The 115,343-nt window shown below is 44.9% G+C and carries 116 protein-coding genes, 1 pseudogene and 1 other annotated feature (1 of these 118 running past the window's edge); of the genes and pseudogenes, 74 read left to right on the plus strand and 43 right to left on the minus strand.

Annotated elements, in window-relative coordinates:
- The 6 genes and pseudogenes from BMX79_RS07910 to ltrA all read left to right on the plus strand — a co-directional run.
- Positions 1-223 (plus strand): annotated as a pseudogene (locus tag BMX79_RS07910) (transposase); the annotation flags it as partial.
- 275 nt (positions 224-498) lie between these two features.
- Positions 499-1,857: an alanine/glycine:cation symporter family protein gene (locus BMX79_RS07915; protein ID WP_371862089.1), complete on the plus strand. Its 1,359-nt coding sequence runs from the start codon at positions 499-501 to the stop codon at positions 1,855-1,857.
- Between the two features lie 318 nt (positions 1,858-2,175).
- On the plus strand, positions 2,176-2,823 hold the full coding sequence (locus BMX79_RS07920; RefSeq protein WP_246117712.1) for an acetate uptake transporter: 648 nt from the start codon (positions 2,176-2,178) through the stop codon (positions 2,821-2,823).
- A 257-nt stretch (positions 2,824-3,080) separates the two neighbouring features.
- The gene (locus BMX79_RS07925) at positions 3,081-3,626 is read left to right on the plus strand and encodes an RDD family protein (RefSeq protein ID WP_170231061.1); all 546 of its coding nucleotides are present in this window, start codon (positions 3,081-3,083) and stop codon (positions 3,624-3,626) included.
- A 29-nt stretch (positions 3,627-3,655) separates the two neighbouring features.
- Positions 3,656-4,177 carry an NUDIX hydrolase gene (locus tag BMX79_RS07930; protein WP_091481245.1) on the plus strand — a complete coding sequence of 174 codons (522 nt, stop codon included), beginning with the start codon at positions 3,656-3,658 and terminating at the stop codon, positions 4,175-4,177.
- Between the two features lie 436 nt (positions 4,178-4,613).
- On the plus strand, positions 4,614-6,002 hold the full coding sequence (ltrA, locus tag BMX79_RS07935; RefSeq protein WP_091481248.1) for a group II intron reverse transcriptase/maturase: 1,389 nt from the start codon (positions 4,614-4,616) through the stop codon (positions 6,000-6,002).
- Between the two features lie 75 nt (positions 6,003-6,077).
- Here the strand turns inward: ltrA and BMX79_RS07940 are convergent, their stop codons facing one another.
- Positions 6,078-7,562: a phospholipase D family protein gene (locus BMX79_RS07940; protein ID WP_091481251.1), complete on the minus strand. Its 1,485-nt coding sequence runs from the start codon at positions 7,560-7,562 to the stop codon at positions 6,078-6,080.
- A 285-nt stretch (positions 7,563-7,847) separates the two neighbouring features.
- Between BMX79_RS07940 and BMX79_RS07945 the strand changes: the two genes are divergently transcribed.
- Complete coding sequence (locus BMX79_RS07945) at positions 7,848-8,483, plus strand: hypothetical protein (RefSeq protein ID WP_091481253.1); 636 nt, start codon at positions 7,848-7,850, stop codon at positions 8,481-8,483.
- Between the two features lie 59 nt (positions 8,484-8,542).
- On the plus strand, positions 8,543-9,955 hold the full coding sequence (locus BMX79_RS07950; RefSeq protein WP_091481256.1) for a DUF5050 domain-containing protein: 1,413 nt from the start codon (positions 8,543-8,545) through the stop codon (positions 9,953-9,955).
- A 111-nt stretch (positions 9,956-10,066) separates the two neighbouring features.
- On the opposite strand, the gene BMX79_RS07955 is transcribed toward BMX79_RS07950, so the two are convergent.
- Genes BMX79_RS07955 through BMX79_RS07965 form a run of 3 tightly spaced genes read right to left on the minus strand, consistent with a single transcriptional unit; the run spans position 10,067 to position 12,335 of the window.
- The gene (locus tag BMX79_RS07955; RefSeq protein ID WP_091481259.1) at positions 10,067-11,176 is read right to left on the minus strand and encodes an alpha-hydroxy-acid oxidizing protein; all 1,110 of its coding nucleotides are present in this window, start codon (positions 11,174-11,176) and stop codon (positions 10,067-10,069) included.
- 48 nt (positions 11,177-11,224) lie between these two features.
- Positions 11,225-11,932 carry an LrgB family protein gene (locus BMX79_RS07960; RefSeq protein WP_091481261.1) on the minus strand — a complete coding sequence of 236 codons (708 nt, stop codon included), beginning with the start codon at positions 11,930-11,932 and terminating at the stop codon, positions 11,225-11,227.
- Positions 11,910-12,335 (minus strand): CidA/LrgA family protein, encoded by a 426-nt coding sequence (locus BMX79_RS07965; protein ID WP_091481264.1) that lies wholly within the window; start codon positions 12,333-12,335, stop codon positions 11,910-11,912. The genes BMX79_RS07960 and BMX79_RS07965 overlap by 23 nt, the downstream gene beginning before the upstream one ends.
- A 244-nt stretch (positions 12,336-12,579) precedes the next feature.
- Between BMX79_RS07965 and BMX79_RS07970 the strand changes: the two genes are divergently transcribed.
- The 8 genes from BMX79_RS07970 (at position 12,580) to trpA (ending at position 20,540) form a co-directional block, all read left to right on the plus strand.
- On the plus strand, positions 12,580-13,485 hold the full coding sequence (locus tag BMX79_RS07970; protein WP_170231004.1) for a LysR family transcriptional regulator: 906 nt from the start codon (positions 12,580-12,582) through the stop codon (positions 13,483-13,485).
- 396 nt (positions 13,486-13,881) lie between these two features.
- Positions 13,882-14,093 (plus strand) — a binding site (T-box leader).
- Between the two features lie 107 nt (positions 14,094-14,200).
- Positions 14,201-15,568, plus strand: a complete 1,368-nt coding sequence (trpE, locus tag BMX79_RS07975; RefSeq protein WP_091481268.1) for an anthranilate synthase component I — start codon at positions 14,201-14,203, stop codon at positions 15,566-15,568.
- Positions 15,565-16,155 (plus strand): anthranilate synthase component II, encoded by a 591-nt coding sequence (locus tag BMX79_RS07980; protein ID WP_091481271.1) that lies wholly within the window; start codon positions 15,565-15,567, stop codon positions 16,153-16,155. Before trpE ends, BMX79_RS07980 begins: the two co-directional genes overlap by 4 nt.
- A complete protein-coding gene (gene trpD / locus BMX79_RS07985; RefSeq protein WP_091481273.1) occupies positions 16,152-17,165 on the plus strand; it encodes an anthranilate phosphoribosyltransferase in 1,014 nt (337 codons plus the stop codon). The genes BMX79_RS07980 and trpD overlap by 4 nt, the downstream gene beginning before the upstream one ends.
- Positions 17,165-17,956 (plus strand): indole-3-glycerol phosphate synthase TrpC, encoded by a 792-nt coding sequence (trpC, locus tag BMX79_RS07990; protein WP_091481275.1) that lies wholly within the window; start codon positions 17,165-17,167, stop codon positions 17,954-17,956. The genes trpD and trpC overlap by 1 nt, the downstream gene beginning before the upstream one ends.
- Positions 17,946-18,557, plus strand: coding sequence for a phosphoribosylanthranilate isomerase (locus tag BMX79_RS07995; protein ID WP_091481276.1), 612 nt, complete (start codon positions 17,946-17,948; stop codon positions 18,555-18,557). The genes trpC and BMX79_RS07995 overlap by 11 nt, the downstream gene beginning before the upstream one ends.
- A 2-nt stretch (positions 18,558-18,559) precedes the next feature.
- The gene (gene trpB, locus BMX79_RS08000; RefSeq protein WP_091481278.1) at positions 18,560-19,771 is read left to right on the plus strand and encodes a tryptophan synthase subunit beta; all 1,212 of its coding nucleotides are present in this window, start codon (positions 18,560-18,562) and stop codon (positions 19,769-19,771) included.
- Positions 19,764-20,540, plus strand: coding sequence for a tryptophan synthase subunit alpha (gene trpA / locus BMX79_RS08005; protein ID WP_091481280.1), 777 nt, complete (start codon positions 19,764-19,766; stop codon positions 20,538-20,540). Before trpB ends, trpA begins: the two co-directional genes overlap by 8 nt.
- A 302-nt stretch (positions 20,541-20,842) precedes the next feature.
- Here the strand turns inward: trpA and BMX79_RS08010 are convergent, their stop codons facing one another.
- From BMX79_RS08010 to BMX79_RS08035, 6 genes are all read right to left on the minus strand, one after another.
- Positions 20,843-22,246 (minus strand): aldehyde dehydrogenase family protein, encoded by a 1,404-nt coding sequence (locus BMX79_RS08010; RefSeq protein ID WP_091481283.1) that lies wholly within the window; start codon positions 22,244-22,246, stop codon positions 20,843-20,845.
- Between the two features lie 222 nt (positions 22,247-22,468).
- Positions 22,469-23,227, minus strand: coding sequence for a GDSL-type esterase/lipase family protein (locus BMX79_RS08015; protein ID WP_170231003.1), 759 nt, complete (start codon positions 23,225-23,227; stop codon positions 22,469-22,471).
- 62 nt (positions 23,228-23,289) lie between these two features.
- The gene (locus BMX79_RS08020) at positions 23,290-24,123 is read right to left on the minus strand and encodes a GDSL-type esterase/lipase family protein (protein WP_091481289.1); all 834 of its coding nucleotides are present in this window, start codon (positions 24,121-24,123) and stop codon (positions 23,290-23,292) included.
- A 21-nt stretch (positions 24,124-24,144) separates the two neighbouring features.
- Positions 24,145-25,146, minus strand: coding sequence for an ABC transporter permease (locus tag BMX79_RS08025; RefSeq protein WP_091481292.1), 1,002 nt, complete (start codon positions 25,144-25,146; stop codon positions 24,145-24,147).
- Positions 25,147-25,158: 12 nt separating this feature from the next.
- On the minus strand, positions 25,159-26,070 hold the full coding sequence (locus BMX79_RS08030) for an ABC transporter ATP-binding protein (protein WP_091481294.1): 912 nt from the start codon (positions 26,068-26,070) through the stop codon (positions 25,159-25,161).
- A gap of 226 nt (positions 26,071-26,296) precedes the next feature.
- Positions 26,297-27,103 carry a MerR family transcriptional regulator gene (locus BMX79_RS08035; protein WP_091481298.1) on the minus strand — a complete coding sequence of 269 codons (807 nt, stop codon included), beginning with the start codon at positions 27,101-27,103 and terminating at the stop codon, positions 26,297-26,299.
- Between the two features lie 102 nt (positions 27,104-27,205).
- Here BMX79_RS08035 and BMX79_RS08040 point away from each other — a divergent pair, with 102 nt between their 5' ends.
- Positions 27,206-27,757: an NAD(P)H-dependent oxidoreductase gene (locus tag BMX79_RS08040; protein WP_091481301.1), complete on the plus strand. Its 552-nt coding sequence runs from the start codon at positions 27,206-27,208 to the stop codon at positions 27,755-27,757.
- Between the two features lie 173 nt (positions 27,758-27,930).
- Here the strand turns inward: BMX79_RS08040 and BMX79_RS08045 are convergent, their stop codons facing one another.
- Positions 27,931-28,311, minus strand: a complete 381-nt coding sequence (locus BMX79_RS08045; protein WP_091481303.1) for a VOC family protein — start codon at positions 28,309-28,311, stop codon at positions 27,931-27,933.
- 380 nt (positions 28,312-28,691) lie between these two features.
- On the opposite strand from BMX79_RS08045, the gene BMX79_RS08050 reads away from it, so the two are divergent.
- The 11 genes from BMX79_RS08050 (at position 28,692) to BMX79_RS08100 (ending at position 38,526) form a co-directional block, all read left to right on the plus strand.
- Positions 28,692-30,374, plus strand: a complete 1,683-nt coding sequence (locus tag BMX79_RS08050; RefSeq protein WP_091481306.1) for a methyl-accepting chemotaxis protein — start codon at positions 28,692-28,694, stop codon at positions 30,372-30,374.
- Positions 30,375-31,089: 715 nt separating this feature from the next.
- Positions 31,090-32,388 carry a flavin monoamine oxidase family protein gene (locus BMX79_RS08055; protein WP_091481309.1) on the plus strand — a complete coding sequence of 433 codons (1,299 nt, stop codon included), beginning with the start codon at positions 31,090-31,092 and terminating at the stop codon, positions 32,386-32,388.
- A 135-nt stretch (positions 32,389-32,523) separates the two neighbouring features.
- Positions 32,524-33,429 (plus strand): DUF4349 domain-containing protein, encoded by a 906-nt coding sequence (locus BMX79_RS08060; RefSeq protein ID WP_091481311.1) that lies wholly within the window; start codon positions 32,524-32,526, stop codon positions 33,427-33,429.
- 127 nt (positions 33,430-33,556) lie between these two features.
- Positions 33,557-33,937 carry a VOC family protein gene (locus tag BMX79_RS08065; RefSeq protein WP_091481313.1) on the plus strand — a complete coding sequence of 127 codons (381 nt, stop codon included), beginning with the start codon at positions 33,557-33,559 and terminating at the stop codon, positions 33,935-33,937.
- A gap of 29 nt (positions 33,938-33,966) precedes the next feature.
- Positions 33,967-34,923: a glutathione S-transferase family protein gene (locus BMX79_RS08070; RefSeq protein ID WP_091481316.1), complete on the plus strand. Its 957-nt coding sequence runs from the start codon at positions 33,967-33,969 to the stop codon at positions 34,921-34,923.
- 427 nt (positions 34,924-35,350) lie between these two features.
- Positions 35,351-35,611: a hypothetical protein gene (locus BMX79_RS08075; protein ID WP_091481318.1), complete on the plus strand. Its 261-nt coding sequence runs from the start codon at positions 35,351-35,353 to the stop codon at positions 35,609-35,611.
- Between the two features lie 62 nt (positions 35,612-35,673).
- Complete coding sequence (locus BMX79_RS08080) at positions 35,674-36,120, plus strand: hypothetical protein (RefSeq protein ID WP_091481321.1); 447 nt, start codon at positions 35,674-35,676, stop codon at positions 36,118-36,120.
- 42 nt (positions 36,121-36,162) lie between these two features.
- Complete coding sequence (locus BMX79_RS08085; RefSeq protein ID WP_091481323.1) at positions 36,163-36,576, plus strand: hypothetical protein; 414 nt, start codon at positions 36,163-36,165, stop codon at positions 36,574-36,576.
- 57 nt (positions 36,577-36,633) lie between these two features.
- Entirely contained in the window at positions 36,634-37,047 is a 414-nt protein-coding gene (locus BMX79_RS08090; RefSeq protein ID WP_091481326.1) for a hypothetical protein, read from the plus strand.
- Positions 37,048-37,142: 95 nt separating this feature from the next.
- Entirely contained in the window at positions 37,143-37,643 is a 501-nt protein-coding gene (locus BMX79_RS08095) for a flavodoxin domain-containing protein (protein ID WP_091481329.1), read from the plus strand.
- Positions 37,644-37,671: 28 nt separating this feature from the next.
- Positions 37,672-38,526, plus strand: a complete 855-nt coding sequence (locus BMX79_RS08100; RefSeq protein ID WP_091481331.1) for an AAA family ATPase — start codon at positions 37,672-37,674, stop codon at positions 38,524-38,526.
- A 101-nt stretch (positions 38,527-38,627) separates the two neighbouring features.
- On the opposite strand, the gene BMX79_RS08105 is transcribed toward BMX79_RS08100, so the two are convergent.
- From BMX79_RS08105 to BMX79_RS08115, 3 genes are read right to left on the minus strand one after another with little or no spacing between them, the layout of a single operon-like run.
- Positions 38,628-39,134, minus strand: coding sequence for a hypothetical protein (locus BMX79_RS08105; protein ID WP_091481334.1), 507 nt, complete (start codon positions 39,132-39,134; stop codon positions 38,628-38,630).
- A gap of 21 nt (positions 39,135-39,155) precedes the next feature.
- Positions 39,156-40,361: an NAD(P)/FAD-dependent oxidoreductase gene (locus BMX79_RS08110; RefSeq protein WP_091481337.1), complete on the minus strand. Its 1,206-nt coding sequence runs from the start codon at positions 40,359-40,361 to the stop codon at positions 39,156-39,158.
- A 27-nt stretch (positions 40,362-40,388) separates the two neighbouring features.
- Complete coding sequence (locus tag BMX79_RS08115) at positions 40,389-41,186, minus strand: SDR family NAD(P)-dependent oxidoreductase (protein ID WP_091481339.1); 798 nt, start codon at positions 41,184-41,186, stop codon at positions 40,389-40,391.
- A 347-nt stretch (positions 41,187-41,533) separates the two neighbouring features.
- Here BMX79_RS08115 and BMX79_RS08120 point away from each other — a divergent pair, with 347 nt between their 5' ends.
- Both BMX79_RS08120 and BMX79_RS08125 read left to right on the plus strand, forming a co-directional pair.
- Positions 41,534-44,191 (plus strand): cation-transporting P-type ATPase, encoded by a 2,658-nt coding sequence (locus BMX79_RS08120; protein ID WP_091481342.1) that lies wholly within the window; start codon positions 41,534-41,536, stop codon positions 44,189-44,191.
- A 33-nt stretch (positions 44,192-44,224) separates the two neighbouring features.
- Entirely contained in the window at positions 44,225-45,514 is a 1,290-nt protein-coding gene (locus tag BMX79_RS08125; RefSeq protein WP_091481345.1) for a flavin monoamine oxidase family protein, read from the plus strand.
- A 363-nt stretch (positions 45,515-45,877) separates the two neighbouring features.
- On the opposite strand, the gene BMX79_RS08130 is transcribed toward BMX79_RS08125, so the two are convergent.
- Positions 45,878-47,125, minus strand: a complete 1,248-nt coding sequence (locus tag BMX79_RS08130; protein ID WP_218025372.1) for a dicarboxylate/amino acid:cation symporter — start codon at positions 47,123-47,125, stop codon at positions 45,878-45,880.
- A 337-nt stretch (positions 47,126-47,462) separates the two neighbouring features.
- On the minus strand, positions 47,463-48,704 hold the full coding sequence (locus BMX79_RS08135; RefSeq protein ID WP_091481564.1) for a dicarboxylate/amino acid:cation symporter: 1,242 nt from the start codon (positions 48,702-48,704) through the stop codon (positions 47,463-47,465).
- 211 nt (positions 48,705-48,915) lie between these two features.
- Between BMX79_RS08135 and BMX79_RS08140 the strand changes: the two genes are divergently transcribed.
- On the plus strand, positions 48,916-49,869 hold the full coding sequence (locus BMX79_RS08140) for a 2-hydroxyacid dehydrogenase (protein WP_091481349.1): 954 nt from the start codon (positions 48,916-48,918) through the stop codon (positions 49,867-49,869).
- Positions 49,870-49,937: 68 nt separating this feature from the next.
- On the opposite strand, the gene BMX79_RS08145 is transcribed toward BMX79_RS08140, so the two are convergent.
- Both BMX79_RS08145 and BMX79_RS08150 read right to left on the minus strand, forming a co-directional pair.
- A complete protein-coding gene (locus tag BMX79_RS08145) occupies positions 49,938-50,861 on the minus strand; it encodes an ATP-grasp domain-containing protein (protein WP_091481351.1) in 924 nt (307 codons plus the stop codon).
- Between the two features lie 203 nt (positions 50,862-51,064).
- Positions 51,065-52,246: an FAD-dependent oxidoreductase gene (locus BMX79_RS08150; protein WP_091481354.1), complete on the minus strand. Its 1,182-nt coding sequence runs from the start codon at positions 52,244-52,246 to the stop codon at positions 51,065-51,067.
- Positions 52,247-52,384: 138 nt separating this feature from the next.
- Between BMX79_RS08150 and BMX79_RS08155 the strand changes: the two genes are divergently transcribed.
- Both BMX79_RS08155 and BMX79_RS08160 read left to right on the plus strand, forming a co-directional pair.
- The gene (locus BMX79_RS08155; protein WP_091481357.1) at positions 52,385-52,981 is read left to right on the plus strand and encodes a TetR/AcrR family transcriptional regulator; all 597 of its coding nucleotides are present in this window, start codon (positions 52,385-52,387) and stop codon (positions 52,979-52,981) included.
- 708 nt (positions 52,982-53,689) lie between these two features.
- The gene (locus BMX79_RS08160) at positions 53,690-54,433 is read left to right on the plus strand and encodes a glucose 1-dehydrogenase (protein WP_091481360.1); all 744 of its coding nucleotides are present in this window, start codon (positions 53,690-53,692) and stop codon (positions 54,431-54,433) included.
- Positions 54,434-54,456: 23 nt separating this feature from the next.
- Here the strand turns inward: BMX79_RS08160 and BMX79_RS08165 are convergent, their stop codons facing one another.
- Positions 54,457-55,074, minus strand: a complete 618-nt coding sequence (locus BMX79_RS08165) for an alpha/beta hydrolase (protein ID WP_091481362.1) — start codon at positions 55,072-55,074, stop codon at positions 54,457-54,459.
- Between the two features lie 34 nt (positions 55,075-55,108).
- On the minus strand, positions 55,109-56,029 hold the full coding sequence (locus tag BMX79_RS08170; protein WP_091481365.1) for a VOC family protein: 921 nt from the start codon (positions 56,027-56,029) through the stop codon (positions 55,109-55,111).
- A gap of 412 nt (positions 56,030-56,441) precedes the next feature.
- On the opposite strand from BMX79_RS08170, the gene BMX79_RS08175 reads away from it, so the two are divergent.
- A complete protein-coding gene (locus tag BMX79_RS08175; RefSeq protein ID WP_091481369.1) occupies positions 56,442-57,425 on the plus strand; it encodes an NAD(P)H-quinone oxidoreductase in 984 nt (327 codons plus the stop codon).
- Between the two features lie 160 nt (positions 57,426-57,585).
- On the opposite strand, the gene BMX79_RS08180 is transcribed toward BMX79_RS08175, so the two are convergent.
- On the minus strand, positions 57,586-57,843 hold the full coding sequence (locus BMX79_RS08180; RefSeq protein ID WP_091481372.1) for a hypothetical protein: 258 nt from the start codon (positions 57,841-57,843) through the stop codon (positions 57,586-57,588).
- A gap of 118 nt (positions 57,844-57,961) precedes the next feature.
- On the opposite strand from BMX79_RS08180, the gene BMX79_RS08185 reads away from it, so the two are divergent.
- Entirely contained in the window at positions 57,962-58,465 is a 504-nt protein-coding gene (locus BMX79_RS08185; protein WP_091481374.1) for a hypothetical protein, read from the plus strand.
- Positions 58,458-58,880, plus strand: coding sequence for a hypothetical protein (locus BMX79_RS08190; RefSeq protein WP_091481377.1), 423 nt, complete (start codon positions 58,458-58,460; stop codon positions 58,878-58,880). The genes BMX79_RS08185 and BMX79_RS08190 overlap by 8 nt, the downstream gene beginning before the upstream one ends.
- A gap of 344 nt (positions 58,881-59,224) precedes the next feature.
- Here the strand turns inward: BMX79_RS08190 and nhaC are convergent, their stop codons facing one another.
- Both nhaC and BMX79_RS08200 read right to left on the minus strand, forming a co-directional pair.
- Positions 59,225-60,679: a Na+/H+ antiporter NhaC gene (gene nhaC, locus BMX79_RS08195; RefSeq protein ID WP_091481379.1), complete on the minus strand. Its 1,455-nt coding sequence runs from the start codon at positions 60,677-60,679 to the stop codon at positions 59,225-59,227.
- A gap of 177 nt (positions 60,680-60,856) precedes the next feature.
- Positions 60,857-61,756 carry a glycine betaine ABC transporter substrate-binding protein gene (locus BMX79_RS08200; RefSeq protein WP_091481382.1) on the minus strand — a complete coding sequence of 300 codons (900 nt, stop codon included), beginning with the start codon at positions 61,754-61,756 and terminating at the stop codon, positions 60,857-60,859.
- A gap of 316 nt (positions 61,757-62,072) precedes the next feature.
- Here BMX79_RS08200 and BMX79_RS08205 point away from each other — a divergent pair, with 316 nt between their 5' ends.
- Complete coding sequence (locus tag BMX79_RS08205; protein ID WP_091481384.1) at positions 62,073-63,008, plus strand: aldo/keto reductase; 936 nt, start codon at positions 62,073-62,075, stop codon at positions 63,006-63,008.
- 89 nt (positions 63,009-63,097) lie between these two features.
- Here BMX79_RS08205 and BMX79_RS08210 read toward each other — a convergent pair whose 3' ends face one another.
- Entirely contained in the window at positions 63,098-63,532 is a 435-nt protein-coding gene (locus BMX79_RS08210) for a GNAT family N-acetyltransferase (protein ID WP_091481387.1), read from the minus strand.
- Between the two features lie 138 nt (positions 63,533-63,670).
- Here BMX79_RS08210 and BMX79_RS08215 point away from each other — a divergent pair, with 138 nt between their 5' ends.
- The 4 genes from BMX79_RS08215 (at position 63,671) to BMX79_RS08235 (ending at position 66,811) form a co-directional block, all read left to right on the plus strand.
- Positions 63,671-64,501 carry an SMP-30/gluconolactonase/LRE family protein gene (locus BMX79_RS08215; protein ID WP_170231002.1) on the plus strand — a complete coding sequence of 277 codons (831 nt, stop codon included), beginning with the start codon at positions 63,671-63,673 and terminating at the stop codon, positions 64,499-64,501.
- A gap of 428 nt (positions 64,502-64,929) precedes the next feature.
- Positions 64,930-65,130 (plus strand): PLD nuclease N-terminal domain-containing protein, encoded by a 201-nt coding sequence (locus tag BMX79_RS08225; RefSeq protein ID WP_218025371.1) that lies wholly within the window; start codon positions 64,930-64,932, stop codon positions 65,128-65,130.
- A complete protein-coding gene (locus tag BMX79_RS08230) occupies positions 65,130-66,047 on the plus strand; it encodes an ABC transporter ATP-binding protein (RefSeq protein WP_091481394.1) in 918 nt (305 codons plus the stop codon). The genes BMX79_RS08225 and BMX79_RS08230 overlap by 1 nt, the downstream gene beginning before the upstream one ends.
- Entirely contained in the window at positions 66,044-66,811 is a 768-nt protein-coding gene (locus tag BMX79_RS08235) for an ABC transporter permease (RefSeq protein WP_091481397.1), read from the plus strand. Before BMX79_RS08230 ends, BMX79_RS08235 begins: the two co-directional genes overlap by 4 nt.
- A gap of 141 nt (positions 66,812-66,952) precedes the next feature.
- Here BMX79_RS08235 and BMX79_RS08240 read toward each other — a convergent pair whose 3' ends face one another.
- Positions 66,953-67,456 (minus strand): hypothetical protein, encoded by a 504-nt coding sequence (locus tag BMX79_RS08240; RefSeq protein WP_091481400.1) that lies wholly within the window; start codon positions 67,454-67,456, stop codon positions 66,953-66,955.
- 173 nt (positions 67,457-67,629) lie between these two features.
- On the opposite strand from BMX79_RS08240, the gene BMX79_RS08245 reads away from it, so the two are divergent.
- The 6 genes from BMX79_RS08245 to BMX79_RS08270 all read left to right on the plus strand — a co-directional run bounded on the left by BMX79_RS08245 (position 67,630) and on the right by BMX79_RS08270 (position 73,144).
- Positions 67,630-68,148, plus strand: coding sequence for a cupin domain-containing protein (locus BMX79_RS08245; protein ID WP_091481402.1), 519 nt, complete (start codon positions 67,630-67,632; stop codon positions 68,146-68,148).
- 265 nt (positions 68,149-68,413) lie between these two features.
- Entirely contained in the window at positions 68,414-69,610 is a 1,197-nt protein-coding gene (locus tag BMX79_RS08250) for an acetyl-CoA C-acetyltransferase (RefSeq protein WP_091481405.1), read from the plus strand.
- Entirely contained in the window at positions 69,603-70,265 is a 663-nt protein-coding gene (locus BMX79_RS08255) for a CoA transferase subunit A (protein WP_091481407.1), read from the plus strand. The genes BMX79_RS08250 and BMX79_RS08255 overlap by 8 nt, the downstream gene beginning before the upstream one ends.
- Positions 70,258-70,917, plus strand: a complete 660-nt coding sequence (locus BMX79_RS08260; protein ID WP_091481410.1) for a 3-oxoacid CoA-transferase subunit B — start codon at positions 70,258-70,260, stop codon at positions 70,915-70,917. The genes BMX79_RS08255 and BMX79_RS08260 overlap by 8 nt, the downstream gene beginning before the upstream one ends.
- 29 nt (positions 70,918-70,946) lie before the next feature.
- Positions 70,947-71,723, plus strand: a complete 777-nt coding sequence (locus tag BMX79_RS08265; RefSeq protein ID WP_091481413.1) for a 3-hydroxybutyrate dehydrogenase — start codon at positions 70,947-70,949, stop codon at positions 71,721-71,723.
- Between the two features lie 125 nt (positions 71,724-71,848).
- A complete protein-coding gene (locus BMX79_RS08270; RefSeq protein ID WP_218025369.1) occupies positions 71,849-73,144 on the plus strand; it encodes a GntP family permease in 1,296 nt (431 codons plus the stop codon).
- A gap of 85 nt (positions 73,145-73,229) precedes the next feature.
- On the opposite strand, the gene BMX79_RS08275 is transcribed toward BMX79_RS08270, so the two are convergent.
- The 4 genes from BMX79_RS08275 to BMX79_RS08290 form a co-directional block, all read right to left on the minus strand.
- On the minus strand, positions 73,230-74,126 hold the full coding sequence (locus tag BMX79_RS08275; RefSeq protein WP_091481416.1) for a LysR family transcriptional regulator: 897 nt from the start codon (positions 74,124-74,126) through the stop codon (positions 73,230-73,232).
- A 174-nt stretch (positions 74,127-74,300) separates the two neighbouring features.
- Positions 74,301-76,286: a type I pullulanase gene (gene pulA, locus BMX79_RS08280; RefSeq protein WP_091481418.1), complete on the minus strand. Its 1,986-nt coding sequence runs from the start codon at positions 76,284-76,286 to the stop codon at positions 74,301-74,303.
- A gap of 108 nt (positions 76,287-76,394) precedes the next feature.
- Entirely contained in the window at positions 76,395-76,988 is a 594-nt protein-coding gene (locus tag BMX79_RS08285) for a TVP38/TMEM64 family protein (RefSeq protein ID WP_170231001.1), read from the minus strand.
- 85 nt (positions 76,989-77,073) lie between these two features.
- Complete coding sequence (locus BMX79_RS08290; protein WP_091481424.1) at positions 77,074-77,727, minus strand: metal-dependent transcriptional regulator; 654 nt, start codon at positions 77,725-77,727, stop codon at positions 77,074-77,076.
- 171 nt (positions 77,728-77,898) lie between these two features.
- Here BMX79_RS08290 and BMX79_RS08295 point away from each other — a divergent pair, with 171 nt between their 5' ends.
- The 4 genes from BMX79_RS08295 to BMX79_RS08310 are packed head-to-tail and all read left to right on the plus strand — an operon-like array spanning position 77,899 to position 81,471.
- Positions 77,899-78,837: a metal ABC transporter solute-binding protein, Zn/Mn family gene (locus tag BMX79_RS08295; protein ID WP_091481426.1), complete on the plus strand. Its 939-nt coding sequence runs from the start codon at positions 77,899-77,901 to the stop codon at positions 78,835-78,837.
- 45 nt (positions 78,838-78,882) lie between these two features.
- Positions 78,883-79,638 carry a metal ABC transporter ATP-binding protein gene (locus BMX79_RS08300; RefSeq protein ID WP_091481429.1) on the plus strand — a complete coding sequence of 252 codons (756 nt, stop codon included), beginning with the start codon at positions 78,883-78,885 and terminating at the stop codon, positions 79,636-79,638.
- Between the two features lies 1 nt (position 79,639).
- Positions 79,640-80,557 carry a metal ABC transporter permease gene (locus BMX79_RS08305; protein ID WP_091481452.1) on the plus strand — a complete coding sequence of 306 codons (918 nt, stop codon included), beginning with the start codon at positions 79,640-79,642 and terminating at the stop codon, positions 80,555-80,557.
- A gap of 5 nt (positions 80,558-80,562) precedes the next feature.
- Positions 80,563-81,471, plus strand: a complete 909-nt coding sequence (locus BMX79_RS08310; protein WP_091481455.1) for a metal ABC transporter permease — start codon at positions 80,563-80,565, stop codon at positions 81,469-81,471.
- Between the two features lie 170 nt (positions 81,472-81,641).
- On the opposite strand, the gene BMX79_RS08315 is transcribed toward BMX79_RS08310, so the two are convergent.
- From BMX79_RS08315 to BMX79_RS08325, 3 genes are all read right to left on the minus strand, one after another.
- Positions 81,642-82,616: a LacI family DNA-binding transcriptional regulator gene (locus tag BMX79_RS08315; protein ID WP_170231000.1), complete on the minus strand. Its 975-nt coding sequence runs from the start codon at positions 82,614-82,616 to the stop codon at positions 81,642-81,644.
- Positions 82,617-82,744: 128 nt separating this feature from the next.
- Entirely contained in the window at positions 82,745-84,880 is a 2,136-nt protein-coding gene (locus BMX79_RS08320; RefSeq protein WP_091481461.1) for an RNA degradosome polyphosphate kinase, read from the minus strand.
- A 15-nt stretch (positions 84,881-84,895) separates the two neighbouring features.
- Complete coding sequence (locus BMX79_RS08325) at positions 84,896-86,446, minus strand: Ppx/GppA family phosphatase (protein WP_091481464.1); 1,551 nt, start codon at positions 86,444-86,446, stop codon at positions 84,896-84,898.
- Positions 86,447-86,767: 321 nt separating this feature from the next.
- Between BMX79_RS08325 and BMX79_RS08330 the strand changes: the two genes are divergently transcribed.
- The 3 genes from BMX79_RS08330 to BMX79_RS08340 all read left to right on the plus strand — a co-directional run bounded on the left by BMX79_RS08330 (position 86,768) and on the right by BMX79_RS08340 (position 89,882).
- A complete protein-coding gene (locus tag BMX79_RS08330) occupies positions 86,768-87,991 on the plus strand; it encodes a 3D domain-containing protein (RefSeq protein ID WP_091481467.1) in 1,224 nt (407 codons plus the stop codon).
- Between the two features lie 326 nt (positions 87,992-88,317).
- Positions 88,318-89,115 carry an AAC(3) family N-acetyltransferase gene (locus tag BMX79_RS08335; RefSeq protein WP_091481469.1) on the plus strand — a complete coding sequence of 266 codons (798 nt, stop codon included), beginning with the start codon at positions 88,318-88,320 and terminating at the stop codon, positions 89,113-89,115.
- A 20-nt stretch (positions 89,116-89,135) separates the two neighbouring features.
- Positions 89,136-89,882 carry an alpha/beta fold hydrolase gene (locus tag BMX79_RS08340; RefSeq protein WP_091481472.1) on the plus strand — a complete coding sequence of 249 codons (747 nt, stop codon included), beginning with the start codon at positions 89,136-89,138 and terminating at the stop codon, positions 89,880-89,882.
- 89 nt (positions 89,883-89,971) lie between these two features.
- On the opposite strand, the gene BMX79_RS08345 is transcribed toward BMX79_RS08340, so the two are convergent.
- From BMX79_RS08345 to BMX79_RS08355, 3 genes are all read right to left on the minus strand, one after another.
- Positions 89,972-90,364, minus strand: a complete 393-nt coding sequence (locus tag BMX79_RS08345; RefSeq protein WP_091481475.1) for a DUF4430 domain-containing protein — start codon at positions 90,362-90,364, stop codon at positions 89,972-89,974.
- Positions 90,357-90,938: an ECF transporter S component gene (locus BMX79_RS08350; RefSeq protein WP_091481477.1), complete on the minus strand. Its 582-nt coding sequence runs from the start codon at positions 90,936-90,938 to the stop codon at positions 90,357-90,359. Before BMX79_RS08350 ends, BMX79_RS08345 begins: the two co-directional genes overlap by 8 nt.
- 167 nt (positions 90,939-91,105) lie before the next feature.
- The gene (locus tag BMX79_RS08355; protein ID WP_091481480.1) at positions 91,106-92,089 is read right to left on the minus strand and encodes an aldo/keto reductase; all 984 of its coding nucleotides are present in this window, start codon (positions 92,087-92,089) and stop codon (positions 91,106-91,108) included.
- Positions 92,090-92,288: 199 nt separating this feature from the next.
- Here BMX79_RS08355 and BMX79_RS08360 point away from each other — a divergent pair, with 199 nt between their 5' ends.
- The 3 genes from BMX79_RS08360 to BMX79_RS08370 are packed head-to-tail and all read left to right on the plus strand — an operon-like array spanning position 92,289 to position 94,937.
- Positions 92,289-92,543 (plus strand): hypothetical protein, encoded by a 255-nt coding sequence (locus BMX79_RS08360; RefSeq protein ID WP_091481482.1) that lies wholly within the window; start codon positions 92,289-92,291, stop codon positions 92,541-92,543.
- Between the two features lie 30 nt (positions 92,544-92,573).
- Positions 92,574-94,364: an excinuclease ABC subunit UvrC gene (uvrC, locus tag BMX79_RS08365; protein ID WP_091481484.1), complete on the plus strand. Its 1,791-nt coding sequence runs from the start codon at positions 92,574-92,576 to the stop codon at positions 94,362-94,364.
- A 15-nt stretch (positions 94,365-94,379) separates the two neighbouring features.
- Complete coding sequence (locus BMX79_RS08370; protein ID WP_091481487.1) at positions 94,380-94,937, plus strand: GNAT family N-acetyltransferase; 558 nt, start codon at positions 94,380-94,382, stop codon at positions 94,935-94,937.
- Between the two features lie 123 nt (positions 94,938-95,060).
- On the opposite strand, the gene BMX79_RS08375 is transcribed toward BMX79_RS08370, so the two are convergent.
- The 3 genes from BMX79_RS08375 to thiD form a co-directional block, all read right to left on the minus strand.
- Positions 95,061-95,636, minus strand: a complete 576-nt coding sequence (locus BMX79_RS08375) for an LURP-one-related/scramblase family protein (RefSeq protein ID WP_091481490.1) — start codon at positions 95,634-95,636, stop codon at positions 95,061-95,063.
- A gap of 145 nt (positions 95,637-95,781) precedes the next feature.
- Complete coding sequence (locus BMX79_RS08380; RefSeq protein ID WP_091481492.1) at positions 95,782-95,946, minus strand: YvrJ family protein; 165 nt, start codon at positions 95,944-95,946, stop codon at positions 95,782-95,784.
- A gap of 74 nt (positions 95,947-96,020) precedes the next feature.
- Positions 96,021-96,845 carry a bifunctional hydroxymethylpyrimidine kinase/phosphomethylpyrimidine kinase gene (gene thiD, locus BMX79_RS08385; RefSeq protein WP_091481495.1) on the minus strand — a complete coding sequence of 275 codons (825 nt, stop codon included), beginning with the start codon at positions 96,843-96,845 and terminating at the stop codon, positions 96,021-96,023.
- A 131-nt stretch (positions 96,846-96,976) separates the two neighbouring features.
- Between thiD and BMX79_RS08390 the strand changes: the two genes are divergently transcribed.
- From BMX79_RS08390 to BMX79_RS08400, 3 genes are all read left to right on the plus strand, one after another.
- Positions 96,977-97,711, plus strand: coding sequence for an NAD-dependent protein deacylase (locus tag BMX79_RS08390; RefSeq protein WP_091481498.1), 735 nt, complete (start codon positions 96,977-96,979; stop codon positions 97,709-97,711).
- A gap of 66 nt (positions 97,712-97,777) precedes the next feature.
- Positions 97,778-98,401, plus strand: a complete 624-nt coding sequence (locus tag BMX79_RS08395; protein ID WP_091481501.1) for an NUDIX hydrolase — start codon at positions 97,778-97,780, stop codon at positions 98,399-98,401.
- 11 nt (positions 98,402-98,412) lie between these two features.
- Positions 98,413-98,943, plus strand: a complete 531-nt coding sequence (locus BMX79_RS08400) for an acyl-CoA thioesterase (RefSeq protein ID WP_091481504.1) — start codon at positions 98,413-98,415, stop codon at positions 98,941-98,943.
- Positions 98,944-99,070: 127 nt separating this feature from the next.
- Here the strand turns inward: BMX79_RS08400 and BMX79_RS08405 are convergent, their stop codons facing one another.
- The gene (locus BMX79_RS08405) at positions 99,071-99,958 is read right to left on the minus strand and encodes a Cof-type HAD-IIB family hydrolase (protein WP_091481506.1); all 888 of its coding nucleotides are present in this window, start codon (positions 99,956-99,958) and stop codon (positions 99,071-99,073) included.
- A gap of 104 nt (positions 99,959-100,062) precedes the next feature.
- Here BMX79_RS08405 and BMX79_RS08410 point away from each other — a divergent pair, with 104 nt between their 5' ends.
- The 5 genes from BMX79_RS08410 (at position 100,063) to BMX79_RS08430 (ending at position 106,064) form a co-directional block, all read left to right on the plus strand.
- Complete coding sequence (locus BMX79_RS08410; RefSeq protein WP_091481509.1) at positions 100,063-100,749, plus strand: uracil-DNA glycosylase; 687 nt, start codon at positions 100,063-100,065, stop codon at positions 100,747-100,749.
- Between the two features lie 87 nt (positions 100,750-100,836).
- Positions 100,837-101,820 (plus strand): phosphate acetyltransferase, encoded by a 984-nt coding sequence (gene pta / locus BMX79_RS08415; RefSeq protein WP_091481512.1) that lies wholly within the window; start codon positions 100,837-100,839, stop codon positions 101,818-101,820.
- A 281-nt stretch (positions 101,821-102,101) separates the two neighbouring features.
- Positions 102,102-103,631: a glycerol kinase GlpK gene (gene glpK, locus BMX79_RS08420; protein WP_091481514.1), complete on the plus strand. Its 1,530-nt coding sequence runs from the start codon at positions 102,102-102,104 to the stop codon at positions 103,629-103,631.
- A gap of 27 nt (positions 103,632-103,658) precedes the next feature.
- On the plus strand, positions 103,659-105,326 hold the full coding sequence (locus tag BMX79_RS08425) for an FAD-dependent oxidoreductase (RefSeq protein WP_170231005.1): 1,668 nt from the start codon (positions 103,659-103,661) through the stop codon (positions 105,324-105,326).
- Between the two features lie 15 nt (positions 105,327-105,341).
- Complete coding sequence (locus BMX79_RS08430) at positions 105,342-106,064, plus strand: MIP/aquaporin family protein (RefSeq protein WP_091481519.1); 723 nt, start codon at positions 105,342-105,344, stop codon at positions 106,062-106,064.
- 80 nt (positions 106,065-106,144) lie between these two features.
- Here the strand turns inward: BMX79_RS08430 and BMX79_RS08435 are convergent, their stop codons facing one another.
- Positions 106,145-106,372 carry a hypothetical protein gene (locus tag BMX79_RS08435; RefSeq protein ID WP_091481522.1) on the minus strand — a complete coding sequence of 76 codons (228 nt, stop codon included), beginning with the start codon at positions 106,370-106,372 and terminating at the stop codon, positions 106,145-106,147.
- 131 nt (positions 106,373-106,503) lie between these two features.
- Here BMX79_RS08435 and BMX79_RS08440 point away from each other — a divergent pair, with 131 nt between their 5' ends.
- Together BMX79_RS08440 and BMX79_RS08445 are read left to right on the plus strand one after the other, a co-directional pair.
- On the plus strand, positions 106,504-106,941 hold the full coding sequence (locus BMX79_RS08440) for an acyl-CoA thioesterase (RefSeq protein ID WP_091481524.1): 438 nt from the start codon (positions 106,504-106,506) through the stop codon (positions 106,939-106,941).
- 1 nt (position 106,942) lies between these two features.
- Positions 106,943-107,554, plus strand: a complete 612-nt coding sequence (locus BMX79_RS08445) for an ATP-binding protein (RefSeq protein ID WP_091481527.1) — start codon at positions 106,943-106,945, stop codon at positions 107,552-107,554.
- Positions 107,555-107,573: 19 nt separating this feature from the next.
- Here BMX79_RS08445 and dhaM read toward each other — a convergent pair whose 3' ends face one another.
- The 3 genes from dhaM to dhaK are packed head-to-tail and all read right to left on the minus strand — an operon-like array spanning position 107,574 to position 109,545.
- Positions 107,574-107,951: a dihydroxyacetone kinase phosphoryl donor subunit DhaM gene (gene dhaM, locus BMX79_RS08450; protein WP_091481530.1), complete on the minus strand. Its 378-nt coding sequence runs from the start codon at positions 107,949-107,951 to the stop codon at positions 107,574-107,576.
- Entirely contained in the window at positions 107,944-108,531 is a 588-nt protein-coding gene (gene dhaL, locus BMX79_RS08455; protein ID WP_091481533.1) for a dihydroxyacetone kinase subunit DhaL, read from the minus strand. Before dhaL ends, dhaM begins: the two co-directional genes overlap by 8 nt.
- Before the next feature lie 21 nt (positions 108,532-108,552).
- Positions 108,553-109,545 (minus strand): dihydroxyacetone kinase subunit DhaK, encoded by a 993-nt coding sequence (gene dhaK, locus BMX79_RS08460; RefSeq protein WP_091481536.1) that lies wholly within the window; start codon positions 109,543-109,545, stop codon positions 108,553-108,555.
- Positions 109,546-109,680: 135 nt separating this feature from the next.
- On the opposite strand from dhaK, the gene BMX79_RS08465 reads away from it, so the two are divergent.
- The 7 genes from BMX79_RS08465 to BMX79_RS08495 form a co-directional block, all read left to right on the plus strand.
- Positions 109,681-110,385, plus strand: coding sequence for an NAD(P)H-dependent oxidoreductase (locus BMX79_RS08465; protein WP_091481539.1), 705 nt, complete (start codon positions 109,681-109,683; stop codon positions 110,383-110,385).
- 17 nt (positions 110,386-110,402) lie between these two features.
- A complete protein-coding gene (locus BMX79_RS08470; protein ID WP_091481541.1) occupies positions 110,403-110,585 on the plus strand; it encodes a hypothetical protein in 183 nt (60 codons plus the stop codon).
- Between the two features lie 123 nt (positions 110,586-110,708).
- The gene (locus BMX79_RS08475; protein ID WP_091481543.1) at positions 110,709-112,418 is read left to right on the plus strand and encodes a DUF2207 domain-containing protein; all 1,710 of its coding nucleotides are present in this window, start codon (positions 110,709-110,711) and stop codon (positions 112,416-112,418) included.
- 325 nt (positions 112,419-112,743) lie between these two features.
- Positions 112,744-113,409, plus strand: coding sequence for a GntR family transcriptional regulator (locus BMX79_RS08480; protein ID WP_091481546.1), 666 nt, complete (start codon positions 112,744-112,746; stop codon positions 113,407-113,409).
- 199 nt (positions 113,410-113,608) lie between these two features.
- Positions 113,609-114,250 (plus strand): bifunctional 2-keto-4-hydroxyglutarate aldolase/2-keto-3-deoxy-6-phosphogluconate aldolase, encoded by a 642-nt coding sequence (locus BMX79_RS08485; protein WP_091481548.1) that lies wholly within the window; start codon positions 113,609-113,611, stop codon positions 114,248-114,250.
- Positions 114,251-114,262: 12 nt separating this feature from the next.
- Complete coding sequence (locus BMX79_RS08490; RefSeq protein WP_091481551.1) at positions 114,263-115,204, plus strand: sugar kinase; 942 nt, start codon at positions 114,263-114,265, stop codon at positions 115,202-115,204.
- A 130-nt stretch (positions 115,205-115,334) separates the two neighbouring features.
- Positions 115,335-115,343, plus strand: the start of a protein-coding gene (locus BMX79_RS08495) for a glycoside hydrolase family 65 protein (protein ID WP_091481554.1). 2,277 nt of this gene lie beyond the right edge of the window; the window shows 9 of its 2,286 coding nt (coding positions 1-9); its start codon is at positions 115,335-115,337; its stop codon lies off the right edge, out of view.

The following is a 115,343-nucleotide window of genomic DNA, read 5'->3' on the forward strand; positions in this document are numbered from 1 at the left end:
GGAATACTTTAAACATCAAGCCAAAGCACACCTGGAAAGCGATTATGGAAAACGGATCTATGCACAGCGAAAAATTGACGTAGAAACTGTTTTCGGTCGGATGAAAGGTGTCTTTGGCATGCGACGGGTTCATGTCAGAGGGAATCAAGCCGTTCATAATGACATCGGCTTGATGCTTATGAGCATGAATTTAACGAAACTGATCCTCGAACTCCGAAGAAAAGGCGGACATCCTTCTACATCTTCAGAAAAAGGAAAAAAGAACAATGAAGGCCATCTAAAACCGACGGTTTTCATTGTTCTTTTTTTGTTAAGAACTGGTTTTTTCCCAGCCCCTCTTTTTTTACTGAAATAGTGCGTATAAAAATCAATTGAAGCAATGCTTACTCATTCTTCAGTTACCTCAAAAAAACATATACAAATCTCGAGTGATTGTGTATATTTAGATATTAAGAAAAAGAGTTAGGGGAGAGAGAAATGGAGAGATTTATGGAATGGATACTGGAGGTCAACGGCGTCGTCAATGATTTAGTCTGGGGCTGGCCGTTTCTGATTTTGATTGTCGGGACTGGGGTATTGCTGACAGTCAGAACACGCTTTATCTCGTTTACAAAGTTCGGATACATGTTAAAACAAACATTTTTAAAGATATTTTCAAAGTCTCAAGTAGGTGAAGGGGAAGTGACCGCGTTTCAGGCCGTGTCAACCGCTCTGGCGGCTACGGTGGGAACAGGTAACATAGCCGGAGTCGGAACAGCCATAGCGATCGGTGGACCCGGAGCTGTTTTCTGGATGTGGATTGCCGCACTGTTTGGAATGGCAACAAAATATGGAGAAGTCGTACTAGCTATTCAATATAGAGAGAAAACAGAAGACGGCCGATTCGTCGGTGGTCCAATGTACTATCTTGAAAAAGGGGCCAACATGAGATGGCTGGCTGTTCTGTTCGCGATTTTTGGAGCAGCAGCAACATTCGGAATTGGAAACATGGTGCAGTCGAATTCAGTGGCTGATTCTCTGAATGCGACCTTTGGAATCCAGCCATGGATCACAGGTATCGTTCTTGCCGTATTGGTTGCCCTGGTCATTGTCGGAGGCATTAAGAAAATAGGAAAAGTGACTGAAATCGTTGTGCCGTTTATGGCTGCTATTTACATTCTTGGTGGACTGATTATAATTATTGCCAACATCCAGCTCGTTCCTCAGGCTTTCGGAGTGATCTTCCGTGATGCCTTTACAGGATCAGCTGCAGCCGGTGGCTTTGTCGGGTCGACTTTGACTCTGTCCATCCGTTACGGTGTGGCACGCGGAGTGTTCACTAATGAAGCGGGTCTAGGAAGCGCACCGATCGCTCATGCTGCAGCAACAACGGATCACCCCGTCAGACAAGGCCTGTGGGGGATTTTTGAAGTCTTTGCCGACACCATCGTTTTATGTACCATCACTGCGCTGGTTATCGTTATGACAGGAGCAGTTGATACCGGGCTTGACGGAGCCGCACTAACTACATCAGCATTCAATGAAGGGATTGCATTCGGAGGCTATATTGTAACCTTCGGGTTGATATTTTTCGCCTTTTCTACGTTGTTAGGCTGGTCATACTACGGCGAGCGGTGTATGGAATTCCTGTTCGGACCTAAATCGATCGTCTTTTACCGCATGCTGTTCATTCCGCTGATCGTCGTGGGAGCCATTGGTGGCCTGCGAGCAGTCTGGGCTCTGGCAGATACACTGAACGGCCTGATGGCTCTGCCTAACTTGATCGGGCTGCTGATATTGAGCCCAGTCATTGTCCGTCAGACCAGTGCTTTCTTTGGAAAAGACGGAATTTATGATAGTGAACGGAAAAATAGTTGATTGGGAATTAACTCTTAGCAAGTGAATAAAAAGAGGGACTGATTTGTTGCTTAAGACAAAGCCAGTCTCTCTTTTTATGCGTTAATTCTTTGGAAGGCTTAGGCATACGTAAGCAAGTGCTTCCTCTTTTTTAATAGTAACTATCTCCCACCTCTAATAAAGGGAAAGGTTTTCACGACTTAAACTTACCACTTGTAAAATGGTTAATGAGAAGAGTAAGCGCTGTTACTAAGATAATACTAATATACGGTTGACAGACTTCACAATGCATCTGTATACTAGTCACTTGTGTGCATAGATAAACGAGGAGTGTTAAACGTGGAAAACGAAAAAGTAGTAACCTTTAAAGAGATAACAGCAAATCCAGCTCCACTGGGACTTATGGGGTTCGGAATGACAACCGTCTTACTTAATATTCATAATGCAGGATTTTTCGGACTTGATGCAATGATCCTGGCAATGGGGATTTTCTTTGGTGGAATGGCTCAAGTCATTGCCGGCATCATGGAATTCAAGAAGAACAATACGTTTGGAACAACGGCATTTACATCATACGGCTTCTTCTGGATGGCACTGGTCGGTTTAAATATCCTTCCGATGCTTGGACTTGGAGACGCTCCAGATTCATTATCAATGGCAGCCTTCCTGTTCATGTGGGGACTGTTCACATTATTCATGTTCGTCGGAACATTACGTATCAACAGAGCACTGCAGGTCGTATTCGGTTCGCTGACTATCCTGTTCTTCCTGCTGGCAGTTGGTAACTTCACTGGATCTGCTCTGATCCTGACAATCGCTGGATACGAAGGTATTTTCTGCGGATTGTCTGCCATCTATGCAGCTATGGCTCAAGTACTGAATGAAGTCTATGGTAAAACTGTTCTTCCAATTGGAGAAGTAGGACAGCTGAAACCAGTTCGTGAAGTAAAATCTAAAAAAGAATCCTTTGCTTATAACGAAGGATAAGGCAACTCAATATGACTAATGAAAACTCCTGATAGAGGAATGCTGACTGAATCAAGTCTTCATCCTCTGTCAGGAGTTTTTTGTTGTAAAGTCATTCATATACATATTGTAGGATTTTTTGAGAGAGTTACAATATAATCAGAATGAACAGTTTTTACTTAAAGCAAAGCGTTGCGACTGTAATAAAATACTACTACAATAGGGATGTTGCTAGCCTGATATTACTTTTATCAGCAGTTTGTATGGGAGAGAACGAAATGAGTAAAGGGCCTTCTAAAAATAAACATGAAGTACCTGACCCTCTTCAGAGGATAAATGAACTGATTTTAGACTGGTTGTTTATCTGTGTCTATTTAATGGTATTGTTTATCATTTTTATGATCTTATATTTTGTATTACTTGGGGGCATTCCCAAATTTACACAGATAGAGTCGCAGCTCGTCTCATTGTTTACCACTGTCCTTCCAATCAGTATTATTTTCTCGATCAGGGAAGGGTCAGTCCCGTATGCGTCGTGGGGAAAGAGACGAACGGGTCTTGCGGTGAGCTACTCGTCTTCTCCATTGAAAAGGAGTATCATAAGAAATACACTTAAGTTTCTTCCCTGGCAGTTCGGACATATGAGTACGATTTACGGCATTTATTACGGGTTTGATTCTCTGATTCCAGTCATTTGTTTGGTGCTGTCCATTGGCCTGGCCGGAACGTATATCGTCATAGCTTTCACAAGAAAAGATGGCAGGCATCTGGCAGATCTAATTGCCGGGTCGAAGGTAGTTAAGAAAATAGGTTTTCAAAAATGAAGAAATAAATTATTTCGAAAGGAGATAGTATGGAACTTTGGGATACGTATGACAAGGAACGGATCAAGACTGGCAATACAATGGTGAGAGGAGATTCTTTCCCTCATGGAGAATATCATATGAGCGTTCACGTCTGTCTTTTCAATAAAGAAGGACAGATACTGATTCAGCATAGGCAGTCTACCAAATCGGGGTGGCCGGATCTATGGGATCTGACTGCCGGTGGAAGTGCAACAACTGGCGATTCAAGTCAGGAAGCTGCTGAACGTGAACTGTTCGAAGAACTTGGGATTTCGATAAATCTGGAGCATGTGCGACCGCACTTGACGATTAACTTCGGAAATGGCTTTGATGATGTCTATCTGGTCGAAAAAGATGTCGACTTGAATGATCTGGTCTTTCAGGAAGAGGAAGTGCAGGATGCAAGATGGGCTTCACTGGAAGAGATACTGGATCTGGTTCATAAAGAAAAATTCGTACCTTATTTTGAAAGCTTCATTCATCTGATATTTGAAAGCCGAAGACAGTATGGCATGATTCGGCTGGATTAATAAAATCAACAAAAAAAGCAGCGTCCACAAAGGGTGCTGCTTTTTTTATGTGCGCCCGGCATGCGCGACAACTTGGTGGTGAAAGTCCACTACAGACTTGGCAGTAGGAACTGTTAGCGAAAGACAAGGGTGTCCGCCGTGAGGCGGAATCTGAAGGAAGTCGGACGCAAATGCTTGCACTGACGAACAGAAACTTCATACCAAGGCTTAATAGAACGGATGAGCTTGCATGACAAAGTGAAGTCCGATACTGCCCGAATTCTATTGAGTAAATGAAGCAGTGACATGAGCAGAAGGTTGTCGTTCTTACCCGGGGAGGTCTCGTCAGCGCTTAGTAGTAACAACGAATGGCGAGAAGTCAGCCGAGGTCATAGTAGGGAAAATGTACCGAAGGACCGAACAATATCAATACTTTGAAGATTGGAGGTTAGGCATTATGACAAACGCAGAAAACAACCGACAGGTTGGCAAGCTACAAAGGGATAAGCTGGAAGCGAAAGAGTATGTAGATGTGCGGAGTAATTGCCTAGGTGAACATAAAGACAAGTATGGTGAGTCTCTTATGAGTCTCGTTGTAAGTAAGAAGAATCTATTCACAGCAGCTAAAGTCGTCAGACGAAATAAAGGAGCTGCTGGAGTAGACGGAATGACAGTTAGTGAGGTGGAAAGTCATATATTAGAAGTTTATCCTTATCTGAGGAAGAAACTTCTAGACGGTTCGTATAAACCTCAACCTGTAAGACGGGTAGAAATTCCAAAAGTTAACGGTGGAATACGCAAATTAGGTATTCCTGTCGTGCGGGACCGAGTGGTCCAGCAAGCTATCAGACAAGTGATAGAGCCTATCATTGATAAACATTTTCTCCCACACAGTCATGGGTTCCGTAAAGGGAAAAGCAATCATACAGCTTTGAAAGAGTGTGTCGACTATTATCAGCAAGGCTATAAAGTAGCTGTCGATTGTGACTTGAAACAGTGCTTTGATACACTCAATCATGATAAGCTGATGTACTATCTCGAACAGTATATACAGGATAAGATGATTCTGAAAATTATCCGTAAGTTCTTACAGAGCGGTGTCATAGATCTGTCTGGCGAATTCGTAGAAAGTAACACAGGCGCACCACAAGGTGGCGTGATTTCGCCCCTACTCAGTAACGTATACTTACATGAACTGGATAAAGAAATGAAGCAGAGAGGGCACCTTTTCGTCCGGTTCGCTGATGACTTCGTCATCTTTGTGAAGTCAAAACGAGCCGGTGAACGTGTGCTCCAAAGTATCACTCGCTTCATTGAAAAAGACCTGAAATTAACTGTCAACCAAGAGAAAAGTAAAGTGGGTTCCCCAACACGTTTAAAGTTCTTGGGTTGTCTGATAACCACAGTGAATGGGGTCTGTCGTTACAGACCTTCGAAAGAAGCCAAAGCGAAATTCATGCGTACCTTGAAACGCTTGACTAAACGTAAACGAGCAGGGAAGTTTGATGACATTGTCAAAGAAATAAACAGCCGAACAAGGGGCTGGATTAATTATTTCGGCACAGGTTTCATCAAAACCTTCGTAACGAAAGTGGAGCAATGGCTCCATCACCGTATCAGGCAACTCATTTTAAAAAGATGGAAAAATCCACGTACTAAGATTAGCAGATTAATGCGTTTAGGTCTAGATATGGACAGTGCTAAACGCATTGGTTACTCCAGAAAGAAATACTGGAGACTGTCAAAAACACCTGAAGTTCATTGGGTGCTTACAACGAAAAGACTCTACCGGTGGAACGTAGTTTCACTACGAGACCTGGCAGAGTCTGCTTACTTAAGATATTGAACCGCCGTATACGGAACCGTACGTACGGTGGTGTGAGAGGACGATAAATGAATTAATCATTTATCTCCTACTCGATTAGAACGTAGACATGCCGCTCCATTCCTGAAAACGGTAGAGCCAGTTCTTCCACACTGATGATTCAGCGTAATCGGGGTAGTCGGCTGTGTAGATCCCGTCTTCGTTTTCCCATATTTTGTCAAAGTACTCAAGCATGACCTGAGCTTCAGCCTGATCTTTCTGTCCCGAGATTTTTACATTCGTCTCAAGGTTAAAGTCATCCATGTTTCGGCGTGTAAAATTGGTGGATCCGCCGATCATTGTAACCTCTTCAGGTGTTTCGTGCAGGAAGAACTTGGCATGGTACTGTTCGCCGTGAGACTGGTACCATCTGACAGCGATCGAGCTGTCATTTTGAGTCAGTTCATCTGCGACCGGCCGATTAGGGATGCCGATTTTCTCATTTCCAAATGCGTCCTGGTTGATGTCCAGAATCATCTGAACTGTGACGCCACGTTCTTCGGCTTCAAGGAGAGCCGTTATGATGTCGCGGTCAGATAAGTAGAACATGCCAATTTTAATGGCATCACTTGGTTGAGAGGCATCGATCTGTTCGACGATGGCTTCTTTTATTTTGTTCTCCGTCAGCAGTTGAACCGAATAGGTATCTTTTGTTTCGTCGGCTGAGGAGACAATCTCAAAGGTATCGAACAGCTGGGTGTCATGACCTGACATTTCCACCACAGCACGTTCCGATGCCAGCAAGTCATCTAGGAAGTCTCCTTTCAAAACAAAGGCAATATTAGAATGATAGACACTGGCATCGTGTGGATTGGCTGAAGTGATCAGAGCTTCCTGTTCGTTCATCACGACTTTCCGGTGATTGGCCTTAAAGTGAAGCATATTGATATAAGATTGTGCACTGACTTCAGGACCAGTCTTGCGGAATACATTGGGCAGATATTCAGAATCGGACGTGCCGAACCAGCTCAAATAGGCACGGGAAAAGCCCGAATAAACTGGGTTGGAATCTCTCAGCGAGTCCAGGTTAGTCAGAACCACCTCAATACCGGCATCTGACATCTCCTCCATATGATCAGGCATATATGAACCATAAAAAGTATTGATTGGATCAGTTATAAACACGATATCAACAGCCGGATCAGCCTGTTTCTTCTGGATCAGGGCTTCAGCCAAGTCAGAAGATAGAGTGGGAAAGTATAAGTCAGGATCAGTATGGTCATAATCATCATTAAAAAGAAAGAGGTCCATTACGATAAAATCCTCTGCCTCGTCGATCATCTGATAGACATAGTCAAATATCTCCTGATCATGTTCAACCTCCCCATCTGTATTCTCAAAGGTCAGGTCATATAAAAAACGGACTTCCCCCGTTTCATGTACGCGCCCTTTTGCAGATAGTCCTTCTGGTACCGGCTTGAAGTAATGAAATACTGAAAATACAAGAGGGATGATGAACAGGAATAAGGCAATCAGCCCAAAGATCACTTTTCTCCTCGAAGGATTCTTTTTTCTTCTCTTTCTCGATTTATGTATAGGCATAACTAACCTGCTTTCCATTGTAAAATATTTTAAGAATTAATTTTCCATCATTTTATCATGAAAGACAGCTTGGCGCTCTGTTATTTTTAACGTTGGTATAAAAAGAACAATAAAGGTACAACGGGTCATAAAATAATTGTTTTTGTCAGTTATACCTGTCAATTAGTCTGCCTTTTTTGTTATTATTATATATATTAATTAAAATGATACAACACACACTGTCACTTTTATCTTGCCAGACTAGCTGATGATAAGTGGTCTACATATGAACTAGGAGTGAATAATATGATGAAAAAGAGAATGATGATCCCCCTTGCAGCGCTGATGCTGACGGCATGTGCAGGTGATGATGCAGAAGAACAGCCGGAAGAAACGGTCCAGGAAATCGAACAGCCGGAACAAAATGATGAAACTGAACCTGATGATCATCAGGATCAGGATGAGGAGACTACCGGAGATCCTACTCAGTCAGCCAGTGTAGAACAGTATGTACAGGAGCAGCGTGAAGCGTATACTGCAGAATTAGAGGAGATAAGCTTTACAGGAGAGCCCGATGACCTGATGGGTATTATTCTAGAGCCAGCTACCAACAGTCCTGGAATAAGTGTCGGTGTCCCACTTTCCTATCAGTTCAACGAAGATGACGGACAGCGCCAGTTGACTGTACATATCGTTGAGGTAAGTGAAGATCTGGAAAGTGGTCCGAATCATCAGTTTTACACGCACGACATACAAGACATTCGGGTAGAGGAGGACACATATATCGTCGAGACAGAGGGAGAGACATTCTATTTTGAAATGTTCACGGAGTCAGACAGTCGCCTTAGGAGTGAAGACGGGGAGCTGCTGATCCCGAGTCATTATGTCCCTTCAGAGCTGATCAGCGAATGGCAGGAAGAAGCTGAAGAAGCAGGCGGTTAGGGACAAATCCAACAAAAGGACTGATCAAAATAAAACTGAAAGAGAATACGGAAGAATTATTGTTTAGAACAACGCTATTTATTTACTTGCCTGTAGTCGTCCTGATCCTTCTTCTGCATCGCCTGATCTTCGGCGCTTCAATGGGTGTCGGATGGGGCCTGATAGCATTCTACTGGATACTGTTTGCTGTCTGGATGAACGCACGTTATTCCCGCAAGATGCAGCACGAAGATGTATCAGGATTAGATAAAGTTGAAAGCCGTCTGGACGCAGATAGATGGAAAATTACAGAAAGGGAAGCTGATCTGATCCGTTTGAAACCTGAATTCGATCGGCTATTCAGTCTATCCATAGATGATCAGATCGTCATTTATTATAGTGAAGATAAAGTCAGGATTGAGGGTCCAGCATACTATTTGAGAAGATTGTCCAATGACATCAGGGGAATAAGTGGAAAACAGGGACAAAAAATTAGAACTGTTCTCACTGTATTGGTCATTGCTGGCGTATCGCTCATTCCTTTGCTCTCTCAAAGCAGACTCCTCTGGGAACTTCAGGTATTCGCTCATAATATCCAAGCTTCATCCAGTAGTGGTAACAATCTGACTGAACCTGGTCAGAGAGGCAGCTCTGTCGCAAACACACTGAATGGCGGATATGGGGTCGTGGATGATGCCAGTCTGTACTTGATTGAGTGGCAGAGAATCCTTGAAATCGATCTGAATACTGAAGAAGAAACAGTTATCATTGATAGAGCAAGTGCCGAGCCCTGGTTAGGCAATCTGAATCTTATAGGGGACTGGTTGTATTACTCAGATAATAATTCCCTTCATCGAGTCAGAACAGATGGGAACAATCAAGAGACCTTGTATGATCTGGGTCAGATGAGTGCCGTACAGATCGTCGACGAGACCATTTACTTTATCAATGATCAGGATGATAACAATCCCTACCGGATGACCCTTGATGGAGGTAATGTGGAACGGATTATTGATGTGAGCCTCACCAGCATGACCGTCTATGAGGACCAGATACTGTTCAGTCATGAGTCGGGTCGGGAAGGCAGGATGGAGCGGATGCAGCCGGACGGGTCGGGGAGAGAGACGCTATTGATTGGAGAAGCTTCTTCTATCATGATCTGGGAAGACTATTATTACTATATTGGTCAGGAGAGCAGACTCTATAGAATGGACCAGTCAGGTACGACTGAACCGGAATTAGTCATTGATTACCCAGTCAGTCTGTATACATTGACGAATCAGGGCATTTACTTTGCAGCTGAATTTGATTCAGGACAGAATCAAGATAATGGCATGTATATGAGTGAGTTGGACGGATCAGACATTCAGCAAGTAGCACTCGGTCAGCTCACGGACAGGTTGATTACGACCGAGGAGGCCATATTCTATAATACTGGTCTGGAAAGCTTCCATAATTTTGAAAGAATCGATTTGGGTGACGGTTTAGAGTAATCTAGCTTTCACGTAATTGAATAAAGTATAAGAATATGTTTCCGAATAAAAGGAGAAATCAGAAAACCTCTCAGGACCTGAATATCAGCGTCCTGAGAGGTTTTCTATTGGTTACTTCTGGTCGAACAGTTTGGTGTGCTTGATGTCTTCGACAGTCTGTGTCCCTGCGAGCTGCATGACACGTTTCAGATCGGTATGGAAGTAGTCGAATACGCTCTTGACGCCTTTCCATCCGCCTAGTGCCAGACCGTATAGTGCAGGCCGTCCGATAGCTACGACATCTGCTCCGCTTGCGAGTGCTTTGAAGATATGCTCTCCGCGACGGATGCCTGAATCGAAGACGATAGGGACACGGCCCTGAACAGCTTCAGAAATGCGTTCAAGTGTATCGAATGATCCTGGCGCACCATCCAGCTGACGGCCTCCGTGATTTGAAACCCAGATCCCAGCAGCCCCGGCCCCGATGGCTAGAAGTGCATCCTCAGGAGACTGAATGCCTTTGACAAAGACAGGAAGGCCGGAGTAGTCTGTCAGGAACTCCACGTCTTTCGGGCTGATTTTCTGCTTGGACTGCGCATAGATATTATTGAGTGACATTTTTTCACCTGAACCAGTCAGATAACGTGAGACGATCGGCATACCGAATGGGTAGACGAACTTATTACGCATATCTTTTTCGCGGTTCCCTGACAGAGTAGAGTCTGCGGTCAGGATGATTGCAGTCGCTCCGTCGGCTTTCGCTTCATCCACAATAGCTTTGTTCAGTTCATCGTCTTTACTCATGTAAATCTGGAACCAGCGGGGTGAACCGTTCAGTCCTTCTTCGATTTCTTCGAATTTAGCGCCTGAATAGGCACTGATGGACATGATCGTTCCGAATTCAGACACGCCTTTAGCTGTCCCGGCCTCTTTTGTCTGGTGAGCCAGTCCGTGAGCAGCAATAGGTGCCATAATGAATGGAGCCGTAATGTCATGACCCAGGATACTGGTTTGTGTATCCGGATGCTCGACATCTGCCAGTACACGTGGAAGGATGCCTTTGTGGTTGAATGATTCGACGTTCTGTCTCAATGTGTACTCATCACCGGATCCGCCGGAAATGTAGTCATATCCGCCTTGAGGCACGACTTCTCCCGCAAGCATTTCCAGTTCGTAGGTATTAACGATATCCAATTCTTTTACCTCACTAGGTGCAAGATATTCTTGTTTTGTCTGTTCCATTGTAAATTCCTCCATTTTATATAGTCTTTGTGTTAGATGATAAATATATTAGCTGAATAGAAGCTGAATCAGCAGCAGGCCGACAGGTGCCAGAATGACGACGGCGATACCGGTCAGGACGATAGACAGGCCGGACATGGCACCTTGAACGTCTCCCATTTCGATTGCTTTAGTCGTTCCCATAGCATGTGAGCCGGAACCCATGGCCACGCCTTGTGCAACGGGATCGGTCACTTTCAGCCATTTGAAAATAGTCGGCCCGACGACCGCTCCCAGTACCCCTGTGAACACGACGACAGCCACTGTCAGAGAAGCGATACCTCCGAGGGATTCAGATACACCCAAGGCGATCGCAGTCGTCACTGATTTTGGAAACAGTGTGGCAGCCAATTCCTCGTTGAACTGGAATGTCAGACTGAGCAGGACGATGATCACTGTGTGAAAAACGACGCCGATTCCGATACCTGATAAGATAGCGGCTACATTTTCTCTCAGATGAGCGATGTTCTTCTTCAGCTTGATAGCCAGGGCGACCGTTGCGGGAGTGACCCACATGTTGATATACTGTCCACCGCTAAAGTAGGTCTCATATGAGATATCCATCAGAAGCAAAGTGACGATCGTCATCACTATGGCAAAGACCAGTGGGGTAAAAAGCGGGATCGGCCACCGTTTATGAAGCTGCTGTCCGATGAGGTACAAAGAAACGGACAGGACGATACCGAAAAATGGATTAGCTGCGAGTTCCTGGATCACTGACTTTCTCTCCTTTCCATAATGGACTGACGCGTGCTGCGTGCTGTCCGGATCGTACTCTGGATCTTCTGATGATCAGCTGAACGACGACGCCGACCAGAGCAATCATCAGAGTAGTTGAAATGAAGATGACGACAAGCAGCTGCCACCAGACTGAACTGATAATGCCGAAATTTGTCATCAGACCTACCCCGGCCGGGATAAATAGAATGGCCATGTTATTTGTCAGCCATTCGCCAACATCCTCGACCTGTTCCATCCCGATCCAGTTGAACTGCAAAGCTGTAAAGAGCAGGACCATACCCAGCACGCTTCCCGGAACCGCAATGGGGCTGAGGTAAGAGAGCAGTTCACCTAAGAAGGAGAACAGGAAGAGCCAGAAAAGCTGTTTGATGATTTTCAATACCTTTCCCTCCTTGATTGATTTGATGCTTTAACCAGTCATGTATAAAAATGAGCCAGATGGGCTTAAGATGATGCAAAAAAAGTGGCGTATTCGGCGCTGACTGTGAAAGCGGTGTCTACACATCATACTATAGCAACCGTTTACATGTTATGGAATATAGCCTTTTTATGGTATTATAAATATTATTTATAAGATGAGACATCGTGATAATTGTCACTTTGTGAGAAGGAGCATGGGCAAAATGAAATTACAGGATCTGTATTATTTCAGACAGCTGGCAGAAACGCGGAGCTTCACGGAGACTGCGGAAGCATTTTACATTTCTCAGCCTTCCATATCGATCGCCTTGAAGCGACTTGAAGATGAATTCAATACGAGATTGATCAGTCGTGATCGTTCCTCAAAAAGTGTGCAGCTGACCGAAACGGGTGAACTGCTTTACAAACGCTCACAGGAAATCATCGATCTGATCGACAAAACAAAAAAAGTTCTCCATGATATGGAGACCAGAGAAGTCCATCTGGGTTTTCTGCCGACGATCGGTGGCCATTTTCTTCCATCGATTATGCCGCATCTGTCCGATTATCTGCCGTCACTGAAATTAGTTGAAGAGGAAAGTTCAGATATGATGTATGACATGGTGAAGAACAATCAGATCTCTTCGGCGATCGTAGGCAGTGATGTTCCTGAGTTCAAGGAGAAATGGCTGACGCAGATCCCCATCGCAGTGAGGGAGATGAATGTCTGGGTCGCCCAGCACCATCCTCTAGCTAATTATAAACGGCTGAATGCACGGATGCTCAAGGAAACAAGTTTTGTGACGCTGGCAAAGGGTTATACCCATCAGCGCATGTTCGACAAATGGGCGAAAGCCAACGCGCTTGACCAGTCCAGAGTTCATTTTACGAATGAAATTCAGACAGCCAACTCAATGATTGCGTCAGGAATGAGTGCCGGACTGATGATTGACTTGCTTGTCAGAGACCGGGCTGACCTGGTCAAACTGGAACTGACTCATGCACCGAAATTTTATATCAGCCTGCTGGTGAACACCTCGTCAGAGGTCACTTCGGATCAGAAGGCATTCAATGATAAGCTGATAAAAGTGGTCCAGGACCTGTTCAGTGATGAAAGGCAACAGGTATGAATAAACAGGAAGGACCAAAAGTTAGTATAAAAAAATAATCAGTTAACCTTGACATTAAAAATAACACTCACTATAATGAGAAACAATTAATCAAACGACTAACAAAAAGAAAGGAGGGTCACTTCATTATGACTAACGGTTCATTCATCCAATTGACAGAGCAGAATACATGGCAAAGCTGGGGCGTCGACGTACGCGCTGGTTATTGGCGTTGCTCTAAAATTGAATGAGGGAATCGTAATGAGTGATTCTTCAGTTATACCGCAGCTGTTTTTCAGAAGGTGACCGCACTGACATCAGGTTCAGTGTATCCGTATACCTTTCTGGATCCAGCTGTCCATCTGCAAAGGCAGAAACTCATTTTAAATGGGGTTCTGCCTTTTTTAATTTTATATTAGTTGATCATACATGAGAAGAGTACAGTGGATCATCCTTTTACAGAGAACCTGCCGGGCTGAGAGGTGGGTAGAGGAGTCGACTGGAATGGGCTCATGGGAATTTGCCTGAAGGAAAGTAAGGTGAGTCGAGTCATTCACGTTAACGAATGAAAGTGCAGGAGACTCGTCTCCTGAATTGTGGTGGTACCGCGGTATTTTATCGTCCCTCAGTAGCTTAACGGCTAGTGGGGGGCATTTTTTTATTGAAAAATTAACGGATTGAAGAAAGAAGTAAAGAGGATTATCGGAAGAGATATTACACAAAGGGAGAGAAGAAAATGACCAGTCAATACAGAACAGAGCAGATAAACGGAGATATGCTGACACCTATTTCAGTGTTTCAGAGACTCAAAGGAGAAAAGAAATTCATACTGGAAAGTTCAGATGGGCATGGAAAGAAAGGCCAGTATTCCTTTATAGGGATGAACCCGTACAAGGAAATCATCGGGAACGGAAAGACTGTGAGGATCAAAGAAGGGAAACGGGAACAGACGTCATTGAAGAAGCCACTGGATGTCGTCAAGGCTCACATTCCAGAGATCACCCTGGACCTTCCTTTTCCATTTTACGGCGGGGCAGTCGGCTACATCGGGTACGATGCCATTCGAGAATATGAAGACATCGGGAGTCGGCTGAAAGATGAGATAGCCATGCCGGACCTTCATCTCATGTTCTATCAGGAACTGGTTGTGTTCGATCATGTCAGGCAGGAAGTGACGATCGTCGCATTGGACATTGAAGGAGACAGACAGCTGGACAGACGAATCAGAGCAATCAGAGAGATGATTCATAATCCATCAGAAGAACAGACGGAAGATCTGTCATCTCTCACCTTCACTGCTTCGGTCGATAAGGACGAATTTGTGAGACGCGTGATGAAAGCCAAGGAGTATATCGTAGATGGAGATATTTTCCAGGTAGTCCTTTCCCAGCGTATGCAGGCTGAATTTGATGTGGATGCCTTTACCTTCTACCGGAAACTGAGAGTGGCTAATCCCTCACCTTACATGTTCTATGTGGATTTCGACCAGTACACTGTGCTAGGTGCTTCACCCGAAAGTCTAATCAAAGTGACGGGCAGACAGATCGTGACGAATCCGATCGCCGGGACTCGGCCGAGAGGGAAAACAGAAGAGGAAGATCAGGCGTACGCAGCTGATCTGCTGTCTGATGAAAAAGAACGGGCCGAACACAAGATGCTGGTGGATCTGAGCCGGAACGATCTGGGGCGAGTGTCAGAAATCGGATCGATCTCTCTAAATACATTCATGACGGTCGAACGGTTCCAGCACGTGATGCACATTGTTTCAGAGGTCAGCGGCACACTGGCTGAAGGCCTGAGCGGTCTGGATGCGTTGATTACAACATTGCCGGCAGGGACTGTTTCAGGAGCTCCGAAAATCCGGGCGATGCAGATCGTCAACGAGCTGGAAGATCATCAGCGCGGTGTGTATTCGGGATCCGTCGGCTACATCAACGTGAACGGGGATCTGGATCTGGCACTGGCTATCCGGACAATGGTCGTGAAGGATAAAAAGGCATATGTGCAGGCAGGAGCCGGGATTGTCTATGATTCCGATCCTGAAAGTGAATATCAGGAAACATTGAATAAAGCAAAATCACTTCTGGAGGTGGGACAAAAATGATTTTACTCATTGATAACTATGATTCATTTACCTATAACGTGTATCAGTACATTGGCGAACTTGAAGACGTGATGGTCGTCCGAAATGACGCAGTGACCCTTGAAGACATCCGCAACCTTAAACCGAAAGCCATCGTGCTGTCGCCCGGACCGGGGACGCCGGCAGAAGCGGGCATCTGTATCGATCTTATCCGGGAATTCAAGGCTGAGATTCCGATTCTGGGCATCTGTCTTGGACATCAGGCTATCGGTGAAGCCTTTGGCGGGAGCGTCAGCCATGCAGAAGAGGTCAAACACGGCAAGACCGCAGTCATTACTCACAATCAGACAGAACTGTTTCAAGGATTGGATCAGGAAATCGAAGTGATGCGGTATCACTCGCTGGTCATTTTAAGAAACACCATACCTGATAATCTGGATATAACGGCTGAATCGATAGAAGACGGAGAAATCATGGCGGTCAGACACCAGACCTATCCCATCTATGGTGTGCAGTTTCACCCGGAATCCATTGGAACAGCTGACGGGAGACAGATGATCAGAAACTTTCTGAATCTGGTCGATGAAAAGGTAGGGAGTGCATCATGAAAACTTACATTGAAAAAGTGGCGAGTCAATCGGACTTGTCTCTGGAGGAAATGGAAGCCGCCAGTGCGCAGCTCTTTGATGAGAATGTAGACGAACTGCAGAAAGCGGGCTTTCTCATGGCACTGAGGACCAAAGGAGAGACGGTAGATGAACTGACAGGACTTGCGAAAGTCATGCAGAAAGTAGCGGTTCAGCTGCCGCGCCAGCTCCCGGATGTCATGGACAACTGCGGAACTGGAGGAGACGGGTCACAGAGTTTCAATATCAGTACTACGAGTGCCTTCGTTCTGGCCGGTGCTGGTGTGACAGTCGCCAAACACGGTAACCGCAGTATTTCCAGCAGAACGGGCAGCGCAGACGTGCTTGAAGCGCTGGGCGTCCATTTATCCGCTTCTCCTGAAGAAATGACGGAGCTGCTGGAGAAAAACCGCATTGCCTTCCTATTTGCTCAACAGATGCATCCCTCAATGAAAGCAGTCATGCCTGCTCGAAGACGTCTAGGCGTCCCGACGATTTTCAACCTGATCGGTCCTTTGACGAATCCGGTAGACTTATCTGCACAACTGATCGGTGTCTACAGGAAGGATGCCCTTCATGACGTGGGTCAGGTCCTGAGGCAGCTCGGCAGAAAACGTGCCGTCGTCGTCCACGGCCACGGAGGCATGGATGAAGCTTCTTTAAGCGGACCGAACAGCTGCATCCTTGTGACTGAAACCGGACTAGAACCGTTCGACCTGTCACCGGAAGAGCTGGGCCTTAAGCGTGCTCAAAACGAAGACCTGAGAGGCGGAGATGCTGAAGAAAACGCCCGGATCTTGAGAAACATTCTTGAAGGTGAAAAAGGCCCTCGAAGAGACGTTGTACTTCTTAATGCCGCATTGGGGCTGATGGCCAGCGGAAAAGCAGCCACCCCTCGGGACGGACTGATTCTGGCAGAAGAAAGCATCAATTCAGGACGTGCCTTGGCTGCTCTGGACTACCTGATCACTTACGGGAAAGGAGACAGATAGTGACTATTCTGGACACGATACTCGAAGAAAAGAAAAATGAAGTCAGCCGGCTGAAAAAGCTGGACTTAACCCATTTTCCGGAAAGAAATCGGATGCTGCATTCATTTTACAAGACCTGCAGAACGGCTGAAAAGGTTCAAGTTATTGCCGAGTTCAAACGCTCTTCCCCGTCAAAAGGAGAAATCAATCACCAGCTCGATCCCAGAACTCAGGCGATCGCCTACAGTGATGCGAGAGCCGGAATGCTGTCGGTTCTGACAGACCAGACTTTCTTCAAAGGAAGCATGCAGGATCTACTGGAGGTCAGCAAGACAGTTTCTCTGCCGGTTCTAAACAAGGATTTCATTATCGACCCCATTCAGATCGACCAGGCGTATGCCTACGGGGCTGATGTCATCCTGCTGATCGTTGCAGCACTCACAGATTACAAGCTCAAAGAGCTGCATTATTATGCCGAAAGCTTAGGTATGGAAGTACTGGTTGAAGTGCATAATGAAGACGAGCTGAAACGGGCACGTCCACTGAGTCCCAAACTGATCGGCGTTAACAACAGAAACTTGAAGACGTTCGAAGTGAACCTTGAAGCAACTGAGCGACTGGCGCAATTAATTGATACGGAAAGCACAGTTCTAGTCAGCGAGAGCGGTATGCTCACCAGCGAAGATGTCAGACGAGTGGAGAAAGCCGGTGCGCGAGCGGTACTGGTAGGGGAAACGCTGATGAAGTCTGATAATGTAGCCGACACGATCAGATCCTTCTCCATTAAAAGAGGTGACAGTGATGCTGGTTAAAATTTGTGGCATCCGGACTGAAGAAGCGGCACATGCTGCAGTGGAATCGGGAGCTGATATGATCGGACTGGTCTTTGCAGAAAGCAGGCGGCAGGTCACACTGGAAGAAGCAGCACGTGTGCTGAAAGCTTTAGAAGGCAGATCGAGTAAAACTGCCGGGGTATTCAGAAATCAGTCTGTCGAAGAGGTCAACCAGATCTGCCAGGCGCTCGGTCTGGACTATGCCCAGCTTCACGGAGATGAAAGCCCAGCCTACTGCAGACAGATCGATGGCAAAGTCATTAAAGCTCTGTCCATTTCTTCACTCGGCACGGCCTCTGACTATCAGGACTGTTCAGACTTCCTGTTGATCGACAGCCAAGAACCTGGGAGCGGAGAATCGTTTGATTGGAACCGTCTCAAAGACGCCAGTTTAAGTTTACCGTGTATCCTGGCAGGTGGACTGACGCCTGAAAATGTCGGGCCCGCAATCGAAGCCGTGTCGCCCCAGGGGGTGGACGTATCAAGCGGCGTAGAAACAGACGGCACAAAAGATACTAAGAAAATAAGACGATTTATCAGAGAAGCAAGACGCAGCAGTAATAGAGAGGAAGAGAGATGACCATGGCACAGACTATCAAAGACACAGCCCATAAAAAAGGACATTTCGGACAATTCGGCGGTCAGTTCGTCCCGGAATCATTGATGCCGGCTGTCCTTGAACTGGAAGAAGTCTATGAAGAGGCTAAGAACGATCAGGCCTTTATTGACGAGATGGAAGACTATCTGACCAACTATGTAGGCAGGCAGACGCCATTGACCTATGCAGCTCAGCTGACAAAAGAACTTGGTGGGCCGCAAATCTATCTGAAAAGAGAAGATTTGAATCATACTGGGGCACACAAAATCAATAACGCCTTGGGGCAGGCGCTTCTGACTAAGCGCATGGGTAAAAAGAAAGTCGTAGCAGAAACCGGAGCCGGTCAGCATGGTGTAGCGACCGCTACAGTCTGTGCACTTTTAGGCCTGGACTGCATCGTCTTCATGGGCAAGGAAGATATCCGTCGTCAGGAGCTGAACGTCTTCAGAATGGAATTGCTCGGTGCTGAAGTAGTCAGTGTCGACCAAGGCGAAGGTACATTAAAAGATGCGGTCAATGAGGCTCTGAGATACTGGGTAGCTCATGTAGACGACACTCACTACATCATTGGATCGGTTGTCGGCCCGCATCCATTTCCAGCGATGGTCCGCGATTTCCAGAGTGTGATCGGAAAAGAAACAAAAGACCAGGTCAAAGCAGTCACCGGTCGACTTCCTGATGCGGTCGTTGCCTGCGTCGGTGGGGGGAGCAACGCAATGGGAATGTTTGCCCCATTCGTCAACGACTCAGAGGTGAAACTGTTCGGCGCTGAAGCTGCAGGCAAAGGCATCGAAACCGGCAAGCATGCCGCGACATTGAGCGCCGGGAAGATTGGTGTTTTGCATGGCATGATGTCCTATCTGCTGCAGGATGAAGCCGGACAGATCACTGAACCCTATTCCATTTCCGCGGGACTGGACTATCCGGGGATCGGACCGGAACACAGCTTCCTGAAGGACTCAGAGCGCGTAACCTATAAAGGGATAACGGACGATGAGGCTCTCGAAGGGCTCAAACTGCTTTCTCGCAAGGAAGGAATCGTTCCTGCTCTGGAAACGGCGCATGCCATTTCCTATGCAAGAGAAATAGCTGAAGGAATGACTGAAGACGAGACACTGGTCATCTGCCTATCCGGAAGAGGAGATAAAGATGTGACGACTGTAAAAGAACGACTAGGAGGAGACAGCCATGGGTAAGGAGAAACTGGAACAGACACTTCAGGCCACACTTGATAAAGGAGACAAGCTCTTTGTGCCTTACATCATGGCAGGAGACGGAGGACTGGATGTCCTGACTGACCGTATTGCCTTTCTGGAAGAAGCGGGAGCAAGTGCGATCGAACTGGGTATTCCTTTTTCTGATCCTGTAGCGGATGGGCCGACCATCCAGGCTGCCGGACTCAGAGCCTTGGAACATAAGGTTTCGTTAAAGGATGTGCTCGACCTTCTGAAAACGACTCGAAACACGAGAGAGATCCCGATCATCCTTATGACCTACGTCAATCCAATCATTAATTTCGGAACTGAAGCCTTCGCGGAAGCCTGTGAGGAATCAGGTGTTGACGGCCTCATCATTCCTGACTTGCCGATGGAAGAAGAGGACCATATTTTCCCTCATGTAAAAGAAAAAGGCATCGCCTTGATCCGACTGGCCGCACTGACCAGCCCTGACGACCGGTTGAAGCAGATCGGCGACCGCACGGAAGGCTTTCTGTATGCCGTAACGGTCAAAGGAACGACGGGTGCGCAGGCCACATTCGGTGAAGAGGTCGGGCCGTATATTGAAAAGCTCAAGACCTTCACATCCAAACCAGTCCTTGCCGGATTCGGTGTGACGACTCCCGACCATGTCCGTGACCTGAGCCAGTACGGTGACGGAGTCGTCGTCGGAAGTAAAATCGTCTCCGACTTCCACGACGGAGTAACTGATACGATCAGGGAACTGATTCAGGCTTCGAAAGGATAAAATTTTGGAATATGGATGTGGACCGTTCTGTTTTGAGATAGAACGGTCCATTTTTATACGCAGATGTAGTAGATTCGAGTAAATGTCTGAGTTGTCGACACTCGAATAGACCATATAATGAGGTTATGAGCTGTTGGGAAGCATTATAGAATGACGAATGGTTCATATATTGAAGTTATGGTCTATTGAGCAGTAATCTGGAAGGTCGAATGTACCATAACATGAAGATATGGTACATTCACGAGTTCATAAATATAAAAAGGAACACCTCATATCTGCGGATATGAGGTGCACAGCTTGAATTATTTAAATATAGCCTTCAACTCAAGGTAATCCTCGACACCGTACAATCCATTCTCTCTTCCGAGTCCGGACTGCTTGTATCCGCCGAATGGGGCTTTTGGTGTGCGGGCACCGTCGTTGATGGTGATGTTACCTGTTTTCAATTTACGTGCGACTTTTATGGCTTCATCTTCTGGTCCAACTACTCCGCCGGACAGGCCGTAAATGGAGTCATTAGCCAGCTCAATCGCTTCTTCTACGGAGTCATAGGTGATGACGACTAATACTGGGCCGAAGATTTCTTCCTGAGCAATCGTCATGTCATTCGTGACGTTGACGAAGACTGTCGGTTCCACGTAGTAACCTTTGCGGTCCAGCTTGTTTCCACCGAGCAGGACTTCTGCGCCTTCTTCTTTCCCTTTTTCGATATAATTCAGGACGGTTTCCATCTGACCTTCAGAAACGATGGGTCCGACCATGGTGTCTTCATCGCTTGGATCATCGACTTTGATGTCTTTATAAAAATCTTTGATGACTTCCTTAGTTCGTTCCAGTTCATCCTTCGGTACAAAGAGACGTGAGAGTGCTGAACAGGTCTGCCCCTGGTTATGAAGCAGGGTATTGGCTGAGTTTTTGACAGCCATTTCCAGATCCCCGCCTTTAAGGTAGACCATAGGTGATTTTCCGCCCAGTTCCAGAACGATCTGTTTCACTGTCGTCTTCGCTTTTTCATACAGGCTCTTACCGACCTCAGTAGATCCTGTAAATGAAATTACGGATACATCTTCATGACTGGTCAGGTAGTCACCCGTAGAGCTGCCGTCACCTGTAATCAGGTTGAAGACACCATCGGGAAGACCGGCTTTATCTACGATATCTGCTAAAAGAAGAGCAGTTAGGGGAGTCAGGTTAGGTGGCTTAACCACAACCGTATTTCCTGCCAGAAGAGCAGGGGTGATTTTTCTCTGAATCTGATTAAGCGGGTAGTTCCAAGGTGTGATGCAGGCTACGACACCGTATCCCTCTTTGATCACCGTCGCATTGTCGACTTCTTCTTCGAATGAGAAGCTATCTATTTCTTCGAGCGTTGCGCCCATTTCTTTTTCGGCGAGTCCGACTTGCGTATTCTTGGCAAACTGGCGTGAGGTCCCGAGTTCCTCGATCATCGTTTCGATCAGTTCCTCTTCACGTTCCTTGATGCCGTCAAGAATTTTCTGTACATATTTCGCACGCTTGGAAGGGTCTGTCGTATTCCACTCATCAAAGGCCGCTTTGGCCGCTGATACTGCACGGTTTACATCCTCTTCGTTGGCGTTGACTACTTTGTCGATCACTTCTTCAGTTGTCGGATTGATGACGTCCGCGTAATCATCAGACTGCGCATCCTGCCACTTTCCGTTGTAGTATAAGGTTTGTTTTGTCAATTGACTCTCCTCCTTATTCCTATTATGCAAAAGAAGTGGGGAGATGCCAAACGAAAGAGCTTGAACGATATTAGCTCATGAAGTATCTAATGCGTTATTAAGCCCCTATTCAAAAAAAGAAAGCTCAAAGGGGGGACAAGGTGGTCTTTCCTTTAAGCTTTTCGATTATTCCATTTTATTCGCTACACAGGACATCAATTTTACTAACGATTAATTGAACATCTAGTTTATCAAAGTATAAAGCTGTTCAGCTATGGCCTGATAGCCTTCTTCATTTGGGTGGAAGTAATCCGTATAGAGAAAGTCTTCCATCTGATCCTGGAACAGATCAAAGGTCGGGACATAAGTGGAACCAGGATGTGACTCTACAAGCGAGCGGGTATCGTCGTTCCATTCAACAAGGTAATCGCTCAGTTCTGGAATGATCAGACTGTATGGGTTATATAAACCTATCAGTGCTATTTCGGCTTCTGAGTTTTGTGTACGAATATCTCCAATAATGGTTTCCAGATTTTCCAGATAGGCATTGAGTGTGTCTTCGAAGGCAACAGGCAGATCCAGATCTCTTTGAAAAGCCAGACGGTTCAAGTCATTTCCACCAATAGAGATGATGATCAGATCCGCTTCAGCAATAGTCGCATTGTTTTCTCCCGTTTCAATCAAGTCGACAAGCTGGCTGCTGGTGTACCCGGATATGGCCAGATTGGTCAGAATCTCATCACCGTCCCGATCCATCAACTCGAGGTACCGGTCACCGATGCCGGAGCTCTCTTGGTCGCCAACACCGGAGCCTATAGAGTCTCCGAGGATGACGATATTGTTGATTTCTTCTTGAGGAACAGGTTCTTCGACTAGCTCAGACTCATCCTCTTCCTGTACTCCTTCATCTTCATCTCCAATTATAGGTAGACCGATATAGGTAATGGATGCTAGCAGAGCCACTGTAATTAACAGCAGAAGGATCCGCTTTTTCTTTTTCATAGTTAATTCTCCTTGCATAAAAAATAGTAACAGGTTGGTTCGGTAATAGTTATTTATCTAACTCAGTTCAGTACCTGATAAAGTGACTCGGCGATCGTCTGGTAGCCTGCTCCGTTTGGGTGAAACAGATCATCTGACAGGTAATCAGCCAGATGGTATTGAAAAGCTTCATAGGTTGGGATATAGGCGAGTCGAGCATCGGCACTGGCAGCAAGACGAGATGCATGATTCCATTCGAGAAGCAGGCGGTTGATCTCCTGATCTTCTAAATTGTAAGGATCATACAAGCCAATCAGTGCCAGCTGGGCTTCAGGATTAAGTGACCGAATAGTTGTCAGAACAGATTCCAGATTACTTAAAAAGGCCGAAAGTGTCTCATCGAACTCTGCAATCATCGTTTCATTATCCTGGAAGTACAGGCGGTTCAAGTCGTTTCCGCCGATGGAAATCAGAATCAGATCAGCGGTTTCAATATCTAAATCGTATTCTCCAGTGTCGAGCTGATCCGCCAATTGACTGCTCACGAAACCGGGGACGGATATATTAGTCAATTCACGCTCCAGACTGTCATCCTGACTGAGCAATTCTAGGTAGCGCTGGTCGAAGCCGAGTCCGTCTTCATCACCGACACCTGAGCCTAAAGAATCGCCCATGACCAGAACGGTTTCCCATTCTTCAGGGTTTGGGTCAATCACCGATCGTTCTCCGATAGCTTCTTCAGGCATGCCGGCTATCGGTTCTTCAGTTGTGTCATCTGTCGGTACTGCCTGCTCGTCGACAGGAAGCTCGTCATCGCCTGTTGTGATAAAGACAGAATAGACAAAACCGGAGAGGAAGATCAGGGCTAACAGCGAAGCGATCAGAACGATTACGGGCCAGATTATTTTTTTATACATAGGTATCCTCCTTTGAAGATATCAGACAAGGACATCTCTTCGGCTGAACTGGACGAATCCGATGATCAGAGAAAGGACCGCCCAGACCGCAAGTGTCAGAATCGAAAAGGTGAGCGTCATGCCTTCCACAGGCTGAAAGGACCCTGTCAGGTAACGGGGCAGGTCCAGATTCGTTACGAAGAAGTACTGGACGAGTTCCCAGTCAGCGAGAAAGAACTGCAGGAACTGCCCACCGATCAGTGCAGCCATCAGGATGCCGATGGCTGAAGAACTACTGTCTACAAGCACGGAGACCATTAGAGTAATGGATGCAATGACGATCGAAACGAACCAGACCAGAGAATAAATGAGAATCGTGTAGCGCCAGCGCGAAATGAGAATGGTCGAGTCCGACATCAACGTGCCTTCTGATAAAGTAAAGCCAGTCAGAACGGGTTCGTTGATTCCCCATTCACCGAAAAACAGGAAGGAGACCAGAGTGGATAAGACGGCAACGAGAAAGACCAGTATAGTTGTCATCATGAATAAGGCCAGAAATTTACTCAGAAGGATTTTCCACCTTGGAACCGCGCGCGTCAGAAGGATCTTCACCGTACGATTCGAGAACTCTCCTGATACAAGATCGGCGGCCAGAATGATGACCAGCAGAGGGATGAACAAAACGATGCCCTGCTCGGCAAACTCAGTATTGAAAGAAAAAGCCGTCGGTGTGATCGGATTGATGTCATTCTCGATGAAATAAGTCAGCTGCTGGATTTCTCTGTCAAATGAGGTTCGGACATTTTCCGGAATCGATTCATTGGCCCGCCGTGATTCCAGATCATCAAGTCTCCGGTCCGCCAGATCTCTCCAGTCTGGCAGCTCTTCTCCCGTTTCAGCTTCAAACTGTTCCAGGTTTCTTTCATAAGCATATTGCTGGCCGTATGAAAACAGGCTGACAAAAATAAGCAGGAAAAAGAGGATCAGAAGCATTTTCTTCTTCAGAAGCATTTTAAGCAGTTCGTTTCTAGTCAAAGCAGTCATGTCCTCACCTCTCTACTGGATCGATTTGTTGTCAGTCAGGGATAAGAAAAGATTTTCGAGTGTCTGTTTCTTATTGTCAACGTAAGTAATTTTAAAGCCCTCTTCTACAAGGGTGCGGTTGATGCCCGGCAGCCGATCGACACCGACCAGGGCAGTCAGAGTCTGGTGTTCAAGAACTGTATCAAGAGCGAACCGTTCCTTGAGAAAAGTCTGAGCCTTTAAGGGCTGATCGACGGTCCAGACGACTTGGCCAGTAGACACGAGCTCCTCGACCGACGCATTCTTTATGATCCGGCCTTTATTGATGATGCTCACCCGGTCGCACATCAGCTGGACTTCACTGATCAGGTGGGAGGAAACGAGGACGGATATCCCGGTTTCTCTGGCCAGCTTCTTGACGATTTCTCTGAACTCATGGATGCCTTGAGGGTCCAGTCCATTTGTTGGTTCATCAAGAATCAGCAGTCTCGGCTTATGAATGAGAGCCTGTGCCAGTCCGACCCGCTGCTTCATGCCCATGGAATAAACATCGACTTTGTCGTGGATCCGTTTCTCCATACCAACCAGAGTGACCGCGTCATCAATGTCCTGCTTAGTCACGCCCTCAGACATATTGGCGAGCAGCTCGAGATTCTTGTAGCCGCTCATGTAGCCATAGAGATCCGGCCCTTCAATGATGCAGCCGACGTTGGACATGGCTTTCACATAGTCGGTTTTAAGAGAATGACCGCAAATTGTTACGTCTCCACCAGTAGGTTTCGACAATCCGACGATCATCCGCAATGTCGTCGTCTTTCCCGACCCATTAGGTCCAAGAAAACCAAGTATTTCGCCTTCTCTGATGTCAAAACTGACGTCGTGAATAATCTGGAGCTTTTTAATTTTCTTGGCAAGGTGCGACACCTTCAGTACAGATGATTTCATCACAGGCCTCTTTTCATTAGGTCAATCGAAAGGGGTGAGTCGAGTTTAAAATGCAGGTTAATCAGTGTGGATTGAGTTGTCTATATTGTAGCATTATATAAGTAAAGTATTGTAGCAGAACGCAAAAAAGACAGACAGCTTTCGAAAGTACTCGGAGGGCTGACTATCTATAGGGATATGAGTAAAGGGTTATTGACTAACCAGCAGAAAGAAAGCAGATTCCGATCTAAACGTTTTTCACCCTAACTTGTATTTCAGTGATCAGATTCGTCTGGTTGTCATGGACGGTATCATGCAGGGCACGTTCATAGAAGTAGCCATCGAGTGGCAGAGTATGCTGTCTGCTGAAATCGATCAGTTTTTGGTAAGGCTGATGCAGCTCTTCTTCAGGACCTTGAAAGACGATGCGAAGGTAACTGCCAGCCGGTTTGGTATGAGTAGCTGATTCAGAAGAAGCGGCTTTGATGTAGAAGTAATCGTACTGTTCAGCAAAAGGATTCTCGAGCTTTTTATCCACGTCGATAAGGGTGCCATATTCGTTATTGGCAAGAAAGTGCAGATCCTTGTCATGAACGAAGGCAATAGCATCCATAATCCAGTCTGTCGGAGAACGGTTTTCCATCGGATGACTGAGCAGGAGATGGTCTGCCGTGCAAGAAATCAGTTCCACTTCCATATGCGGCCGTTCAGCAATACTGATGTAGTGAAGCTTTCTGTCAATCGTATGCCTGATGCGTTCCAGTTCCTCCAGTTTGCGGTCGACATCATTGAGCCTGTTCTGAAGTGACAGCTTGAAATCATATAAGTCTCCTGAAAGGACCTTTTTGATTTCAGCCAGAGGCATATTCAGTTCCTTCAGTGAAAGGATCAGACTTAAGTCAAATACTTGTTTCAACGTGTAGTAACGGTAGTCGTTCTCTCCTTTGAATTCAGGTGAGAAGAGACCTATTTCGTCATAGTAATGCAGCGTCCGTTTATTGATGTCCACTAGCTCAGCCAGTTCGGCGATTCTGAGGCTGTTCTTTTTCTTCATAAGATAATCAGTCCTCCCCCTTGACTCTACAGTTACTGTAACCTTTATACTTAAGATAGTCAATGATCAGTAAGCGTCATTAGAGTGAAAGGGGACAGTATCATGCTGAGAATTGGTATCGTAGTATTAGGTGTAGAAAAATGGAAAGAATGCCGGACAGTAGCAAAGACCGTTCTTCCGTACCTGAAAAAAATCGGGAAGCGGGCTTATGGCACCTCATTTGAATTGATCGATTTGGAAAAGTACAATCAGTCTCTTGACGGCGAATGGAATTTGACTGAAAAAGGACTGAAAAAGTTCAATGAGAAAGATGGCTTCGTTTTTGTTCTGCCTACCTTCTCAGAAGGGGTACCGGAGAGTTACCAGTCGTTCTTCAGCCATATTCATAGGGAACTGCAGCATAAATCCGTCATGACGATCTGTTTTGGTGAGCAGGAAGAAAAGAGCCATACAATGGAGCAGCTGAATATCTGTCTTCTTAAATATGATCTGGCCTTGCCCGCGACCGATATCTTTGTGCCGAAATATACCTTTGTCGAATGGGAAACCAAGCCGGATATAGAGAACATGATCACGGACCACGTAAACGATTATTTACACTGGGCCATGAGTACGAAGTATCTGAGGAACATCAGAAAAAGTCTGGTAATGTAATAGTGATATTCAGGCTCTTCCTGCCATCGGGAAGGGCCTTTTTTAATGAAAACTGCTCAAGCTCTATGTTAATGGTTTAAAAAAACGGAAAATATTATATGAATAAAGTTTCCGTCTGGATTTCACCCTCTACAACGAGCGCTTTCATTTTTTTATTTAAGAATGAAGCCGGATTAGAACGGCTCATAGATTTCTATTAGTGAACCAGAAGGGTCCCTAAAATGAGCAACTTTGATGCCCCAATCTTCCTGTTCGGTTGGTTTACTGATAAAGGAGACTTTGTTTTTTAATTTCTGATAAGTTTCTTCAACGCTGTCTACTTTGAAGATTAAAACTGTTCTATCATCTTTTCTAGCATCAGTAGAATAATCTTGTCCTATTGCTTCAAGCATCTGTTTACGTTCAAAGATTCCTAAAGCAGCACCATTAAATTTGAAATCAGCATAATTAGAATGTTCATTTCCCCAAGAAACCTCAAAGCCCATAACATCACTATAAAATAGGAAACATTCTTTGTAATTGTCTACTAGTAATCGAGTATGAGTCAGTTCCATTAAAAACACCTCTTATTTGATTTTTTATTTCTATTATTTTTACGCATGCTAACGCCAGTTTTTCTGTTGTATTCTCCTGCTCATTAGCTGAATAAAGAAGCAGTTTTTAATTATACGCTATCATAACGTAAGTTTATCATATACTCGATATTTGGACTTGAATTCCTTCAATAAATAAATGACTAGTTTTAATTTACTTATTTGCTGAGTTAACTGCGGAGCACGGGCTCTCTAAATGAAAATAGTGAAAACGTATACCTGTAAGTTTGTTAGGTAAGAAAACTTTCATTTTAGTTAATTAATTGTAGGATATTCCGATTATAAATAGGTAGCCGTTGAGAGTAGGCTAACATACATAGGTAAGAACTGGGGGAAATTATTTGAAAATTACAACGAAATTACTTGGATCGTATCTGATACTAGCGGTCATCGTGCTGGTACTGGGAGGTTTGTCGCTTTTCGGACTTCAAAGAATGAACGATAATTCTAATGAGCTTTACACGGAACGGGTACAGCCGACGATCATTCTATCTGAAATTGCCCAGCTGATGGAAAATACTCGGGTGCATATGCTGACAGGGGTCATTAACGCTGATCCTTCCAGAGGAGAACCGGCGCTTGAGAATATCGATCGAATCGAAGAGCTGCTAGCTGAATATAGTAATCGCCAGCTTTATGACGAAGAAGCGGTCCTTGTCGACGAACTGAACAGAACGTGGGTCAACTACTCTGAAAATCTATATGAAACGGGAGATTCTCTGGCAGAACAGGACTTCACCGAAGCAATGAATGGCATCCGACGTGCCGGCGCCTGGTATGGAGCGGCCAACATGCACCTGAACGAGCTTCTTGAGATGAAAGAAACCTTATCTGAACAAGCCTACAGTCAGAATCAGTCTGTATTTGTTAACCTCAGAAGTATTATATTTTTCGCAAGTATCCTGGCCACAGTTTTTGCCATTGTGGTTGGCATATTCATGGGACGGATTATTGGACGCCCGCTGACCTCCATCTCAAGCAAACTGAACGATGTTGCGGATGGCAAGCTGACGGGTCAGACGATTCGCACCAAACGTAAAGATGAAATCGGCATGCTTGAACAAGCGACGAACAAGATGCAGGAAGAACTGCGTCATATTATTACATCTGTATCGAATGCAACGGTACATGTGCTGAGTTCCAGTGAAGAATTGACTCAGTCGACTAATGAAGTCGTCCAGGGAGCCGACCAGATTGCGATAACCATGCAGGAGCTCGCATCCGGATCGGAGTCGCAGGCTACCTATACCAGCGACCTTTCTGAGAGTATGAGTGCCTTCGTTCACACGATCGAGCAGTCAGTTGATGAGAGTGAGCGCATTTATCAGACCTCCACTAAAGTACGCGGTCTGACAGATGAAGGGCGTCTGATGATGGACACCTCAGTCACACAAATGCAGACCATCGATGAGATAGTCAAGCAGTCTGTCGAAGGAATGAGAGGACTGGATACGAAATCCAGCGAAGTTTCCGAACTGGTCACTGTCATAGAAGGAATTGCTGAACAGACGAATCTTCTGGCACTTAACGCAGCGATTGAAGCGGCACGTGCCGGCGAGCAGGGCAAAGGCTTCGCTGTAGTAGCTGATGAAGTCAGAAAATTGTCTGAAGAAGTCTCAGGCTCCGTTGTGGAAATTACTGACATCGTCAGACGCATGCAGGAAGAATCTGCGCAAGTTGTCGGTGCACTGGAAAATGGGTACAGTGAAGTGCAGAAAGGAACTACTCAGATTCAGGAGACCGGGAAGACCTTCAACAGTATTTCATCTTCTGTAGAACATATGGAACAGACGATCCGAAGAATTACTGAAAAGCTGGCAGACAACAAGGAACAGACGGTCAATATGAGTTCCAGTGTAGAAGAGATTGCGTCGATTTCTGAAGAGTCGGCTGCGGGTATCGAACAGACGTCGGCATCTGCTCAACAGTCAAACAGCACGATGCAGGAAGTCTCCGCAAGCTCAGAAGAACTGGCCCGTCTGGCGGAAGAACTGAACCAGCTGGTCGAACGCTTCGAACTATAGGACTAGTAGAATAATAAGGGATTTAACCCGGATTGAGTGATCAGGTGATCGCCCAGTCCGGGTTTTTTCTTTATCCAGGGGTGGGAATGACATCAGAAACAGAGGCTAAATGCAGTTCCGGAGGTCGTTTCGAGTCGAAGATGCAGGGATGGATTATCTACTTATAGTTCAGCTCATACGGCTGAGATGGAAATGGAGCTAGGGTGATTCTAGTTATAGTTCAGGCGTATCATTTAAATTAACTTGCCGCTAGAAGGTGCCTAGAGGCAGCTTTGCGCAATAAAAATAATTAAGCTACAGCTAGAAGGGGGCTAATGATAGTTTAACTTCATAGAAAGAAATAAGCTCCAGCTAAAAAGGATCTAGTGACAGCTATCCGCCAGAAAAAATGTCGGAACTAAAAGTAAAACAAGACTACTGTGATTTCAGAAGCATGGAACTCTCTTTAGGTAGAGCTAAACAGGCATAATGAATAGCATAGCTGAATTACTCGACTAAAAAAGCAGGAAAAGCCCTTTAAGAATGAAGAATCTGCTCAGGCAGATTCAACTGCCTTTAGATAGATAAGAGTAGTCATAAAAGACTTCTCCTTTTCGGACGTTTTTAGTGAAGAAAGTCTAGCCTTTACAAAAGCGTGTGCTAAGATAAGAGTGAATAGGCAGAACACAAGCACTTTGAATTATGCGCTGCTAGAAAGAGTTACGGGGGTTACACAATGAGTAGAGAAACAGAAGCAGTGGAAGTCATTATTGTTGGAGCGGGATTAGCCGGTTTATCAGCCGCTAGTGTGGTTGATGGCAGCGGACTGAGTTACAAAATTCTTGAGGCTACAGACCGGGCCGGAGGAAAAGTTTATTCAGGATCTAACGAGCAGGGAGAGTATGCTCTGGAACTGGGAGCACAGTTTGTCAATAAGGATATGACTGAGCTGACCCGACTGATCGAAGAAAGCGGGATGCATTTAAAGCGTACCGTTTCGAAGCCAGACAGTGTCTACCTGCACGCAAAAACACGGACGGACGTTGGCGCGTTCATCGAATCCGTCGATGAAGAAATTGTTCATAGCGAGACTGACACGCGACTTTCTCTGGCCCAGACGATAGAAGACTGGGTAGAAAACGAACAGGAAGAAGCTATAGCCAAGAGCTTTTTCACTGAGGAATCAACTGTCAGTACCGAGCACATTCTTGCCGAAAGCTTTCTTGATACGAGTGAGCGGTACGCATCTGAACTGGATGATCTTACACATCAGGCATCCGGACCACTCAAACAGGTGATCGATTATCTGTCGTCTCAGCTGAAAGAAGAGATCCAGTTCAAGCACCCAGTTGAATCTGTAGGATATGAAGATGGTCTATATAGGTTAAATACTGGGAATGGCCATAGTCATTATGCTGAAGCAGTCATTTTTGCGATTCCTCCATCAGCCGGAAGCCGCATCAAGTTTCAGGAAGAGCTGAAGACTTATTATGAGCCGTTTCTGACTAGCTACATCGACGGATCGGTCATTAAAGTTTCCCTTACGTATGAGCACCCATTCTGGCATGACTATGAAATGGACGGGGAAGCTGTGCCTGTAGAAGGAATCGTATATGGGGCTTACGACGGACTAAGTGTTTCCGACTCTTCAAAGGAGGGTGATCATCCAAGATTAACGGTCTTTATAGGAGGAGATCTGGCGAAAGACTGGGTGGACCGGTCAGAACAGGATCGTCACCAGTTTGTGCTGAACAGAATGAGAGACGTTCTGGGTGATCAGGTGGAGGAATACTTGGATTACAGAGAAAGCATCTGGGTCGACCATCCATATTATGGGGGAGGATACAGTGCGCAGGTGCATGTGGCGGGGTTGCCGGAATCGCCTGATAAACTGCGAACGCCTTTTCAGTTATCCATCTTTGCAAGTACAGAGCTGGCTGAAGCTTTTCCAGGTTTTATGGAAGGGGCACTCCGCTCAGGAAAGTCTGCAGCAGAGAAGATAATCAACCTGGTCGACCGATCAGACAAACGTTGATTTAGTTATAATATTGAACCAGTAGACAGGGTGATGAACAACCATAGATTTATGTTCATCGCCCTGTATCTTTTTCACAGACTTAGGCGTATGATGAGTGTAAATAATCAGATTAGAAATAAGGAGTGAGTAGAGATGAGGTTAAAGCGGAGTATTTTACTTATGGCAGTTTTTCTTCTGACAGCCTGTGCCTCAGAATCCGATGGGGACTTTAGTGACACCAGAGATGAAAGTGCAGGCTCTGATGGCGGGTCCATGATGATGGAAGACTCGGCAGATATGGATCTGGCTGAAGAAATTGGGGAATCACCGGAAAGTTCAGGTGAACGGCTGATTGGAGAAAAAGTCATCCGTACGGCTAATATGGACTTTGAAACGGTCGAGTTTACTGAGACAGTCTCTTATATTCGCGAATTGGTCACGCGGCACGACGCATTTATCGAACATTCGTATGAATCCAGCCATACACCTGGTGGCGGAGCCTCCAGACAATACAGAATGATTGATTACACCCTGCGTGTACCAACGGAAAATCTGACGGCTTTTCTGAATGATTTGGAAGGTGTACAAGCCCAGAAAATCAGTGAGCAGATGGGAACTGAAGATGTCACGCAGTTCTATAGAGACACCGAAGCTAGAGTGCAGGTTCTGGAAAACAAGGAAGAACGTCTGAACGAGCTGCTGGATCAGGCCGAGACGATCGAAGAAATCATTCAGATTGAAGACAGCTTGAGCCAGACGATTGCAGAAAGAGAAAGTCTGCAGTCCCAGCTAGATTATTATGATGATCTGATCGACTATACGTCAGTTTACCTTACCGTAACGGAACGTCCTCGTCTGTCAGGCGAACGTGGAGATGGCATTTCATTCTTCAGAAGGATTCAGGATGCCATTGTCGACTCATTTTATGCCTTCTACTACATCTTGCAGGACCTGGTCATTTTCCTTATCTATGCTCTCCCATTCATCATCGTCACCGGCCTCGTCGGGTGGCTGATCTGGTTCATTACTAAACGAGTGAAAAACAGGAAGCGTCGGTAATGATTAATTTGATCGAGGGTGGCAGAGAAATTATCTTTACCATTCGACTTTGCATATGATTAGTTTAAATTGGGAACATTTACTATAATGGGTAGTGAAGAATAATAACAGTCAGCGAGGGATCAATGTGAGAATCGAGCATGTCGGCATGTGGACGAAAGACCTGGAAACGATGAGGGCTTTTTACGAAACGTATTTCAAGGCGCAGAGTGGGGAAAAGTATCATAATCCAAAGAAGCAGTTTACTTCTTTTTTTCTGACCTTTGAATCAGGCAGTCGTCTGGAACTAATGCATCGCGAAGATATTTCGAAAGAAGCGGCAGAAAGTTTCGGGTATGCCCATCTGGCTCTATCTGTCGGAGACAAGGATGCTGTTGACAGGATGGTAGAGAGACTGCAGGCAGATGGATATGCTCTGCTCAACGGTCCGCGAATGACTGGAGACGGCTATTATGAAGCAGTTATTGAGGACCCTGAAGGCAACCTGATCGAAATCATGGCGGGCTGACAGGAAAGCAATCATATAAGGAGGATATTATGGGATTATTAGTAGATGGAAAGTGGCACGACAAGTGGTACGATACGGAAAAAAATGACGGACGGTTTATCCGAGAAGAGTCGCAGTTCAGAAACTGGGTGACACCTGACGGCAGCGCGGGACCAAGTGGTGAAGGCGGATTTAAGGCTGAAGCCGGGCGCTATCATTTATACATTTCAAACGCATGTCCGTGGGCTAACCGAACCATGATCATGCGTAAACTGAAAGGCCTTGAAGACTTGATTTCTGTGTCAGTGGTGCATCCATTGATGGCTGAACACGGCTGGACTTTTGAAGACGATGAAGGGGTCGTTAAAGATCCGCTTATCGATGCGGACTACCTGTATGAAATCTATACGCATGTAGAACCGGAATACAGCGGACGAGTTACTGTGCCTGTACTGTATGACTTGAAGCAGGACAAGATCGTCAATAATGAATCATCAGAAATCATGCGTATGCTGAACTCAGCCTTTGACGAAGTGGGCGCCAAAGAAGGCGACTACTATCCTGAAAACTTGCGTGACGACATTGATGCCATCAACGACAGAGTTTACGGGGCCATTAATAATGGTGTCTATAAAGCTGGTTTCGCGACTAAACAGGATGTCTACAATGAAGAAGTTACTAGACTGTTCGAAGCGCTCGATGAAATGGAAGAGCGTCTTGGGAAAACTCGTTATCTGACAGGTGACCAGGTGACAGAAGCCGATTTGAGACTCTTTACGACACTCGTCCGTTTCGACAGTGTCTACTATACACACTTCAAATGCAACATCAGACGTCTGGTGGATTACGACAATCTATGGCGCCTGACAAGAGAACTCTACAATATGCCTGGCGTTTCCGATACGATCAACTTCAGACATATCAAAGAACACTACTTCCGCAGCCATAAGAACATCAATCCGACAGGCATCGTTCCCGTTGGACCAGAATTGGACTTCAGTCTCTAATTAAAATAAGGTAGCCTTCCAGATCGCTGGAAGGCTATTTCTTTATTTAAATTAACAGTTTTACTTCAAGCTGATCGATGGAGCTCGGGGTAGGTTTTAGCCTTTTATTACCCACTCAATCGTAATTAGTCTATGAGTGGGCAGTGATTTATTGATTAATGTCCACCCAAATACAAATCTTAAATGAGTGGTCAAAAGACCGCAGACTATGGACAAGTGAAACTTACTTTTTATCTGAGCAGGCAGTAAATCAGAGATAATTGACCAGTCGGAATAAAATTCCAGTTGAGTGGACACTAAAAAGAGAATCATTGTTTTCAATTAATGAACGATAATATTAGTAAAAAATATACATTAATCCGATTGAAAACCATCGCCATTATCTTTACAATTGGACCAGATAACAGTGATGAAAAGAGGTGTTTAATTGGATAACAAAGAAGAAGTACTTAGAGAGCTAAAAGCATTTAAGCGCGGAAACTATGCGGTTATAACAGCTGCAGTAATTATTCTATTTATAGGTATTTTTCAAGGCAAAGAAATGAACGAAGTAGCCTTTATCCTTTTTTCACAGAGTGGGGCTCTTGTTTTGACTAGAAGGGACCAGTACTCTCGAATAGGATTTATTGTGTTGCTTATTATATGGCTGACTGTTTTAAGTGTGTCATTTATCAATATAATATCTTAATGTGGAAAAAACTGTTCCGATAATTTAAACTAAAGCCTTTATACAATGAGGGGGAAAGACTGATGAAAGTTACATTGACGAGACCAAAACGTTATTTTACAGGAAACAGCAAAGTGAAGGTCAGGCTGGATGGGGCAGTTGTCGCGGAAATAAACGGGGATGAGACCGTCGACATTGAGCTGACTAAACAGGAAGCAGTGCTTCAACTGAAACAGCTGACCGCTAAAAGTAACAAGCTGAGAGTATCTGATGGGGATCAAATTGATACGGAAGCGAGTCTGTGGGCTTATATTATGCCACTTGTTCAGGCAGTGATATTCACGATATTATTGTTTACATATGATTATTTTCAGTCAATGGGTATATTTGAAGGGCGACCATTCTGGTTCTTTCTGCTGATTATACCTTTGGCTGCGTTCATCTCAGGGATACCGAGAATGCTTTTTGATACCTTCGTTATTTTTAACGATAATGACAAGGTAGAATACAGGGATCATAAGTTTCAGTAAGCATGTGAGACTATCTGGAAGAGACACGGAAGGATTGAATAAATGAAAATCAAAGTAACCAGACCGGATCGCTTCTATGCAAGTCTGGCTAGATTGAAACTGGTAGTGGATGGAGAGGTAGTCGGCAAGATCAGCAATGGAGCGACTGAAGAAATCACTGTGGACACAGAACAGTCCGTGCTGCAGGTTAAGTATCAGGGTACAAGAAGCAACAAGCTGACGGTCAGTCCAGGTGACACAGTCAAAATTATGTTTAATAAGTGGGTATACTGGGAACCAGTTTTCACTGGGCTCATTACTTTCCTTAGTCTATTCATCATTTCTCAGCTTCGCCTGCATAATGTCCTGGAAGAGTTGTCTGTCTGGATGATTGGTGGAGTAACTGTATTGATAATCAGTCTTCTGATCATTCTCCCCAACTTGTTATATGAAAAATATATCCTGTACAAGGAATAAGCACAACTTGCAGTCCTAGCATAGATTGGGTACTTATATTAAAAAAGGAGAGATACAGTGCAGGTCAAAGTAATCAGACAGGAACATTTATGGGAGAAAGGCACACAGTTTTCGTTGAGGCTGGATGGCGATGTCGTTGGGAAAATTGCCAATGGAGAAACAAAGCATATTAAACTGAATAGGCAGCAGTCTGTTCTTCAGGTAAAGCAGTACAGAATAAAGAGCAATAAACTTAGAATCAGTCCAGGGGATTGCGTCAGATTAACAATGAAACAGTGGGCGCTGTGGTGGCCGCTATGTATTGGGATTGCAGCTATCATTGGTACAGTTCTCAGCGAGAGACTATATGCAGATAGGGTGCTGGAATCTGGATCAAGCTGGGCGTTGTTCATCTCTGCAGGAATCATATCATGGGGAGTCATGCTGCTTCCTTATCTGGTATTTGATTCATTCGACTTACATAAGGTTTAACCACTAACGAATGAAGGGGAACCTCCACAGGCTGTTTGAGCACTCACGTTACCTGTACATACAAAGATTAGCAGTATAATAAGGAGGACCTCATAATGAACACTTTGATCCTATACGGTAGCAAGCATGGTTGTACGGAGACGTGTGCTCAGATGCTGGCAGACCGTTTAACTGGAGAAGTCGATAAAATCAATGTCAATCAGAAGGCTGATGTGGATTTATCAAAATACGACACAGTAGTTGTAGGAAGCCCCGTCTATGTCGGCCAGATACTGAAGGAAGTAAGAACATTTACCGACACGCATCTCAATGAACTGAAAGAAAAAAGGCTGGGTCTTTTCATCTGTGGCATGCAGGAAGAGCATACGTTAAGAGAAGAGCTGGAGATCAACTATCCGGAAGAACTGCGTAAGGCTGCGCTGGTCAGGGCGTGTTTCGGTGGAGAATACCATTTCGATACGATGAATCTTATTGAAAAAATGATTATCAGAAAAGTGGCTAAAGTCAAGACAGACGTCTCTGAAATCAGAGAAGAGACAATCAAGGAGTTTGCACAGACGATGAACGATAGCCATGAACCAATCGAACAGACGTAATCAATCAACAGAATGAGCAGGTGTCTTTATGTTTTTGCATGCAGTAACGTTTCCCTCAAGTGAAGCTGAGTTTTCTTTTTTCATTGATATCAAGCGCAAAGTCTATACGACTTTTTATCCCTTTCAAGTGCTGTCCGGAAAACAGCTGGAACGGATAGACTGTGTGCCGATCACGATTCTTTACGGCGGCAACGGGTCCGGGAAGACGACTGCATTGAATGTCATTGCAGAGAAGATCGGAGCAGAACGCGATGCCTTGTATAACAAGTCGTCATTCTTTGAAGACTACCTCGCATACTGCAGCATAGAGCCGGCAGCTGACGAACCGGACTTCAAGCGGATCATCACAAGTGACGATGTATTTGATTATGTACTGACATTGCGGTCTGTTAATGAAGCCATTGATGAAAAAAGAGAAGAGATCTTTGAGGATTATCTGGAGAAAAAATATGCCCAGTTCCAGCTGAAGTCTCTGGATGATTATGAGCGGCTGAAAAAGATGAATGAAACCAGGAGAAAAACGCAGTCCCGATTTGTTAGAGACAATTTGATGAACAATATAAGAGAACAGTCCAATGGGGAAAGTGCGTTCAAGTATTTTGTAGAAAAGATAGAAGAGAACGGCCTGTATCTGCTGGATGAGCCTGAAAACAGCCTGTCCCCTGAACGGCAGCTTGAACTGAAAAAGTATATTGAGGACTCGGCCCGTTTTTTCAACTGTCAGTTTATTATTTCAACCCACTCACCGTTCTTTCTGGCAATGGAAGGTGCAGAGATAATTGATCTGGACTCAGAGCCGGCAGTTGTCAGAAAATGGACGGATCTGGAGAATGTCCGGGCCTATCAGAGGTTTTTCGACGAGCATCGTGATGCGTTTCAATGAACGGATGATGAGTGTCGTTCTGCCTGACATCAATAATAATAAAAGAAGCCAGCTGATCTCCTTTGGTGCAGCTGGCTTCTTTGCTGTGCTAATAAGTTTTATCAGATCGACTGGTTCAGTCCGTTTCCACCGGCAGGGTCGTCACCTGAGGCATTCAGATCACTGGAGAGTCCAACATCATCGTTTGATCCTCCGCCTGACGGATCGGTCGGGCTGTTCTTTACATCATCGATCATCTCTGCTTCATCAGTGGTATCAGTGGAGGTGGCCGGCCCTTCTGCGCTGCGTTCATTCGACCGCTCCGCATCTCCTGGATGGGTATCGACTGACTGCTCCTCTCCCTGATCTTTATCTTCATCTACAAGCAGGACGAGCTGTCCTTCATCAAGTTCTGAGCGATAGTCGTTCAGCAGAGAGGATACTTCCTTGTCCGATACGTTGGAATGGTCGACTGTTGTGATACCGGCAGACTTATCGACTGTCTCCAGTGCTGAAGAATTTCCAGCTAGTTTCATATCAGCCTTACTGTGCCCGCGCATGACCAGAGTGTCAACAGCACGGACGACCTCTTCAAACGAGTCGTAACTGCCTTCTGCAAATAATGGCATAGATAACTCTTCCTCTCTCAATTATTCGTTGTCCTCTTTTTCTCTAATAAGTCCTTTAAGTGATTCTTTAGATTCAGGTGGATTGCTCAGGACATTCCTGACTTCATCAAGATCCGGTTCGACATTCCAGGTCAGGATGCCGACGGGCTTATTATCCTCCAGATAGTAGATCACCTTGCCGCCGTCCACTTCATCGATGTAATAATCAAGTTCGGGATCGAGCGTACCGATGGCTTTCCAGGAAATATCAAATACCTGTGAGTAGAAATAAGGCGTATAGTCATACGGTTCCTGAGCTCCAGCCATATTTTTACCTACAGTTGTACCAGATTTTCGTGCATGATCGACGTGCTCGATCCGGTGACGGCCTAATATAGGGTCCGGATACGAGACGATATCGCCTGCTGCGAAAATATCAGGATCCGATGTTCGGAAAAACTCATCAGTCACAACGCCGTCCTCTACTTCCAGCCCGGCTTCTTTGGCTAGTTCAAGACGCGGCTCCACCCCTATTCCTAAAACGATGGCATCACCGGTTACTGTTTCTCCGTTTTCAAGAGAAACAACGAACTGATCCCCATTTTTGGTATAGGAAGAGGCACGCGTGTTATTCATCATCTTGATGCCATGATTTCTGTAGGGCTGTTCGTATTCTTCTGCCAATTCATCTGGAAAACGGGTATCGCTTAGCTTGTCCTGAGGGTAGATGAAAGTGACTTGAGTATTGTTAAGTGCCAGATTGGCAGCCAGTTCCGTTCCGATATAGCTTCCTCCGACAACGATTACATGGGTTCCTGAACCTGAGATGCGTCTTAACGTGCGATAATCTTCAAATGAACGGAAGGCAAGTACGCGTGCATCATCAGGCCCGTCGATTCGCTGAGGTTCCCCACCGGTTGCAAGCAGCAGCTTGTTGTAGCTGAATGTCTGCCCATCGGCTGTCCGGACTCTCTTGTTTTCTTTATCGATTGACGTCACTTCTGTTTCAAGGAACAGTTCAGCCCCGGTTTCTTCTGCATTCAGGGGGACGTTGTCTTCTGTAAACTCTTCATCTGTCCATAATTTCTTTGTAAGGGCAGGACGGGTATAGGGGGCATCCTGATCTGTTGAAAGAATCCCGATCGTTCCGTCACTGTCCACTTCACGGATGCCGTCTGCTGCAAAGGCGGCTGCCATTCCTCCGCCGACCATTAGGTAGTCAAAATGCTTTATAGAATCTTGTGTCATGTGTGCATTCTCCTTTATAGTTTAGTTTTATATTGTCGCAACTGATCCGCCATCGACACGGTAATTGGATCCATTTACAAAAGATGCTTTATCTGAGCATAAGAATAGAATCACTGGGGCGACTTCTTCGACTTTGCCGCGACGCTTCAGTTCAATATGCGGGCGTTCCTCATCAAGGAAGGACTCAATGGCTTCTTCAAATGAAACACCCAGTTTTTCTGACCGTTTTTCCATCATCTTATCGGTCATCGGGGTTTCAATAAAGGCTGGAGAGACAGTGTTGACGAGCAGTCCCTCTGTAGCATAGGTTCTGGACAATCCCTTTGAAAAAGCCAGAATGCCTGCTTTGGAACAGTCGTATGGCAGTTCATCTTTGTATGGCTGAAGGCCGTTTTCCGATGAAATGAAAACAATGCGTCCCCAGCCCTTGCTTCTTAAATCAGGCAGGAATTCCCGGACGACACGTACCGGTCCAAGCAGATCATCTTCGATCGTCTGTACCCAGCCAGCGTCATCGATTTCATGGAAGAGTCCTTGGACACCGACCGTTCCAGCATTCTGCACTAGAATATCGATCTCTCCGACCTCCTCTTTTATGTAATCATGTAAAGCTTTCAGATCGTCTGTATTTGTGATATCTGCCGGGTAGGAATAGAGGGTGGCTTCAGAATCAAGCCATTCTATGGTTTCATTCAGTTTCTCTTCATTGATGTCAGTCAGTACGACAGTCACGCCTTCTTCCAGAAACAAGCGGGCCGTTTCTTTACCGATACCGGCAGCAGCTCCTGTGATCAATGCAACCTTATTTTTTATCCCTAAATCCATGATAAATTCCTCCTGTTTAATCTGATGTTTTTTGATAGCGATTAAAAGCCTCGTTACTGTAAAGGGTACTCCACACGTGTCAAAACTTCAATTATAAGGCTTGACCTCCAGGCCTGGCCTCACTAAGAGTGAGTGAGTGTAAACTTTTTGAGTTCAAACTGTACACCCTTCTGATATATAATCGCACTGATCGGATTTTCATCTTAGAAAACTTCAATACTGGAATTAATGAAAGAACCATAGAATGCCGTTCTGTGTTATTCTATAGTTAAGAGAATAGATAATTTAGAATAGATAGGTAACAGGTCGAATCCGTTCAGGAAACTGACAATGGGGAGGAGAGTGTTATGTCTATTGAAAATAAATGGCACCACCTGACTGTAGAATCCATCACGGAGTCTTTGGGCACCGACAAGCAGCATGGGCTGTCGCCTTCGGCTGTCAATAAGCATCGGGAAGAATACGGATCCAACACCCTTCCAGACAAAGCGGTCACACCCGAATGGAAAAAGTTCGTCAGTCATTTTAATGATATCCTGATTTATATTCTGCTTGTAGCGGCTTTAGTCACACTGATTTTAGGCCACTATATCGATACGGTCGTCATTCTTCTTGTTGCAGTCATAAATGCTGTGATCGGTTATATCCAGGAAAACAAAGCCGAAAAAGCGCTGGAAGGCATCCGTAATCTTCTGTCGCTTCAGGCTACTGTATTAAGGGAAGGAATCAGGGCAGAAATCGATTCAGAACACCTTGTGCCCGGCGATATCGTTATTCTGAAAGCAGGGGACAAAGTGCCGGCTGACATGAGACTCTATCAGGTTGAACGGCTGAAAGCGGAAGAAAGTCCATTGACAGGTGAATCAGCGTCAGTCGAAAAACAGACAGCCGCATTGCCAGAAGAAACAGTCCTTGGAGACCGGACGAACATGGTCTTTTCAGGAACCTCCATTTCTTCAGGAACAGCTAGAGGAATAGTCGTCGCAACAGGAGAGGATACTGAAATCGGTCAGATTAACCGAAGCATGAAAGAAGTAGAGGATATGAAGACGCCTCTCCTCCAGCAGATCGATACATTCGGTAAAATGATTTCGATTGTCATTCTGGTTCTTGCTCTTGTATTGTTCGGCTTCGGATTGCTCATTCATGATTACGATTGGGGAGAACTGCTTCTGTCTGTAATTGGATTGACAGTGGCGGCTATACCCGAAGGACTGCCGGCCATTCTGACGATCATCCTGGCCCTGGGTGTTCAGACGATGGCAGACAAGAAAGCAATCATGAGGACTTTGCCGTCAGTTGAAACGCTCGGAGCGGTCACGGTGATCTGTTCTGATAAGACAGGTACTTTGACAAAAAATGAAATGACAGTGAAATCAGTCATTACCCGTGATAAACTTATTAATGTAACCGGCACGGGCTACAAGCCTGAAGGTGAACTGATTGAAGAGGAAACTGATGAGTCAGCTGCAGTCAAAGGCGGTTTGAAAGCACTTATGACTGCTATGATGACAGTAAACGATGCAGAAATACAGGAAGAAGAAGGGCAGTGGATCGTCAGAGGGGATCCGACGGAAGGCTGTCTGATCACTTTGGCTAAAAAAGCGGAGCATAACTGTGAGGCACTGGACCTTCTATCTAAGATTCCATTTGATTCAGAATATAAGTATATGGCTGGATTAGTGGAAGAAGAGGGACAGAAAAAGATTTATCTTAAAGGGGCTCCGGACCGACTGCTGGACATGGCTGACCTTGAAGCAGAGTCTGAGGAACGGGCGTACTGGGAAGAGCAGGTCAGACGCCGGTCGAGAAAAGGCGAACGTGTCATTGCTGCGGCAGTTAAGGTAGTCGACAGCAGCCTGACAGAAATCGATCACGAGGATGTATCAGGTGGCCTCACCTTGTTAGGTCTGACCGGTATTATGGACCCGCCGCGTGAAGAGGCCATCGAGGCTGTTCGCGTCTGTAGGGAAGCAGGTATTCAGGTCAAAATGATCACAGGTGATCATAAAGAAACAGCTCTGGCGATCGCCAAGCAGATGGGGATTACTGATCATGACGATGTGATTGAAGGTCGCGAACTGGATCTCATGAATGAAGAAGAAATAAAGCAGGCCGTTAGTCAGTCTGATGTCTTTGCCCGGACCAGTCCGAACAACAAGCTTCAGCTGGTAGAAGCCCTTCAAAAAAACGGTCACATCAGTGCGATGACTGGAGACGGTGTGAACGATGCTCCGGCACTTAAGCGGGCGGACATCGGGGTAGCAATGGGGATCAAAGGAACAGAGGTAGCAAAAGAAGCCTCGGAAATGGTCCTGGTGGATGATAACTTCTCTACAATCGTCAATGCAGTCAGAGAAGGGCGACGCGTCTACGACAACTTGAAGAAAACTATATTGTTCATTCTGCCGACGAACGGAGCGGAAGCCTTTCTGGTGATGGGGGCTCTGCTTCTGGGCCTTGATATGCCGCTGACACCTGTCCAGATTCTATACGTGAATATGGTGACGGCTGTCACTGTAGCCCTCGCGTTGGCATTTGAGCCACTTGAAGAAGGCAGCATGTCAAAGCCACCGAGAAAAGCAGACGAACAGCTGCTGAGTCCATATTACATTTTCCGTATCCTGTTCGTATCTCTATTGATAGGCGGGATCGTTATGTGGATGAACGGAGAACTCCAGCAGACTTATTCACTCGCTCACGTCAACACGGTGACGCTGCATGCGATCGTGTTCGCTCAGCTCTTCCATCTTTTCAATGTGAGAAATGAGCGTCATTTCAGCTTGAACAGGCATTTCTTTGAGAATAAGGCAGCCTTTATTGTTTCGGCTCTGCTTATCCTGTTTCAGCTCATTGTCACCTATGTGCCGTTTTTAAGCGAGGCCCTCGGGCTGTATCCAATAGAGGCGTTCTACTGGCTATTCCCTCTAGGGCTTGGACTGATTGTCTTTATCGTAGTGGAAATTGAAAAATATCTGACTCATCATGTATTTAAACGAAAATAAAAAGGTAAGGGAAGCCTTTCAGGAGGACAGCTTATGTACAGACATAAAAACGAACCGGTCGATGTGATGATCGTCGGAGCCGGCTTGGCAGGGTTATCTGCCGCAGTAAAAGTGAAGGAAAATGGATTGTCATTTAAAGTACTCGAAGCCAGCGACCGTGCAGGAGGAAAGGTCTATACTGAGTTTTCTGAAGACGGAAAACGATTCTATGAAAAAGGGGCTCAATTCGTCAACAAGGATATGACAGAAATGATCAGCCTGATCGAGGGAGCCGGCATGGAACTCAAAGACACACGCCTGGCAGACGAGTCGATCGTTATCAATGAGAAAAACAAGAAAGCGATCAATTTCAGCATAACTGAAAATCAGGAGCTGCTGAATGAGTATGAACTTGAAGAGCACTCGCCGTTATCAACAGTTTTAAGTCAGTCGATAGAAGACAAGTGGGAACAGAAAATGCTGAAGAGTTACATTGCTGCAGAAACAACAGTAAGCAGTGACTATATCAATGCCAAAGCAGCAAGAAAACTGATCAGCCGAATCACGACGCGAGAAAGTGAGCTGAAATATCAGGCCAGTGGTCCCTTGAATAATGTGATTACTCATTTGACAGCTCAATTGGGTGATGCGATCCATTATCATGAGCCGGTAATTTCCATCGATAAAATTGAAGGCACTTATCAGCTAAAAACTGAACACGGGAATACGTTTGAGGGACGTGCACTGATACTGGCGATTCCACCGACTGTGGCCAACCGTATCGACATGCCGGACTCTCTTCAGAACCACTTCCGTGAATCTTTGGACAGCTTTCTGGATGGCTCAGTTATCAAACTGACTTTCCTGTACGACGAAGATTTCTGGAGACATCATAAAGTTGGTGGAAAAGAGAAGAAGGTATTCGGTGTCATATATGTTGGAAATGAAGGCGTCAACGTCATGGACTCGTCAAATGGTGAAGACGAAAACCGCCTGACGATGTTCATTGGTGGAGACAAGGCCAAAGATCTGGTCAAAGTTCCCCCGCAGGTCAGAGAGAATTTCGCTCTGGATCGCCTGATCGATGTCTTTGGGGAAGAGGCAGAAGGCTATAAAGATATAGAAGAAAGCATCTGGGTCGACTCGCCGTACACCGGTGGGGGATACGGTGCGATGGTTCACACAGAAGGCAACGAGGATGCGGATGACTTCCTGGGTGTGCCTTTTGAACAAGTTGTGTTTGCCAGCACTGAACTGGCGCCTCAATTCCCACACTTTATGGAAGGGGCTATCCGCTCAGGCAAGCAGAGTGCAGAGCGCCTAATTGAGGCAATGGGAAAATAATGTAATTAACCCACTAATAAAGATGAATAGGAAGACACTGGCCTGCCGGCCAGTGTCTTTTCGTTACTTCATAGGATGTAATCGGCTGAATACTAGAAGTGGTTACGTTTAGTAGAATCTGGTATGATCAGCCGGATGTCTCATAATCTTCCTATATGAAGCATTCAGCATAGGAGAAGAGCAGGGAATCGCTCATGACTCTTTGATAGGAGGTATTCGACCGACCCGACAGTTACATTCAAACAAATCTGTGTATTTTCAATATAATTAAATTGAGTAGTTATTGACCAGTACGACGCTTCTGGATATAAAAAAGGGAACCAGGCAGTTAAATACTGGGTTCCCTTCATAAATTAGTTTTTTTTACAGCTCAGGTAATTCTGAAACAGCATCCTCTTGTGTAGCGGGGACGCCTTTTAGGAAGTAGGTGGCATACACTTTGTCGATGATCAGAGCGATTGCATTGTCACCAGAAACGTTAGCGGCTGTACCGAAACTGTCCTGTGTGATGTAGAGAGTGATAAGCAGGTTACCTAAGGTGCCTGTCGGATCGATACCGACCAGATAGACAAACGGCAAAGCACTCATAATGGCTCCGCCCGGTGCTCCTGGAGCGGCAACCATGGCAACCCCTAAAGTGGCAATGAAGCCGGCCATCATTCCGATTCCATGGGCCATATCAAACATGAGTAGAACAGCAGTCACACAGGAAGTAATGGTGACAATGCTTCCCATCAGATGAATGGTCGCACTTAAAGGAATGACGAATTCACGAATTTCCTTGGACACGCCATTTTTACGTGCGCATTCCATATTGACTGGAATCGTTGCCGCAGATGACTGAGTACCTAATGCAGTAAAGTAGCCTGGAATCTGGATTTTCAATAGAACCAGTGGATTTTTTCCTGTATAGAAGCCGGCGAATAAGAACATGAGCGCAATGAGAAGCAGCTGAAGGCCAATGACGACCAGAAAAACGCGCCAGAAAACAGAAAGTAAGGAGAAGGCTGTTCCAGTGTAGCTTAGAATTAGAAAGTTACCAAAAATGTAAATTGGCAGGCCAGGAATAATGATCGTTTTCAGGATCATAGTAATGATAGAACCGAATTCAGAGAAGAAGTTGTACATCACTTCTCCTTTGTTTTCCTTACGCAGCCAGGAAATGAACACACCGAAAAGGAAAGCGAAGACAATAGCAGATGTCACGCCAAACAGCGGGTCGAGTGGCAAAGTGAAAATTGGCTCCAAAGCCGCTGTTTCTGTCTGAACGGTATCCCGTACAGAGGCATCGATGAATAAAGGAAAAACCGTCGATGCAACAAGATAGGCGATGAACCCGCCTATAAGCGTTGAACTGTAAGCGAGTAGAGCATTCAGTCCCAGCAGCTTGCCGGCCCCGTCAGTAATATCTGAAATCCCTTTGATCACGTAGCCTACGATCATCAGAGGGATGATGAAAGCTAGCAGACTGCTGAAAAGGCTGGAAATAGTTATGGGGATTCGTAGAATGAAATCTGGAATGAATTGCAGTTGACCCACTATGACCCCAAGAATAATGGCAATAATCAGTTTAGGTACCAGACCTATTTTAATCGGTTGACGTGTTTTCAATACGAACTCCTCCAGTTATATTATCATTTATGTTCCAAATCGTGACAATCCCTTACCCTGCCCTCCTTTTATCATTGTGTAACCCCTTGCAATAGTACGGAATACATAACCTCTAAAAGTCTGTAATCAGATAAGTCCATTATACCTTCTGATCATATAACAAGTAATAAAATTCAAAGAGGAGTTCATGATAGTTTGTTCATATAAATAGAGCTTAAATTAAAGCGTTTCATAAAGATGGCGAAGTTGTATAAGAAAAAAGAAACGTCAGTAAGTGGGTTAAAAAAAAGACACCCTCAAATTAGAGAGTGTCTTATGCTTGTAGTTAAGGGAGTTATTAACTGACTGCTTCTGACTGTTCAGAAGAGTGTACTGCTTCAGGAGCAGGACTACTGACAAAGTACCTAGTGTAGATTTTGTCAATGACTAGAGCTATCGCATTGTCTCCGGACACGTTAGCAGCCGTTCCAAAACTATCTTGTGTAATATACAGCGTAATAAGCAAGTTGCCCAGAGTACCAGTCGGATCGATCCCGACCATATAGACAAAAGGGAGGGCGCTCATGATAGCTCCACCCGGTGCTCCTGGAGCGGCAACCATGGCAACCCCTAATGTGGCAATGAAACTGGCCATCATACCGAACCCAAACGGCATATCGAACATCAGCAGTACAGCCGTTACACAGGATGTAATGGTCACAATGCTTCCCATCAGATGGATCGTAGCACTCAAGGGGATGACGAACTCACGAATTTCTCTGGATACTCCATTCTTACGCGCACATTCCATATTGACCGGAATCGTTGCAGCCGATGACTGCGTCCCTAAGGCAGTGAAATAGGCGGGAATCTGATTTCTCATAAGTGTGAGAGGGTTTTTCCCAGTGTATAGGCCTGCTAGTACGAACATGATCGTAATAAGAAGCAGCTGGAGAGCAATCACGATCAAGAAGACACGCCAGAATACGGATAGTAATGAAAAGACCGTACCAGTGTAGCTTAGATTTAGAAAGTTACCGAATATATAAACGGGTAGAAGCGGAATAATGACAGTTTTCAAAATTAGTGTAATGATTTCCCCGAAATCATTAAAGAACTGGTACATGGTTTCTCCTTTGCCATCTTCACGCAGCCATGAAATAAATATGCCGAAAAGAAAAGCGAAGACGATAGCAGATGTTACACCGAATAATGGATCGAGCGGCAAAGTAAATAATGGTTCCAAGGCAGCTGTCTCTTCCTGTACAGTGTCTCTCACCGACGCATCGATAAAGAGCGGAAAGAGTGAAGACGCCAGGAAATAAGCGATGAACCCGCCGATTAAAGTCGATGAATAGGCAAGCAGGGCATTAAGACCTAAAAGCTTTCCTGCCCCTTGTGAGATATCTGAAATCCCTTTGACCACATAACCTACGATCATCAATGGAATAATGAAAGACAGCAGACTGCTGAACAGGCTTGATACAGTGACTGGGATCTGCAGAATAAAGTCAGGTATGAACTGGATCTGACCCACAATAACCCCCAGTAGAATAGCCAGAAGCAATTTCGGGACCAGCCCGAACTTAAGTGAATGCATCTTTTTCATAATAAATTCCTCCCCTAAATTTTGTCCTTTAAAGACTTCTATTTTTTCTCCTAAAAAGGATGGTCTGACTAGTATACTATATTAGAAAAGAATTAGTAATATAAAAGTGGAAATTAATTTTAAAAAAATCAGGCTCGACCCCTTTTTATCTTGTCGGATGATATAGTAGAAGAGAGAAACAGGAATTGGAGTGGATGTAAAAATGAAAATTGCACTGATTGAACCGCTGCGTGTCCCTGAGACACTGATTGAACAGCTGGCTCAGCCCATTAAAGACAAGGGTCATGAGTTTGTCTACTATAGCGAGAAGACTACAGATACAAATGAACTGATCGAACGAAGCAGAGATGCGGACATCGTCATGATCGGAAACAACCCCTTCCCGGAAGAAGTGGTAGATGCCTTGGACAAGACCCAGTTGATCAACGTTGCATTCACTGGTGTGGATCATGTAGGGAAAAAAGCGGCTGATCGAAAAGGTATCAGTATAGCTAATGCAGCAGGCTACTCGGATCAGTCTGTGGCAGAGCTGGTCATCGGATTGACTCTGGATGTCTACCGGGCAATCTCAAAGGGGAACGAGGATGTTAGATCAGTAGATTTCCCTGGCATGACTCAAGGGAGAGAAATCCACGGGAAGACAGTCGGTATTATAGGGACAGGAAACATCGGACTGAAGACGGCACAACTCTTCAAAGCTTTCGGAGCTGAACTGATCGGTTACAGTCGAACAGAAAAAGAGGAAGCTAAGGAGCTGGGACTTGTCTACAAATCGCTTAACGAGGTCTTTAAGGATAGTGACATCCTTTCCCTTCATCTACCGGTGACCGACGAAACAAAAGGACTCGTGTCTTCAGAAAAACTGTCTTTAATGAAATCATCAGCGATTCTGATCAATTGTGCCAGAGGACCGATCGTCGACAATGACGCACTGGCTGATCTTCTGAACAAGGATGGGATCAGCGGAGCGGGCATCGATGTCTTCGATATGGAACCGCCACTTCCACAAGACTATCCTCTGCTTAAGGCAAAAAATGCAGTGCTGACTCCTCATGTGGCCTATCTGACAGATGAGGCAATGGTTCAGCGGGCGCATATAGCTTTTGACAACACCTTGGCTTTCATCGAAGGAAATCCTAAGAATATTATCAGGTAATATAAAAACGGGCTGCCTCTTATCGAGACGGCCCGTTTCATTTTATCCGATTTATTTGAATGCCAGTCTTAAATTGCATCCAGTTCGTTTTTCAGATACTTAGCCAGTTCAAGCATAGCAAACTGACCGGCTTCTTTTTCGGCATCTTCATTGTAGTTAGTGTTCGTATTGACGTCGTAAGTGTAGACGTCGCCTTTCTCATCGATAATGAACTCCAGTGCAGCGACATCGATATTCTGAGCATTCAGAAAATGCGTGTAGCGTTCGATCTGGTCTTCCGGCAGACGGTCGATGATCTTGAACTTGCTCTCTTCCTGAATCACCTGTCCGTCAGGTCCGATCTGGCAGGCATCGGCCGGACACAACTCAAAGCCGTCGCTCGAATCAACTTTCACGGCATAAACGTATTCACGTCCGACAAATTCCGAGCGAATGATGTGGCCGTCTTCTGAACGGATATACTGCTGGATCAGGCTCAGTCCGTCAATTGAATCTTCAAAATCGGGCCCATGGATGTACTCCTTCAGTTCATCCATTGTATAGAGAAGCTGGACACCAAGCCCTTTACCAGCCCGGTTGTGCTTAATGATAAATGGAAACTCATTCAGCTTTTCAGCGGCCTTGATGATGTTATCTTTTCCGACCGCACCGATAGTATAAGGTGTTCTGATCCCACTGGCCTGAAGTGCAAGATACTGTTTGAGCTTGCTGACTTCAAGTGAGATAGCACCAGTTCCATTGATGACTCGGGCACCTTTCTGTTCCAGCCAGGTCAGAATCTGATCAGTCAGTTCCGGTGCATAACGGTGACCTCTCGTATGAGAAGAGGCACTCATCCGGTTGTAGTAGACCGCGTCTTCAGGCAGATCCTGTATATCGATCATGCCGTCTGACAAGTCCCATTCGTCATAAGGAACATCCAGTTCTTCCAGACGTCTGATCAAGTGTTTAGTCCAGTCCATATTTTCATGCAGAATAATTACTTTTTTCATTAAAACGTTCTCCTTTATCAGTAAACTCATTTTCTATTATCCGGCAATCACTTACTTTTTGCAAGTGGTTTAGTTCAGTTGACAGCTAGGAAGGGGCGGGGGTGATTGAGGCATGTTTCAGGTAAAAATGGGACATAAAAAAGTTGTCTGATTCCAAACTGCTCGAATCAGACAACACGGTTCAGGTTGAAGCGTTACATAGCTTACTGCCTGTCCTCCCAGTTGATTTTAGGAGGATTCAGATAGGAGCTTTCTAGTGCTTCACCACTCATTTTTTTCAGGAACTGATCGATCTCTTCGTCACTGAGGTTTTCCATTTCAGCAGCTTCATTATGAATACCACGTACTGTTTCCTTCCGGTCGAATTCATAATAATAAAAGGCATCTTTATAATCCGAGTGGTCTCGAAGCATCATTGCCAGATACAGTCCGTCTTCGAGGCTCAGCGTAGCGCCCATACCAGAATAGGGATCTGTCGTCTGAAGAGCATCCCCTATCAGAGCCACACGTTTAAATGAGAACTTTGGCAGATTACCGGCACTGAATACTTGGGTGGGAAAGAATGTACTGCTTCGTCTAATAAGTTCCCCAATCGGTTCCTTGAAATCGGAGAATTTCGCAGCGAGCTCATCTTTGAACACATCTGCTGGTTTTTCATCAAAGTATTTTTTTGGTACTTTTCTTTCCTGATTTTGAATAAACACCCAGGACAGGCGTTCTTTACGGGACGGATGATGTTTGGAGATCGTAAAGTTAAAATCATCCTTAAAATAAGAAATCAGGTCATCCTGTTGCATAAACTGCTCAGCTGCACCAAGTGTTCCTTCTTCCGCCATACCGAAAACAGCCCATTTTCCATTATATCGGAGGTATTCGTATGGGAAAATGAGTTCTCTGGTCTTCGAGTGCGTTCCGTCTGCACCAATCAGCAGAGATCCAGTCGCTTTTGTTCCATCTTCAAAGTAGGCTGTCACAGATTCATCATCTTGTCGAAGGTCTTTAAGTTTCTTTGAATAGTTAATTTTAATTTCTCTTCGTTTAATTTCCTGATACAGTATATCGATAAGATCATAGCGGGAGACATAAATCAGACCGTCAAGAAAAGGGGAGTCTGGAAACTGGTCCTTGATATCATAAACCGTATCACCGTCCTTATTTTTGAAGATATAGTTATCTAGAGAATGACTGACTTCACTCAATTGTTCGCTCAGTCCGAGCTGCTCAACGACATGTACGCCATTTGGATGAACGGCATAGCTTGCACCGACATTTGAAAATTCAGGAGCTTGTTCGTAGATTTCACAGGGAATGCCGGCCTTTTCAAGGAAAAGTGCCATGGCCAGTCCGCCTGTTCCTCCACCAATGATCAGTATCTTATGTGTCATATTATCACCTCATAAATTATTTTCGAACGAACGTCCGAATAAATGGTAAATCTTCTACTATATGATATAATAGTATCTATATTCGGACGAACGGTCAATTAATAAGCGTTGACCATGTTATGAAAGAAGGACAGATAAATGGGAAGACTGGCAGACAGAGACAGCAGAGAAACAAGAGAGAAGATTCTGAATGAAGCTATCAGTGTGTTTGAAGTTAAGGGCTACAACAAAACTTCCATGAGGGACATTCAGATTAAAGCACAGGTAAGTAAAGGAACAATCTATTATCACTTCAAGAACAAAGAAGAACTTTTTTTGTGTTGTATAAAAAAAGTATCTGAGGAGTCACTTAAAAGCTGGAAAGAGATTTCTTCTAACTTACAGTCAGCAACAGATAAGCTTTACGCCTGGACAGAGCTGGGTATTATAGAGATGAGAAGCCCCAAGACAAAATCTCTCTTTGAGTATACTAACCAGCTTACTGAAACTGAAGCAGGACATGAGCATGTTGAGGGACTACTAAAAAATGAGCTGGATGCGGTTAAAATAATCATTGAAGAGGGAAAAGATACAGGAGAGTTCAGAAAAGACCTGAATAGTCATGATACCAGTGTCATCCTGATGAACCTGGTCACAGGATTCAATGAAGCGTCATTATATGGATACAAGACTTTGGATGAACAGAAAGCACTGGGGGCATGTGCTGTACGTCTGTTTATTGAAGGGTTGAAATAGTCCTAGAAAGAAAAGAGGGAAGGAAATGTCCCATTTCCTATCGATTTATGTCCGAATGGTGATGTGCGGTAAGGGATACTCTGATTCTGGCACGACTTTTCAGGTGAGTTGAGACATGGCCTGATAGAATCGGTTTTATCGAACGAAGTGACGGCCTTGGGGGGCGTACTCGTAACGATTACACGCTAATCGAACGGTGTTGGGGCCTCGGAAGCACGCACTCCTGGCAAACAGACGCTAATCGAACGAAGTGGGTGCTTCTCGTATTCCAACTTCTGTGGAAAACGGTTCGGATCAAGTTTAGGGCATGTAATTTAAACAAGTCTGCATATAGAAGACTCATTCGTGAGAAGTATGAGCTCCCGTACTCATTACTTCTTCCGTATATAATTTAATCGAACGAAGTAACGGCTTCTTAAGTGCACACTGCTTACGATTGCAAGTTAATCTGGAGAAGTGACCCTTCAGAGAGCAGCAATTCCTTAAGAATGAGTGTCCTGTAATCAAATCAAACGGCAGGGACTGAAGGTGAGTTACTGATTTATTGAATAACGGATGTCAGGGGAGAGATGCTTTAAAACTGAGATCGGACAGATCAGGAAGAATACGGATTGATAACAGATCTCTTGAAAGCCTTTTCGCTTGTTTGTTTTTTCCAGTCATGTTAGATTGAGTATAGAAGCAAAATACTGTAAAGGAGCGGATAACATGGGTCGTCTAGACGGGAAAGTTGCTGTCATTACAGGTGGAGCAGGCGGAATGGGCAAGATGCATGGCAAGTATTTTGTCAGAGAAGGCGCAAAAGTCGTTATCGCAGATCTAGAGTCATCAGACGGGAAACAAGTCGCTGAAGATCTTGGGGAAAATGCCATTTTCCTTCCGATCGATGTAACAGACGAGGAAAGCTGGAAATCAGTCATAAAAGATACAGAAGAGGCATTTGGGCCAATTTCCGTTTTAGTCAATAATGCAGGAATCGTTAAGCAGAATTCAATTGAAGACACGTCCCTTGAGGAGTATAGACAGACGATTCATATCAATCAGGATGGTGTTTTTCTAGGAATGAAGCATGTCCTTCCTTCAATGAAAAAAGCTGAAAAAGGATCAATCATCAACATTTCATCTATTGCGGGAATAGTCGGAGGAACATCCAATCTGGCGTATACGGCTTCCAAGTTTGCAGTGCGCGGAATGACTAAGGCTGCCGCAGCTGAATTCGCTGAATTTGGCATTCGCGTAAACTCCGTGCATCCTGGCGTGATTCGGACACCTATGACGGAACAGGAAGGGATCAAAGAAATGGTTCAGGAGATGGAAAAGGATATCCCATTGAAACGTATCGCTGAGCCTGAAGAAATTACGAATCTGGTCCTGTACCTGGCTTCTGATGAGTCAAGTTATTCAACAGCAACAGAGTTCATCGCAGACGGCGGAATGATCCAGGTCATGTAAATAGACAAAGAAAAAATCGCCTGTTAATCCAGGCGATTTTTTTGTGCAGCAAACCATTCAGATGCTGCTTGTACTTCTGTTGAGGTCAGCTGGTGACCGTAGTTTTCCCAGTGAAGGGTCACTTCAGCTCCAGCTTCGGATAACAGATTTTCCAGTTCGGTTGATTCTTCCGGCGGGCAGATCGGATCATTTGTACCGGCCCCGATGAAGACAGGCAGGCCAGTCAGGTCCGGAAGATCAAGTCCTCTTAAAGGAACCATCGGATGATGAAGGATTGCTCCGGCAAGTGCATCACTATAATGGAAAAGCAGACTTCCGGCAATATTTGCGCCATTGGAATAACCTACAGCGACTACTTTCTTACGGTCAAAGCCGTAATCTTCAGCAGCTTTGTCTAGAAAGCTGTTCAGTTCTTTCGTCTGAAACTTAAGGTCGTCCTCATCGAATACGCCAGGACCAAGTCGTTTAAAGAAACGAGCCATGCCGTTTTCATTGATGTTTCCAAGTACACTCAACACATTTGCATCAGGATCAATCACGTCTGCAAGTGGAAGCAGATCGCGTTCTGATCCTCCAGTGCCATGCAGCAGCAGTAAAGTCAGGTCAGTTGAGTCGGTTCCTTTATTGAAAATGTGTTTCATTGCTCTCTCTCCTTTAGATTGTTTTAGCTTAAAATTAGTTTAACAGAGGAAGTACACGCTTAAGCTCATCTCTATGCTTTTCATATTGTTCAGGCAGCTTCAATGACTCACCGAGACTGTCCAGTGGTTCATCAGCAGTAAAGCCGGGAGTATCTGATGCGATTTCAAACAGGAGTTTTCCATATTCTCTGAAATATAGAGCCTTGAAGTAGTTTCTGTCTTTGACTTCCGTGACCTGATAGCCTTTTTCGCGTACATGTTTATGCCAGTCTAAATGATCGGTTTCGTCAGATGCACGCCAGGCAATGTGGTGAACAGTTCCGATGCCCATGTCTCCTAATGAATAAGCTTCTAGTGGGACATCGATGGTATGACCGGATGGCCCTTCGGTTGTCAGACGTTGAACGTTATCTTCTTCAGTCGATTCACTGAGACCCATTGTTTCAGTCAAAGTTTCAATAGTCGCTTGCGGGTTCGTGGAGTAAAGTACGGCCCCCGCAAACCCCTTGATGGCAACTTCAGGAGAAAGGCCGTCACTGGACCAGGTATTCTGAGAACCGGCTTCGCGTTCGACCAGTTCAAGCTGCAGACCATGGACATCTTCAAACTGAAGGACAGTTTCATTGAAGCGGGTGGTTTTACGAACTGTGATGCCTTTTTGACTCAGGCGATTTTCCCAGAAGGAAAGACTTTCTGGAGGAACGGCATAGGAAGTGACACCGACTTGTCCACCGCCGATCTGTCCCTGCTCGCCACTCGTCCAAGGGAAGAAAGTAATAATCGTACCGGGTTCAGCATTTCCGTTTCCAAAATAGAGATGATACGTTTGCGGATCATCGAAATTCACTGTTTTTTTGACCAGTCTCAGCCCAAGTATGGAAGAATAGAAGTCAGCATTTTCCTGTGGATGCCCGACGATGGCTGTAATATGATGTATACCAGCTGTTTTTTTCATGAATAGTGCTCCTTTTTTATTACGAATTCGAGATATTATATAGTAATTATACCAACTTCTTACTTTTTGTCAATAGTAAGACATCAATGAAGCGGGGATTAGTCTAATTAGCACATTCCGGTTAACTGGTAATACAGATCTGGCAAGTTGTTCGATTGAAATTTGGTTCTATGATAGTGATGAGAGAGGTACGGGCTCACGAAAACAGTGAATACATGATAACATAAAGGAAGAGACTGTCGATGAACTGAGTAAATATAGAATCTGGTGGGGCAGTAATTATTCACGGATTAATGACGAAAAGCCTTATACTGAATGAAGTGATGGAGCATTTGAAATCAATTCATCAAATCCAAGCGTTCATTGATGAAGACAAATATTTTACAGATGCGTAGAAAGGGGAAAAAGATAGATGAAAGCATGGACAATCAACAAACCCGGGGGAAGAGATCAGCTGACTCAAGTGGAAAGAGAAAGGCCTGTACCGGCCGAAGGGGAAATTCTTATAGAGGTAAAGGCAGCCGGAATCAACCGTACGGATACGCTAACGAGGCAGAATACAGCTCTTGAAAAGCCTTATCCTATTTTGGGTGTGGAAGTCAGCGGAGTAGTAGCCGAAAACCACTCGGAGCATACCCACTTAACAGAAGGCACACGGGTCATGGGACTGGTCAATCATGGGGGATACGCCGAGTATGTGACCATGCCGGCCGATCGGGCTATGGTGATCCCAGAATCCCTGACCTTTGACGAAGCCGCCGCAATACCCGAGGTGTTCCTGACTGCTTATCAGACCCTTTACTGGCTCGGGGAACTGAAACAGCATGAAAAAGTACTTATTCACGCAGCTGGAAGCGGGGTAGGTACTGCAGCGATTCAGCTCGCTCGTCACCTCAGTGAAGCAGCAGTTGTAGCAACAGCCGGTCAACCTGAAAAGCTTGAACTGGCCAGAGAACTTGGTGCGAGCATTGGAATCAATTACAAGAAAGAAGCTTTTGATGAAGTCGTTCTGCAGCAGACGAGTGAGCATGGCGTGGATGTCATCCTTGATTTTGTTGGGGCATCATACTGGGAAAAGAATTTAGCCAGTTGTGCACCTGATGCACGGTGGATCCTGATCGGGACACTAGGCGGCTCAACAGTTGAATCTGTCTCTCTAGGGAAGCTGATGAAAAAGAGGATCGCTTTAAAAGGTACACTGCTCACCCCTAGAAGCGATGAGTACAAAGCTGAACTGACTAGAGAATTTTCTGAAGCCTGTCTGCCTCTATTTGAAGAGGGAAGGCTCGCGTCGGTCATTCATTCGATCGTACCTTTTAGTGACCTGCCAGAGGCGCACCGTCAGATGGAAGATAATGAAAACTTAGGAAAGATCATTCTATCTCTTGATGACTGATTTTTTATTAACGAATTCACAAGAATAAAAGTATTCATCAGTAAGCATCATACAAAATGATCCCGTCTGACTCCCAGAAGTTTTTCTGTGAAGCAGACGGGATTTAATGTAGAAAAGGTGCTGGCTTTCGCGATTCGCAGAATGTTTAACCAAGCTTTTCTTAATAGTAGTATTCAGACTCTTCGATTTCAGCTGTGACTGAACGGTGGTTGTTCTGAAGGGTCTTCTGGATATCTTTGACTTCGTAGTAGAGCTCGTTGAGCATATCGATGTTTCGACCGATGGTTTCTTTCGTAGTCCAGTCAGAAAAAATATTATCGAAGAAAATATCAAAGAAGCGGTGCATTTCACCGAGTTCCTCGTAAGTCAGATCTGTTTCCATTTTAGCAGTAATTGCTGGTTTTAGTTTAGCAGTCACAACAGTTTAATTTTTAATGCAACACTAGTGAAAAAAGTTATAAAAGTATTGACTTAATGATATATAAAAGCTTATATTATGGTTAAGTATTTTATTTTATTAAAAAGGAGATAACAAAATGTCAAATTTCAAAAAAATGGTTTTGTTTTTTGTAATTGTTCTAGGAATTACCGGATTATTCAAAAATCCAGAAAAAGCAAGTGCATATACATATGAACAGGGTGGGATGACTGTGGTATTGATGGCCGGTCAACAGAATACTGTAGTAAATTGGAACACTAAATTAAATAAACAACCAGTTTATATAGTGGGAATGATTGATTATTTATATAATGACAAGGTTGTAGGAGAAAGTTTTATTTCAGGTTCAAGTGGTACTCAACAGATTCCATATTTAAGAAACGTTCCTAGAGGTGCTCAAATAAGAGTTAGACTCTCAGGAGCCGGAAGTTCATCCTCTGGCTTTGGTATAGTTAGGACAGCGATGCGTGGTATGTCTATGTTGTACAGGTCAAACGGAGGAAATACTCCAATAAGATCTTTAGTCGATACTACAGAGCAGCAGGGTGTAGAAATCGATGAATTTGTTTATGATAAAGAAGGAGTACTTGTTAATGAGTAATCTCGAAGACTTCGAACAAAAAGCTTCAACTGAGGAACATAGAATGTTTGAAGAATATTTCTCGATGGAAAGGCAATTTAGCTATGAAGATTACAAAAAAAATGAAGAAAACAGGAAAAAAATAATTGATATTGCAATTGAGTTTTCTACTTTTATTAATAAAAATTATGAATCCAAATTCTTTGTTTTACATCAGTATAGTGATTTTGAAGCCAATCTAGAATCAATACTACCTTTTGTAAAGGATTCTATCACAAAAGAACGTTTGATTGAAATTGTTGATGAATACCAAGAGAATAATGATTTTCCATTATTTATTACAAGTTTACAAAAAGGTACTGGAGTTGTTTTCGTAAACTTGACAGAAGTTCTTAATGAAATATGCTCAATTGTTGATTATATAAAAGAAAACTAAGGTAGATTAAGCTTTTTTAAGATGTTAAAACACACTTGGACGATAAACAGAGGAAAGTGGGGTGTAAGATGGGTTTTAGAACCAGCTCAATGGCTCTTTCCTTCTTGAGCTAGTCTCAAGACGTACCTTAGAGCCCACTCGCATAAAAAAGCAGTCTTAGTTCGTCATAAGCCTCGACCTGGCACAACTCATAACCGGTACTACAGACCCAGTGAACTTAACAAAACGACTCAGGATATGAAAAGTGAAATAAGGAAAAAGCGATGAGACGCCATCAAAGATCGATGGCGTCTCATTGCTTCTATTTGTAATACTAAAATTTTTCAGTTCGATATCTATCTCTACTAAGCGTTCGTCAGGTGAGCCTTGCCGGACACCTTGTTATTCTGCTTGCGTGCGGATTTCTTGCGCAGAGGTTCTTCTTTTTCTGTCATTGTAAATCCGGTTGCTGCATAGATCAGCGTGATTGCTGGTGTAATGAACGCCAGGAAGGTAAACGGCAGATATTCGATTACCGGGATACCTAATGTAGTCGTAGCAAACAGTCCGGCACCGACCCATGGGAACAGTGTACCTGACAAGGTTGCAGCTGCTTCTACTGTACGGGACAGGTTCTCGGGTTTAAGATTCATTCGGTCATATAGTGGTTTCATGATTGTTCCGGTCATGACTGAAGAAAAGTAGATCGCTCCACCGATTGCTAAAGTAAAATAACCGAAAAATAAAGTCAGTAAAGTCAGTGAAAAATGACTCTGGATTTTGTGGGCAAAGGAATCAAGCAGTGATTCCAGTACGCCTGATTCTGCCAGCATGCCACCGAGCCCTAAGGCAAACAGGAACAGAGCGATCAGTGGCAGCATGTCAGTGATCCCTCCACGCTGGAGCAGTTCGTTCACTGTTTCATTACCGTAATCAGTTGTGTATCCGTCGTACATGATATTGAAGACGGAAGACAGCGTGTATCCTTGGTAGAAGACCGCCAGCAGTCCGCCGTACATAGCGGCTGAAAAGATAGATACAACAGCTGGTTTTTTCCACAGCATCATGCCGACCAGGAATAAAATAGGGGTCAGTGAAACCCAGTTGATTGTAAAGTTACCTGACAACTGCTGTAACAGTTCATCAGTGTGAGCCGAATCGATCGAGTCGACACTATACCGAAGACCGATGAAGGTGAAGATAATACCGGTCAGTATAAAGGCTGGAACAGCGGTGTACATCATATGCTTGATGTGCGCAAATAGGGAAGCCCCCGTAACAGTCGGAGTCAGATTGGTTGTATCAGACAGCGGAGACACTTTATCTCCAAAGTAGGCACCACTCAGGATGGCACCGGCAGTAATTCCAGCGGGAACACCGATCGTCTGACCGACCCCCATCATGGCCACTCCTGCAGTACCGATCGCACCCCAGGATGTTCCAGTTGTTGTTGCCACGACAGCTGTAAATATGAGCGTCGTCAGCAGGAAGAATCTCGGTGAAATCATATTGATTCCGTAATAGACAAGTGCCGGTACAGTTCCTGATGCAATCCATGTCCCAATTAAAATACCGACATTAATCAGGATAAGAACGGATTCCAGTGATTGACCCATCGATTTGAACAGGACATTCTGGACGTTCGTGTATGTGTAGCCCAGTTTAAGCATGAACGGAATCATGATGAACATGCCGATAAACATAAGGACTTGTATAGGGGCTTCAAATACGAGGATCCCCACGGAAATAACGGAAATAATTGTCAGCAGTATCGCTAGGGCGAATAAAAAACCTGGTTTCTTTATATCTGTATTCTGCAAGTTAAAACTCCTTTATATTCAGTTCAGTTTGGTTGATCGTAATGTATCGAAAAAACCATCAGAACGCAGCTAAACCGTCCAGTCCCTTCTGGCGGCTGAACGGTACTATAGGAAAAGAGCTTAGAGTAATGACTACAAGCTCTTTTCCTATAGGTTTGCTGTATTCAATGATGTAGATTAATCGGTGTCTCCGGTCAGATCTTCTATCGAATCAATGTCCATATATGCAGGAACAACGAGTCCGATTACCGTTCCTTCCATGTTGACGCCCATGTCGACAATATCGTCACCGTACTGTTCAAGATATGCGCCTTGAGTTGTCGGCAACCAAGGTGCGACAGTAGCATCTACTTCACCTTGAGCCAGTGCCTGGAAAAGAATAGATGGATCGACATTTGATACAGTGACATCAAATCCGTGTTCTTCAAGGATCTGTGAAATGACCTGTGATGACGCACGTTCTGAATCCCAAGGGAATGACCCAAGTTCGATTGACTGTCCGTCCACTTCATCTATACCTTCGACCCAGCTGTCAGTGAGGTCACGATTCTCTTCGATCCAGTCTGATGCCGCTTCGTCAAACTCCATATCCTGTGCATCGAGCATGATCTGCTGCATATCGTCGACTTCCCAAGAGAAGTTTTCCAGAATAGCGTAAGCTTCAGGCATGTCTTCTTCAAAACCAATACGGGACATGGTGTGGACAAATTCACTGTCGCCATAAACACCTTCAGGATCTTCAAGGAATTTCAGATCGTACATTTCAAATTTATAATGGGGAGTCCAGCCGGTAACGACCAGTGGTTCTTCGTTTGCTATAGCTGAGTCGATTTGACCCATCATCCCTGCAGTTGAACTTGTTTCAAGCTCCCAGTCGCTCAGGTTATCGTAAGCATTCAAAGCCTGCTCAGTTGTTTCTGTAATACCAGCACCAGGTTCTATCCCAGTAATGGTGTAGTCCAGCTGGTCGCCTATGCTGGCGTCTTCCCCGTTCTGTGCTGCATCGTCTCCACAAGCGGCCAGGAGTAGTCCGGCTGAAGCAAGAGAAACGAGTTTTAAAGGTGTTGATTTAATCATACGTGTTGTGTCCTCCATTAGTGATTTTAGTGTTTCATGAAAATTTCATAGAATTTTCACTCCGCATATAACCGTAGCATAAATAGTTGTATGACGCAAAAATTGACAGAACAGGAAGAATCTGATAGAAGAAAATTAATCGTCTAACCTCTATAGCGTAAATAATTTAGGAAAATTATTAGAATTTTCTCATTTTTTATTTTACATCATTTCAAGGGTATAAAAACTTTTTAACCCAGATTGAAGGTATAAACTGGCACTAGAAATGAGAGAGCGGTATCATGGGAATGATAAATGATAAAAGGAGGAACAGTGATTGAAAAAACGTCGATTGGGCAGTACAGGTATTGAGGTATCAGAAGTTGGATTTGGTGCCTGGCAGCTGGGTAATGGAAAAGACTGGTCCGAAATGAGTGACAAAGAGGCGGTTCGTCTGGTTCACGAAGCATTGGACCAGGGATGCAATTTTTTTGATACGGCACCAACATATGGGGGCGGCAAAAGTGAAAGTATTCTAGGTCAGGCTCTTTCAGGGAGACGGGACGAAGTAGTCATCAGCAGCAAGTGCGGGCATCAGGCTGATAAGGTAACGAGTTTTGAACCGGGGGACTTGATCAAATCAGTAGAAGACACATTGAAGCGTCTGAATACCGATTATCTGGACAGTCTTCTGCTTCACAATCCTCCCTTCGACCATCTGAACGGGTCATCTCCCCAGTTCGATGTGCTTAAGCAGCTTAAGAAAGAAGGGAAAATCAGAGCTTATGGTGCATCTGTCGATACAGGAGAAGAACTGAAAGAAGTCATCACCACCTCGGACAGTACTGTTATCGAAGTAATGTTCAACATCCTTTATCAGGAACCTCTGGAACAGATGACTGCGGCTTATGATAAAGGAGTGGGGCTGATAGTCAAAGTGCCGCTCGATTCGGGATGGCTGACCGGAAAGTATGATGCGGACAGTACATTTACAGGAGTGAGGAGCCGCTGGAGCAAATCGGATATCGAATTTAGAGGAGCACTGGTTGATAAAGTCAGAGGAATTATTGGACCGGACACCTCGATGATCGATGCAGCTCTTCAGTATATTCTTTCCTACCGGGAAACAGCGACGGTGATCCCGGGTATGCGGACGAGTGAGCAGGTTAGAGGAAATCTGTCAGCGGCTGATGTGCCTATGTCTGAAGAAATGAAGCAAACGCTGAGACAATTCTGGATAGAGGAAATTGAAGGCAAAGATTTTCCATGGTAAAGCAACTGAGTAATTGATTTAAGAGTCGCCAGAAAAATTCCGGGCCCGTATTCCCGAAAACAGGAATAAGACCCGTAAGTCCAGCCTACCTAGGCGTCCGCATTCATTTTTACAAAAGCTAGGCCGCCGAGTTCATTTGAAGAGATAAAACCAAGGGATCGGTAAAAGGCTTTTGTTTCTTCGCTGTCGTCGGTCATCAGAACCGTCTGCCTGATATAGTCGAACTCTTCAAGCGTCGACTGCATCAGTTTACGACCGATTCCTGATCTCTGATAGTCCGGTCTGACGAGGATGTCCTGGACATAGACAATCGATGCATGATCACTCACTACTCGGATGAGTCCCACAAGTCGATTGCCATGCCAGGCAGACTCGTAATAGGCGCTGCCGTCAAGCAGTCGGGCCATTTTGTCCGGATGATCAGTATAGCCTGTCCACTCGACACTGGCATACAGATCCGTCAGAACAGAAACAGATATTGGACTGTTTGTCTTGTATGTAATAATGGGATTATTCTTAGTCATATAAGCACTCCATTTCAAATTATCATGATTTATCTTTAGTATACCTGTAAAGGAGTACAATGAAATAGAAGATTGAAGATTCAGATTGATTAGATTTGACAATACAACATCAAACTATTAGCCGGAAGGATGTCACCAATGACCGAACAACTACATTATGAACCTGAGCTCATTTTTTACGCAGGAAGTGCTCTGCTTGAAGGACCTGTATGGGATCAGCACAACCAACAGCTCTATTTTGTATCCATATCAGATGGAATCATCTATCGTTTCGATCCGGAAACTACCGAATTGACTACTTACTTAACGGATGGACCGGTCGGAGCAGCGGTTCTTGATAATGAAGGCAAGCTCTTGTCTGCCGAAAAAAGCGGCATCTACCGTATCGATTCGGAAACAGGAGAACGGACATTTATCTGTCAGCCTAATAAGGATGATCGCCTGCGTTACAATGACGGGAAACTGGATCCAAAAGGACGATTTTTCATTGGAACAATGGGTGATGAAGAAGTGATCGAAGGAGCTGCTGCTCTATATATTGTGGAGGGTTCGGAGTATAAGGAAGTCCTCGATGGCCTGACGATTGCCAATGGACTGGGCTGGTCTGAAGGTGGGTCAACCTTCTACCATGTTGAATCGGGAGAGAAAATCGTCCGATCTTTTGCGTATGACCTTGAAACTGGCGAGATTTCTGACGAGAAAGTTCTGTTTGAAGTGACCGACGGGGGCACTCCGGACGGGATGTGTGTAGATCTGGACGGACATTTATGGGTTGCAGAATACGGTGGAGGCAAGGCGTGCAAATGGCACTCCACTACTGGAGATAAACTGATGGAAGTGCAGATGCCCGTGTCCAACGTCACATCGTGCTGTCTAGGCGGAAAAGAACAGGATCACCTTTATCTGACGACCGCAAAAGAAGAGGACGAACCATTATCTGGTGGACTGTTTAAAGTTCTTATCAGGTAAAAAAGATAATCGAATAAGCTGAAATCTGAAAGGCAAGGTCAAATCGCTAAGCGTTTGGCCACTCTAGAATCAAATCGATTGATTCCGGATACAGCACGTCCTTTTATACTCTTTGAAGTAAAAGCGAGGAAGGCCGCCCAATTCAGGCAAACTTAAACGGTCTAGTCTACTGACTGTGTCGTAAGACGCGAAATCAGCCAGGCTAGCTCTCCTTAAAGCTGTGAGTTCGCCCAGGTCTAATACAAATTAATTATGAAAAATCCGGCTGAACTGAGCCGGATTTTTTGTCCTCATAGTTCTTTAGTGATTCGGCTAAAGTTACGTGCTGAATAAGGGAAATATAATCAATATACATCTGAAGTCCCTGTCTTTTTTGTGAAAAAAAGGGTAAACTTAAGCTGACTAATTCATTTGAAGGAGGAAAGCCCATGCAACTAATGACTGACTATTTTGCCATTCTGCTGCCTTTAATCATACTGCAGCTTATTCTATTGGTTACCGCAATCGTTCATCTGGTCAGGAATGACCGACTGTCTCAAGGAAATAAAATTATCTGGGCACTGGTTATCGTTTTCGTTAACATTATCGGACCGATTATTTATCTGATATTTGGAAGGAAAGAAGACTGATGGCCGTACTTGAAATTGAACAGCTCAAAAAGTCATATGGGACACAGAACGTCCTTGATGGCGTCACTTTTTCAGTAGACAGCGGGTCAGTTTACGGCTTTATCGGGAAAAATGGTGCGGGGAAAACGACAACAATGACGATTGCCCTGGGCCTGCTAAAACCAGACGAAGGAACGGTCAGAATCAATGGTGAGCGGGTGACATATGGAGATACAAAAACCAATAAGTATGTAGGTTATCTGCCAGATGTGCCCGAATTTTATCCATTTTTGACTGCCGGGGAATACATGGCATTGTGCGCAGATGTCAGTGGGCTCGACAAGAAAGAGAGCAAGAAGAAAATAAGCGAGCTCCTTGAAATGGTCGGGCTGGAAAACAACAAGAAGCGGATAAGGAATTATTCCAGAGGGATGAAACAGAGACTCGGAATAGCGCAGGCGCTTATCAATGATCCGATTCTGCTGATCTGTGATGAACCGACGTCTGCACTGGATCCAATCGGAAGGCAGCAGCTGCTGGCAGTTTTGAAGAAAGTGAAGGAAAAGACGACGGTCATCTTCTCGACGCACATTCTTACAGATGTTGAAGCAGTCTGTGACAAAGTGGCGATACTGAACAACGGGAAAATCGTCAAGCAAGGTTCAGTGGAACAATTGAAATCAGAAGTGAAAACCAATCAGTGGACGGTGGTTCTGGAAACTGAAGAAGAAGCGGGAAGAGTAGCAGAAGCACTTGAAACTCATCCTGAATTGCTGCCGGTCAAGCAGACAGGTGTCAAAGTTGAAGGAACATCAGAGTCTGCAGCAGAGGGCATGAGTAAAATCCTCAATTGTCTTCATACTTTATCTGTTATACCAGTAAGAGTTGAACGCAAGGAGCCGACTATGGAAGAAGTGTTTATGGAGGCGATCAGATGAGAGGCTATGGCGCTTTTATTCAGAAAGAAATAAGAGAAAACAGCCGGAATTATAAGTTCTTCATTCTGGGCATCGTTTTTGCAATTGTTGGCCTGCTGAGTCCGTTGAGTGCGCGATTTCTACCGGAACTGATGGAAAGTCTTATGGATGAAAACATCACAATCATTCTTGCTGAACCGACTCACATCGATTCGTGGCTTCAGTTCTTCTCCAATATCAATCAGATCGCGCTAGTCGCTTTCGTACTGGTATTCAGTCCGGTGATGGCAAAGGAATATGAAAAAGGGACCTTCATTCATATGGTCACTAAAGGGTTGCCGCGTCTGACGATTTATGGTGCTAAACTGACTGTTCTGCTGCTCAGCTGGACAACCTTTTATCTTATAAGCTTCCTGATCACCTTGGCTTATACGGTCTATTACTTTCCGGAAGGGACAAGTGATGGCCTGTTCATCTCGGTGGGGAGTCTCTATTTGTTCGGTCTTCTGATTATCAGTCTCCTGATGCTTTCAGGGGTCCTGTTCAGGAACAGCTATGCACCGCTCCTGACCGTTGGAGGAGGAGTTGCCGTATTATTTATTGGAAGCATCTTTCCGGTCATTGAGAGATGGAGCCCGCTTCAGCTTGCTACTAGAAACGTTGAAGTCCTGAGACTTCAGTCAACTGATCCGGCATTCACTCGTGGTGTGGTCATCACACTTCTGATAACCGTGCTTTTCACGATAACAGGGGGCTTTATCTTCAGACGAAAAGCTTTACAGTAATTTCAAAAGCAGAAAGTAGTCCAGAAAATAAACACCTCCCGATCTGAAGCAGACCATTTACAGGCTCTGTCAGAATCAGGAGGTGTTTTTTTATTGGTCACACAGAAACTCATCAGAGAATGAGCAGGCTTGCACCGTACATCATGTGAATTGAGCGAAGATATCCAAGCCCAAAGGCGACTCGCCTTCTACAGCTTGATCCGTTTCACGATCGTACTCAAGATAAGGGCCGCCCGTTACGTAGACAAAAGCAGTCAGCAGATATTTGGACTGATACTCCTGAATGGCTTTCGCCTTTTCTTCTGGAACGAAACCGATCGGTGAACCCTCGACGACGACCAGAATACGGTCTTTTTCTTTGACGTTAAAATCAACATTTACGGTTGTGATGCTTTCATACTTGTATACGCGTTTACTCAAAGCTGTCATGTCTTCAAGTGTTTTGCCGTTATAGTAGTTCTTGAACGGATCTTCTTCTACCATTTTAGCAACGACAGTGTTTATAGTCGACTCGTCCGCTTTCAGTTCATGCGCAGTCAGTTTGGCTTCGTACTTGACGGTAATTTGATCCGTTTCTGCGTCACTGACCGGTTCACTGCTGGATGCCGGTTTGTTTTTACCTTTAAAGAAATCAAATAGTCCCATGGTGATCCCCTTTCTAAAATTACCTTTTTCTTTATCTAAGAATACTGAAAGTGCTGATAATAGTCAATTTAATACGTATTGTCTACAGATTCAAAACGTATGAGTTGCAGATAAAAGACTCATTTGTCACACTTAAGTAAAGAAGTTATAACTCATTACAGGAGGTTTTTTGTATGGTCGAGACACATCGGTTTAAAGCACAGTCTCCTTTTCCTAATCACCCTTTACCAGTGATTATTTATCCGAAAGCTGTAGAGGAAGTCATTCAGGATTATTCTGACCCTGGAGAAGCAGTCAAATCGTTTTTTTCTAACAATGGCTATACGAACGGATGGGTGAATGGAATCTATGATTTTCATCATTTTCATTCAAACACACATGAGGTTCTTGGCTGCGTGTCAGGAAGAGCGACTGTTCAGCTTGGCGGGCCACATTCGAATGAATTTACTGTAGAGGCCGGAGATGTCATGCTTCTCCCAGCTGGGGTTGCACACAAACTGCTGACATCTACTAATGATTTTCAAGTGGTCGGCGCTTATCCAAATGGTGAAAGTCCGGACCTTCAACGCGGAGATGCTGTCGATTACGAGCGTGTTCAACAGAGGTGTTACGACATACCCGTTCCAGAAACAGACCCCGTTGGTGGCGAAAATGGAGCAGTTCAGGACTACTGGGCCATAACTTCTGGATAACAATATGAATAAGTAAAAGCTGATGCAGGTGAGAGATGTGTAAACATACTCACCTGCATCAGTTTTTTGTTAAGAATCGACAAAAAAAGTTGCTACAGGATTATTCTATAAGAAATGCTTATAGTGCATATAAAAATTAACAGTTAGACTTTATCTTAAAACCCCTTTATTATCAATTTGTAAGCGATTACTGAATGGTTAGTTTTTAATCAGGCTTCAGTATTCAGATGAAATAACATATACAATTACTTATAGGAGGTCACTCATGAGAGAAGTAGTAATAGTTGAAGCAGCACGTACGCCAATAGGTTCTCACGGTGGAGCATTTAAAGATGTCTCAGCAGTAGATTTAGGAGTAGCTGCTGTAGAAGGGGTAATGAAAAGAATCAGTCTGGATCCTGATCAGGTAGATGAACTGATTTTTGGGAACGTCTTGAGTGCAGGACTTGGTCAGAATGTAGCCAGACAAATTGCGGTCCGTTCCGGTATTCCGGAAAAAAGCCCTTCGTTTGCAGTGAACAAGTTATGTGGCTCCGGACTGAAGGCTGTTACATTGGCAGCACAAGCCATCATGCTAGGAGATGCGGATGTTATCATAGCCGGAGGAACAGAGAGTATGAGTAATGCGGCCCATGTGATGGAAAACGCCCGCTGGGGTCAGCGTATGGGCGATATGACAGTCGTCGATACTATGCTGAAAGATGGTCTGGTGGATGCATTCAATGAGTATCATATGGGTGTCACGGCAGAGAATATAGTTGAGAAATACGGGTTTACAAGAGAAGAACAGGATCTGTTTGCAGAGACTAGTCAGAATAAAGCTGAAGAAGCAATAAAAAGTGGACGGTTCACAGACGAAATCATACCTGTAGAAGTGCCTCAACGTCGAGGGGAGCCGGTATCAGTTGGAACCGACGAGTATCCTAAATTTGGCATGACAGTTGAAAAGCTTCAGAAGCTGCGACCAGCATTCAAGAAAGACGGGTCGGTGACAGCTGGAAATGCGTCTGGAATCAATGACGGAGCCGCTGCTTTAGTAATGATGAGCAGAGAGAAAGCGGATGAGTTGGGTCTGAAGCCTCTGGTCACATTAAAAGCTTATGCAAGTGCGGGTGTAAGTCCAGAAATTATGGGTTGCGGACCGATTCCTGCGTCACAGAAAGTTCTGGAAAAAGCTGGACTGACTGTTGAAGATCTTGATCTGATCGAAGCGAATGAAGCTTTTGCAGCGCAGGCATTGAGTGTCGTCAAGGATCTGGAATTGAATACAGATATTGTTAACGTTAATGGAGGAGCAATCGCTCTGGGCCATCCGATAGGAGCAAGTGGAGCGCGCGTACTGGTCACTCTGATTCATGAAATGATAAAGAGACAGTCTAACACAGGTCTGGCTACCTTATGTATTGGCGGCGGAATGGGTATAGCTGTTCTAGTTGAACGACAGGAGGATGACAATGGATAAAGTAGTAGACTTAAAAGAAGCGATCAAGGATATTAGAGATGGGGATACCCTGATGATCGGGGGCTTCATGGCGAATGGTGCTCCAGAAAAACTGATCGATGCTCTGATCGATCATGGGGTAAAGGATATTACTCTTATCAGTACCGATACTGGGTTAGTGACGACTGGATCAGGAAAGCTGATTGCCAGAAAGCTGATAAAAAAACTGTATGCGTCACATATCGGTACAAATAAAGAGACAGGCCGCCAGATGAATGAAGGAGAAACTGAAGTCATCCTGGTGCCACAAGGGACGCTGGCTGAACGCATCCGCGCTGGCGGATATGGACTAGGCGGGTTTCTGACTGAGACTGGGGTAGGGACTCTAGTAGAAGAAGGCAAGCAGAAGATTACAGTTGATGGAGTGGAGTACTTGCTTGAGACCCCACTTAAAGCGGATTATGCACTGATTCATGCAGCAAAAGCGGATCGCAATGGAAACCTGGTGTACAGAGGATCGACGAATAACTTCAGTAACGTGATGGCATCTGCTGCGAAAGTCACGATTGTGGAAGCTGATGAAGTTGTTGAAAATGGAGACCTGGATCCGAATACAGTGCATACGCCGGGTGTATTTGTTAACAGGGTAGTCGATGGAGGTGCACTTAATGGATAAGCATGAAGTTCAGGAATTTATCGCAAAACGAGTGGCAAAAGAACTGGAAGATGGATCGATCGTCAACCTGGGGATTGGACTACCGACTAAAGTGGCCAACTATATTCCAGATGATGTAGAAGTTCTGTTCCAGTCAGAAAATGGGTTCGTCGGACTTGGGCCTTCCCAGACAGAGGACACGTACGATCCTGATATAGTCAATGCTGGAGGTCAGCCTGTGACAATAAAACCAGGAGGAGCATTCTTCGATTCTGCGGTATCCTTCGGGATCATTCGAGGGGGGCATGTCGACCTGACTGTCCTAGGTGCACTTCAAGTCGATGAAAAAGGAAATATTGCCAATTATATGATTCCCGGTAAATTAGTACCTGGAATGGGTGGAGCCATGGATCTTCTCAATGGGGCTAAAAAAGTGATTGTTGCCATGCAGCATACGGCTAAGGGCAATCATAAGATACTTAAAGAATGCAATTTACCTTTGACCGCTCAGGGTGCAGTAGACACCATTATTACTGAAATGGGGGTCATAAAAGTTACAACTGAAGGGCTTCTGCTGACAGAAATCAATCCTGAATTCACCATAGAACAAGTACAGGAAGCGACTGAAGCTAAGCTTTATGTAGACAAAGAACTGAAGAAAATGAAAGCATAATAATCTATAAAAAACTGGAGGAATAACACATGGTAGAGGGACAAGTTGTATTTATAACAGGAGCAGCAAGCGGAATCGGTCATTCAATCGGAATGGAGTTTTTAAATGCAGGAGCTAAAGTCGTGTTTACTGATATCAATGAGGAGAAACTGAATGAAGTGACTAAAGCTCTTCAGGAAAGCGGAAAAGACTGTATGGGGATTAAAGTCGACGTGACAAGTGAAGAAGACATCAAGTCTGCTATAGAAAAAACTGTAGAAAAATATGGTCGTCTCGATGTTCTGCTTAACAATGCAGGCCTGCAGCATGTTTCACCGATCGAAGACTTTCCGACTTCTAAATATGAGTTCATGATCAAAGTGATGCTGACTGCACCTTTCATGGCTATCAAGCATGCCATGCCTATTATGAAAAAACAGGGGTTCGGACGCATTCTGAACATGGCATCAATTAACGGACTGATCGGTTTTGCCGGAAAAGCTGCTTATAACAGTGCAAAGCATGGTGTCATTGGGCTGACCAAAGTGGCTGCTCTGGAAGCTGCTGAATATGGCGTAACAGTCAATGCCATCTGCCCAGGCTATGTAGATACACCACTGGTCAGAGGTCAACTGAATGATCTGGCTTCCACGCGCAATGTTCCACTGGAAAGTGTACTCGAAGATGTTATTTATCCTTTAGTGCCGCAAAAGCGTCTTCTGGATGTTTCTGAGATCGCACACTATGCTATGTTCATCAGCAGCGAAAAAGCTCAGGGTATTACAGGCCAGGCTTTGGTTCTGGACGGCGGATATACCGCACAATAATAAAAATCAGGGTAGCAGTGGGAGCAGATAGGTGAGCTTCCACTGGCCACCTATGAGAACAATGACTAAAAGGTATGGGAATGCCTATCTGAATCAGCACTTACTTAGAAAGAGGAGTGACAGAAGTGGAAGTATTAGGAATAATAGTTGGGTTATTTATATTAATGGGGTTAGCGTATCTTGGGTATTCGATTATCTGGGTCGCGCCGCTCGCAGCTGGATTTGTCGCATGGACAGGCGGGCTGGATCTTCTCGAAGCTTACACAGGAATTTATATGTCCGGACTAGTCGGCTTCCTGCAGACCTGGTTTCCAGTCTTCATGCTGAGTTCCATATTCGGAAAATTAATGGAAGATTCCGGAATGGCCAGATCTGTAGCGTTGAAACTGTCCGCATTACTGGGAGAAAAAAGAGCCATTCTGGGTGTGTTTCTATCTGCGGCCGTTCTGACATACGGTGGGATCAGTCTGTTCGTAGTGGTATTTGCAGTGTATCCACTTGCCTTGTCACTATTCAGACAAGCGAATCTGCCAAGACGCCTGATACCTGCAACGATTGCACTAGGGGCGTTCACATTTACAATGACGGCAATTCCAGGAACACCTCAGATACAGAATCTGATTCCGATGCCATATTTCAATACTACGCCAACAGCTGCACCGATCATGGGGATTGCAGCAGCGCTGGTCATGGCATTCGGAGGCTATTTCTATCTGATGTGGAGACAGAAACAGCTGATCAGTAAAGGAGAAGTCTTTGATGAGCCAAAAGATAATACAGTCATTGAAGTAACGGAAGAGCCACCTAACGTCTTTCTGTCACTGATTCCGCTTATTTCTGTACTGGTTACATTGAATGTTTTTGAATGGAACATTGTCGTCGCTATTCTGGTGGGAATCATTCTGATTCTTTTGCTTAGTCTGCCTAGAATCAAACGCATTGGTGTATCCGGCTCAATCAACGATGGGGCTAAAGGGTCTGTGACAGCTATCCTTAATACTAGTGCTGCTGTTGGTTTCGGCACAATCGTCCAGGCTGTTCCTGGATTTGCAGTCCTGACATCCGGGCTGATGGCTATCCCGGGTAATCCGCTGGTGTCACTGGCCGTCGCAGTCAACCTTCTTGCAGGTGCGACTGGATCAGCTTCAGGTGGGATGGGGATTGCTCTTGAAGCATTGGGAGAACAATACTTCCAGTTGTCTCAGACGTCCGGTATAGCACCAGAAGCGTTTCATAGAATTGCATCGATCTCTTCAGGAGGTCTGGATGTCCTACCTCATAACGGGGCCGTTCTGACACTTCTGACCATTACCACATTGTCACATAAAGAGAGTTACATGGATATAGCTGTCGTCGGCATTATCATTCCGATTCTGTCAGCTGTTGTCGGTATCGCGCTAGCATCGATCGGCTTAGTATAAAAAGGAAAGCGAAGGCGATACATTTTGTATCTGACCTTCGCTTTCTTAAATTTTATAGATTATGTGACAGATAGATTGTCTGCAGTCAATTAAGTTTATAGTAGTCTTTCATGTAATTGAACACATAGTCTTCTACGCGTGAATAACGCGTTTTTTTTCGTCTACATAAGGTGACATCCCAGTATATGGGCTCGTCGAACGGCTTGCAGGTCACATCGTCCATAGAATAGTATTTTGCTACTGGCGATGGGAGAACAGTGATCAGGCTTGAATGTCGAGTCGAGTTCAGCAAAAGATCCCAGGATGCAGATTGAAGAGACAATTTCGGTTTGATCTGCAAGTCGGCGAATTTTCTGAGCAGCTGATGGTGAATCATATAAGTTGAATCAAAGATCGCCATGGGCTGATTGTGAAGGTCCTGCCACGTAATGACATCTTTGTGAGCTAAGGGATGATCGACACTCATGAATGCTGATAAGGTGTCTCTAGACAAGGTCACTTCTTCTATGCTGTCTGAATCAAGTCCGGTAGGTTTGAGCAGAACAGCTATAGGCAGGTCCTGAAGAAGCAGATCTTTTTTCAGTTCCATGGCACCGGCCTCTTTAACTTCAAAGCCGATTTTAGGATTTTCAGCCAGCATGATCGGCAGGATTTCTGGAAAGACGATCGATATGACGACTGGGGGAATTCCGATGCGAATATTGCCTTTAAGCTGAGCGGATTCTTCCTGAAGGTCTTCTGTCATAGCTTCAAAGCGCTCGATGATTTCTTTTGCATGACTGTACAGGACGTCACCTGCACCTGTCAGATTCTGCAGACGTCCGTGAGAGCGTTCGAACAACTGAAGATTCTCAGTTTTTTCCATGATCGATATGGTCTGGCTGAGTGCAGGCTGAGAAAGATGAAGGGCTTTGGAAGCTTTTGACATATTAAAATCAGCTTCAACAATAGCGACAAAATAATATAACTGCTTGATATCCATAAGAGGTCCTTTCTCCATTTTTGATGCATGGGCGTATATATGAGCAGTATACCAAAGATTTGCTCTACTGATATCACCGTGCCTGGAATAAATGGGAAAAAAAACTGAGCTGAATGAAAAGGAGAGGGACTCACCTTTCGTTCAGCTCAGTAGAGTAACGTATAGTTTAAGTGATCAGCTGACCAGAATCAGAACTTCTCTCGGGTTGATGATCAGTTTATTGCCGGTGATCGTTCCCAGAGGATCTAGTCCGGCTGTGTGACGGTTGGCAATGATCGTCCATTCTTTAGGCAGCGGGTAGCTGCTTTTCAGTTCGACCCGGTCGGGCTGCTGGTTTGAGTTCACCACAACAGCCATCATTGACCAGTCACCTTCACCGGTAGTGTTCGGGATCGTATAGGCTAGAAGGTTTTCTCTCAGCTGTGAGAAGAAAACGGCGTCGCCAGTCTGATTCGTGTCATCCCGGAGTGGAGCATACGCCTTTCTGATAGCGATCATGCCCTTGTAATAGTTGACAAGGTCGATATGCTCATAGGTGCGCGTCCAGTCAAGGAGATTGATGTCGATGGATGAACGGAAACTATTGTCATCGCCGTATTTCGTCCGACCCCATTCTTCACCCGCCTGCATGAAGACACCTCCAAGAGAAGTATACAGCAGTGCAGCGTTCAGTTTGTTCATCTGAACCAGATCCAGGTTTCGCTCGTAAGAAGACTTCTTAAGAGTAGAAGCCACTAGTTTGTCATAGAGGGTCAGGTTATCATGAGCAGATGAATACGTCACGACCTGACTCGGATTACGTGCCCACTGCTTTTCATCCGGCAGGCGGAAACGTCCCACATCAGACTGAGTGTTGGCCAGAATACTGGCAATCAGATCATTCGTCGCATAGGCGCTGTCTTCATGTCCGTTGGCTCCCTGCAGAAACCCACCTTTATCGGCTTCAAAGACAGGGCCTTTGACCGCATCACGGAATTCATCATTAAATATGGCTATGCCGTCCTCGAAATCACCGATATGGTATTTATCAGCTGGTTTATTGGGCTCATAAATGGCTACACTTCCAGCATTCCAGGGTTCTCCGTAGAGAATGACATCGTTGTGACCTTTCTCATTCAAGGTCCGTCTCAGCTTGTTTATGGTATCGACATCGTGCAGACCCATGAGATCAAACCGAATGCCGTCGATATGGTATTCTTCGACCCAGTATACAATAGAATCAATAATGTACTTGCGCATCATTTTCCGTTCGCTAGCTGTTTCGTTCCCGCAACCTGATCCGTTGGATAAAGACCCGTCCGATTCCTGACGATAATAGTAGTCAGGTACAGTCAGCTGGAACCAGGAGTTCTCAAACGTAAACGTATGGTTATACACCACATCCAGGACCACACCGATCCCCTTCTTATGAAGACTGGCGACCATTTTCTTGAATTCCCTGATTCGACTGAGTGGATCGGCTGGATCAGATGCGTACTTGCCTTCAGGGACCATATAGTTCTTTGGATCATATCCCCAGTTGTATGCAGGAGAAGTTTCGTCATTTTCATAATCGAAAGCAGGGAGGAGGTGCACATAATTGATTCCGAGCTCGCTGATATAAGCCAGTCCTGCCGGCTGATCAGGCTGATCGAACACATGGACCTGATCATCAGTAAAGGCCAGATATTTTCCTCGATGTTCTTTTTTAAACGTTGCAGACTCGTCACTTGAAAAGTCCTCAATATGGATTTCCCAGATCATGGCATCCGTGATTCGTGAGACCCGCTCAAACTGGTCCTCTGACCATCCCTTTGGATCCGTTTCGGCTAAATCGATGACAGCAGACCGGTTTCCGTTCAAGCCGACAGCTCTGCTGTAGAGATCAGCGGCCTCAGTTTCAACACCATCGTGAATAAATGAATACGTATAAAATAATCCCTTCAAGTCCTCATTGACCGTCAGTTCCCAGACAGTGTCTTCCAGAGACATCTCCAATTTTCGGGACGATGTGTCTGAGTCAGCTGAGTCGTACAGATTGACCCAGGCCTGTTCAGCAAGAGGGGACCAGACCTTGAATGTTGAGGAAGCGGCTGTATAGGTCAGTCCCAGATCATCCTGACTGTAGCGGTTATCTTCAAGATAGGGAATGCGTTTTTCCAAAGGCTGACTGCTGTTCATAGTAACAATCCTTTCTTTCTACTTATTATAAAGTATACCATGCAAGTCAGTGCTCAATCTAAAAGAATGATAAAAAGGCTGTCCAGCACTTTCCATCATTCTTTCATTCTATATGATGCCGATGAGTTCCAGAAGGGTAGTCCATCCCAGACTGTATAAGGCAATCGATAATGGTTTTCCTAAAAGGATAATGACTGACACTTTCAGAATGGACATACTGGATAGACCGGCAAGGTAACAGACCACATTATCAGGAGCAAACGGGACAAAAATGACAGTAGTAAAAAAACGTTCGAATGTCTTGCCGTTTGTTAGTTTATCTTCGTATTTTTCAATCCTGCTCTTGCTGACCAGTTTTTCCAGAGCCGAGTGACCGTAACGTCTCACAATGAGGAAAGCCAGAATGGATCCAATACTGATGCCGATATAATTATATAGAACACCAATGACTGGTCCATATAATACGACACCTGCCGTTACGGTAATAGCTGAAGGAAGAAGGGGAAGGAAAATCTGCAGAATCTGCAGCAGGATAAATATAGCTACAGAAAACCGGCCAAATCCGTGAACGTAGGCTACGAAATCTTCCCGTGAGTTGAACACGCCACCTTGCCAGGCAAAATAAATAAGTATGATAGACAGGCACAAACCGATGAGGCTCAACACATCGATCCATTCCAGTTTACGATGCAGCTTCTCCACGCAACTTCCTTCTTTCCAGAGTATACTAGTTCTATTTTATCAGGGAACTAAAAAAAACGCTCATAAGAACGCTTTTGTCAGTCGATCATTCTATTATATCTACAAAGATTTTAAATGCTGCCTTATGTCCGATGACCGTTTTTTCACCAGCTGGCGTCTCGAGAGTCAACGGGCCGTCATACGGTTCGATTTCAGCTAAGGTGTATTCTTTACCTAAGTGAACTTTCTTATATAGCAGATATTCCAGGAAGTCCTCCTGATCATCCACTTCCTGTATTTTGAACCGGTCACCGACTCTGCACTCAATAAGCGGAGTAGAATGTATTTCCGGGACTGTACCATCCTGATTCGGAATCACTCCACCGTGAGGATCAAATGTCGGTTCCTCCAGAAATATATTAAGGCGTTCGATCAGAAGATCTGAAGACACATGCTCCAGAAGGTCGGCATCCGCATGGACCTCATTCCAGTCGTACCCCAATTTTTCTGCAAGAAAAACTTCCCAGATCCGGTGTTTTCTAATTAGCTGATTAGCAATCAGCAGACCCTTTTCAGTAAGCATGACACCCTGGTAAGGCAGGTGTGTGATAAGCTCTTCCTTGAGCAGACGTGTATTCATATCTGTCACAGATGCGGCAGATATTGAAAGCATCCGTACCAGGTCCTTGTTGGTCACTACCTTTTCTTTTCCGCCAAGTTCAAAAATTGCTTTTATAAAATCCTCTTTATTGGGTGTCATCGTTATACCCCTCTATCTTTTTCATTTCTATAAAAGTGTACCACATTTATCAGTTTCTAATCAAAGGGGGATTTAATTTTTGGTTCACGGTTGACTGAAAATATTTTTTAGGGTAGACTAAAAATAATTAAAGTAAAATAGCGCTACTTGTATAGAAGGAGATAGGTATTAATGAAATGGGTAAAAGGATTAGCATTGATGGCAGGTGTCGTGTCACTGGCAGCTTGCGGAAATGAACAGGCAGATGAGGTTTCGGAGGATAATCCATTGAATGTTGTGGCGACTACATCTATGATCGCTGATCTTATGGAGACGATCGGTGGAGAAAACGTGTCAGTAGAAGGGCTGATGGGTCCCGGAGTCGATCCGCATGATTACCAGCCATCCACATCTGATGTAAATGCTATGTCAGAAGCAGACATTGTCGCGTATAATGGATTAATGCTAGAAGAACGCTTTGTAGAAGTCTTTGAACAATTGGATGAAAGAGGGGTCTTCACGATCGTCATGGCAGATGCCTTGAATGAAGGGGAGCTTCTCGATCCGGAAGAAGATGAAGAGAATCTGGAGTATGATCCGCACATCTGGTTCAGCGTCTCTCACTGGGAAACAATTACAGCTTATGCAGCAGACCAGCTGAGTGAAAAAGATCCGGACAATGAAGACTATTACCAGGAGAATGCTGAGGCATATTTAGTTGAACTGGGTGAATTAAGAACGTATATTGAAGAAAGAATTGAAGAAGTACCGGAACAGTCCCGCTATCTGGTGACGGCACATGATGCGTTCCAGTATTTTGGAGAAGAGTTTAATTTTGAAGTGGTCGGTCTGCAGGGATTGAATACACAGACAGAAGCGGGAACTGGAGATATCAGTCAGCTCGCAGACTTCCTGGTAGACAATGAGATCAATGCGGTATTTGTTGAGAGCTCGGTTTCGCCAAGAAACATCGAAGCGCTGATCGAAGCAGCCGGAAGCAGAGGGCACGAGGTAGTCAACGCCGGAGAATTGTATTCCGATGCATTAGGCAGTGAAGAAGACGATGCAGAAACCTATCTGAAAATGTACCGTGCCAACATCGATACGATCGTTGACGGTCTGGCTGACTAAGTTCAGCTGAACACAGCAGGTTTTTAACAGAAAGAAGGAACAGGTGTGGAAGATAAACAGGCAATTTCAATCGAACATTTGACGGTCGCTTATGATGCGAGGCCGGTCTTGTGGAATATTACCACAGGATTTAAAGAAGGCCGTCTGACGGCGATCATTGGTCCAAATGGGGCAGGAAAGTCGACTCTGATTAAATCAGTATTGAATTTTCTTCAACCTATCACTGGAACAGTGGCCTTTTCCATACAGGATGAACAGAACGTTCCTTATAAGAAAGTGAAAAACAGCGTAGCCTATGTCCCTCAGAATACATCAGTCGACTGGGATTTCCCGGCTACCGTTCTGGATGTCGTTCTGATGGGCAGATATGGCCACCTTGGCTGGCTGAAGCGACCAAGAAAGAAAGATAAAGATTTAGCCAAACAGATGCTTTTAAAAGTCGGACTTCCAACTTTTGCCTCCCGTCAGATCAGTCAGCTGTCTGGCGGTCAGAGGCAGCGTGTGTTTCTGGCGCGTGCGCTGGCACAGGAAGCAGACATCTATATTATGGACGAACCGCTCTCGGGCGTTGATATGAAAACTGAACGTATCATCATGAAACTGCTGAAAAAACTGGTTGAACAGGGCAAGACCGTTATTGTGGTCCATCATGACTTGCAGACGGTAGAAGACTATTTTGATGATGTCGTGTTCATTAATCGGGAAGTCATTGCACAAGGACCGGTTGAAGAGGCGTTTACTAAAGAAAATATTGATGAAACCTATCATCAGGACCGAAACCTGGGAGAAGGTGAAGACTGATATGCTGGAACAGATCAGATTTCTGCTGAATGACTATACGTTTCAAGTCGTTGCTTTAGGCACCGGCTTCTTAGGGCTGTTAAGCGGAGTGATCGGAACCTATGCGACCTTAAGGAAAGAAAGTCTGCTGGGGGATGCACTAAGTCATGCAGCTTTACCTGGAATAGGGATCGGCTTTATTCTTATCCAAAGAAAAGAACTGTCTGTACTGATGCTTGGGGCAATCATTTCAGGATTGATCGCTACAGTCATTATTCAGACAATGAGCAGGAAGACCGTGGTCAAACTCGACAGTGCCTTGTCCCTGATCCTGTCCAGCTTCTTTGGGCTGGGCCTTGTCATCCTGACATCGATCCAGAATAATCCGAACGCGCAGCAGGCTGGACTGAGTAACTTTATTTTCGGGCAGGCCAGCGCTATGCTTCGAAGCGATGTCCAGATGATCGGTCTGACTGGGCTGGTCCTGCTGATTCTGGTGGCCTTATTCTGGAAGGAATTTAAAGTGTTTACATTTGATCCAATGTTTGGACGGACATTAGGTTTCTCAGGTAAGATTGTTGAATCTCTCCTGTCCACAATGATTGTCGTAACCATTATTTTAGGACTGGAATCAGTAGGAGTCATTTTGATCAGTGCTTTGCTGATCGGTCCGTCAGTAGCTGCCCGTCAATGGACGAACCGGTTGAGTCTGGTCATGCTGCTGGCAGCCGGTATTGGTTTTGTTTCCGGTGTGACGGGTACCTTTATCAGCTCTATGGGGACTCGAATACCGACAGGTCCGTCGATCGTAGTCGTTGTCAGTCTATTTGTGTTTCTCAGCCTCTTCATATCTCCTAAAAGGGGAATTCTGGCTAGACACGTGGCCTACAAAAAGAGACAGAAAGTATTTATGAAACAGATCAGAAGTCTGGAGGAGTGAGCGCGATGAGCATGATCAATGAAATAACCCTGATAGCGATTGTTGTTGCCGTCGCCTGTGCACTTCCAGGTGTCTTTCTGGTATTGAGAGGTACTACGATGGTATCCGATGCGATCACACATACTGTTCTGCTTGGAATCGTTCTGGCCTTCTTCGTTACACAGGATCTGAATTCGCCTCTTTTGATGATCGGAGCTACGCTTGTCGGGGTGGCGACAGTCTGGTCAATAGAAGCGCTCCAGCAGACTAAACTCTTGTCCAACGATGCAGCTATCGGTATTGTCTTTCCATTATTTTTCAGTATAGCGATCATTCTGATCACACGCTATGCAGGAAACGTCCATCTGGATGAAGATTCTGTCTTGATGGGCGAACTGGCCTTTGCGCCTTTCAGACGTCTGATGCTTTTCGGTTTAGATGTAGGACCGAGAGCGCTCTGGACAATGCTGGTCATCCTGCTGATCAACAGTCTCTTTATTGGATTGTTCTATAAAGAGCTTAAAATTACAACATTTGACGCAGGATTTGCTGCAGCGCTGGGATTCTCCCCGGTCCTTATTCACTATGGGCTGATGACCCTTGTTTCTCTGACAGCAGTTGGGGCCTACGATTCTGTAGGATCCATTTTAGTTGTGGGATTTATGGTCGGGCCTCCGCTGGCGGCCTTTCTACTGACAAATAAGCTGCATATCATGATTGGTCTGACAGCTGTAATGGCAGTGATCAACAGTACAGCAGGAGTGAGGCTGGCCTTTATGCTTGATACGACGATTGCAGGAATGATTGCTGTGGTGACAGGAGTCACAACTTTACTTGTCTTTGTTTTTTCTCCGGAAAAAGGACTGATCAAAGCGACGGTCAACCGAAAAAGAGAACAGAAGAAAATCGATCAGCGTCTTAAGGAAATAAGCTGATCAGATTGGTCGGTAGAAAAATATCTTGAAGAAGCAAAATAAATCTGGATCATGAGCCCCTGCTGTTATGGGTCAGGGCTGCTCACGATCCAGATTTTTTTATTTTATATTAAGTAAGTATGTGGCTTAACTGTTGACGTGTCGAGGCTGAACGGCACGCGAAGCTTTTCTTATTTTAGCGTCGTGCTTCGTTTGATTAGTCTGAAAGACAACGGCTTGAGTGCATCGGTTGGCTGATTCAGTGTCTGAAGAAGCAGACGGCAGGCATTGTTTCCCTGTTCTTCTATCGAATAATCAATGGTTGTCATATCCATCACATCGCTGACATCCAAGTTGTCGAATCCGATGACTGATATGTCTTCAGGTACACGAAGCCCTTTCCTTCTAAGTCGGGAAACGACAAGAGCTGCAATGGAATCAGAATGAGTGACCACTGCATCTGGCTTGACTTCAGCAGATTCGTACCATAGGGTAAAGGCATCGACTTTTTCTGCTGTGACCGTATCGATGAACAGCTCAGAGTGATGCGGATCAATCTGATGGTCTCTGCAGAAGTCTGCATAAGCATCGATCCGCCGCTGGGTATTCAGTCCTTTAGCTGTGCCGTATAAATTGACGATCTGACGACAGCCGGTTTCCCAGAGATAGTCGAGAGCAAGGCGATGTCCTTTATAGTGATCGATGAAAACAGAAGGAATCTGCTCTGAATCGACATTGTGTAAGGTGACGACTGGGCCAAAGGATGCATACTTTTCCAGAACAGACCAGTCATTGGCGCGGTAAATCAGGAAAATGCCGTCCAGCTGTTTGGATTTCAGAAGATCAAAAGCTTCCCGTTCTCTTTTTTTATCCCCGTTTGTAACGAAGAGAGTCGTTGTATAGCCGTTCGCATAAGCTGTAGAGATAAATGAGTTGATACGGGCTACTGCAGTATCATTGAACTGTGTACTGATGATCCCTAAGTTTTTAGTAGATCCTGTTCTCAGATGCTGGGCATTTTTGTTTGGGCTGTAGTTCAGCTGTTCAATGGCCTCTTCTACTTTACGTCGGGTCTCTTCTCCAACATACCCGCTTGAATTGATGACGCGGGAAACAGTAGCGGATGACACCCCGGCGTGTCGGGCAATATCCAATATAGTTGGCATTCGTGCACCTTCTTTCCTTGCATTCATTATATCAGATATTCTTATAACCTGTGAAAATGAAAAAACTGCCCGGTATGTATCCTGGAGAATCTTAAGCTCCTTGATACATGACGAGCAGGTGTAATGGATTATCTGCTGAACAGAGCAGAGAAGTAGGTGAGCCATTTATTTGAAGAGGGAGGATTTTCCTTAACCTTTTCCTGTTCACTGCTGATGGACAGGAGTTCATTTTGAGCATGAACGGCTTTGTCACTTAGAGAAGCTTTTTTATACAGCCCGTCACTAGTCAATATCCAGGCTTTCGTATTGTCATAGAGATAAAGCTTGAGGATAGAGAGAATATGAGATTTCAAAAGGGGTTCAAGTACTGGAAAGGCTATTTCAACACGCTTGATCATGTTTCGTGTCATCATATCGGCAGAAGAGAGGTAAAGGTTTTCCTCACCATTATGATAGAAGTAATAGACACGACTATGTTCAAGAAAGCGGCCCACAATGCTTCTCACCGTAATGTTTTCACTTATACCAGGGATGCCCGGAATCAGGCAGCAGATCCCTCTGACAATCAGCTCGATTTTGACGCCTGCCTGACTGGCTTCATACAGTTTGAGCAGCATTTTCTTGTCGGTCAATGAATTCATTTTAGCAATGATATGGCCGTTTCCATATCGGGTATGCAGTTTAATTTCCTTTTCAATATTTTCAATGAATGCATCCCTGATATCGAAAGGAGAAACATGAAGGTAGTGATAGTCAGGCTGATCCGAATACCCGCTCAGATAATTGAAGAAATCGAACACATCCTGAGTGATTTCGTTATTGGATGTAATAAGCCCCATGTCCGTATAGAGTCGAGCGGTCTGTTCATTATAGTTTCCAGTCCCAAGATGGACATAACGCCTGAACCCGTCCGTCTCTTTTTTTATGACCAGAGTGGCCTTGCTGTGGGTCTTCAGACCTTTTACACCATATAATATATGAGCTCCCGCTTCTTCCAGCTCCTTGGCCCAGTGAACATTATTCGCTTCATCGAACCGGGCTTTCAGTTCTACGAGAACAGTCACTTGTATGCCTTTCTTTGCTGCATTTTTCAGTGCTTCAACTAAAGGGGAATCATCACTGACCCTGTAAAGAGTCTGCTTGATGGACACTGTCCGGTCGTCTTCGGCTGCTTCCCTGACAAAGGAGATGATCGGGTCAAAGGCATCAAAAGGATGATGGAAAAACAGATCCTTTTTCCTTGCCAGGGAATAGACTGACTGCTTTTTCAGCTCAGATGGATAAGACGGCTTAAAAGGCTTGAAGGATTCTGTTATTCCCTGTTCTTTCAAAAGAGGGATAACTTCACTTAAAAAAGTGAGATCCAGCGGGCCATTCAGGGTGTAAATATCCCGTTGCTTGATAGATAGAGCTTTTTTAAGCAAGGCGACATCTTCATTAACTGAAACTGCACTTTCTCTCCGGTCTATTTCGAGCCTTACCGCCATCCCGTTTTTACGTTTTTCCAGATAGTCTTCAATGGCCGAGAGCAGATCCTCTGCGCCTTCTTCCTGAATCTCCAGATCGGCATTTCGTGTGATCCTGAAAGTGAAGGAATACGTGACATCATAGCCTTTGAAGAGATCAGACAGAAACGAATAGATCAGGTCTTCGATCAGCAGGAGATACGTATGCTCATTGTTATGAACAGCATAAACCCTGGACAGACGTTCCGGAACGGGCACGATAGCTATGAAGGGCTCACCGGACCGCTTCAGTTTGACGAACAAGTGCAACACACCATCGCTTAAATGTGGAAAGGGCCGATAAGCATCGATGCCGTAAGGAGTGATAGCCGGCTTAATTTCCCTTTCGAAGATCGCTCGGGCTTTATTCTTATCGCTTTCGTTCAGTTCCCGGACTGATTTGAAATAAAGTCCTTTTTCATTCAGCTGCTTTCTTTTAAGATCGAACAGATCATACTGGCGGCGTACATTGATCCGGTTTTTCTTAGTGATTTCCTGAAGCTGCTTTTTAGGAGACCACATTTTTTTCGTGTCCGGCTCTTCAACACCCATTTTCTGCTGATCCTGAAGACCAGCGACTCTGACTTTATAGAATTCATCCAGATTTGAGGACCCTATGGATAAAAAAGTCAGCTGCTCCAATATAGGATTGGCAGGATCGTTCGCTTCTTCTACGACACGGGCATTAAAATCAAGCCAGGACAGTTCTCTGTTCTGGAAGTAAATCGGATTATCAATCAAGATTTCTTTACTGCTCATACTTATTCCTCCGCTTTATATAGAGCCTTCAGTCACACTCTTAAGTGAAATAGTCAGTGGTTTGCCAAGAACCCGTTCGAAATGGTTTTTATGCTTGTTTACCCGATATTCTTCTGCAATGGCGTCACCCATATATGTCACATCCAGACGGTAATCATCCCCGTCTTCCTCGAGAGCCATCTCCTGAACGAAATTGACATGTGAATCATTCAGCGCCTCCGCAAACTTGATGATGCATCCCAGATGAAGCAAGGCTTCTTTTTCATCCTCGCTGAACCAGTCGTCTACAGTTTTTACATATTGCTTGAACAGTGATTTGTTTTTATAGCTGGCCAGTAGAGCCAGTCTGACCCGGTCTTTATGACTGAATCCATGAAGATTCGTATTGGAAATGATGTAGAATGTATGCTGCGATTTGGAATCATCTTCTATATAACTGCCGAGATAATATAAGGTCGCTCCATAATGAAGAAGATAGAGCTGCTCGTCACTGACTTTGAGAATACCTTTTTCCTTAAGAAGAGTAATGAGCTGGTCAGCGAGCATGATTCGCTGATGGGCACTGATCGGGCGGATATCATACTGTTTGAACAGGCGTTGAACGGTCTGTCGCTTCACACCGTAAAGATCATAAGGCTCCCTGTACTCTTTATTCAGACGTTCAAGGATGATGCCTTCACGCAGACCTCTGTTACTAATGGCAAAGCTTGGCGCAGCCATCACATTAACTAGTTCTTTGAAGACGATTCCTGCTGGAATGATGATGTCCCGGCGATCTTCACTTAAGCCATCAAGATCGCTCAAGTCTTTCATGGAGCTTTTTACAAGCAGATCAAAGGTGTTTTCCAGTTCCTCCGGTGTCATCTGGTACTCATGGATACCGGCTATCGGATAATCGATCTGACGCTGGTTGATTTCAGCATAGTTACGTGCTGACCCGCCGATTCCGATTAGAGGCACCTGCGCATCAGGAACCCAGTCCAGCTGTCTGAACTGATCTCTGATCCACTGAGTCGCTTTCTCGATAGCTTTTTTATCATTGTGCTTTTTGTCTGAGAAAAACTGACGTCTGAGAGAAACCGTTCCGAAAGGGAAACTGTGTACTTCCTTCACTTCCTTGTCTTTGAAAAGGGTCAGTTCAGTACTCCCCCCACCGATATCAATGCTGATTCCATCCATAAGATCCATAGTATGCCGGACAGCATAGTTTCCGTAATAGGCTTCTTTTTCTTCCGCAAGGAGCTCCAGATCAAGTTGAAGCTCGTCTTTTACCTGATGGATGATCTCATCCCGGTTCACCGATTGACGAACAGCGGCAGTAGCTATTACCTTCATATCCTTTATAGAGTAGCGTTCAGCTATTTCAGTGAAACTTCTGAGGACAGCCAGGAGTAAGTCGATCCCCTCATCAGACATCTTCTTGCTGTCGTCCAGATACTGGACCAGGCGGGCAGGTGTCTTGATATTCTGCAGCTCGGTCACGCCCTGATAGTCGTCCATTTCGAAGATGACCAGCCGTATTGTATTTGATCCCACATCTATTAGTCCAAACCGTTCATTAGCCATAATGCACGCTCCAATCTCCTTTTTGTCTTTAAAACTGCTTGATTTCTTAACTTAATCATACTAAAAGCAGGAAGGCTATGTCTAAAATCAGACCTTTTTTACGATTATATTACAAAAAGATAGAAAGCGATACCATAACCGGGTTTAATTACAATAAGTACAGATATGTCGGTTAATATGTATGAATATTTTGAATTTCTGTAACAAATTGTAAGGATATAGAAATGTACTTCATGCAATTTCTCGGTATAATAGCGTGGCATTGAACAACTTATTTTAAGATATCTCAAATTCAAAAGAGAAAGGATTGTTCTTTAAGCGATGAAAAAGAATATAGTGGGGATGGTTGTAGCAGTACTGGCCTTCCTGTCCTTAGGTCAAATAACCACTGCATCAGCCCAGACGCTAGAAGCTATTCGGGAGCAGCAGGAACAAACTCAAGATGAAATCGATTCATTACAAAAGGAAGTCAATACCGTGCTGGAAGAAGTGAGCGTATTGAGCACCGAACTAGCTGAACTGGATGTTGAAATCGAGGAAAAGCTGGAAGAAATCGGTCAAACTGAATCTGAAGTGGCAGCACAGGAAGAAATCGTTGAGGCCAGAATGGAACAGGCAAAACAGCGTCTTCAGTCTCTTCAGTTAAATGAATCCACGCAGAATATTGTATTGACTATACTTGAATCTGAAAGCCTATCTGATTTATTCAACCGTGCCCTTGTTATTATGCGTCTGACAGATGCAGGTAATCAGCAGCTGGAACTGGCTGAAGAAGAAGTTCAGGTTCTAGTAGCTCTGCAGGAAGAACTTGAAACAGCACAGCAGGAACTGGAAGAGAGACGAGAACTTGCCGCCTCACAGAAAGAAGTCTTTGACGGAAAAGTTTCCGAGCTGCAGGCTCTGATCAGAGATAATCAGTCTCAGCTGACTGAACTGATCGAAAGAGAAGCAGTAGAAGAAGCGAGAATCGAAGAAGCACGTCGAGTGGCTAGAGAAGAAGCTGCGAGAGCAGCTGCACAGAAAGAAGAAGAGGAAAGAGCTGCGCGTGCCGCTGCAAGAGCAGAAGCTGAACAGCAAACTGAAGTATCTGTTTCTTCTTCAATCAATTCTAGTGCACAGGCTGCGGAACAGAATTCATCAAACAGCTCATCTTCAAATTCAAGTTCAAGTAATAATTCGAGTTCAAACGTAAATTCAAACTCAAATTCAAACAGCAGCACAGCTCCTGCACCAGCTCCTGCTGAACCGGAAAAAAGTTCCGGTAGAACGTTACGTGTTCAGGCTACAGGGTATTCAACTAAGCAGCCTAACTTAAGCACACATACGGCAACCGGCATCGATTTGAGAATTAATCCGCGCGTTATTGCAGTTGATCCTTCTGTTATTCCACTAGGATCAATGGTAGAAGTTGAAGGCATGGGCGTTTATATTGCCGGAGACACTGGTGGAGCAATTAGAGGAAACATCATTGATATCCATTTCCAGACAGTAGGAGAAGCACTGAGCTGGGGAAGACGAAGCGTAACCATTCGTGTACTGGATTAATTTCATTAAATTCTTATAGAAATCGGCCCATTGGAGAATATTACTTCTCCAATGGGTTTTTTACTGCATCAGACTAAGTAAATTCGGTCAGATTATGGAGTTGTCTAATTCAAGATAAGTTCAGCAGGCCCAGCCTTTTGTGATAGAACTGAAGCTGTCTTTATTAAGTTATGAGAAGGCACTGAATCAAGTGGATGCTGATTTCAAGGAGGTCATCAATCGTCACCAGATAAAGAAGACTTAGTTGCTTTATAAAATGGAATGGTGTTTAATCTAAAGAGAAAGAGACTCTGAAATAGAGTTGACTAATGAACAAGGAGAATAGCATGTATTCTAAAAAAGATTTAATGGCTTGTCTCGACCAGATGGGGATTGAAAAAGAAGGGACACTGCTGGTTCACTCGTCCTATAAAAGCATAGGAGAGGTAGATGGACGAGCCGATACAGTACTGGATGCCTTAAGTGACTATATGGCAGACGGTCTGCTTGTCCTTCCGACTCATACATGGAGATACATCAGCAAGGACAACCCAGTCTTCGATGTGAATAAGTCTCCGTCCAATGTAGGTGTTTTGACCGAACTGTTCAGAAACCGGGAGAATACGATACGCTCAGAACATCCGACTCATTCAGTAGCAGCTATGGGGAAAGAGGCGGATGCTTTTACAGCAGGTGAATATAAGCATGAGACTCCATGCGCAAGAGAGTCGGTCTGGGGGAGAATTGTTGACAGACAGGCACAAATCTTACTGATTGGTGTAGATCTGACTAGAAACACCTTTATACATGGCATTGAAGAGTGGCTGGACATCCCTGATAGAATGACTGACAATTATGAAGCTCTTTTTAGTGTCCTCAATTCTGGAGAAAAAGTTCGGGTGCCCTCACGTCGTCACTGCGGGCTGTCGTGGTCTGAGCATTTCTGGAAAGTCAATGATCTGCTTATTGAAGAAGGGGCGATGAAAACCGGTCGGTTCGGAGATGCAGAAACTAGGGTTGTAGATGCGCAGTTGACGACGGCGCTGCTGACCGAACTGCTGGAAAAGAACCCCGAGCTGTTTACGGAGAATAAGCCGCTGGAGCCTGAGTGGCGCTGTTATTTTAGAAACAAACGAATGAACTAAGCTGGAAAAGAGGCGGATTTATGAAACTGACGATCAGAAAACGAACCCTTGGAACCATCCCTCTCCTGGAAGTGGTTCAAAAATCAAATAGAAATGAGCTGCTCCCACTGATAGTCTATTATCACGGCTGGCAGTCAGCTAAGGAGCTGGTCCTGACCCAGGGAAGAAAACTGGCACAGGCCGGTTTTCGGGTCCTTCTACCGGATGCAGCCAATCATGGGGACCGATACCAGGAAATGACCCGTATCCCTTCGCTGACATTCTGGCAAAGTATCCATACCAATCTGTTTGAATTTGGCTTTATCGTCAATCACTTTAAGAAGCTTGGATTGGCTGACGACCGTATTGGTGTAGGAGGGGTGTCTATGGGGGGATTCACGACCTGTGCACTCCTGACGCACAATCCGGAAATCAAAGCTGCGGCTTGTGTCATGGGTTCTCCGAAACCGGTCGCTTACCGTGACAGAATCCTGACAAGGGCAGCAGAAATGAACCGATTTTACCCTAATGATTATGAATCGCTTCTGTCATGGATTCCTTCGTATGACTTGTCCTTGAGGCCTGAAACGCTGGCCGGACGCCCTCTTCTGTTCTGGCACGGCACGCAGGATCACATCGTTCCTTACGAAGATACGGCGGCCTTTATTAAGGAAAACCAGATTCCAAATATCAGGTTCATTAAAGAAGACGAGAAGCATCTGGTCAAAGGTCCGACAATGGATGAAATCACTTCGTTTTTTGTCAGGGAAATGGTCAGCGAATCCTGAACATCTGATCAGCAAAAAACACCTCTGTTCCCCGACCAGTGTAGTAACTGAAAGGGACAGCAGAGGTGTTTTTTATAACGATGTATGGACTAAAAGGCTGTCAGCTCCCACACGATGTGGTCGCCTTCTTCGGGAACGAAGTCCGCGGCACCCTCATTGATAGTTTCATCATTGACTTCATATACCCAGAAAAGATTTTCTTCACGAACCTGATCTATGCCTTCGATAGACTCAATAAAGCCATCATCTGTCACAACCAGATCATAGTGCTGACTCATGATATCCAGTAGAGTAGAATCGTCAGCGACATCTAGAGTATCTTCGGTAATGATTTCACCGTCGGCTACTATTGTCATGTTAATTTCTTTATCCAGGTCAGCAGTTGTCGGGTTATTGGATGCAAGTCCTGAATACCATAGTCCTAGAACTAGCAGGATCACAAAAACGGACACACCAATCAGGTATTTTTCTTTTTTATTCATTCGTTTCTCCTTTTTTTTGAGTGGAACGTTTCTTGAGAGCTGATGTATCCGCCATTTTAAAGACTCTCATACAAGCCTGGTAGAGGATGGGGAAAAAGACTGCATTTCCTGCAGCATGAAGCAGATCATAACTAAGTCCTGACAGGTAGTAGGGCAGAAGAATATTCCAGCCAATGACAGGCGCCTGTATAACTGACACTACTAGACCGTATAGAATGCCTAGAAAGGCTACGTAAATCTGCAGAAAGATAAGCGGTGTGTTCCGATGGCTGTCTTTAAACACATGAGAAAGCAGAATAAGTGCAGTAAACCCGCCAATCTGAGCCACCGTCCATGGGCCCATACCCAGATACAAGTTGGTGATGAGCACGGAGAGTAGAGCGACCGTCAGCCCCATCTTCCAGCCATAATAAAAAGTGATACATATCAGAAGAACAGTCATCGGCTGAACATTAGGAATAAATGAAAAAGTCAGCCGTCCGACAGAGACCAGACTGGTCAGTAAGGCGATCCTTGTCAGAGCATATGTTCTTCCAGAAGCCGGAGACCTGTTAAATTTTGACTGTCCAGTCATACGGCATCCTCCTTAAGAGTCAGTAATGGCTTCATCAACTAAAGCATCCATTTCAGATCCACTTTTTAACGTACTGTTTTCTATCATACAAAAGAATGCAGTGAAAGACAATGAGAAAAACGCGCCCCAGTTCATATGAAAGGGGACGCGAAAAGTTTATCTAAGGATTAATAGGCACCACGGATGTGGTCATGAACATTATTCCAGTAGAATGTGTTGAGTTTCTCCAGTTCGTCTTTAGAGAAAGGAGGCACATCGAGAGACTTGAGATTGTCGATCACTTGCTGTTCATTTTTGAATCCGGGAATGACACTGGTGACAGCTTCCTGCTGCATGACCCATTTAAGTGCAGCACGTGTCATGCTGCCACGGTCATCTCCGATCCATTTCAGCTGATCGCTCAGCTCCACCCCAGTTTCGAAGGGCAGACCGCCGAACGTTTCACCTACATTGAAGGCATTCCCATCTTTATTGAAGTTCCGGTGATCATTTTCTTCGAAAGAATGATCCTTGGAAAACTTCCCGGTCAACAGTCCACTTGCCAGAGGGACACGGGCAAGTATACCCACGCCTGTTTCCTGTGCTTTCGGAAACAGTTCTTTAAGCGGTTTTTGTCTTAATAGATTGAAGATGACTTGAAGAGCACTGGCATCTGTATGTTCAAGTACATAAAGCCCTTCTTCATCTGTTTCAACGCTCACGCCGTAACTTCGGATTTTGCCTTCCTGTTTCAGTTTATCCAGAATAGGAAAGACATCTGTATTTTTAAGCATATCCAGAGGAGCACAGTGAATCTGATACAGATCAATCTGTTCTCTGTTCAGACGCCTCAAGCTGTTTTCCAGATAGCTTCTGATCAGTTCTTCAGAATAATTGGACGGGTCATTGATGTCCCCGTTACGGATAAATTTTGTTGCAATATGAATCTTATCTTCTTTGCCTTTAGTAGCTTTAGCGAGCAGTTCTTCACTGTGGCCTCCGCCATAGACATCAGCAGTGTCAAAAAAGTTGACACCGGCGTCCATTGCACGATCAAGGCCTTTCAGCGCTTCTTCGTCACTATGTGTGCCCCAGTCACCGCCGATCGCCCATGTACCGAAGCCAAGTTCGCTGACGGATAAGCCGGAATTTCCTAATGCATTGTATTTCATTTATCTCGCTCCTCATTATTTGTGATGTATCTGTAGTATAGCACACGTGAGAGAAAGCGGTTCAGTAAAATAGGCTGTCAGTGATGATTAACTTTTAGTAAGTAAACAGATGGGGAAGCTCATGAAAGGCTGACAAATGTTCCCATTTCTGGTAAAATAGATTGGACATTTAAGAGGATTGAAAGGAGTGAAGGGGAACATGGAAGAGAATTATATCGATTTTTACAAAGGAAAAGACGAAGAAGCTTTTCTGAGTGCCTGGGAAGCCGAGCACGGGAAGCTGTCAGAAGAGGCGATCGATGAACTCTATGCAGAAATTGCCGATGCTGTTGACGAGGCAGTGAAAAAAGGAACGCATGAACTTGGGGAGCCATTCATTTATAAGAACGTAACAGTGGGACGATCTGACTTCAATACGTTCCACTCACTTTATATTTTTGAAGAGATAAAATAAGAAAACTAATTCAAAGAAGGAGGTGCTTTTTTGACTACGGAAATCATCGAACACAAACTACAGCTGCTGACTGATCTGCCAGGCTGTTATATCATGAAAAACAGCAATGCCGACATCATTTATATCGGCAAGGCCAAGAATCTGAGAAACAGGGTCCGGTCTTACTTCAGAGGCGAACATACGGGCAAGACAAAACGCCTGGTCGAAGACATTGTAGACTTCGAAACGATCGTGACCGGTTCAGACAAGGAAGCCCTTCTTCTGGAGGTCACTTTGATTCAGAAACATCAGCCTAAGTATAATATCCGGCTGAAGAGAGGAACGAGCTATCCTTATCTTAAAATAACTAATGAACGGGATCCACAGCTGGTGATCAGTTCAGAAGTTGAACAGGATGGGGGCTACTATTTCGGCCCCTACCCTGATGTCTGGGCGGCTTCCGAAACAAAACAGCTGATTCAGAAAATCTATCCATTGAGAAAGTGCAACGGTCATCAGAAAAGGGCCTGTCTGTATTATCATATTGGTCAGTGCATCGGGCCTTGCGATCATGAGGTCTCAAAAGAAGAATATGATGCTCAAATCGCCCGTATCAAGTCATTTCTGAATGGTAATGTCACAGATATCAAGCGGGATCTCAAAGATAAAATGCAGGAAGCAGCCGAAGAAATGAATTACGAGCGAGCGGCTGAGTTCAGAGATCAGATTTCCTACATTGAACGAACCGTTGAAAAGCAGTCCATTATATCAAACAATTTCACGCCACGTGACTTTTTCAATTATTACATGGATAAAGGCTGGATCTCGATCCAGGTCTTTTTTGTGCGTCAGGCCACACTAATCAAACGCGAAGCCACGATGTTCCCAATCTATGATACGCCAGAAGAAGAGCTGATGAGTTTCATGCTGCAGTATTATCAGGATAAAAATAACCAGAAGCCGAAGGAAATCTATGTACCTGAGACGGTCGATCAGGCGCTTCTTGAAGAAACGCTCGATACGAAAGTGCTGGTGCCTAAAAAAGGGCGTAAGAAAGAACTGCTTGATCTGACCGGGAAGAACAGTGAGCTTGCTCTGAAAGAGAAATTCCGTCTGATCGAAATGAAAGAACGTAAGACGACCGGAGCCATCGAGGAACTGTCTCAGGCGATGGGGCTTCCTTACATCGAACGGATCGAAGCGTTCGATCACTCGAATATTCAGGGATCCAATCCGGTATCTGCCATGGTTTCCTTTAAAGACGGGAGCCCGGACAAAACTAACTACCGAAAGTATAAGATAAAAACGGTTGTCGGAAGCAACGAGTATGCGACGACACAGGAAGTTATCCGGCGCCGCTACAGCCGACTGCTGAAAGAAAAGAAACCTCTGCCCGATCTGATCATGATGGATGGAGGAAAGGTTCAAGTTAATGCCGCCAGGGATGTTCTTCAAAATGAATTGTCACTCATGATTCCTGTCGCTGGAATGGTCAAGGACAATAAGCACCGGACAGCCGGACTGATTTTTGGAGATCAACTGGAACCGGTCATTCTCGATCCGAGGAGCCAGGCTTTTCATCTTGTTCAGCGTGTGCAGGAAGAGGTCCACAGATTTGCCATCACCTTCCACCGAAATGTGAGGAGCAAGAACAGCTTTACCAGTCAGCTTGATGACATAGAGGGTGTGGGTCCAAAAACCCGTACGAAAGTTCTGCGTCATTTCAAGTCAATGAAACGTCTGCGTGAAGCAGAATTGGAAGAGCTGACTAAGCTGGGTATTTCCAAGCCAGTCGCTGAACGGATAAAGCAGACACTTGAAAATTCAGCTACAAAAACATAATTGAGGAGTTTTAGTATGATCAGAGAAGCATCACGACAAGATGCAGAAGCGATCGTTGATTTATTTAAAGTAATTCTGACAGATATGGAACTGCCGATCATGGCTCAAGTATCATGGAAAGAACTGAGGCCGGCAATGGTTCATGCTGTTCGAAGTGAATCGTTTATTCAAGGGTACAAAAATGCCCTTCTAAAAGAGATCGATGGAGAAATAGCCGGTTTCTGCTTTTCCTACCCAGGGGGAAGTGCCGATCAGTATGAACAGCTGTCAGACTTGATATCGGCCTACAACCTCCCTCCATTTGAAACATTTATCGAAGATGAGGCTCTAAAAGGCGAATGGTATCTTGATTCCATCGTTACGAAGGATGCGTTCAGAGGAAAAGGAATTGGCAAAGAACTGATGCAGGCGGTTTATGACAAAGCGAAATCAGAAGGCTTTACAGAAGTCGGACTCAATGTCGACCACGACAATCCTCGGGCTCTGAAGCTTTACGAAGCACAAGGCTTTCAGAAGGTAAAGGAAGTTATGATCGCCGGACACCATTACGATCATATGCAGAAGCGGGTATAGACAGGAATACGGATACTAATGTGAGCTGACCGAGTGAGCAGCTGCTCAATGGACAGGACCGATTTCTAAAATAAGCCCGAAGACTGGATAAATGCAGTCTTCGGGCTTATTATAATTTCGGAGTCACTTGTTTGACCAGAGCAGCTTTTTCACTCTCAGCCAGATTGGATGCATGAAACTGAGACTGTACTTCTGCTGCTTCATATCATTCCATACTGTTGATTTATTCTGACCGTAGTGATCGAGCAACTGAGAAATGAGACAGGCTACAGGTGCGATTTTTTCATTCTGAAAATCGAGAATATAAAATTCACCCATAAATGACACACATTTTTCGATAGACAGAATCTGCTTTCCGAATCGTCTGACGGAGAAAATCTGTTTATCGTAATCCCCTGTGATAATCCAGTTGAGACGTGTGATCGTGAAGTACGGATGCGACATTCCACGAAGACCTTGACGTTTCTTTATTGTTCCGATTTTCTTTCCATCTTGAAACAGACGGAACTTAGGAAAAACTGAGAGTTTGACTTGTCTGGCTTCTATGATTCGTTTCCCGTCCATAGAGTAGACAGTCAGCTTGTCTCCGAGCCGCCCCCATTTTCCGACAATCAGGTATATTTTTTCACCTGCAGCATCTTTTACGATCATCCGGTCCTGCAAGGTCTGGTATTCTTTGTTGACAAATAGCCGAACCATTTCTATCACCTCTAGTTCGTCAAACGTGTACAGTGCTTTTATTTATTATACCACTATTACAGTGGATAGAAAAAAAAGAAAAGCTTCTCATTCCGTTCAGTATCTACAAGAAAAAGAGTGCCTCAAAAAGACACTCTCACGAGAATTACCGGTGGCGTGCTTCAGTCACAGCTGTAAGATCGTTGAGCGCTTTGACTACCGCATCGAGCTTGTTTTCCATGCGATGAAGCAGCACCAGTGAAATGAAGATAGGAAATCCTACATTAGCAATCATGTCGATCATCGCCGGAAACCAGTCAGTTCCAGACATAACAGTCAGCCTCCTTTCTTCCGTATACAGGTAATAACGGAGAATAGGGCTAAAGTGTAACCTGTATGAGAGGCTTAAATTTCCGACTGTCTGTTCAATCTATAGCCACTGTGGAAGACCGGACCGACATATTCATTGAAGGCAAAACCTGCCTGCATCGCTTCAGTCACAAAATGCTTAGCTTTTCTGATAGCTTCAACAGGATCCAGTCCTTTTGCAAGCCCAGCTGTGATGGCTGCGGCAAACGTACAGCCGGCTCCGTGACTGTTTGCAGAAGGAATCTTCCTTGCTGATAAAAGTGTAAAGGACTCGCCGTCGAAGACCAGGTCAACAGCATCTTCTCCTTCAAGGGCTTTTCCGCCTTTGATGACGACCAGTTTAGCCCCTTTGTCATAAATGATTTGAGCGGCTTCTTTCATATCGTCCAGTGAATGCAGAAGCCCCAGTTCCGACAGCTGTCCCGCTTCAAAGAGGTTCGGGGTAATGATGCTGGCAAGCGGCACCAGGTACTCCTTGAGAGCGGTCACGTTTTCCGGATTCAGTACGTCAGATTCCCCTTTGCAGACCATGACCGGGTCTACGATCAGTGGTGTTTCTGGATGCTCTTTCAGCATATCTGCAATGACTCGGGTTACTTCCGGATTAGGAAGCATCCCTGTTTTTGCGGCTGAAATAGCCGGTCCTGCAAAAGCAGTGGTCAGCTGATCTTTTACAATTTGAGCATCTATTGGTGTGACATTATGGCTCCAGCTGTTCTGTGGATCCATTGTAGCAATAACTGTCAGTGCAGCAATACCGTATGTGCCATATTCGGCAAAGGTTTTTAAATCTGCAGCAATTCCGGCTCCTCCGCTGGCATCGTTTCCGGCTATCGTTAAAGTGAGTTTCGGTTCAGACATAGTAGTCCCTCCATTTTTTATATCGTGAGTCTTATGAATATCTTGCGTTTCAATAGTACATTCCTAGTATAATAGGAGAAAGCTACTCGAGTAAAGGATAATGGCAGGCAAAAGAAGGAGAGATGTGAAAGATGGACCAACAGCGTATCAAAAAAGCAGCGGAATGGCTGAATACCAGTAAGTCCATAGCTGTAATCACTGGCGCGGGGGTGTCTACAGAAAGCGGCATACCTGATTTTCGTTCAAGCCGGGGGCTATATAATAAGCAGACAAATCTCACTACTCCTCTCGAAGAAGTTCTGAGCCATCATTTTTTCGAACAGGCACCCGATCAATTTTATAAGTTTTACAGGGAGAATCTCCTGAGAAGAGAAGCGCAGCCCAATCCGGGCCATGTCTTTCTGGCAGATCTTGAAAAGATGGGGAAAGAAGTAACGGTCATAACACAAAATATCGACAGCCTTCATCAGAAAGCTGGAAGCAGTAAGGTCATTGAGTTACATGGAAGTACCGCTCGAGTGGTATCCCGTGATGGGACGATTTATTCTTATGAGGAAGCCGTTGAATCGGAGACAGCCATGCATGTCGGGAGAGAATGGGTCAGGCCGGATGTCACTCTTTATGGAGAGATGCTCGATCCTGAAGACATCCGTCGAAGCGTAGAGGCCGTTAGTCAGGCAGATGTCTTGCTGGTCCTGGGAACAAGTCTTAATGTGTATCCCGCTGCCGGATTCGTATATGATTTTCAAGGGGATAATAGCATTCTAGTCAATAAAGGGAGGACCGGGCTCTCTTATCCATTCGGACTGAGTTTCAAAACATCTATCAGTCAATGGGCAGAAGCAGTAAAGAATGAACTGACATGATCAGCGGTTATACCTGGTATAATAGGCCTGTAAATACAGTCCGAGGTCAGATATGGAGTGTTGGAGATGGAGAATAACACGGTAAGAAATAAAATCAGTCAGTATAGACCAGAACCATTAGGCAGACAGAGAAGATTTTCTGTCTTTCTGCCACTTATTACAATTGATGGGGAGACGCACCTCCTATTTGAAAAAAGAAGTCAGAGCGTATCTCAGCCGGGGGAAACATCTTTTCCCGGAGGAGCAGTTGAAGAGGGGGAAACTTACAAAGAGGCCGCAATTCGAGAGACAGTTGAGGAACTGAATGTGAAAGAGAGCCAGATCGACATATATGGAGAAATCGATTATATCGCCACCCATACTCATATCATTCATTGTTTCGCTGGAGAACTCAAGAACTGTACACTAAAGTCTCTCCAGCCGAACGAGGAAGTGGAGTCACTGTTCACGATTCCGCTTGATTATTTCCTGACACATCAACCCGAATATCATTATGTGGATCTGATCGTGGAACACAAGGAGGATTTTCCCTTCGAACTGATATCCAATGGAGACAAGTACACATGGACGACCAGAAAGCAGGGCATCCCTTTTTATCGGCTGGATGGCCAGTATCTCTGGGGGTTCACAGCGCAGTTTACCCATCGCTTCATAGATATCATCACAGACAGCCAGACGACTGAATTTTAAGGAGAATAAATATGACTATAAAGAAACAGATGAGCTGCAATGAAACAAGGGTCGTCCAGACCCATAGAGTCCTCCCATCTGAACTGAACGGCCACCAGACTCTATTCGGCGGGAACCTGATGAGTCTGATCGACAATACGGCATCCATGTCGGTCGCAAAATTTGCCCGGTCCAATGCCCTGGTGACGGCTTCGATGGATGAGCTTCATTTTCTTCACCCAATTAAAGCCAGTCACGCGGTGAGTGTTGAAACTTATGTAACAGGTTCTGGGAGACGGTCCATTGAAGTATTTGCAAAAGTGCTGGGTGAAGATCTGGAAACAGGGGAGACCTATATCGGGGCGACCAGTTTTCTCACCTTCGTACTCGTCGGCTCATTCGAATCAGATCAGTCCCTTCTTCCTGACCTGATCTGTGAATCAGAGGAAGAGCAGAAAGTCTGCAGAGATTACACTGAAAGAAGAAAGAAACGCCTGGCTGACAAGAAACTCAATGAAGACCTGATTAAAGGATTGACACTGACGCCTCCCTGGATGAGCTGATCAAAATCATCCCAATTCCTACTTCAGTTTACCGGATCACTATTTTGCCCGGAAAAAAGCCCCTCTCCGGGCTTTGACGGTTTGTTATCGAACCGTCAAAGCAGGAGAGAGGCGAGGCGACAAGCCCTTAGTCATTTTTATAAATTTTACCACTTAAGACACGAGTGATCGCTTCGGCTACACCATTCTTACGGTTACTTGAAGTAAAGTAACTGGCAGCCTCCTTGGCTTCGGGTGCAGCATTCTCCATGGCAACTGAGTATTTTGCCCATTTGAGCATGGAGATGTCGTTGATGTTATCCCCGATAGTCATGACCTGGTCAGCTTTAAGATCCAGCTTTCTAGCCAGTTTCGCGACGGCCAGTCCTTTCTGGGCATTCTGATGGTTGATCTCAAGGTTTCGTTCACTTGATGCAGTTATGGCCAGATCTGGTACCGCCTCATAAAGCTTCTCTTTTAACGGATCCAGTAAAGTCTTTCCTTTTTTGGTATGGACCGCTACCTTCAGTACGACAAGACTCTGGTCGCTCAGAACATCGGAATAGTCATCCACATAAGTGATCGGCATCTCATCTACTCGTTTCTTAGCTGTTTCAAGTGCTTCTTCAAACGTGATATCCGGGTTCATATCTGCTAACATGGATGCGAGCATTTCTTCTCGCTGATCCTTATTATCAGAATAAATGCCTTTGGATGTCATCAGTTCTTCATGAAGTGATTCGTATTGAGAAAAGACGTCAAGCATCTGTCTGACCGTCTTTTTCTCCAAGCCGATATTGTAGAGATTTTTTCCGGTTCCGTCAAAATATTGGGCACCATTCTGTGCAATCAGTGGACAGATGATGGTGTGGTCCTTAAGCATAGGCGAAGCCATCGGGTAATCTCTACCGGTCGCGATAGCAAAATGGATGCCTTGTTCCTGCGCACGCTTGATGGCAGAGGCATTTGCATTGGATATTTCCATGTGTTCATTAAGCAGTGTTCCGTCCATATCGGAAACAATCAGTTTGATCATTAGTTTCGTCCCCTTTAATAATCTATCTTTCATATAGTATCAGTCTAACAAAAATAGAGGATAAAGGCAGATAAATTTACTCAATTGAGAAAGGAAGTTTACATATGTCGATCCCAGTGGATAATGACTGGACACCTATTTTAAAAGAAGCTGAACAGACAGCGTCCTATCAGGAATTAAGAGAGTTCTTAAAAAAAGAATACGTTAAAGGAGCCGTCTATCCTGTCATGGATGATATCTGGCAGGCATTTGAATGGACCCCTTTCAGCAAAGTCAAAGTAGTGATTTTAGGACAGGATCCTTATCACGGCAAGCATCAGGCTCATGGTTTAAGTTTTTCCGTCAGGCCTGAGGTTGGTGTGCCACCTTCTCTTAAAAATATTTACAAGGAATTGGAGAGAGATCTGGGGATCTATCCAGTCTCTCACGGGTATCTGAAAAAATGGGCTGAAGAAGGCGTGCTGCTTCTTAATACTGTATTGACTGTCCGAGGAGGAGAGGCTCACTCGCATCGTAACAGAGGCTGGGAAGAGCTGACTGATCACGTGATCAAGTCCTTGAGTGAAAGAGAAAAACCGATTGTGTTTCTTCTCTGGGGAAATGCGGCTCAGAAAAAAGAGAAGATGATTGATACCCGCAGACATGTCGTGCTTAAAACATCTCATCCTAGTCCATTGTCTGCATATCGGGGATTTTTAGGGTCAGGTGTGTTTTCAGAAACCAATCGGATTCTTAAGGAAATGGGTGACGAGCCAGTTGACTGGAGCTTGCCTGAAAACCCGAATGACTAGAATAATTTAATGGTTAAACTGTGAAAACCAATGGAAAAGTGGTATGATTAAGAATGTGGAAAAAACAAATCCTGGAGGGAAAATCAAGTGGAATTATTTGAAAGTCTGAAACAGAATATTCAAGGAAAAGATCTGAAAATCGTCTTTCCTGAAGCGACAGATGAACGTATTTTAGGTGCGGCATTACGCCTTCATTACGAAAACATCCTTGAACCAGTTCTGATCGGAAAAGAAGAAGACATTTTTGAGGAAGCAAAAGCTCATGGGTATGACCTGAAGGACATCGAAATCATCGATCCTGAAACATACGACAAGTTTGATGAAATGGTTGAAGCATTTCTTGAGCGACGTAAAGGGAAAGCCACAGAAGAGCAGGCTAGAACTCAGCTTAAAGATGTGAACTACTTTGGTACCATGCTTGTTTATCTGGACTATGCAGCTGGCCTGGTCAGTGGAGCGGTTCACTCAACAGGAGATACGGTTCGTCCGGCTCTTCAGATCATCAAGACCCGTCCTGGCGTAAGCCGTACGTCTGGGGCATTCATCATGCTACGTGGAAGAGGACAGGAAAAATACTTGTTCTCCGACTGTGCAATCAATCCTAACCCGGATGAGCAGGTCCTGGCAGAAATCGCGGTGGAAAGTGCCCGTACAGCTAAAATGTTCGGTATCGACCCTAAAGTTGCATTACTGAGCTTCTCTTCAAAAGGATCAGCTAATGCACCGGAAGCAGAAAAAGTGCGTAACGCAACAAAAATTGCGCAGGAGCTTGCTCCTGACTTAGCTATTGATGGCGAGCTTCAGTTCGATGCGGCTTTTGTTCCTGCTGTAGCCCAGCAGAAAGTACCTGAATCAGACGTAGCAGGTGAAGCAACTGTGTTTGTCTTCCCTGAACTGCAGTCAGGAAACATTGGGTACAAAATCGCTCAGCGTTTAGGAAACTTCGAAGCAGTCGGACCGATCCTTCAAGGTCTGAATAAACCTGTTTCCGACCTGTCACGTGGATGTGTCGAAGAAGATGTCTATAAGACAGCCATCATTACGGCAAATCAGGCATTGATGAACGACTAATCATACTATCAAAATAGTGTAAAGAAAACAGCTCACTCGAGCTGTTTTTTTTGGTTTAATTAGGAATCAGGTAAGATAAGTGGTCGTTACAAGGAACTACTCACTAGAGAAAATGAACAGTCAACTTATGACCTCACCTAACAAAAGTAAGATGAGCTGGAGGATGAAATTAACAAATTTACCCCTTCATATGCTTACTATTAGAAGAAGTGAAGGGTGCAATGTTATACTGTATTCGACGGTAAGCCTTTACAAATAAGAGAAAGGGAGTAGGTATATCAATGGCAGATTACATTATGGCAATCGATCAGGGGACGACAAGCACTCGGGCGATCATATTCGATAAGGACGGGGAACCAAGGTGGAGTTCCCAGAAGGAAATCGAGCAGTCATTCCCGGAACCGGGATGGGTGGAACATAATGCAAACGAAATATGGCTGAAGACACTTCAGGTCATTGCAAGCGTCATGATAGAAGCAGGTATAGAGGCAGACGAACTCGACAGTATCGGTATAACAAACCAGCGGGAAACGACAGTCATCTGGGATAAGGAGACAGGTGAACCGATCTACCCTGCAGTCGTCTGGCAGTCGAAGCAGACGTCAGATATCGCTCATCAGCTGGTTGAAGATGGACATAAGGATATGATTCATAAGAAAACCGGACTGATTGTAGATTCCTACTTTTCAGCGACGAAGATCAAATGGATCCTGGATAAGGTAGAAGGATCCAGAGAACGGGCGGAAAATGGAGAGCTGCTGTTCGGAACGATCGATACCTGGCTTTTATGGAAGCTGACAGGTGGAGAGGTTCACGCTACGGACTATTCTAATGCCAGCCGCACTATGCTTTATAATATATATGATATGCAGTGGGACTCAGATATACTCGATCTTCTGGATATTCCTGAAAGCATGCTGCCGGAAGTCAAACCGTCTTCAGGCGTATTTGGCAAGACAATGGATGCTATTTTCAAAGGTGTCAATGTGCCAATTGCAGGAATAGCGGGAGACCAGCAGGCAGCCTTGTTCGGACAGACTGCTTTTGATAAAGGGATGGTCAAGAACACCTATGGAACTGGTGCCTTCATTATTATGAATACCGGGAAAGAGCCGATTCAGTCTGAGAATGGTCTGCTGACAACACTGGCATATGGACTGGATAATGAAGTGTATTATGCGCTGGAAGGGGCAATTTTCGTTGCCGGTTCTGCCATTCAATGGCTGCGTGACGGTTTAAGAATGTTCAGAGATGCTCCTCAGTCAGAAGATTATGCTAAACGTGTAGATACAACAGACAATGTTTATGTTGTTCCTGCCTTTACCGGACTGGGTGCACCGCATTGGGACCAGGATGCCAGAGGCGCTGTCTTCGGACTGACTCGAGGAACAGAGAAAGAACACTTTATTCGTGCCACGCTCGAATCTCTGGCTTACCAGACAAGAGACGTTGTGGATGCGATGAATGAGGATGCAGGACTGAAGACAGAAACGATGCGAGTGGACGGTGGAGCCAGCATGAACGATTTCCTCATGCAGTTTCAGGCGGATATTCTGGATGTGAAGATTGAACGCTCTAAAATTATGGAAACGACCGCTTTAGGTGCAGTATATCTCGCCGGTCTGGCTACAGGATTCTTTAAAGATCTGGATGAAATCAAAGCGAAATGGGACAAATCAGCAACCTTTGAGGCTAATATGGACGAAGAGGTCCGTGAAGATCTGTATGAAGGCTGGCAGGCAGCTGTCAAGGCAACTCAGGCATTCAAATTCAAGCCGAAAAAAGTAAAAAAAGAAGAGAAAGACGTATAAAATTTAATGAAAGGAGCTGATGAACGCATGACATTTTCAGCTCAGACCAGAAAAGAGAATATAAAGAAGCTGTCATCTGATCAGGTCGATCTGCTGATCATCGGAGGCGGCATCACTGGAGCTGGACTGGCTCTCCATGCCGCTGCCCGAGGCATAAAAGTTGGTCTGATCGAGATGCAGGATTTCGCAGGAGGGACGAGCAGCCGGTCAACCAAACTTGTACATGGGGGCCTGCGCTATCTGAAACAGTTTGATGTGGAGCTCGTATCAGATGTGGCGAAGGAACGGGCTGTCATTGGAAAAAATGCACCTCATATTGTCCAGCCGAGCTATATGCTGATGCCGGTATATGATGAACCAGGAGCATCTTTTAATGAATTTACTGCAGAAGTTGTTCTCCACCTGTATGATTATCTGGCAGAGACTGATGAAGAATGGGCGCATTATATCGTTGACAAGGAAGAGGTGCTTAAAGAAGAACCTCACTTGAAAGAAGAAGGACTTATGGCTGGAGGTTTCTACCTTGACTACACGAATGACGATGCCCGACTGACAATCGAAACGATCAAAAAAGCTGACGAACTGGGAGCCATTATAACCAACTATGTTAAAGCTGAATCATTCGGTTATGATGATGAAGGTAAGATAAGAACTGTCAGAGCAATGGATACGTTGAATGAGGAGTCCTTTGACATCGATGCGAAAGTCGTGGTGAACGCCACCGGTCCTTGGTCGGATGAGACAAGAAAAAACAGGAAGGCCGATACTGAAGGCAAAATGTTCCCTACAAAAGGAGTCCATTTTGTAGTGGATCATTCTAAACTCCCTGTGTCCAGAACCATTTACACAGATACTGGACAGGAAGACAATCGTATGGTCTTCATTATCCCACGTGGCAATAAAACATATTTTGGAACGACGGACACCCCATTTGAGGGGGCGTACGAGGACCCGTCCATCACACAGGAAGACATTGATTACCTCCTGCAGACAATCAATCACCGATTTGACGGAGTATCCATAACATTGGATGATATCGAATCAAGCTGGGCAGGACTCAGACCGCTGATTCAGGATGAGAATAATGATGACCCGTCAGGCATTTCCAGAGGCCACGAAATCTTTACTGAAGAAGACGGGCTGATCACGATTGCCGGAGGAAAACTGACTGATTACCGGCGAATGGCGGAAGATGCCTGTGAAGTTATTGATAAAGCCTTTGAAGAACTGAATGTAAGGTTCGATCAGGTAGATACGAAGACTATTCCGCTTTCCGGCGGAGATGTCGAAGATCCAAGTGCATTCCAGACATTTATAGATCAGCACAGTCAAGATGGGACTGATGCCGGTCTGGATCAGGAAGACGCACGGTTCCTGGCGGACTGGTATGGGACTAATATTTTTAAAGTGTATGAACTGCTGGACAAGGCGCATACGTTCGATATGCCTTTAAAAGATGCCTTACAGCTGGCATATGGGCTGGAGCATGAAATGATTCTGTCTCCAGAGGACTTCTTTGAAAGACGGACAGATTCAATATTCTTCAATATTGACCGGGTTATTGAACTAAAAGAATCGGTTCTTGAGGTGATGCAGAAAGAACTTGGATGGAGCGAAGAAGAAAAAGAAAACTGGTCAATTCATTTGGATGAAAGAGTAAGAGAAGTATCGTTGGAGGAATTCAAAATCAAATAAAGCGAGGGATTTATAGTGGAAACGACTTTATTTCAGCAATTACTTGGCGAGTATTTCGGTACGATGATCCTCATTCTTCTAGGAGACGGGGTTGTCGCGGCGAATGTACTGAAAAAGACTAAATCTTATGACAGTGGATGGATCATGATCGGGATAGGCTGGGGGCTGGCGGTTGCTATGGCAGTTTATGCAGTAGGCTGGCTGTCCCCTGCACATATCAATCCGGCAGTGACACTTGGAATGGCTGTAGCAGGTGAAATCGGATGGGGAATGGTTATTCCTTACTCGATCGCTCAAATAGCTGGAGGGTTCACAGGAGCAGTTATAGTCTGGCTGCACTACATCCCTCACTTTAGAGAAACAGATGATCAGGCCTCTATTCTGGCTGTATTCTCCACTGGACCAGCAATCAAAGGGACGAAATGGAACTTATTATCTGAAGCGATTGCTACATTCGTTCTGGTATTCGGTCTTCTGGCCTTTACTCAAGGGGACTTTACAGACGGACTGAATCCGCTGATTGTTGGTCTTCTGATCGTGGCCATCGGTCTCTCTCTCGGAGGAACAACAGGGTATGCCATCAACCCGGCACGTGACTTGGGCCCAAGAATCGCTCACCAGATTCTTCCGATAGCGAATAAAGGAAGTTCGGACTGGGAATATTCTTGGATTCCTATCATTGGGCCATTCATTGGTGGAGCTGTCGGGGCACTCGTATTCCTCGCCATGACATTCTAAATTTTCGCGTATCTTATCACTCAGTAAAAGCCACTGCTCTCCCATATAGGGAGCAGTGGCCTTATTATGAGTGCTGAAAATCAATAAGTTACGCTGGCAAACAAAATAGCTGCAATAGATAGGCCGATCGCCGTAATGTTCATGCGTGTGGTCTGTGCTCTAAGGAAAAATCCTGCTACAGCCAGAACGATGCCTACTCCACCGCTGATCATTGCCTGGGGATCATGCCCGAAGCCTGCCAGCAGTAAGCCGATAACCCCGGCTAGAATCGCAACCCATCCTATAACTGATCCAATAGTCCGCTTCACTTCTGTTCCTCCTTACCTTCACTAGTGATAACATACACAATATCGTCTCGTATAATTTTAACATAACCCTCTCAGCTTGTGCTACACTGGTAACGATAAAAGTTGAATGTAAAAGAAAGAAGGTCACAATTATGACACTATGTTTACATAAAGTGCAATATTACGAAACAGATCAGATGCAGATCGTTCATCATTCAAATTATATCAGATGGTTTGAAGAGGCGAGGACTCATCTGATGGAAGAGCTGGGATACGGCTATCATCAGATGGAAAACGAAGGGATCATTATTCCTGTCCTGTCAGTGCAGGCTGAGTATAAAGGGATGGTCCGCTATGGAGAAACTGTCGTAATAGATGCTGAGATTAAAGAGTTTACCGGAGTAAAAATGGTCATCAGCTATGAAGTTACTGATAAGGAAACAGGAAGTCTTAAGACAACAGGTGAATCCCGACACGCGTTCCTCGATAAAGACACTTACCGGCCAATGTCACTTAAACGGAAACACAAGAAACTTTTCGACTTGTTCAATGAATTACATGAAGCATCCTTGGAGCATAGGGGGCACTGATATGGATCTGATTCTGATCGTCGGGCCGCAGGCTGTGGGGAAAATGACTGTAGGACAGGCTCTGGAGAAGAAAATCGATGCCAGGCTTCTGTTCAATCATGAAACGATCGATCTGTTTGCCCGATTTCTAGGGTACACACGTGATACGTTTCGTCTATCTGAAGTCGTCAGGTATGACCTGTTCAAAGCCTTTACTGAACACCCTGAATCAAATGACACTCATGGCATTATCTTTACGGTAGTCGCAGGCTTTGATGTGGATACGGACTGGGACATCCTGAGGAACTGGTCGTCGCTGTTTCTTGATGCCGGAGGGAATGTATACTTTATTGAACTTGAAGCGGATCTTGATGTACGGCTCAAACGTAATAAAAGTGAGCTGCGTCTGTCAATGAAGCCATCGAAAAGAGACGTGGATTTTTCCGAAGCCGAACTGCTTCAGAGTATGGAAAAGCATCGATTGAATTCCTTTGATGGAGAAGTTGAAGCCAAGCTTCCGGAAGTCAGCTACCTCAAGCTGAATACAACTGAACTGTCAGCCGAAGCGACCGCCGGGAAAATCAATGACTGGCTGCTTGAGAGAGGCTATAAAAAAACGACCCGCCCTGAGTAAACAGGACGGGTCGTTTTTTCTACTCTTTTATAACAAGCTTACTGATCTGTTCTTTAATATTATCCAGAGGGACATCAGCCTGGAGCAGTGAAGCAGTGGTGTAGGCTCCTTCTATGAAGGCAGTGTTTAAAATCTCCACATTTTTTTCAGTCATTTCAGTTGCCATGTCCAGATTCATCTTTGCGCTTCCCAGATCATAAAAGCACAGGACATTATCTTCTTCGAAGGATTCCAGAGTCTCGCTGATCAGATCGAAGGATGTCCCCACGTCGCCGTCTTCTGTTCCCCCCGCTGTTCTGATCGTCACATCGGAAGCGACCTGGTCCAGAAGCTGTTTCAGACCGGATGCGACACTTTCAACATGAGAGACGAGAAGCACACCATAGGATTTACTCATCAGTCACACCCGCTTCCAGAAGACTTTCAAAGAAATAGGCGCTCGATTGTGCCCCGGGATCGATGTGACCGATTGAACGGTCGCCTAAATAAGATGCCCGCCCTTTAGTCGCTTTCATGTCTTTCGTGCTTTCCAGAGCACTGTCGATCACTGACTGATCAAGTGTCCCATCCTTCAAGGCATCGACTGCAGGCGCCCAGACGTCAACCATCGTCTTCTCACCTGTTTCAGCTTTACCCCGTTTGGTTATGCCGTCGAGACCGGAGGACAGGAGAGATGAAATGTCATCTGATTCCTTGGACTGTTTGGCCATGGAAATAAAAGCCGAGCCGTACAAGGGACCACTGGCTCCACCGACTTTACTTACGAGGACCATTCCGATGTCCTTGAAAAGGTCTGACAGATTGTCGTAGCTTTGCTGCTCCAGTTTTTCATTGACCGCCGCTACTCCTCTTGTCAAGTTGCTTCCGTGATCTCCGTCGCCGATTGCGGAATCGAGTTCGTTGAGAAAACTTTTCTCATCTGTTATTTTTCTGCTGAAGTGTTCGAAACTTTTTATCCATTTTTCTGTCTGTGCCATTTAAACGCTCCTTCCAGTTAACTACCAGCCAATGACCTCAACAGGTGCATTAAGGTAGTCGATCCATTTGTCATCTTCTATTTTTAGTAAAGTTAAGGAGACACCTGCCATGTCGATTGCCGTCATATAATCGCCTACTTTTCTGTAGACCAGATCCAGGTCTTCGCCGTCATCCAGCAAAGCTCTGATATCGTTCATAAAGACAAACTGCTCCATCAGCGGAGTAGCACCCATTCCATTTACCATCACGGCAAACTTGTCTCTAGATGACCAGTTTGCTTCTTTTTTAAGTTTGGATACAAATTCTTCAGCCAGCTCTTTTGATGGCTTCAGATTCTCACGGCTGTATCCAGGTTCTCCGTGTATGCCGATTCCGAACTCTATTTCATTATCTTCAAGCTCGAATCCCGGCTTGCCCACTTCAGGATTGGTTGCAGGAGAAAGTGCCAGACCGATAGAATACAAGTTGTTATTAACTTGTTCAGCCAGTGCCTTGATTTCTTTGAGTGATGCACCTGATTCGGCTGCTGCTCCAAGAATCTTATGCATGAAGACTGTTCCGGCGACTCCTCTTCTGCCGGCTGAAAATGTACTATCTTCTACAGCAATGTCGTCATCAACAACAATGGAATCGACTTCGATATCTTCCAGTTCAGCGAGTTCCTTTGCCATGTCGAAGTTCATGACATCACCTGTGTAGTTCTTGATGACAAGAAAAACGCCTTGACCTTCGTCTGCAGCTTTTATGCCTTCAAGAATCTGATCAGGTGTAGGGGACGTAAAGACTTGCCCGGCTACAGCTACTGAAAGCATACCTTTGCCGACAAAACCGGCATGACTGGGTTCGTGTCCGCTACCTCCGCCGCTTACCAGTCCGACTTTACCCGATGGGTCAAGTGTCCGTGCGATCACAGTCGTATCAGGCACTCGCCTGACCAGCGAGTCATATGCATAAGCCAATCCGTTTAGCATATCACCGACGACCTGGTCCGGCTGATTGATAATTTTCTTCATAATAATATTCTGCCTCCTTATTGTTTTCTCTAAACACATTGTACCCGTTTTCAAAATGAACTTCTAATTATTCACTTCTGAGAAAGGACTTTTTGGTATACTGATACCATAGATTGAACGGGAAGGAGAAAAGATATGAAAACATTAGTCATTATCAGCCATCCGAGCGTAGATGAATCGGGTAGCCAGCAGTTTCTTATTCAGGCTTTGTCAGACCGTTCACTGGAGCAGGTGACACTGCATCCGCTCGAAAAAACTTATCCTGATGGAGTCATAGATGTAAAACATGAGCAGGAGCTGCTTAAGTCTCACGACCGGATCATTTTTCAGTTTCCGTTCTACTGGTATTCGTCTCCACCCCTCTTAAAGCATTGGCAGGATGAGGTTCTGACCGAACATTTTGCCTTTGGGTATAGGGGGAACAAACTGGAGGGAAAAGAGCTGGGACTCGTTCTTTCCATAGGACTGGCAGAGAAGGAATACCAGACGGGTGGTCAGGAAGGCTACAGTATCAGTGAATTGACCAAGCCATTCCAGGCGGTGGCAAGAAAAACAGGTATGACTTATATTAAACCGCTCTCGATATTTCAGTATGCCTATATGAGTGAAGAAGAGCGGATGGGCCTGCTGATCCGTTATCAGCAGTATCTGACGCTGAAAAAACCGGATTCTCTTAAACCTCGTGAAGAGTGGGTAATTGCCGCGTTGAAAGAGACCGCGACTGAAACTTTGGGGACTGATCACTCTGATTTTATTATCGAACAGGTAATCGAACATATTGAAGACAACCGAATGGAACTGGATGAACTGCGCATGCATATCGATAATTATCATGAATAAAGGAGAGGTGAAAACAGATGGATGAACAGGAATGGGTCATCAGAGAACTGGATCAGCTCTTTGATTCAAGCCAGGATTATAAACAGAAAGCACTCCTTAAAGCAGCCGCTGATCTGATCAGAGAACAGGAAACTCGTAAACAGCAGCTTCAGGGAGAACTGGATGGCACATTATGGAGCCCTGGCAACTGGGGAAACTGATGCCGGTCAATCGGAAAATCATAACAGCTGACGAGCAAAAGAGAAAAAATCAGTCCTAAGACTGTATTTTTTCTCTTTTTTATTATATATACTGTTATCAAGAGAAAAAAAGGAGGAGCAATTATGAAGTATGGGTGGGTAGGCTGGCTGATTATCCTGGTAACAGGAAGTATATTTACAGCTAGTCCGGTACAGGCAGAGGGCAATACAATGCACGACTTGACTATTGATGTCCAGCTGCTTGAAAACGGGACGGCCGTTATTACTGAACGACGGGACATGACTATGGAAGAAGGAACTGAACTTTTTATAGTCATAGAAGAAACCGATGGTGTGGAGGTCATCGATTTCTACGTTGAAGGTATGGAAGAACAGACTAATTGGGATTCCAATGCTTCTAGAGAAGATAAAGCCGGATCATATGGCGTAGATGACAGTGCGTCTGAAACGGAACTGATATGGGGGATCGGAGACTATGGGCGTAACGAGTACATAGTGACCTATACTCTTAGCAATATAGTCAGACAGATGGAAGACGGGCAGTCCATGCACTGGAACTTCAATACATTTGGAGACATTCCTCCTGAAAATCTGACGATCGATATAAGTGGCCCTTTTGAGTTTTCTCAGGATTCAACCAGAATCTGGGGATTTGGCTATGAGGGACAGATCGACCTGCTAGATGGACACGTCCGTACTTATGCTCAGACTGAATTGGAAGATAACCAGAATGTCGCAGTCGTTGTGCAGTTTCTGAATGATCCGTTTTTGCTGTCCTATTATGACGAACGAACACTTGCAGAAGTTGTTGAGGATATAGAGCAGGATCCTGGACGAGGCGGGGCAGATGGGGGAGGACTGAGTGGGGTAATCCTCTCAATTATTATTAGTGGATCTGTAGCATTCGTCCTTGCCATAGTAGCCATTCTCGTAAAAATAGAACAGCTGAAAAAAGATGGCGGGAAAATACCTAATTACTACGAACAGCGTAAACGGAACAAAGGGATGTATTACACAGACATTCCCTACAAAGATGGTGATATTACAGATATTGCCTTCTTCCTGAAGCAGCTGCAGATGGGAACGGTTGAGCACTATTTCTTTGCCTTCTTATTGAAATGGTCAAAGGATAAATGTCTGACTATTGAGGAAGGTGAAGAAGGCAGGAAAAATAAGACCCGTCTGACTTTTGTGCCGGAGGCTTTTGAAAGAAAGTCGCAGCAAGAACTGGCAGGTTCACCTGTTGAAGAAGAGCTCTGGAGATCTCTGATCGAAGCTAGCGACACCAACTACCAGATGAGCAGCAAAGAAATGAAGAAATGGGCTCAAAAACAGGCAGACAAACTTCACAAGCTTGATAAGCAGCTTCTTGACGACTCCAGAGATCTGATGATTGCAGAGGGGTATATCAAGGAAGATACTGTTTCTTTCCTGACTGCACGACTGCCGTATACATCGATTACAAAAAAAGGGCAGAGACTCTACGATCATCTGACCCAGTTTGAAAATCATCTGAATGCATTAGGCGAAGACCAATCACTCAGCTATAAACAGCTGATTCCTGAAGAGTCATTCCTGATGTGGGCAGGCTTGTATGGAAAAGAAGAAGAAGTGATCAAGTCTATTGAAGCAATCATGCCGGACTGGGCAGAACAGGATATCGAGTATATCCCGTATTACTATACGTATTATCCAGGCTTGCATGTATTTTCCAGCAGTATGCACAGCGGCTACTCGAATGGAGGCTACTCATCTTCAGGTGGCTTCGGCGGATCGACCTCTATCGGTGGTGGGGGCGGCGCCATGGGTGGCGGAGGAGGCGGAGCACGCTGAGGTTAACACGGCTAGTCATACAGACAATATGATCTATTGGGAACTATAAATGTGCTAGGCTTGTTCAGAAGGGGCTACCTTCTGAATGAGTCTAGCTTTTTTGTATACAAGTTAACGCATACAAACGAAATGCTGAAAGACTGAAGGCATATGATTTAATCAATCTTATAACGAGAGGGTAATGGAGCTGAATTTTTTATTTGAAAAAAGGCACGAGTTGCAATAATAATAGGGTTTTCATAAAAAACTGACACTGACTGTTAAAATGTGATATATTTATGATATTAATATACAAGTATGACTAAATTAAGTTAGGAAGGTATTTATGCAGACTATCACTTTGCAGGACCAGACGTACGAAGTTTTACGAGAGATGATCATCAAACTTGATCTGTATCCAGGTCAGAAAATTTCAGAATCTCATTTGATTGAACTTCTTAAAGTCGGACGAACCCCAATCAGAGAATCATTGAAGCAGCTGAAAAAGCAGAATCTGATTTTTACATTTCCTCAGTCAGGAACGTATGTATCCAGAATAGATATGAGTAGAGCATTACAGGCACGTTTTATTAGAGAGTGTGTGGAAAAAGAAGTAATGACAGAGCTGTGCGGCGTGATGGATGAAAAGTCCGAGAAGGTGCTTTGGAAAATTCTGGATAGACAGAGAGAAACCTTTAAGGATAATAATGTTTCCGATTATTTTGATGTTGATAATGAATTTCATAAGAAATGCTATGAACTCGTCGGTAAAGCTCAGGTATGGCAGTGGATAAAAGAAGCCAGTGTACACCTCGACCGTTTTCGCTGGCTCCATCTTAAAGACATAACATTTGACTACAATCAGATAGTGGATGAGCATGAAGGGCTGCTTAAAGCTGTAAAATCTAAGCAGGTAGACGAAGTAAAGACTTTAGTGACTGCACATATCAATCTGATGGATGAAGCTCAAGGCGAAATTATAGAAAAGTATTCTGATTTTTTCAGTAAATAAACACCAGTTAGCTGAAAGCCTGACTCAGAAGTAGAGGCAATTCCGATGATTTTCAGCAAGGGATATGACAGGGGTAATCATTACGTTAGAACTTTGCCTGAACTGTTTACCAGGTCTTATATATGTATATTGGATCATTGAGCTTTATAAAGGGAAGCGTTATACTAGTATACGAGTTCAGGAATTCAAGGAGGATATTATGACAAAAAAACAAGCAATTTTGACCCGCTTAAAAGACAACTATCTGTTTGCAGTGATTAGAGGGAGGTCTGCTGAAGAAGCGACACGTATTTCCGAAGCTGTTTTTGAAGGCGGAATCAAAAACATCGAAGTGACCTTTACTACCCCGCAGGCTGACGAATCGATCCGTGATCTTGCCAGAAAGTTTGCCGGTACTGACATGGTAGTAGGAGCAGGAACAGTAATGGATGCAATAACAGCACGTATTGCTATTATTGCGGGAGCTGAATTCATCGTCAGCCCTAATATGGTGCCGGAAATATCAGCAGTCTGCAATACATATGGCATCCCCTACCTTCCTGGATGCGGAACTGTGACAGAGGTAGCCGACGCACTGGCGACAGGAGTCGAAGTGGTCAAGGTATTCCCGGGTGGGATATTGGGACCTGCTTTTATCAAAAATGTGCATGGCCCGATTCCGCATGTAGAAATGATGCCTTCCGGGGGAGTGAGTCTGGATAATATGGATCAGTGGATCGATAATGGAGCATGGGCTGTCGGTATCGGCAGTGCGTTGACTAAAGATTTGAAGACTCAAGGCTACTCAAGTGTCACAGAGCAGGCTCAAGCCTTTGTTCAGAAATACAATGAAGTGAAGTGAGGACGTGATCATATGCCGGATGTCATTTTAATTGGAGAACCCATGGGATTGTTTACTGCTCAGGAATATGGGGAGCTGAAAGATGTTACTTTGTTCAAGCGGTCTCTGGCCGGAGCGGAAATCAATGTCGGGATAGGATTGTCTCGCCTGAATTACAAAGTGGAATACGTCACCAAGCTGGGAATGGATCCTATAGGGGCTTATATTGAAGAAGCCATCGAAAAGGAAAAGATAGGGACAAGTTACATTTCTCAATCAGCGCAGCAGAACACTGGGCTGATGATGAAGAATAAAGTTCAGGACGGCGATCCTTCTACGGCCTACTATAGAAACAGCAGTGCATTTACAACCTTGTCAGAGGCTGATGTAAATAGGATCGACTTTTCTGATGTGAAGCTGCTTCATATAACTGGTATTCCGCCAGCAGTAAGCAGCACAGTTAGAGAAGCGATCGTCTATCTGATGAAGAAAGCTAAATCGGCTGGAACATTTATATCATTCGACCCAAACCTGAGGCCTGCCCTCTGGTCTTCAGAAGACGAAATGGTGACTGTCTTAAATGATCTTGCTGGTCTCTCGGATCTGGTGCTTCCTGGTGTATCTGAAGGCAAGACCCTGGTTGGAACAGATGACGTTGAAGCTATAGCGAGCTTCTATATCAATAAGGGGGCGCAGGTCGTCATTACAAAAAGCGGAGCAGGCGGAGCTTTTGTCACAGAAAAAGGAAAAGAGACAGTTAACGTGCCTGGCTTTAAAGTACAGAAAGTCGTAGACACTGTAGGCGCCGGAGACGGATTTGCTGTAGGCGTTCTGCATGGCTATTTAAGCGGCATGACCTGGCCGGAAGCTGCGGTACGTGCCAATGCAATCGGCTCTCTTCAAGTTCAGCATGAAGGGGACAATGAAGGGCTGCCTTCCCTTGAAGAATTGACTACCTATATTGAAAATTATTGATGACTCTACCCTGAATATGCCGACTGATGTCTGGCTTGTTCAGGTTTTTTGCTGCAGCAAAAAGGCTTCAGCTTGCTTTCTTTCCGGGTTATTGACAAAATAAACAGTAAAGAAAGGAAGGCGATCGCTTATGCATGAC

The sequence above is a fragment of the Alkalibacterium pelagium genome, from assembly GCF_900109325.1.
In the GTDB taxonomy this organism is placed as follows: domain Bacteria; phylum Bacillota; class Bacilli; order Lactobacillales; family Carnobacteriaceae_A; genus Alkalibacterium; species Alkalibacterium pelagium.

What these genes read in the sequence shown, in the direction of transcription:
- BMX79_RS07925 (WP_170231061.1), top strand. Translation starts at nt 3,081, where the DNA reads ATGAGTAAAGGGCCTTCTAAAAATAAACATGAAGTACCTGACCCTCTT.
- BMX79_RS07930 (WP_091481245.1), top strand. Translation starts at nt 3,656, where the DNA reads ATGGAACTTTGGGATACGTATGACAAGGAACGGATCAAGACTGGCAAT.
- ltrA (WP_091481248.1), top strand. Translation starts at nt 4,614, where the DNA reads ATGACAAACGCAGAAAACAACCGACAGGTTGGCAAGCTACAAAGGGAT.
- BMX79_RS07940 (WP_091481251.1), bottom strand. Translation starts at nt 7,562, where the DNA reads ATGCCTATACATAAATCGAGAAAGAGAAGAAAAAAGAATCCTTCGAGG.
- BMX79_RS07945 (WP_091481253.1), top strand. Translation starts at nt 7,848, where the DNA reads ATGATGAAAAAGAGAATGATGATCCCCCTTGCAGCGCTGATGCTGACG.
- BMX79_RS07955 (WP_091481259.1), bottom strand. Translation starts at nt 11,176, where the DNA reads ATGGAACAGACAAAACAAGAATATCTTGCACCTAGTGAGGTAAAAGAA.
- BMX79_RS07970 (WP_170231004.1), top strand. Translation starts at nt 12,580, where the DNA reads ATGAAATTACAGGATCTGTATTATTTCAGACAGCTGGCAGAAACGCGG.
- trpE (WP_091481268.1), top strand. Translation starts at nt 14,201, where the DNA reads ATGACCAGTCAATACAGAACAGAGCAGATAAACGGAGATATGCTGACA.
- BMX79_RS07980 (WP_091481271.1), top strand. Translation starts at nt 15,565, where the DNA reads ATGATTTTACTCATTGATAACTATGATTCATTTACCTATAACGTGTAT.
- trpD (WP_091481273.1), top strand. Translation starts at nt 16,152, where the DNA reads ATGAAAACTTACATTGAAAAAGTGGCGAGTCAATCGGACTTGTCTCTG.
- BMX79_RS07995 (WP_091481276.1), top strand. Translation starts at nt 17,946, where the DNA reads ATGCTGGTTAAAATTTGTGGCATCCGGACTGAAGAAGCGGCACATGCT.
- trpB (WP_091481278.1), top strand. Translation starts at nt 18,560, where the DNA reads ATGGCACAGACTATCAAAGACACAGCCCATAAAAAAGGACATTTCGGA.
- trpA (WP_091481280.1), top strand. Translation starts at nt 19,764, where the DNA reads ATGGGTAAGGAGAAACTGGAACAGACACTTCAGGCCACACTTGATAAA.
- BMX79_RS08015 (WP_170231003.1), bottom strand. Translation starts at nt 23,227, where the DNA reads ATGAAAAAGAAAAAGCGGATCCTTCTGCTGTTAATTACAGTGGCTCTG.
- BMX79_RS08020 (WP_091481289.1), bottom strand. Translation starts at nt 24,123, where the DNA reads ATGTATAAAAAAATAATCTGGCCCGTAATCGTTCTGATCGCTTCGCTG.
- BMX79_RS08025 (WP_091481292.1), bottom strand. Translation starts at nt 25,146, where the DNA reads ATGACTGCTTTGACTAGAAACGAACTGCTTAAAATGCTTCTGAAGAAG.
- BMX79_RS08030 (WP_091481294.1), bottom strand. Translation starts at nt 26,070, where the DNA reads ATGAAATCATCTGTACTGAAGGTGTCGCACCTTGCCAAGAAAATTAAA.
- BMX79_RS08035 (WP_091481298.1), bottom strand. Translation starts at nt 27,103, where the DNA reads ATGAAGAAAAAGAACAGCCTCAGAATCGCCGAACTGGCTGAGCTAGTG.
- BMX79_RS08040 (WP_091481301.1), top strand. Translation starts at nt 27,206, where the DNA reads ATGCTGAGAATTGGTATCGTAGTATTAGGTGTAGAAAAATGGAAAGAA.
- BMX79_RS08045 (WP_091481303.1), bottom strand. Translation starts at nt 28,311, where the DNA reads ATGGAACTGACTCATACTCGATTACTAGTAGACAATTACAAAGAATGT.
- BMX79_RS08055 (WP_091481309.1), top strand. Translation starts at nt 31,090, where the DNA reads ATGAGTAGAGAAACAGAAGCAGTGGAAGTCATTATTGTTGGAGCGGGA.
- BMX79_RS08060 (WP_091481311.1), top strand. Translation starts at nt 32,524, where the DNA reads ATGAGGTTAAAGCGGAGTATTTTACTTATGGCAGTTTTTCTTCTGACA.
- BMX79_RS08070 (WP_091481316.1), top strand. Translation starts at nt 33,967, where the DNA reads ATGGGATTATTAGTAGATGGAAAGTGGCACGACAAGTGGTACGATACG.
- BMX79_RS08080 (WP_091481321.1), top strand. Translation starts at nt 35,674, where the DNA reads ATGAAAGTTACATTGACGAGACCAAAACGTTATTTTACAGGAAACAGC.
- BMX79_RS08085 (WP_091481323.1), top strand. Translation starts at nt 36,163, where the DNA reads ATGAAAATCAAAGTAACCAGACCGGATCGCTTCTATGCAAGTCTGGCT.
- BMX79_RS08095 (WP_091481329.1), top strand. Translation starts at nt 37,143, where the DNA reads ATGAACACTTTGATCCTATACGGTAGCAAGCATGGTTGTACGGAGACG.
- BMX79_RS08100 (WP_091481331.1), top strand. Translation starts at nt 37,672, where the DNA reads ATGTTTTTGCATGCAGTAACGTTTCCCTCAAGTGAAGCTGAGTTTTCT.
- BMX79_RS08105 (WP_091481334.1), bottom strand. Translation starts at nt 39,134, where the DNA reads ATGCCATTATTTGCAGAAGGCAGTTACGACTCGTTTGAAGAGGTCGTC.
- BMX79_RS08110 (WP_091481337.1), bottom strand. Translation starts at nt 40,361, where the DNA reads ATGACACAAGATTCTATAAAGCATTTTGACTACCTAATGGTCGGCGGA.
- BMX79_RS08115 (WP_091481339.1), bottom strand. Translation starts at nt 41,186, where the DNA reads ATGGATTTAGGGATAAAAAATAAGGTTGCATTGATCACAGGAGCTGCT.
- BMX79_RS08120 (WP_091481342.1), top strand. Translation starts at nt 41,534, where the DNA reads ATGTCTATTGAAAATAAATGGCACCACCTGACTGTAGAATCCATCACG.
- BMX79_RS08125 (WP_091481345.1), top strand. Translation starts at nt 44,225, where the DNA reads ATGTACAGACATAAAAACGAACCGGTCGATGTGATGATCGTCGGAGCC.
- BMX79_RS08135 (WP_091481564.1), bottom strand. Translation starts at nt 48,704, where the DNA reads ATGCATTCACTTAAGTTCGGGCTGGTCCCGAAATTGCTTCTGGCTATT.
- BMX79_RS08140 (WP_091481349.1), top strand. Translation starts at nt 48,916, where the DNA reads ATGAAAATTGCACTGATTGAACCGCTGCGTGTCCCTGAGACACTGATT.
- BMX79_RS08145 (WP_091481351.1), bottom strand. Translation starts at nt 50,861, where the DNA reads ATGAAAAAAGTAATTATTCTGCATGAAAATATGGACTGGACTAAACAC.
- BMX79_RS08150 (WP_091481354.1), bottom strand. Translation starts at nt 52,246, where the DNA reads ATGACACATAAGATACTGATCATTGGTGGAGGAACAGGCGGACTGGCC.
- BMX79_RS08155 (WP_091481357.1), top strand. Translation starts at nt 52,385, where the DNA reads ATGGGAAGACTGGCAGACAGAGACAGCAGAGAAACAAGAGAGAAGATT.
- BMX79_RS08160 (WP_091481360.1), top strand. Translation starts at nt 53,690, where the DNA reads ATGGGTCGTCTAGACGGGAAAGTTGCTGTCATTACAGGTGGAGCAGGC.
- BMX79_RS08165 (WP_091481362.1), bottom strand. Translation starts at nt 55,074, where the DNA reads ATGAAACACATTTTCAATAAAGGAACCGACTCAACTGACCTGACTTTA.
- BMX79_RS08170 (WP_091481365.1), bottom strand. Translation starts at nt 56,029, where the DNA reads ATGAAAAAAACAGCTGGTATACATCATATTACAGCCATCGTCGGGCAT.
- BMX79_RS08175 (WP_091481369.1), top strand. Translation starts at nt 56,442, where the DNA reads ATGAAAGCATGGACAATCAACAAACCCGGGGGAAGAGATCAGCTGACT.
- BMX79_RS08185 (WP_091481374.1), top strand. Translation starts at nt 57,962, where the DNA reads ATGTCAAATTTCAAAAAAATGGTTTTGTTTTTTGTAATTGTTCTAGGA.
- BMX79_RS08190 (WP_091481377.1), top strand. Translation starts at nt 58,458, where the DNA reads ATGAGTAATCTCGAAGACTTCGAACAAAAAGCTTCAACTGAGGAACAT.
- BMX79_RS08200 (WP_091481382.1), bottom strand. Translation starts at nt 61,756, where the DNA reads ATGATTAAATCAACACCTTTAAAACTCGTTTCTCTTGCTTCAGCCGGA.
- BMX79_RS08210 (WP_091481387.1), bottom strand. Translation starts at nt 63,532, where the DNA reads ATGACTAAGAATAATCCCATTATTACATACAAGACAAACAGTCCAATA.
- BMX79_RS08215 (WP_170231002.1), top strand. Translation starts at nt 63,671, where the DNA reads ATGACCGAACAACTACATTATGAACCTGAGCTCATTTTTTACGCAGGA.
- BMX79_RS08225 (WP_218025371.1), top strand. Translation starts at nt 64,930, where the DNA reads ATGCAACTAATGACTGACTATTTTGCCATTCTGCTGCCTTTAATCATA.
- BMX79_RS08230 (WP_091481394.1), top strand. Translation starts at nt 65,130, where the DNA reads ATGGCCGTACTTGAAATTGAACAGCTCAAAAAGTCATATGGGACACAG.
- BMX79_RS08235 (WP_091481397.1), top strand. Translation starts at nt 66,044, where the DNA reads ATGAGAGGCTATGGCGCTTTTATTCAGAAAGAAATAAGAGAAAACAGC.
- BMX79_RS08240 (WP_091481400.1), bottom strand. Translation starts at nt 67,456, where the DNA reads ATGGGACTATTTGATTTCTTTAAAGGTAAAAACAAACCGGCATCCAGC.
- BMX79_RS08245 (WP_091481402.1), top strand. Translation starts at nt 67,630, where the DNA reads ATGGTCGAGACACATCGGTTTAAAGCACAGTCTCCTTTTCCTAATCAC.
- BMX79_RS08250 (WP_091481405.1), top strand. Translation starts at nt 68,414, where the DNA reads ATGAGAGAAGTAGTAATAGTTGAAGCAGCACGTACGCCAATAGGTTCT.
- BMX79_RS08255 (WP_091481407.1), top strand. Translation starts at nt 69,603, where the DNA reads ATGGATAAAGTAGTAGACTTAAAAGAAGCGATCAAGGATATTAGAGAT.
- BMX79_RS08260 (WP_091481410.1), top strand. Translation starts at nt 70,258, where the DNA reads ATGGATAAGCATGAAGTTCAGGAATTTATCGCAAAACGAGTGGCAAAA.
- BMX79_RS08265 (WP_091481413.1), top strand. Translation starts at nt 70,947, where the DNA reads ATGGTAGAGGGACAAGTTGTATTTATAACAGGAGCAGCAAGCGGAATC.
- BMX79_RS08275 (WP_091481416.1), bottom strand. Translation starts at nt 74,126, where the DNA reads ATGGATATCAAGCAGTTATATTATTTTGTCGCTATTGTTGAAGCTGAT.
- pulA (WP_091481418.1), bottom strand. Translation starts at nt 76,286, where the DNA reads ATGAACAGCAGTCAGCCTTTGGAAAAACGCATTCCCTATCTTGAAGAT.
- BMX79_RS08290 (WP_091481424.1), bottom strand. Translation starts at nt 77,727, where the DNA reads ATGACACCCAATAAAGAGGATTTTATAAAAGCAATTTTTGAACTTGGC.
- BMX79_RS08295 (WP_091481426.1), top strand. Translation starts at nt 77,899, where the DNA reads ATGAAATGGGTAAAAGGATTAGCATTGATGGCAGGTGTCGTGTCACTG.
- BMX79_RS08305 (WP_091481452.1), top strand. Translation starts at nt 79,640, where the DNA reads ATGCTGGAACAGATCAGATTTCTGCTGAATGACTATACGTTTCAAGTC.
- BMX79_RS08310 (WP_091481455.1), top strand. Translation starts at nt 80,563, where the DNA reads ATGAGCATGATCAATGAAATAACCCTGATAGCGATTGTTGTTGCCGTC.
- BMX79_RS08315 (WP_170231000.1), bottom strand. Translation starts at nt 82,616, where the DNA reads ATGCCAACTATATTGGATATTGCCCGACACGCCGGGGTGTCATCCGCT.
- BMX79_RS08320 (WP_091481461.1), bottom strand. Translation starts at nt 84,880, where the DNA reads ATGAGCAGTAAAGAAATCTTGATTGATAATCCGATTTACTTCCAGAAC.
- BMX79_RS08325 (WP_091481464.1), bottom strand. Translation starts at nt 86,446, where the DNA reads ATGGCTAATGAACGGTTTGGACTAATAGATGTGGGATCAAATACAATA.
- BMX79_RS08330 (WP_091481467.1), top strand. Translation starts at nt 86,768, where the DNA reads ATGAAAAAGAATATAGTGGGGATGGTTGTAGCAGTACTGGCCTTCCTG.
- BMX79_RS08335 (WP_091481469.1), top strand. Translation starts at nt 88,318, where the DNA reads ATGTATTCTAAAAAAGATTTAATGGCTTGTCTCGACCAGATGGGGATT.
- BMX79_RS08340 (WP_091481472.1), top strand. Translation starts at nt 89,136, where the DNA reads ATGAAACTGACGATCAGAAAACGAACCCTTGGAACCATCCCTCTCCTG.
- BMX79_RS08345 (WP_091481475.1), bottom strand. Translation starts at nt 90,364, where the DNA reads ATGAATAAAAAAGAAAAATACCTGATTGGTGTGTCCGTTTTTGTGATC.
- BMX79_RS08350 (WP_091481477.1), bottom strand. Translation starts at nt 90,938, where the DNA reads ATGACTGGACAGTCAAAATTTAACAGGTCTCCGGCTTCTGGAAGAACA.
- BMX79_RS08355 (WP_091481480.1), bottom strand. Translation starts at nt 92,089, where the DNA reads ATGAAATACAATGCATTAGGAAATTCCGGCTTATCCGTCAGCGAACTT.
- BMX79_RS08360 (WP_091481482.1), top strand. Translation starts at nt 92,289, where the DNA reads ATGGAAGAGAATTATATCGATTTTTACAAAGGAAAAGACGAAGAAGCT.
- BMX79_RS08370 (WP_091481487.1), top strand. Translation starts at nt 94,380, where the DNA reads ATGATCAGAGAAGCATCACGACAAGATGCAGAAGCGATCGTTGATTTA.
- BMX79_RS08375 (WP_091481490.1), bottom strand. Translation starts at nt 95,636, where the DNA reads ATGGTTCGGCTATTTGTCAACAAAGAATACCAGACCTTGCAGGACCGG.
- BMX79_RS08380 (WP_091481492.1), bottom strand. Translation starts at nt 95,946, where the DNA reads ATGTCTGGAACTGACTGGTTTCCGGCGATGATCGACATGATTGCTAAT.
- thiD (WP_091481495.1), bottom strand. Translation starts at nt 96,845, where the DNA reads ATGTCTGAACCGAAACTCACTTTAACGATAGCCGGAAACGATGCCAGC.
- BMX79_RS08390 (WP_091481498.1), top strand. Translation starts at nt 96,977, where the DNA reads ATGGACCAACAGCGTATCAAAAAAGCAGCGGAATGGCTGAATACCAGT.
- BMX79_RS08395 (WP_091481501.1), top strand. Translation starts at nt 97,778, where the DNA reads ATGGAGAATAACACGGTAAGAAATAAAATCAGTCAGTATAGACCAGAA.
- BMX79_RS08400 (WP_091481504.1), top strand. Translation starts at nt 98,413, where the DNA reads ATGACTATAAAGAAACAGATGAGCTGCAATGAAACAAGGGTCGTCCAG.
- BMX79_RS08405 (WP_091481506.1), bottom strand. Translation starts at nt 99,958, where the DNA reads ATGATCAAACTGATTGTTTCCGATATGGACGGAACACTGCTTAATGAA.
- BMX79_RS08410 (WP_091481509.1), top strand. Translation starts at nt 100,063, where the DNA reads ATGTCGATCCCAGTGGATAATGACTGGACACCTATTTTAAAAGAAGCT.
- glpK (WP_091481514.1), top strand. Translation starts at nt 102,102, where the DNA reads ATGGCAGATTACATTATGGCAATCGATCAGGGGACGACAAGCACTCGG.
- BMX79_RS08425 (WP_170231005.1), top strand. Translation starts at nt 103,659, where the DNA reads ATGACATTTTCAGCTCAGACCAGAAAAGAGAATATAAAGAAGCTGTCA.
- BMX79_RS08440 (WP_091481524.1), top strand. Translation starts at nt 106,504, where the DNA reads ATGACACTATGTTTACATAAAGTGCAATATTACGAAACAGATCAGATG.
- BMX79_RS08445 (WP_091481527.1), top strand. Translation starts at nt 106,943, where the DNA reads ATGGATCTGATTCTGATCGTCGGGCCGCAGGCTGTGGGGAAAATGACT.
- dhaM (WP_091481530.1), bottom strand. Translation starts at nt 107,951, where the DNA reads ATGAGTAAATCCTATGGTGTGCTTCTCGTCTCTCATGTTGAAAGTGTC.
- dhaL (WP_091481533.1), bottom strand. Translation starts at nt 108,531, where the DNA reads ATGGCACAGACAGAAAAATGGATAAAAAGTTTCGAACACTTCAGCAGA.
- dhaK (WP_091481536.1), bottom strand. Translation starts at nt 109,545, where the DNA reads ATGAAGAAAATTATCAATCAGCCGGACCAGGTCGTCGGTGATATGCTA.
- BMX79_RS08465 (WP_091481539.1), top strand. Translation starts at nt 109,681, where the DNA reads ATGAAAACATTAGTCATTATCAGCCATCCGAGCGTAGATGAATCGGGT.
- BMX79_RS08470 (WP_091481541.1), top strand. Translation starts at nt 110,403, where the DNA reads ATGGATGAACAGGAATGGGTCATCAGAGAACTGGATCAGCTCTTTGAT.
- BMX79_RS08475 (WP_091481543.1), top strand. Translation starts at nt 110,709, where the DNA reads ATGAAGTATGGGTGGGTAGGCTGGCTGATTATCCTGGTAACAGGAAGT.
- BMX79_RS08480 (WP_091481546.1), top strand. Translation starts at nt 112,744, where the DNA reads ATGCAGACTATCACTTTGCAGGACCAGACGTACGAAGTTTTACGAGAG.
- BMX79_RS08485 (WP_091481548.1), top strand. Translation starts at nt 113,609, where the DNA reads ATGACAAAAAAACAAGCAATTTTGACCCGCTTAAAAGACAACTATCTG.
- BMX79_RS08490 (WP_091481551.1), top strand. Translation starts at nt 114,263, where the DNA reads ATGCCGGATGTCATTTTAATTGGAGAACCCATGGGATTGTTTACTGCT.